The organism is Bacillus sp. AFS055030 (genome assembly GCF_002574545.1).
Classification (GTDB): Bacteria; Bacillota; Bacilli; order Bacillales; family Bacillaceae_G; genus Gottfriedia.
On record NZ_NUGT01000015.1, the window covers coordinates 57672 to 173014 of the forward strand.

Annotated in this window: 131 protein-coding genes, 2 riboswitches and 1 other annotated feature (2 of these 134 cut by a window edge); of the genes, 31 read left to right on the forward strand and 100 right to left on the reverse strand. The window is 32.7% G+C overall.

Translation table 11 applies throughout. The annotated features are described in order from the left end of the window. The 12 genes from hepT to CN925_RS05320 form a co-directional block, all read right to left on the reverse strand. Positions 1-168, reverse strand: partial view of a heptaprenyl diphosphate synthase component II gene (hepT, locus tag CN925_RS05265; RefSeq protein WP_098845215.1) — the beginning only. 795 nt of this gene lie to the left of the window's left edge; the window shows 168 of its 963 coding nt (coding positions 1-168); its start codon is at positions 166-168; the stop codon falls past the left edge of the window. 43 nt (positions 169-211) lie between these two features. Continuing rightward, complete coding sequence (locus CN925_RS05270; RefSeq protein WP_098845216.1) at positions 212-922, reverse strand: demethylmenaquinone methyltransferase; 711 nt, start codon at positions 920-922, stop codon at positions 212-214. A 42-nt stretch (positions 923-964) separates the two neighbouring features. Beyond that, positions 965-1636, reverse strand: coding sequence for a heptaprenyl diphosphate synthase component 1 (locus tag CN925_RS05275; protein ID WP_180232857.1), 672 nt, complete (start codon positions 1634-1636; stop codon positions 965-967). A 173-nt stretch (positions 1637-1809) separates the two neighbouring features. Further along, on the reverse strand, positions 1810-2382 hold the full coding sequence (gene folE / locus CN925_RS05280; RefSeq protein ID WP_088010688.1) for a GTP cyclohydrolase I FolE: 573 nt from the start codon (positions 2380-2382) through the stop codon (positions 1810-1812). A 221-nt stretch (positions 2383-2603) separates the two neighbouring features. Next, on the reverse strand, positions 2604-2876 hold the full coding sequence (locus CN925_RS05285; protein WP_056466694.1) for an HU family DNA-binding protein: 273 nt from the start codon (positions 2874-2876) through the stop codon (positions 2604-2606). 451 nt (positions 2877-3327) lie between these two features. Further along, entirely contained in the window at positions 3328-4806 is a 1479-nt protein-coding gene (spoIVA, locus tag CN925_RS05290; protein ID WP_098845218.1) for a stage IV sporulation protein A, read from the reverse strand. A gap of 195 nt (positions 4807-5001) precedes the next feature. Continuing rightward, positions 5002-5718 carry a hypothetical protein gene (locus tag CN925_RS05295; RefSeq protein WP_098845219.1) on the reverse strand — a complete coding sequence of 239 codons (717 nt, stop codon included), beginning with the start codon at positions 5716-5718 and terminating at the stop codon, positions 5002-5004. Positions 5719-5739: 21 nt separating this feature from the next. Continuing rightward, positions 5740-5937, reverse strand: coding sequence for a DUF2768 domain-containing protein (locus CN925_RS05300; protein WP_056466707.1), 198 nt, complete (start codon positions 5935-5937; stop codon positions 5740-5742). Between the two features lie 432 nt (positions 5938-6369). Then, the gene (locus tag CN925_RS05305) at positions 6370-6639 is read right to left on the reverse strand and encodes a stage VI sporulation protein F (protein WP_098845220.1); all 270 of its coding nucleotides are present in this window, start codon (positions 6637-6639) and stop codon (positions 6370-6372) included. A gap of 136 nt (positions 6640-6775) precedes the next feature. Beyond that, entirely contained in the window at positions 6776-7831 is a 1056-nt protein-coding gene (locus tag CN925_RS05310; RefSeq protein ID WP_098845221.1) for an NAD(P)H-dependent glycerol-3-phosphate dehydrogenase, read from the reverse strand. A gap of 22 nt (positions 7832-7853) precedes the next feature. Continuing rightward, positions 7854-9164 (reverse strand): ribosome biogenesis GTPase Der, encoded by a 1311-nt coding sequence (gene der, locus CN925_RS05315; protein ID WP_098845222.1) that lies wholly within the window; start codon positions 9162-9164, stop codon positions 7854-7856. 132 nt (positions 9165-9296) lie between these two features. After that, complete coding sequence (locus tag CN925_RS05320; protein WP_098845223.1) at positions 9297-9887, reverse strand: YphA family membrane protein; 591 nt, start codon at positions 9885-9887, stop codon at positions 9297-9299. A 129-nt stretch (positions 9888-10016) separates the two neighbouring features. On the opposite strand from CN925_RS05320, the gene CN925_RS05325 reads away from it, so the two are divergent. Beyond that, a complete protein-coding gene (locus CN925_RS05325; RefSeq protein WP_082459340.1) occupies positions 10017-10154 on the forward strand; it encodes a YpzI family protein in 138 nt (45 codons plus the stop codon). A 45-nt stretch (positions 10155-10199) separates the two neighbouring features. On the opposite strand, the gene rpsA is transcribed toward CN925_RS05325, so the two are convergent. The 13 genes from rpsA to CN925_RS05390 all read right to left on the reverse strand — a co-directional run bounded on the left by rpsA (position 10200) and on the right by CN925_RS05390 (position 22710). Beyond that, on the reverse strand, positions 10200-11318 hold the full coding sequence (rpsA, locus tag CN925_RS05330; protein ID WP_098845224.1) for a 30S ribosomal protein S1: 1119 nt from the start codon (positions 11316-11318) through the stop codon (positions 10200-10202). Between the two features lie 108 nt (positions 11319-11426). Further along, positions 11427-12107 carry a (d)CMP kinase gene (cmk, locus tag CN925_RS05335; protein ID WP_098845225.1) on the reverse strand — a complete coding sequence of 227 codons (681 nt, stop codon included), beginning with the start codon at positions 12105-12107 and terminating at the stop codon, positions 11427-11429. A 137-nt stretch (positions 12108-12244) separates the two neighbouring features. Further along, positions 12245-12430 carry a DUF5359 family protein gene (locus tag CN925_RS05340; RefSeq protein ID WP_098845226.1) on the reverse strand — a complete coding sequence of 62 codons (186 nt, stop codon included), beginning with the start codon at positions 12428-12430 and terminating at the stop codon, positions 12245-12247. 146 nt (positions 12431-12576) lie between these two features. Beyond that, complete coding sequence (locus CN925_RS05345; protein WP_098845227.1) at positions 12577-13545, reverse strand: asparaginase; 969 nt, start codon at positions 13543-13545, stop codon at positions 12577-12579. Positions 13546-13653: 108 nt separating this feature from the next. Then, complete coding sequence (locus tag CN925_RS05350) at positions 13654-14643, reverse strand: YpdA family putative bacillithiol disulfide reductase (protein ID WP_098845228.1); 990 nt, start codon at positions 14641-14643, stop codon at positions 13654-13656. 143 nt (positions 14644-14786) lie between these two features. After that, positions 14787-16067 carry a Glu/Leu/Phe/Val family dehydrogenase gene (locus CN925_RS05355; protein WP_098845229.1) on the reverse strand — a complete coding sequence of 427 codons (1281 nt, stop codon included), beginning with the start codon at positions 16065-16067 and terminating at the stop codon, positions 14787-14789. A gap of 237 nt (positions 16068-16304) precedes the next feature. Then, on the reverse strand, positions 16305-16913 hold the full coding sequence (locus CN925_RS05360) for a genetic competence negative regulator (protein WP_025672362.1): 609 nt from the start codon (positions 16911-16913) through the stop codon (positions 16305-16307). A gap of 76 nt (positions 16914-16989) precedes the next feature. Next, positions 16990-17898 (reverse strand): MerR family transcriptional regulator, encoded by a 909-nt coding sequence (locus tag CN925_RS05365; protein WP_098845230.1) that lies wholly within the window; start codon positions 17896-17898, stop codon positions 16990-16992. 33 nt (positions 17899-17931) lie between these two features. Then, positions 17932-18639: a metallophosphoesterase family protein gene (locus tag CN925_RS05370; protein WP_142339191.1), complete on the reverse strand. Its 708-nt coding sequence runs from the start codon at positions 18637-18639 to the stop codon at positions 17932-17934. Between the two features lie 285 nt (positions 18640-18924). Next, entirely contained in the window at positions 18925-19542 is a 618-nt protein-coding gene (locus tag CN925_RS05375) for a LysM peptidoglycan-binding domain-containing protein (RefSeq protein WP_098845232.1), read from the reverse strand. Continuing rightward, positions 19539-20123: a CPBP family intramembrane glutamic endopeptidase gene (locus CN925_RS05380; protein ID WP_098845233.1), complete on the reverse strand. Its 585-nt coding sequence runs from the start codon at positions 20121-20123 to the stop codon at positions 19539-19541. Before CN925_RS05380 ends, CN925_RS05375 begins: the two co-directional genes overlap by 4 nt. A gap of 9 nt (positions 20124-20132) precedes the next feature. After that, positions 20133-21650 carry a RecQ family ATP-dependent DNA helicase gene (locus tag CN925_RS05385; RefSeq protein WP_098845234.1) on the reverse strand — a complete coding sequence of 506 codons (1518 nt, stop codon included), beginning with the start codon at positions 21648-21650 and terminating at the stop codon, positions 20133-20135. Next, positions 21637-22710, reverse strand: coding sequence for a YpbB family protein (locus CN925_RS05390; protein WP_098845235.1), 1074 nt, complete (start codon positions 22708-22710; stop codon positions 21637-21639). The genes CN925_RS05385 and CN925_RS05390 overlap by 14 nt, the downstream gene beginning before the upstream one ends. Positions 22711-23030: 320 nt before the next feature. Here CN925_RS05390 and CN925_RS05395 point away from each other — a divergent pair, with 320 nt between their 5' ends. Then, positions 23031-23279, forward strand: a complete 249-nt coding sequence (locus CN925_RS05395) for a ferredoxin (protein ID WP_098845236.1) — start codon at positions 23031-23033, stop codon at positions 23277-23279. 137 nt (positions 23280-23416) lie between these two features. On the opposite strand, the gene CN925_RS05400 is transcribed toward CN925_RS05395, so the two are convergent. The 12 genes from CN925_RS05400 to rluB form a co-directional block, all read right to left on the reverse strand. Then, a complete protein-coding gene (locus tag CN925_RS05400) occupies positions 23417-23986 on the reverse strand; it encodes an ECF transporter S component (RefSeq protein ID WP_098845237.1) in 570 nt (189 codons plus the stop codon). Between the two features lie 214 nt (positions 23987-24200). Beyond that, positions 24201-24337, reverse strand: a riboswitch (FMN riboswitch). Positions 24338-24667: 330 nt separating this feature from the next. Beyond that, the gene (locus CN925_RS21220; protein ID WP_180232858.1) at positions 24668-24814 is read right to left on the reverse strand and encodes a hypothetical protein; all 147 of its coding nucleotides are present in this window, start codon (positions 24812-24814) and stop codon (positions 24668-24670) included. Between the two features lie 289 nt (positions 24815-25103). After that, complete coding sequence (locus CN925_RS05405) at positions 25104-25673, reverse strand: cob(I)yrinic acid a,c-diamide adenosyltransferase (RefSeq protein ID WP_098845238.1); 570 nt, start codon at positions 25671-25673, stop codon at positions 25104-25106. Between the two features lie 23 nt (positions 25674-25696). After that, positions 25697-26482: an ABC transporter ATP-binding protein gene (locus CN925_RS05410; RefSeq protein WP_098845239.1), complete on the reverse strand. Its 786-nt coding sequence runs from the start codon at positions 26480-26482 to the stop codon at positions 25697-25699. Continuing rightward, positions 26479-27531, reverse strand: a complete 1053-nt coding sequence (locus tag CN925_RS05415; protein WP_098845240.1) for a FecCD family ABC transporter permease — start codon at positions 27529-27531, stop codon at positions 26479-26481. Before CN925_RS05415 ends, CN925_RS05410 begins: the two co-directional genes overlap by 4 nt. Beyond that, complete coding sequence (locus CN925_RS05420; protein WP_098845241.1) at positions 27497-28456, reverse strand: ABC transporter substrate-binding protein; 960 nt, start codon at positions 28454-28456, stop codon at positions 27497-27499. Before CN925_RS05420 ends, CN925_RS05415 begins: the two co-directional genes overlap by 35 nt. A 124-nt stretch (positions 28457-28580) precedes the next feature. Continuing rightward, positions 28581-28754: riboswitch (cobalamin riboswitch) on the reverse strand. A 139-nt stretch (positions 28755-28893) separates the two neighbouring features. Further along, positions 28894-30678, reverse strand: coding sequence for an ATP-binding protein (locus CN925_RS05425; RefSeq protein ID WP_098845242.1), 1785 nt, complete (start codon positions 30676-30678; stop codon positions 28894-28896). Next, complete coding sequence (locus CN925_RS05430; protein WP_098845409.1) at positions 30678-31397, reverse strand: response regulator transcription factor; 720 nt, start codon at positions 31395-31397, stop codon at positions 30678-30680. Before CN925_RS05430 ends, CN925_RS05425 begins: the two co-directional genes overlap by 1 nt. A gap of 226 nt (positions 31398-31623) precedes the next feature. Further along, the gene (gene ccsB, locus CN925_RS05435; protein WP_098845243.1) at positions 31624-32790 is read right to left on the reverse strand and encodes a c-type cytochrome biogenesis protein CcsB; all 1167 of its coding nucleotides are present in this window, start codon (positions 32788-32790) and stop codon (positions 31624-31626) included. Between the two features lie 20 nt (positions 32791-32810). Next, positions 32811-34427, reverse strand: a complete 1617-nt coding sequence (resB, locus tag CN925_RS05440) for a cytochrome c biogenesis protein ResB (RefSeq protein ID WP_098845244.1) — start codon at positions 34425-34427, stop codon at positions 32811-32813. A gap of 28 nt (positions 34428-34455) precedes the next feature. Then, complete coding sequence (gene resA / locus CN925_RS05445; protein ID WP_098845245.1) at positions 34456-34983, reverse strand: thiol-disulfide oxidoreductase ResA; 528 nt, start codon at positions 34981-34983, stop codon at positions 34456-34458. A gap of 274 nt (positions 34984-35257) precedes the next feature. Beyond that, complete coding sequence (rluB, locus tag CN925_RS05450; RefSeq protein ID WP_098845246.1) at positions 35258-35986, reverse strand: 23S rRNA pseudouridine(2605) synthase RluB; 729 nt, start codon at positions 35984-35986, stop codon at positions 35258-35260. A gap of 242 nt (positions 35987-36228) precedes the next feature. On the opposite strand from rluB, the gene CN925_RS05455 reads away from it, so the two are divergent. Both CN925_RS05455 and CN925_RS05460 read left to right on the forward strand, forming a co-directional pair. After that, a complete protein-coding gene (locus tag CN925_RS05455) occupies positions 36229-36507 on the forward strand; it encodes a hypothetical protein (protein WP_098845247.1) in 279 nt (92 codons plus the stop codon). A 66-nt stretch (positions 36508-36573) separates the two neighbouring features. Beyond that, on the forward strand, positions 36574-36846 hold the full coding sequence (locus CN925_RS05460; protein WP_098845248.1) for a hypothetical protein: 273 nt from the start codon (positions 36574-36576) through the stop codon (positions 36844-36846). Between the two features lie 231 nt (positions 36847-37077). Here the strand turns inward: CN925_RS05460 and CN925_RS05465 are convergent, their stop codons facing one another. The 13 genes from CN925_RS05465 to CN925_RS05525 form a co-directional block, all read right to left on the reverse strand. Beyond that, on the reverse strand, positions 37078-37551 hold the full coding sequence (locus CN925_RS05465) for an S-ribosylhomocysteine lyase (protein ID WP_098845249.1): 474 nt from the start codon (positions 37549-37551) through the stop codon (positions 37078-37080). Between the two features lie 27 nt (positions 37552-37578). Then, the gene (locus tag CN925_RS05470; RefSeq protein ID WP_098845250.1) at positions 37579-38220 is read right to left on the reverse strand and encodes a class I SAM-dependent DNA methyltransferase; all 642 of its coding nucleotides are present in this window, start codon (positions 38218-38220) and stop codon (positions 37579-37581) included. Next, entirely contained in the window at positions 38221-39375 is a 1155-nt protein-coding gene (locus CN925_RS05475; RefSeq protein WP_098845251.1) for a bifunctional cystathionine gamma-lyase/homocysteine desulfhydrase, read from the reverse strand. Positions 39376-39378: 3 nt separating this feature from the next. Continuing rightward, a complete protein-coding gene (locus tag CN925_RS05480; protein ID WP_098845252.1) occupies positions 39379-40299 on the reverse strand; it encodes a PLP-dependent cysteine synthase family protein in 921 nt (306 codons plus the stop codon). A gap of 199 nt (positions 40300-40498) precedes the next feature. After that, the gene (locus CN925_RS05485; RefSeq protein WP_098845253.1) at positions 40499-41029 is read right to left on the reverse strand and encodes a spore maturation protein; all 531 of its coding nucleotides are present in this window, start codon (positions 41027-41029) and stop codon (positions 40499-40501) included. Further along, positions 41030-41623, reverse strand: a complete 594-nt coding sequence (locus CN925_RS05490) for a nucleoside recognition domain-containing protein (protein WP_098845254.1) — start codon at positions 41621-41623, stop codon at positions 41030-41032. Continuing rightward, positions 41616-42770: a D-alanyl-D-alanine carboxypeptidase family protein gene (locus CN925_RS05495; protein WP_098845255.1), complete on the reverse strand. Its 1155-nt coding sequence runs from the start codon at positions 42768-42770 to the stop codon at positions 41616-41618. The genes CN925_RS05490 and CN925_RS05495 overlap by 8 nt, the downstream gene beginning before the upstream one ends. 136 nt (positions 42771-42906) lie before the next feature. Then, positions 42907-43830 (reverse strand): superoxide dismutase, encoded by a 924-nt coding sequence (locus tag CN925_RS05500; RefSeq protein WP_098845256.1) that lies wholly within the window; start codon positions 43828-43830, stop codon positions 42907-42909. Between the two features lie 131 nt (positions 43831-43961). Next, positions 43962-44948 carry an aromatic acid exporter family protein gene (locus CN925_RS05505; RefSeq protein WP_098845257.1) on the reverse strand — a complete coding sequence of 329 codons (987 nt, stop codon included), beginning with the start codon at positions 44946-44948 and terminating at the stop codon, positions 43962-43964. Between the two features lie 162 nt (positions 44949-45110). Next, entirely contained in the window at positions 45111-45605 is a 495-nt protein-coding gene (locus tag CN925_RS05510; RefSeq protein ID WP_098845258.1) for a DUF3907 family protein, read from the reverse strand. An 18-nt stretch (positions 45606-45623) separates the two neighbouring features. After that, a complete protein-coding gene (locus CN925_RS05515) occupies positions 45624-46019 on the reverse strand; it encodes a hypothetical protein (RefSeq protein ID WP_098845259.1) in 396 nt (131 codons plus the stop codon). A gap of 72 nt (positions 46020-46091) precedes the next feature. After that, complete coding sequence (scpB, locus tag CN925_RS05520; protein WP_098845260.1) at positions 46092-46673, reverse strand: SMC-Scp complex subunit ScpB; 582 nt, start codon at positions 46671-46673, stop codon at positions 46092-46094. After that, on the reverse strand, positions 46673-47443 hold the full coding sequence (locus CN925_RS05525) for a segregation/condensation protein A (protein WP_098845261.1): 771 nt from the start codon (positions 47441-47443) through the stop codon (positions 46673-46675). Before CN925_RS05525 ends, scpB begins: the two co-directional genes overlap by 1 nt. A gap of 207 nt (positions 47444-47650) precedes the next feature. On the opposite strand from CN925_RS05525, the gene CN925_RS05530 reads away from it, so the two are divergent. Together CN925_RS05530 and CN925_RS05535 are read left to right on the forward strand one after the other, a co-directional pair. Further along, entirely contained in the window at positions 47651-47767 is a 117-nt protein-coding gene (locus tag CN925_RS05530) for a YjcZ family sporulation protein (RefSeq protein WP_098845262.1), read from the forward strand. 111 nt (positions 47768-47878) lie between these two features. Then, complete coding sequence (locus CN925_RS05535) at positions 47879-48382, forward strand: DUF309 domain-containing protein (RefSeq protein ID WP_180232859.1); 504 nt, start codon at positions 47879-47881, stop codon at positions 48380-48382. A gap of 41 nt (positions 48383-48423) precedes the next feature. Here the strand turns inward: CN925_RS05535 and CN925_RS05540 are convergent, their stop codons facing one another. Continuing rightward, on the reverse strand, positions 48424-48783 hold the full coding sequence (locus CN925_RS05540; protein ID WP_098845264.1) for a GNAT family N-acetyltransferase: 360 nt from the start codon (positions 48781-48783) through the stop codon (positions 48424-48426). Positions 48784-49113: 330 nt separating this feature from the next. Here CN925_RS05540 and CN925_RS05545 point away from each other — a divergent pair, with 330 nt between their 5' ends. Then, on the forward strand, positions 49114-49743 hold the full coding sequence (locus tag CN925_RS05545; RefSeq protein ID WP_098845265.1) for a cupin domain-containing protein: 630 nt from the start codon (positions 49114-49116) through the stop codon (positions 49741-49743). A 243-nt stretch (positions 49744-49986) separates the two neighbouring features. Here CN925_RS05545 and CN925_RS05550 read toward each other — a convergent pair whose 3' ends face one another. Then, positions 49987-50424 (reverse strand): peptidylprolyl isomerase, encoded by a 438-nt coding sequence (locus CN925_RS05550; protein ID WP_088072187.1) that lies wholly within the window; start codon positions 50422-50424, stop codon positions 49987-49989. A 220-nt stretch (positions 50425-50644) separates the two neighbouring features. On the opposite strand from CN925_RS05550, the gene CN925_RS05555 reads away from it, so the two are divergent. After that, positions 50645-51478, forward strand: a complete 834-nt coding sequence (locus tag CN925_RS05555; protein ID WP_286138277.1) for a DUF1002 domain-containing protein — start codon at positions 50645-50647, stop codon at positions 51476-51478. Between the two features lie 111 nt (positions 51479-51589). Here the strand turns inward: CN925_RS05555 and CN925_RS05560 are convergent, their stop codons facing one another. The 11 genes from CN925_RS05560 to CN925_RS05610 form a co-directional block, all read right to left on the reverse strand. Then, positions 51590-53050: a spore germination protein gene (locus tag CN925_RS05560; RefSeq protein WP_098845266.1), complete on the reverse strand. Its 1461-nt coding sequence runs from the start codon at positions 53048-53050 to the stop codon at positions 51590-51592. Then, positions 53047-53610: a stage V sporulation protein SpoVABEA gene (spoVAEA, locus tag CN925_RS05565; RefSeq protein ID WP_098845267.1), complete on the reverse strand. Its 564-nt coding sequence runs from the start codon at positions 53608-53610 to the stop codon at positions 53047-53049. Before spoVAEA ends, CN925_RS05560 begins: the two co-directional genes overlap by 4 nt. A gap of 3 nt (positions 53611-53613) precedes the next feature. Further along, positions 53614-53964 (reverse strand): stage V sporulation protein AE, encoded by a 351-nt coding sequence (gene spoVAE, locus CN925_RS05570; RefSeq protein WP_098845268.1) that lies wholly within the window; start codon positions 53962-53964, stop codon positions 53614-53616. 12 nt (positions 53965-53976) lie between these two features. Continuing rightward, a complete protein-coding gene (spoVAD, locus tag CN925_RS05575; RefSeq protein WP_098845269.1) occupies positions 53977-54984 on the reverse strand; it encodes a stage V sporulation protein AD in 1008 nt (335 codons plus the stop codon). A 13-nt stretch (positions 54985-54997) separates the two neighbouring features. Then, complete coding sequence (gene spoVAC / locus CN925_RS05580) at positions 54998-55450, reverse strand: stage V sporulation protein AC (RefSeq protein WP_098845270.1); 453 nt, start codon at positions 55448-55450, stop codon at positions 54998-55000. A gap of 12 nt (positions 55451-55462) precedes the next feature. Continuing rightward, on the reverse strand, positions 55463-55879 hold the full coding sequence (locus CN925_RS05585) for a stage V sporulation protein AB (RefSeq protein WP_180232860.1): 417 nt from the start codon (positions 55877-55879) through the stop codon (positions 55463-55465). Beyond that, the gene (locus CN925_RS05590; RefSeq protein WP_098845272.1) at positions 55872-56495 is read right to left on the reverse strand and encodes a stage V sporulation protein AA; all 624 of its coding nucleotides are present in this window, start codon (positions 56493-56495) and stop codon (positions 55872-55874) included. Before CN925_RS05590 ends, CN925_RS05585 begins: the two co-directional genes overlap by 8 nt. A gap of 242 nt (positions 56496-56737) precedes the next feature. Then, positions 56738-57493: an RNA polymerase sporulation sigma factor SigF gene (gene sigF / locus CN925_RS05595; RefSeq protein ID WP_056466881.1), complete on the reverse strand. Its 756-nt coding sequence runs from the start codon at positions 57491-57493 to the stop codon at positions 56738-56740. A gap of 12 nt (positions 57494-57505) precedes the next feature. Continuing rightward, positions 57506-57946, reverse strand: a complete 441-nt coding sequence (spoIIAB, locus tag CN925_RS05600) for an anti-sigma F factor (protein WP_098845273.1) — start codon at positions 57944-57946, stop codon at positions 57506-57508. Next, positions 57946-58296 (reverse strand): anti-sigma F factor antagonist, encoded by a 351-nt coding sequence (gene spoIIAA / locus CN925_RS05605; protein WP_069031806.1) that lies wholly within the window; start codon positions 58294-58296, stop codon positions 57946-57948. The genes spoIIAB and spoIIAA overlap by 1 nt, the downstream gene beginning before the upstream one ends. Before the next feature lie 129 nt (positions 58297-58425). Continuing rightward, complete coding sequence (locus CN925_RS05610; protein WP_098845274.1) at positions 58426-59589, reverse strand: D-alanyl-D-alanine carboxypeptidase family protein; 1164 nt, start codon at positions 59587-59589, stop codon at positions 58426-58428. Between the two features lie 192 nt (positions 59590-59781). On the opposite strand from CN925_RS05610, the gene CN925_RS05615 reads away from it, so the two are divergent. Genes CN925_RS05615 through CN925_RS05625 form a run of 3 tightly spaced genes read left to right on the forward strand, consistent with a single transcriptional unit; the run spans position 59782 to position 62036 of the window. Beyond that, on the forward strand, positions 59782-60165 hold the full coding sequence (locus CN925_RS05615; RefSeq protein ID WP_098845275.1) for a GntR family transcriptional regulator: 384 nt from the start codon (positions 59782-59784) through the stop codon (positions 60163-60165). A gap of 1 nt (position 60166) precedes the next feature. Further along, positions 60167-61045 (forward strand): ABC transporter ATP-binding protein, encoded by an 879-nt coding sequence (locus CN925_RS05620; RefSeq protein ID WP_180232861.1) that lies wholly within the window; start codon positions 60167-60169, stop codon positions 61043-61045. Then, positions 61038-62036, forward strand: a complete 999-nt coding sequence (locus tag CN925_RS05625) for an ABC-2 transporter permease (protein WP_098845277.1) — start codon at positions 61038-61040, stop codon at positions 62034-62036. Before CN925_RS05620 ends, CN925_RS05625 begins: the two co-directional genes overlap by 8 nt. 54 nt (positions 62037-62090) lie before the next feature. Here CN925_RS05625 and CN925_RS05630 read toward each other — a convergent pair whose 3' ends face one another. The 14 genes from CN925_RS05630 to CN925_RS05695 form a co-directional block, all read right to left on the reverse strand. Continuing rightward, positions 62091-63389 (reverse strand): NCS2 family permease, encoded by a 1299-nt coding sequence (locus CN925_RS05630; RefSeq protein WP_098845278.1) that lies wholly within the window; start codon positions 63387-63389, stop codon positions 62091-62093. Positions 63390-63584: 195 nt separating this feature from the next. Then, on the reverse strand, positions 63585-64529 hold the full coding sequence (locus CN925_RS05635; protein WP_098845279.1) for a nucleoside hydrolase: 945 nt from the start codon (positions 64527-64529) through the stop codon (positions 63585-63587). 159 nt (positions 64530-64688) lie between these two features. Further along, positions 64689-65996 (reverse strand): pyrimidine-nucleoside phosphorylase, encoded by a 1308-nt coding sequence (locus CN925_RS05640; RefSeq protein WP_098845280.1) that lies wholly within the window; start codon positions 65994-65996, stop codon positions 64689-64691. A 98-nt stretch (positions 65997-66094) separates the two neighbouring features. Continuing rightward, positions 66095-66913, reverse strand: a complete 819-nt coding sequence (locus CN925_RS05645; RefSeq protein WP_098845281.1) for a purine-nucleoside phosphorylase — start codon at positions 66911-66913, stop codon at positions 66095-66097. Between the two features lie 13 nt (positions 66914-66926). Further along, positions 66927-68108, reverse strand: coding sequence for a phosphopentomutase (gene deoB / locus CN925_RS05650; RefSeq protein WP_098845282.1), 1182 nt, complete (start codon positions 68106-68108; stop codon positions 66927-66929). A 283-nt stretch (positions 68109-68391) separates the two neighbouring features. Then, positions 68392-69087: a TerC family protein gene (locus CN925_RS05655; RefSeq protein WP_098845283.1), complete on the reverse strand. Its 696-nt coding sequence runs from the start codon at positions 69085-69087 to the stop codon at positions 68392-68394. A 334-nt stretch (positions 69088-69421) separates the two neighbouring features. After that, positions 69422-70168 carry a type I methionyl aminopeptidase gene (gene map / locus CN925_RS05660; RefSeq protein WP_098845284.1) on the reverse strand — a complete coding sequence of 249 codons (747 nt, stop codon included), beginning with the start codon at positions 70166-70168 and terminating at the stop codon, positions 69422-69424. Between the two features lie 198 nt (positions 70169-70366). After that, the gene (gene xerD / locus CN925_RS05665; RefSeq protein WP_098845285.1) at positions 70367-71293 is read right to left on the reverse strand and encodes a site-specific tyrosine recombinase XerD; all 927 of its coding nucleotides are present in this window, start codon (positions 71291-71293) and stop codon (positions 70367-70369) included. 6 nt (positions 71294-71299) lie between these two features. Beyond that, complete coding sequence (locus CN925_RS05670) at positions 71300-71518, reverse strand: YqzK family protein (protein ID WP_098845286.1); 219 nt, start codon at positions 71516-71518, stop codon at positions 71300-71302. 204 nt (positions 71519-71722) lie between these two features. Further along, on the reverse strand, positions 71723-72172 hold the full coding sequence (fur, locus tag CN925_RS05675) for a ferric iron uptake transcriptional regulator (RefSeq protein ID WP_098845287.1): 450 nt from the start codon (positions 72170-72172) through the stop codon (positions 71723-71725). A 67-nt stretch (positions 72173-72239) separates the two neighbouring features. Continuing rightward, a complete protein-coding gene (spoIIM, locus tag CN925_RS05680; protein ID WP_098845288.1) occupies positions 72240-72890 on the reverse strand; it encodes a stage II sporulation protein M in 651 nt (216 codons plus the stop codon). A 202-nt stretch (positions 72891-73092) separates the two neighbouring features. Then, positions 73093-73959: an alpha/beta fold hydrolase gene (locus CN925_RS05685; protein ID WP_180232862.1), complete on the reverse strand. Its 867-nt coding sequence runs from the start codon at positions 73957-73959 to the stop codon at positions 73093-73095. Positions 73960-74127: 168 nt separating this feature from the next. After that, positions 74128-74814, reverse strand: coding sequence for a DUF975 family protein (locus tag CN925_RS05690; RefSeq protein ID WP_098845290.1), 687 nt, complete (start codon positions 74812-74814; stop codon positions 74128-74130). A gap of 76 nt (positions 74815-74890) precedes the next feature. Further along, on the reverse strand, positions 74891-75436 hold the full coding sequence (locus tag CN925_RS05695; RefSeq protein ID WP_098845291.1) for an NUDIX domain-containing protein: 546 nt from the start codon (positions 75434-75436) through the stop codon (positions 74891-74893). Between the two features lie 90 nt (positions 75437-75526). Here CN925_RS05695 and mciZ point away from each other — a divergent pair, with 90 nt between their 5' ends. Together mciZ and CN925_RS05700 are read left to right on the forward strand one after the other, a co-directional pair. Continuing rightward, a complete protein-coding gene (mciZ, locus tag CN925_RS21040; RefSeq protein ID WP_142339193.1) occupies positions 75527-75676 on the forward strand; it encodes a Z-ring formation inhibitor MciZ in 150 nt (49 codons plus the stop codon). A 37-nt stretch (positions 75677-75713) separates the two neighbouring features. Then, the gene (locus CN925_RS05700) at positions 75714-76625 is read left to right on the forward strand and encodes an aldo/keto reductase (RefSeq protein ID WP_098845292.1); all 912 of its coding nucleotides are present in this window, start codon (positions 75714-75716) and stop codon (positions 76623-76625) included. Positions 76626-76653: 28 nt separating this feature from the next. On the opposite strand, the gene CN925_RS05705 is transcribed toward CN925_RS05700, so the two are convergent. Then, positions 76654-77151 (reverse strand): GrpB family protein, encoded by a 498-nt coding sequence (locus CN925_RS05705; protein WP_180232863.1) that lies wholly within the window; start codon positions 77149-77151, stop codon positions 76654-76656. 272 nt (positions 77152-77423) lie between these two features. Here CN925_RS05705 and CN925_RS05710 point away from each other — a divergent pair, with 272 nt between their 5' ends. The 4 genes from CN925_RS05710 (at position 77424) to hcp (ending at position 82112) form a co-directional block, all read left to right on the forward strand. Beyond that, on the forward strand, positions 77424-77900 hold the full coding sequence (locus tag CN925_RS05710) for a MarR family winged helix-turn-helix transcriptional regulator (RefSeq protein WP_098845294.1): 477 nt from the start codon (positions 77424-77426) through the stop codon (positions 77898-77900). Then, positions 77901-79418 (forward strand): MDR family MFS transporter, encoded by a 1518-nt coding sequence (locus tag CN925_RS05715; protein WP_286138273.1) that lies wholly within the window; start codon positions 77901-77903, stop codon positions 79416-79418. A 256-nt stretch (positions 79419-79674) separates the two neighbouring features. Then, complete coding sequence (locus CN925_RS05720) at positions 79675-80667, forward strand: glycerophosphodiester phosphodiesterase (protein ID WP_180232864.1); 993 nt, start codon at positions 79675-79677, stop codon at positions 80665-80667. Between the two features lie 155 nt (positions 80668-80822). Further along, positions 80823-82112, forward strand: coding sequence for a hydroxylamine reductase (gene hcp, locus CN925_RS05725; protein WP_098845295.1), 1290 nt, complete (start codon positions 80823-80825; stop codon positions 82110-82112). A 198-nt stretch (positions 82113-82310) separates the two neighbouring features. Here the strand turns inward: hcp and CN925_RS05730 are convergent, their stop codons facing one another. Together CN925_RS05730 and moaA are read right to left on the reverse strand one after the other, a co-directional pair. Further along, complete coding sequence (locus CN925_RS05730) at positions 82311-82604, reverse strand: helix-turn-helix domain-containing protein (RefSeq protein WP_098845296.1); 294 nt, start codon at positions 82602-82604, stop codon at positions 82311-82313. Between the two features lie 90 nt (positions 82605-82694). Further along, positions 82695-83702 carry a GTP 3',8-cyclase MoaA gene (gene moaA, locus CN925_RS05735; protein ID WP_098845297.1) on the reverse strand — a complete coding sequence of 336 codons (1008 nt, stop codon included), beginning with the start codon at positions 83700-83702 and terminating at the stop codon, positions 82695-82697. Positions 83703-83947: 245 nt separating this feature from the next. Between moaA and CN925_RS05740 the strand changes: the two genes are divergently transcribed. From CN925_RS05740 to CN925_RS05760, 5 genes are all read left to right on the forward strand, one after another. Next, complete coding sequence (locus tag CN925_RS05740; protein ID WP_098845298.1) at positions 83948-84664, forward strand: Crp/Fnr family transcriptional regulator; 717 nt, start codon at positions 83948-83950, stop codon at positions 84662-84664. A 262-nt stretch (positions 84665-84926) separates the two neighbouring features. Continuing rightward, entirely contained in the window at positions 84927-85379 is a 453-nt protein-coding gene (locus CN925_RS05745) for a cyclic nucleotide-binding domain-containing protein (RefSeq protein ID WP_098845299.1), read from the forward strand. Between the two features lie 107 nt (positions 85380-85486). Continuing rightward, positions 85487-86995: a nitrate/nitrite transporter gene (locus CN925_RS05750; RefSeq protein ID WP_098845300.1), complete on the forward strand. Its 1509-nt coding sequence runs from the start codon at positions 85487-85489 to the stop codon at positions 86993-86995. A gap of 93 nt (positions 86996-87088) precedes the next feature. Beyond that, positions 87089-87613 (forward strand): hemerythrin domain-containing protein, encoded by a 525-nt coding sequence (locus CN925_RS05755; RefSeq protein ID WP_098845301.1) that lies wholly within the window; start codon positions 87089-87091, stop codon positions 87611-87613. A gap of 297 nt (positions 87614-87910) precedes the next feature. Then, on the forward strand, positions 87911-88447 hold the full coding sequence (locus CN925_RS05760; protein ID WP_098845302.1) for a hypothetical protein: 537 nt from the start codon (positions 87911-87913) through the stop codon (positions 88445-88447). Between the two features lie 289 nt (positions 88448-88736). Here CN925_RS05760 and CN925_RS05770 read toward each other — a convergent pair whose 3' ends face one another. Genes CN925_RS05770 through CN925_RS05785 form a run of 4 tightly spaced genes read right to left on the reverse strand, consistent with a single transcriptional unit; the run spans position 88737 to position 93166 of the window. Beyond that, positions 88737-89270 carry a Rieske 2Fe-2S domain-containing protein gene (locus CN925_RS05770; RefSeq protein WP_098845304.1) on the reverse strand — a complete coding sequence of 178 codons (534 nt, stop codon included), beginning with the start codon at positions 89268-89270 and terminating at the stop codon, positions 88737-88739. Between the two features lie 32 nt (positions 89271-89302). After that, a complete protein-coding gene (locus CN925_RS05775; RefSeq protein WP_098845305.1) occupies positions 89303-89842 on the reverse strand; it encodes a 4Fe-4S dicluster domain-containing protein in 540 nt (179 codons plus the stop codon). Between the two features lie 22 nt (positions 89843-89864). Then, on the reverse strand, positions 89865-91991 hold the full coding sequence (fdhF, locus tag CN925_RS05780) for a formate dehydrogenase subunit alpha (RefSeq protein WP_098845306.1): 2127 nt from the start codon (positions 91989-91991) through the stop codon (positions 89865-89867). Further along, positions 91988-93166 (reverse strand): MFS transporter, encoded by a 1179-nt coding sequence (locus tag CN925_RS05785; RefSeq protein ID WP_180232865.1) that lies wholly within the window; start codon positions 93164-93166, stop codon positions 91988-91990. Before CN925_RS05785 ends, fdhF begins: the two co-directional genes overlap by 4 nt. Before the next feature lie 172 nt (positions 93167-93338). On the opposite strand from CN925_RS05785, the gene CN925_RS05790 reads away from it, so the two are divergent. Further along, positions 93339-94100, forward strand: a complete 762-nt coding sequence (locus CN925_RS05790; RefSeq protein ID WP_098845307.1) for an Mrp/NBP35 family ATP-binding protein — start codon at positions 93339-93341, stop codon at positions 94098-94100. A gap of 74 nt (positions 94101-94174) precedes the next feature. On the opposite strand, the gene CN925_RS05795 is transcribed toward CN925_RS05790, so the two are convergent. Beyond that, a complete protein-coding gene (locus CN925_RS05795; protein ID WP_098845308.1) occupies positions 94175-94894 on the reverse strand; it encodes a YwiC-like family protein in 720 nt (239 codons plus the stop codon). 133 nt (positions 94895-95027) lie between these two features. Between CN925_RS05795 and CN925_RS05800 the strand changes: the two genes are divergently transcribed. Beyond that, positions 95028-96128, forward strand: coding sequence for a TIGR04053 family radical SAM/SPASM domain-containing protein (locus CN925_RS05800; protein WP_098845309.1), 1101 nt, complete (start codon positions 95028-95030; stop codon positions 96126-96128). Positions 96129-96144: 16 nt separating this feature from the next. Beyond that, the gene (locus tag CN925_RS05805) at positions 96145-96837 is read left to right on the forward strand and encodes a Crp/Fnr family transcriptional regulator (RefSeq protein ID WP_098845412.1); all 693 of its coding nucleotides are present in this window, start codon (positions 96145-96147) and stop codon (positions 96835-96837) included. An 81-nt stretch (positions 96838-96918) separates the two neighbouring features. Here the strand turns inward: CN925_RS05805 and CN925_RS05810 are convergent, their stop codons facing one another. From CN925_RS05810 to CN925_RS05880, 15 genes are all read right to left on the reverse strand, one after another. Beyond that, entirely contained in the window at positions 96919-97101 is a 183-nt protein-coding gene (locus CN925_RS05810) for a 2-hydroxymuconate tautomerase (protein ID WP_098845310.1), read from the reverse strand. A gap of 5 nt (positions 97102-97106) precedes the next feature. After that, the gene (locus tag CN925_RS05815) at positions 97107-97877 is read right to left on the reverse strand and encodes a 2-keto-4-pentenoate hydratase (RefSeq protein WP_098845311.1); all 771 of its coding nucleotides are present in this window, start codon (positions 97875-97877) and stop codon (positions 97107-97109) included. Positions 97878-97892: 15 nt separating this feature from the next. Continuing rightward, positions 97893-98912, reverse strand: a complete 1020-nt coding sequence (gene dmpG, locus CN925_RS05820; RefSeq protein ID WP_098845312.1) for a 4-hydroxy-2-oxovalerate aldolase — start codon at positions 98910-98912, stop codon at positions 97893-97895. A gap of 30 nt (positions 98913-98942) precedes the next feature. Then, complete coding sequence (locus CN925_RS05825) at positions 98943-99824, reverse strand: acetaldehyde dehydrogenase (acetylating) (protein WP_098845313.1); 882 nt, start codon at positions 99822-99824, stop codon at positions 98943-98945. A 14-nt stretch (positions 99825-99838) separates the two neighbouring features. Beyond that, positions 99839-100615 (reverse strand): 2-keto-4-pentenoate hydratase, encoded by a 777-nt coding sequence (locus CN925_RS05830; protein ID WP_483295169.1) that lies wholly within the window; start codon positions 100613-100615, stop codon positions 99839-99841. A 29-nt stretch (positions 100616-100644) separates the two neighbouring features. Then, positions 100645-102117, reverse strand: coding sequence for an aldehyde dehydrogenase (locus tag CN925_RS05835; protein ID WP_098845315.1), 1473 nt, complete (start codon positions 102115-102117; stop codon positions 100645-100647). 55 nt (positions 102118-102172) lie between these two features. Beyond that, a complete protein-coding gene (locus CN925_RS05840) occupies positions 102173-102634 on the reverse strand; it encodes a RidA family protein (protein ID WP_098845316.1) in 462 nt (153 codons plus the stop codon). Then, the gene (locus CN925_RS05845) at positions 102603-103640 is read right to left on the reverse strand and encodes an amidohydrolase family protein (RefSeq protein ID WP_180232866.1); all 1038 of its coding nucleotides are present in this window, start codon (positions 103638-103640) and stop codon (positions 102603-102605) included. Before CN925_RS05845 ends, CN925_RS05840 begins: the two co-directional genes overlap by 32 nt. Continuing rightward, positions 103625-104164, reverse strand: coding sequence for a 3-hydroxyanthranilate 3,4-dioxygenase (locus tag CN925_RS05850; RefSeq protein ID WP_098845317.1), 540 nt, complete (start codon positions 104162-104164; stop codon positions 103625-103627). The genes CN925_RS05845 and CN925_RS05850 overlap by 16 nt, the downstream gene beginning before the upstream one ends. 54 nt (positions 104165-104218) lie before the next feature. After that, on the reverse strand, positions 104219-104965 hold the full coding sequence (locus tag CN925_RS05855; RefSeq protein ID WP_098845318.1) for an IclR family transcriptional regulator: 747 nt from the start codon (positions 104963-104965) through the stop codon (positions 104219-104221). A 58-nt stretch (positions 104966-105023) separates the two neighbouring features. Then, positions 105024-106523, reverse strand: coding sequence for a 4-hydroxyphenylacetate 3-hydroxylase family protein (locus tag CN925_RS05860; RefSeq protein WP_098845319.1), 1500 nt, complete (start codon positions 106521-106523; stop codon positions 105024-105026). Positions 106524-106768: 245 nt separating this feature from the next. Further along, positions 106769-107023 carry a YqkE family protein gene (locus CN925_RS05865; protein WP_098845320.1) on the reverse strand — a complete coding sequence of 85 codons (255 nt, stop codon included), beginning with the start codon at positions 107021-107023 and terminating at the stop codon, positions 106769-106771. A gap of 174 nt (positions 107024-107197) precedes the next feature. Continuing rightward, a complete protein-coding gene (gene asnS / locus CN925_RS05870; protein WP_098845321.1) occupies positions 107198-108589 on the reverse strand; it encodes an asparagine--tRNA ligase in 1392 nt (463 codons plus the stop codon). Between the two features lie 51 nt (positions 108590-108640). Next, positions 108641-108880: a binding site (T-box leader), on the reverse strand. A gap of 203 nt (positions 108881-109083) precedes the next feature. Then, a complete protein-coding gene (locus CN925_RS05875; protein ID WP_098845322.1) occupies positions 109084-109476 on the reverse strand; it encodes a hypothetical protein in 393 nt (130 codons plus the stop codon). A 473-nt stretch (positions 109477-109949) separates the two neighbouring features. Then, entirely contained in the window at positions 109950-110738 is a 789-nt protein-coding gene (locus tag CN925_RS05880) for a hypothetical protein (protein ID WP_098845323.1), read from the reverse strand. Positions 110739-112022: 1284 nt separating this feature from the next. Here CN925_RS05880 and CN925_RS05890 point away from each other — a divergent pair. The 6 genes from CN925_RS05890 to CN925_RS05910 all read left to right on the forward strand — a co-directional run. After that, positions 112023-112268, forward strand: a complete 246-nt coding sequence (locus CN925_RS05890; protein ID WP_098845325.1) for a hypothetical protein — start codon at positions 112023-112025, stop codon at positions 112266-112268. Positions 112269-112333: 65 nt separating this feature from the next. Continuing rightward, positions 112334-113065, forward strand: coding sequence for a hypothetical protein (locus CN925_RS05895; RefSeq protein ID WP_098845326.1), 732 nt, complete (start codon positions 112334-112336; stop codon positions 113063-113065). Between the two features lie 395 nt (positions 113066-113460). After that, positions 113461-113634, forward strand: coding sequence for an ArdC-like ssDNA-binding domain-containing protein (locus tag CN925_RS05900; RefSeq protein ID WP_180232867.1), 174 nt, complete (start codon positions 113461-113463; stop codon positions 113632-113634). A gap of 501 nt (positions 113635-114135) precedes the next feature. Beyond that, complete coding sequence (locus CN925_RS21530) at positions 114136-114267, forward strand: hypothetical protein (protein ID WP_286138274.1); 132 nt, start codon at positions 114136-114138, stop codon at positions 114265-114267. Positions 114268-114339: 72 nt separating this feature from the next. Continuing rightward, the gene (locus tag CN925_RS05905; RefSeq protein ID WP_098845327.1) at positions 114340-114786 is read left to right on the forward strand and encodes a hypothetical protein; all 447 of its coding nucleotides are present in this window, start codon (positions 114340-114342) and stop codon (positions 114784-114786) included. Positions 114787-115251: 465 nt separating this feature from the next. Continuing rightward, positions 115252-115343, forward strand: partial view of a DUF4362 domain-containing protein gene (locus tag CN925_RS05910; protein ID WP_098845328.1) — the 5' end (the start) only. The gene runs 382 nt beyond the window's last position; only the first 92 of its 474 coding nucleotides appear in the window; its start codon is at positions 115252-115254; its stop codon lies off the right edge, out of view.

Consider the following 115343-nt stretch of genomic DNA (forward strand, 5'->3'; position numbering starts at 1 on the left):
AGCACTAAGCAATACAAATACTGGTCTAATTCTTTTACCACCAGATTCAAGCAACTGTACAGATGCATTTTTTAAAATTGGCTGTGAAGAATTGACTACTTTATGAAGCGTGCTTTCAATCTCATTAATGTCCTTTTTTAAATAAGAATATTTCCATTTAACCTTCATTCCGTTCACCTTACTATTCATCCCATTTTCTCGCTTATTGTAACTAGCTTTTTGGTTTAACACCTAAATGCATTGCTGCTACACCAAAAGTATAAGGTTTTATCTTTATTTTTTCCAATCCAGCTTTTTTGAAAAGATTTGCAAGTTCATTCATCCCTGGAAACGTGCTTGCGCTTTCTTGTAACCAAGAATATTCTTTAAAGCTTTTAGCAAATATTTTCCCAAATATCGGCATGATGTATTTAAAATATGCTTTATACACATGTCTAATACCAAATGCGGTCGGTTGTGATGTTTCTAAGCACACAACAATTCCTCCAGGCTTTACGACTCTTGTCATTTCCTTCAACACTTGATAATAATCTGGAACATTTCTTAAACCAAAACCAATTGTAACGACATCAAAATAGTTGTCCTCAAATGGTAACTCCATAGCATTTCCATGAATTAGTTTTACTTGGTCTAAATGCATATTTTTAACTTTTTCTTCACCGATAGACAGCATATTTTTACTAAAGTCTAATCCGATCACTTCTCCATCTTTTCCAACTGTATTTGCAAGTGCAATTGTCCATTCACCAGTACCACAACATACATCAAGCGCTTTCATACCTTTTTGAACATTCATAATTTTCATTGTTTGTTTGCGCCAAGCAATATGTCGTCTAAAACTAATAATTCCATTCATTGTATCATATTTATTGTAAATCTTTTCAAACACGTCATGTACGCGTTCTTCTTTTGATTGAGTCATATAAACCCCCACTAAACTAATTACGATTACTTCTTATGTAGACTAATTTTGTAATTGTATTATTTTTGATAATTCTTCTTTTGTTTGAGTTAAATCAACAATCCCCTTGATTCTTTGAAATTGCGAAATAAAATCAGAGCAGTTTTCAGCTGATAAGCGTTCGAATTCTTTTTTCAGTCTAGATATTAAACACTCTTTTTCAATCTGCTTTATTGATTCTTCACCTGAAATAAACTTTGCAAAATGTACAAGTATAGTTGATTCGATCACTGTTATACAGTTGAAAAGATCTTCTAAAGAACTAAATTGTTCGTGAACTAGATTGATTTTCTCCTCATTCATTTCTTTAACAGCATATGAAAGTTCTCGAATCAAACCAATTTCTCCAGTTTTAGCTAGAGCATCATAATATAGTCCACTATATAAGTCTCCTTCTAAAACGGTTAATTGTTTCTTTTCACGATCCATTGGAGTACCTTTATATGTAGATACTTTTTCGTGTGTATCTAATGCAATTTGATGAATCATCAAGGCTTTACAGTAATGTATAATTTTATCTTTTGTAAAATCGTGATCTTTTAACAAATTTATTAATAAAGTAACCTTTACATCATCAATTGTTGGAGCTTGAAGATGTTGATTTAAATATGGGTGTCTAATCGTATGTAAGATTTGAGTGATTACTTCGTTTTTTAACTCCTGAATACTATTCATTATTTCCATCCATTCCATTTATAACTGATTTTTTCATTATACCATAAGTATTTTAGATGGTATAAGTTGATTCTTCATCAACTTGAATTATTTATAATGAATATTTTAAAAAAGCAGGACTTTTTGGCTTTTTAGACTGCCTGTCAAATGCCCTGCTTTTTTGATTAATTGATTTATTTAGTTGAATGAATCATTGCAAGAATTTCATTTCTTCCTTGCACATCCTCTTTAAGTGAGCCACGCACCGCAGTCGTAACTGTTTTTGAGCCTGGTTTTCTTACACCACGCATTGACATACACATATGTTCTGCCTCTACAACTACCATTGCTCCGTGTGGCTGTAGTACGTCCATAATTGCATCAACTACAGAAGCGGTAATACGCTCTTGTAACTGAGGTCTTTTTGCTACTGTTTCTACTGTACGTGCTAATTTACTTAATCCAGTTACTCTACCATTTCTAGGTATGTAAGCTACATGTGCTACCCCGTAAAAAGGTAATAGATGATGTTCGCACATTGAATGGAATGGAATATCTTTTACAAGAACTAGTTCTTCATGATCTTCACCAAATACTTTATGTAAATGAGCCTTTTCATCTTGGCGCATACCAGAAAATACTTCAGCATACATTTTCGCAACTCGCTTTGGCGTTTCGTAAATTCCTTCTCTATTTGGATCATCACCGATAGCTTCGAGAATTAGACGAACCGCTTGTTCAATTTTTTCTAAATTAACTTCATTCATTAATTGATCCCCCATGCTAAAAAAAATTCTAATATACACTATCAGATTCGTTTTATTTTAACATAATTCTTTTTTTATAGGCAAAAAAAAGAAGGATACTTTCTTTTTCTTACTTTTTGATCCTCTTTCCATGTCCACTATTATGAGACTTTTTGGACTATTTTAACAAAAAAAGAAGGATGCTTTTTTTAGCATCCTTCTTTTTCGCTTAAATTATGTAATTATTTTACTGCATCCTTAAGCGCTTTACCAGGTTTGAAAGCTGGAACTTTACTAGCTGCGATTTCGATTTCCTCGCCAGTTTGTGGATTACGTCCTTTACGAGCTGCACGCTCACGAACTTCAAAATTACCAAATCCGATTAATTGTACTTTATCCCCGTTTTGTAACGCACCAAGAATTGATTCGAATACAGCATCTACAGCTAAAGTAGCTTGTTTTTTAGTTAACTCACCAGCTTCAGCAACTGCATTGATTAAATCTGTTTTGTTCATGTCTTTCACCTCCTCCCAAAATTTTAGAAATGTTTCTTAATTTCATTTGTGACCAAAATTTTAAATTTTATACAACAAATTCCAATTAATTTCTTTGTCATGCCTTATATTATACGATTCTAAGGCTTTTTTCAATATGTTTTATAAGAAAATGTTGGAATTACTCGAAAACAGGTAGTAATTTTTCTGAAAAATTCATTTTTCAGCCTCAATTTTGTTAATAGACCTTGTGAAAGTACGATGGTGACTGATTTATCGGCATTTTTTTAATTTTTTTGAGGATTTTTAATAAATTTATTTTTTGTTGAATTTTGTCGATTAAATTTTGGTTCAACTTAATAATTTTCGATCATTTTTTCAACGTTTCATTACTTCTGATAAAATATGACTAGTAGATTTTTTTACAAAACAAAAAAAATCAGATGGTTTTTACCACCTGACCAATTAATAATTAAAGGATAATCGCAATTAAACCGCCGCTTCCTTCGTTAATAATTCTTTCTAAAGTTTCTTTCAATTTATATCTTGCATTTTCAGGCATTAAAGAAAGTTTCGCTTGGATGCCTTCACGCACGATTGAACTTAATGAACGTCCAAATATATCTGAGTTCCAAATTGATAAAGGATTATCTTCAAAATCTTGCATTAAGTATTTAACAAGTTCTTCACTTTGTTTCTCAGTTCCAATGATCGGTTCAAATGTTGACTCGACATCAACTTTAATCATATGAATTGAAGGTGCTACTGCTTTTAATTTCACCCCAAACCTTGAACCGTGGCGGATTATTTCTGGCTCATCTAAGCTCATATCTAAAAGTGAAGGTGCAGCAACTCCATAGCCGGTTTGTTTCACCATTCTTAAAGCATCTGATACTTGATCATATTCTTGTTTTGCATGAGCGAAATCTTGCATTAGTTCTAGTAAATGATCTTTACCACGAATTTCTACTCCTACAACTTCTTTTAAGACTTGATCATATAACTCATCTGGTGCAGATAAATCAATTTCTGCAACCCCTTGCCCCATATCTATTCCTGCTAGTTGTGCATGTTCAATAAATTCATAATCACTAAATTGGCCAACTACATAATCAACATCTCTTAACCGCTTAATATCTTTAACTGTTTCTTGAATTGCTTCTTGGTAGCTTTGGCGTAGCCAGTGATTTTCTTTTAATACTAATACCCAGCTAGGTAAGTTTACATTCACTTCAAGCACTGGGAATTCGTATAAAGCCTCGCGAAGTACGTTCATCACATCTCCTTCGCGCATTGCTTCAACACTTAATGCGATGACAGGAATATCATACTTTTCAGATAGTTCTTGTCTCAGTGCCTCTGTATTAGGATGATATGGTTGAGAAGAGTTGATCACCATAATGAAAGGCTTTCCAACTTCTTTTAATTCATTAACGACCCTTTCCTCTGCTTCGATATAATCATATCTAGCAATTTCTCCAATTGTGCCATCAGTTGTTACAACAACTCCAATTGTAGAATGCTCTTGAATAACTTTTCTTGTACCGATTTCAGCCGCTTCATTAAATGGAATCGGCTCTTCATACCAAGGAGTACTAATCATTCTAGGACCATTTTCATCCTCGTAACCTTTAGCCCCTGGTACACTATAACCAACGCAATCTACTAATCGAATATTTACATCTAACCCATCCGCCACATGAATTTTTACGCCTTGATTCGGAACGAATTTTGGTTCAGTAGTCATTATTGTTTTACCTGCAGCACTTTGAGGTAATTCATCATGTGCTCTAGCACGATCCGCTTCATTTTGAATATTAGGGATAACAACTGCTTCCATAAAGCGTTTAATAAATGTTGATTTACCAGTACGCACAGCACCTACAACACCTAAGTAGATATCTCCTCCTGTGCGCTCGGCAATGTCTTTAAAAATATCTATCTTTTCCATGCGTTCCCCTCCCGATTTATCAATACATGGGAATAATTGACTTGAAGTAGTATACCTATGACAATATCATTCTATGATGTTGTCCTAGTGAGTTATGACAAGATTTTTTATTTTTTCTTTTCTTAACTTGGGATCAAATAAAAAAATCCTTCGATAAAATGTATTCTTTTATCAAAGGATTATGATTTATATTATTTAATTTTGTTCTAAAAACACTGGTTGTCCATCTTTAATTGTATATGGAAGTGAGTATGCAGGCACGATTGGTGAGTCTTTTACTAAGATCGAACGAATATCTTCACCGAATTTATAATGTTTGGCTTCCTTAATTTTTGCATACAAATCCATTGAATAGTCAACATAGAACTCGCCATCGTTTCCCATTATGATTGGTAAATGCTTATTACTATAAGGACTGACTACGAACGGTTCTTCTTTGAAACCCATCTTTTTATAGTTTAATAGAAAAACGCCGTTAGCCAAAGTTTTTTTGATTGGTGGATAAGTATGTTTATCTTTATAAACTTGTACTCTTAATGAAACATCACTTAGTTTATCTGTCATTCTAAGATCGACTAATTTAACAGTCGGATTCTTTTCTGCATCTATTAATACGTATTGAAAAATACCACCGTTTTCATAAGAATTACCAGGTACATCACTTAAATAGCCTGGTGTTAGTTTAGTAAAATCAATTGGATATTTAATATAAATTGGTGTATCCATATCCTTGTTTTTGATCGGTAACATTCCCGAATTGTTTTCTTTAAATTTATTAACTGCAGTTTGAACAGATTGCAATTGATCATCATATGGTACTTGATTTTGTGCAAGTTGATCTTGCGGATATAAACAGCCACTTAATAAACTTATTACAAAGCATATTAGAATGGAAAGAAATAGCTTTTTCATGTTAGTCCCCTTTATTGTAAATTAACTTGGCCAGCTTAATACGATATATGTAATTAAAATTCCTGAAATAATTAAAGACATATATGCAATGAAGGCCGTTATCATTTTTAAAAATTTAATTTTTATTTTGTTTCTACTCAAGAAAATTAAAAATAATGATAAAAGCATTAATCCGATTCCTACAAAAGAAATAATTTCATTAATATGTGCCGCGTTCATTATGTTCCCCCTATGTATTTTCTACCTTTATTATAGTATCAAAATAATTACATGATTTGAATTAAAATCTTTTTATTCCTATTAAGTCATTATCGACTTATTTAATGCTTAAGTATACTTGTTATTGTTATTAATTTAATTCTGTAAAATCAACTAGAACATATTCACTAGTTACACCTTGATCAAACTCGAACAAAAAACCTCTTTGTTATAACAAAACAAAAAGGCAAGCGGGACAATTCACCTATTCACTTGTTCAAAATAAAAAGAAAGAAAAAGTAAATACATACTCCTTCTTTCTTCGAAGCAAACTGGGGCAATTGCTTCGTTTTCTCGACTAACACCCACCAGAACACATCCGGTATAAGTCATTCTATATTATGCGAAAATGTATGATTATGCACTAAATACATCGCTGAAGAATAAGCCCAATTATTTTTGTTTAAACATATTTGTTAATGATTGAAAATCTAAAGGCATATTATTTGTAACAATTGCTTGAACGATTTTGTCTTCTTTTTCTTTCGAAACTTGACGACCTGTCATCAATGCAATTTGACGAACTAGTTTTCTAACTGTTGCTTCATCTTTAAAGTTTGCATCTTTTACTGAATCAGCGACTTTAAAAATATCTTGTTTACTTACATTTGCTTTCTTTTCAATCTTATCGAAGAAACCATTTGGGTTATTATTAGTCACCATTCAAACCTCCTTTTTTCTATACAACATATGCTATGCAAAAAAAGAAAAATGGTGAAACGCCTATTATAGTCCACAAAAGAAAAAGCACTAAAACAAAGTTTTAGTGCTTTTAACCGATATACTTAAATAAAATTATTTAATCAGTAAGATCGCTTATATAATTTGAAGTACTTTCGCCTTCATGTTTTTTTACACGAGACATCAGTGCATCAACTGCTAATTTTGGATTTTTATTTTCAAATAATACTGCGTGTAATTCATTAACAATTGGCATTTCTACATTTACTTGTTTTGCTAATTGATATGCAGCCTTAGTTGTGCGAACCCCTTCAACGACCATACCCATATTATCAAGTACTTCGTCTAAAGATTTGCCTTTCCCTAATAAATTACCGGCTCTCCAGTTACGGCTATGTACACTCGTACAAGTTACAATTAAGTCGCCCATTCCTGCTAAACCAGCAAAAGTTTGATTATTAGCTCCCATAGCCTTACCTAAACGAATTATTTCTGCAAGCCCTCTGGTCATTAAAGCCGCCTTTGCATTGTCGCCATAGCCAAGTCCATCAGTAATACCAGCTGCAAGTGCGATAATATTCTTTAATGCTCCACCAATTTCTACACCTATTACATCTTCGTTTGTATACACACGGAAATAACCATTAGAGAATAATTCTTGTACAATTTGGGCATCTTCCATATTTTTTGATGCTGAAGTTACAGTCGTTGGATGTCTTAAAGCAACTTCTTCAGCATGACTAGGACCTGATAATACAACTACCGATTTTAAGAATTTCGGATCAATTTCTTCAGTAATCATTTCTGAAACACGCTTAGAAGTGTCTGGTTCAATCCCTTTACTTGCATGGATGATCGTAACCTCGTTTTTTAATTCTTTATTTAATTGTTGACAAACTTCTCTTATTGCTTTAGTCGGTACAACAAGCAAAATATAGTTAGCACCATTGATCGTTTCCTTTAAATCGACAGATGCCTTTAAATTTTGAGGTAAATTAATTTCTGGCAAGTATCTTTTATTCGTATGCTGTTCATTTATTTCTTTAATTTGTTCGATTTTATTTCCCCATAAAGTAACCGTATGTCCATTATCTGATAAAACCATAGCCAAAGCTGTTCCCCAGCTACCTGCACCTAAAACTGCGATTTTTTCCAAATTAACACTCCCATTCATAAAAAATCCATCTCTTTGAATTTTATGCTCGTGCACGACCGATAATCTTAATTGGAGATCCCTCAAAATCAAAAGCATCTCTAATACGATTTTCTAAGAAACGCTCGTAACTAAAGTGAAGTAATTCAGGATCATTTACAAAAACAACAAATGTTGGTGGTTTAATTGCAACTTGAGTAGCATAATACACTCTTAATCTTTGTCCATTATGTGTAGGTGTTGGATTCATCGCGATTGCATCCATAATAACATCATTTAATACATTTGTTGGTACACGTAAACTATGGCTTTCACATGCTTTATTAATCATTGGCAATAAAGTTTGCGTTCTTTTCTTCGTTTTAGCCGATAGAAATACAATTGGAGCATAGTCTAAGAATTGGAAATGTGCTCGAATGTTTTCAATGAATTCATTCATCGTTTTTTCATCTTTTTCTACTGCATCCCATTTATTTACAACAATAACAACTGATCTACCTGCTTGATGTGCATAACCAGCAATTTTTTTATCTTGTTCAATAATACCTTCTTCACCATCTAGTACAACTAAGACGACATCTGATCTTTCGATTGCACGTAAAGCACGTAATACACTGTATTTTTCTGTACTTTCATAAACTTTACCTTTTTTTCTCATACCAGCTGTATCGATAATGACATAGTCTTGACCATCTTTTGAATATGGTGTATCGACAGCATCACGTGTTGTACCGGCAACATTACTTACAATTACACGTTCTTGACCTAATAATGCATTTACTAAAGATGACTTTCCTACGTTTGGTCGTCCAATTAAACTAAATTTAATTGTATCTTCATCATAATTTTCATCTTCTTTTTCTGGAAAATGTTTTACAACTTCATCAAGTAAATCCCCTAGTCCTAATCCATGTGAACCAGAGATCGGAAATACTTCTCCAAATCCTAACGCATAGAAGTCGTAAATATCGCTTCTCATTTCTGGATTATCGACTTTATTAACAGCTAATACTACTGGCTTTTTTGTTTTATAAAGGATTTTAGCAACTTCCTCATCAGCCGCTGTAACACCTTCACGCCCATTAGTTAGAAAAATAATAACATCCGCTTCATCGATTGCGATTTCAGCTTGTTGACGGATTTGCTCTAAAAATGGCTCATCACCAATGTCAATTCCACCTGTATCGATTAAACTAAATTCTTGATTTAACCACTCACCTGAACTGTAAATACGATCACGAGTAACACCCGGAATATCTTCTACAATCGAAATTCTTTCTCCCACTATCCTATTAAAAATAGTTGATTTCCCTACATTTGGTCGTCCAACTATTGCAACTGTCGGTTTAGACATTTAATTCATCCTTCCTAGCATAACTATGTACCATTTAAATCATCTAAATGAGTTTTAGTTTAGTTTTAAAAATTGATTTATTTAAATAACTTATCTATTTTAACAAAAAATACAAGAAAAGACCAATACACTTCAACTTTTTAGTAATTTTCTATTTTTGAGACTTATTCTTGATATGTAAATACTTATAATCTGAATGGTTGACATGATTAAAATAGAAATAAATAAAGTATCAAACCAATGTAAATCACCAATTATATACTTAAAATGAATTGACTTAAACGTAATATAATTAAAAATATCACCCTGAACTAGTCCAATTGTTATATAACGCAATTTGTCATAATAGGATTTACTTAAAAAGAAAGTAAGAAGTATGACTAAAAATGAACTAATTATCATCTCATCAATAAAAAAGCTTGCAGGATCATAAATTGATAACAGTGTTACTACGCTATATATCATACCTATAATTAGGCCTTTAAAAAAATGCGCCATTTGTTCAATGAAATTTAATAAACTAATAAAGTAGCTTACGATAAAAATTATAATAATATATGAAAAATTTATTTCAATTGAAAAGAAATCAATTGTGTAAGCTGAACAGCTAATTAATACAAGTACTCCTGCTAAATACAAGAAATTTTTCTTAGTTCGATTACGATAAAGCAACAGTAAGAAAAAAATAAGCCAAGAAGTAATGATAAATAAACTACCTTGCACTAAAAAAACCTCCTAATAGTACTAGTATGAACAATTCATATTTCAAAAATAATCAAATAGAAAAGAAAGTGTATAAGAAGTTACATTTAAAACGAATCTATAAATGAGATTTTTTTGGAGGTGAAACGAGTGGGAAAAGATCGTCAAGAAAAGAAACTTAAACAATCTAGAAGAGTTGAATCTGATCGAGATCAAAGCATTCATTACAAAGGTGCTACACGTTTAGACACACCTGAAGAAGCAAGAGCTGAAAATCAACATAACTAATTCTTCAAAAAAAATCCTCCAGCAAATGGCTGAAGGATTTTTTTATTATTTTTTAAATTTATTTAATTTATCACCAAGTAATTCGCTTAATTGGAAACCACTTTCACTTGGTTGTACGTATTTTGCGATATCCTCTTGAAGTTCAGCTTCACCAGCTTCTTTAATGCTTAATGATAGGCGTTTTTCAGATGGATTAATATCTAAAACTTTAACTTTTACTTTTTGACCAACTGATAATACTTCGTTTGGATTTTTAATATGTTTATCAGCAATTTGAGAAACATGAACTAATCCTTCAATTCCATTTTGAACTTCTACAAATGCACCAAAGTTAGTAAGGCGTTTTACAGTTCCTTCAATGACTGCTTCAGCTTTAATGTTCGGATTTAATTGATCCCATGGACCTGGTTGAATTGCTTTCATAGATAAAGCAATTCGGTTTGTATCTGTGTCAATTGAAAGTACTTGAACTTTTACAGTATCTCCGACAGCTACAATCTCTTCAGGCTTTGTCACTCGATTGTGAGACATTTGAGATACATGGACTAAACCATCAACTCCACCAATATTTACAAAAGCACCGAAATTTGTTAATCTCTCGACTTTACCTTCAACAATTTGCCCAACTTTAATAGAAGAGTACGCTTGACGGCGATTTTCAATTTCGTTTAATTGTTCTACAGCTTTATGAGATAAGATTACTCGATTTTTTTCGCGATCTAGTTCTTCAATCACTACTTCAAGTGATTGACCCACATAGCTACCTAAATCTTCAACGAATTTTTTTGATACAAGTGACGCCGGAATAAATCCACGAACACCTACGTCTGCGATTAATCCACCATTTACTTGCTCTGTAACGATTACTTCAAAAACTTCTTTACTAGCTAGTTTTCCTTCTAATTGTTCCCAAGCCTTAACAGAATCTACGGCACGTTTAGAAAAAACAACTGTATCTTCCTCAACTTTAATAACCTTTAATTCAATTTCTTCTCCAACTGTTAACACGTCACTTACATTTTCAATATGTACGTTTGAAATTTCTTTTATTGGAAGAATACCATCTGTTTTTCCACCGAAACCTACGATTGCTTGCTTATCTTCAATTTGTTCTACTACACATGAGATAATTTCCCCAACTTCTGGCATTACTTTTTCAACCATGTCATATTCCTCCTTATGTTTTAAAAATGGATAGACCAATTATGTATTATCCTCTTTTACCTTCTAATAAATAAGCAGAAAAGTCAAGAAATCTGATGACTAATTCTTCTAAATATTTTTTACTTTTTCTTCAACAATCGTTAATATTTCATTTACGACTTCATCAATACCTTTTGAAGTAGTATCTAATGAGATGGCATCATCTGCTTTTTTCAATGGTGAAACTTCTCGTTCTGAGTCAATTCTGTCTCTTGTTGCGATTTCTATTTTCAATTGTTCTAAATCACTCTCAAAACCGTTTTTGATATTTTCGATATGTCTTCTTTGAGCTCGTTCATCGACAGAAGCAATCATGAAAATCTTAACTTCTGCATCAACTAATACATGAGTCCCAATATCTCTTCCATCCATTACAACCCCGCCATTTATTGCATATTGGCGTTGTAAATCGACCATTTTTTTACGAACTAAACTATGTTTTGCAACAAATGATACGTTTCTAGTTACTTCTGGTGTTCTGATTGGCTCAGACACATCAACATTATCAATGAGAACTTTTTGAGTACCTTCTTCCGGAATTAACTCGATCGTCATATTTGAAAGTAAGTTACTTAAAGCCTCTTCGTTATTTACATCAATATTGTTTTGAATCGCTTTAAATGTAAGAGCACGGTACATTGCACCAGTGTCTATATAGACATACCCTAATTTTTTTGCAACAATCTTTGCAACTGTACTTTTACCAGCAGCTGCAGGTCCATCTATCGCTATACTAATTTTTTTACTCATAATTCCTCCTACATAAAAAAAGTGCTACTTCTATAGCAATCTTTAATCTTATCATGTCCTAAAAAATAAAAACAAATAAAAATAAAGCAGACTAGGCTGCTTTATTTTATATTACCATATGATTGTGACGAATTCATCTATTTACCAATATGATTATATACTTCTCTCGTTACGTCCTTTGCTTTTTGTGTAACGCCTTCATACAATTCAATTTTTGTTAAATAGACAGAAAGACTAGGGAATGATAGGACGTATTGACTCATGACTAAGCAAATTAATTGAATAATAATTAATTTAATTAGGATCCGTTCGATTCTTTTCATTTATAATCATACCTTTTTTATTACCAGTATGATTAGATTCAACTAATTTTATACACTATTTAGAATTTATTTTTTAATCTTTACATATTAAACAAAAAAAAACGTGCAATGCACGTTTCCTCGAGAAATGTATAAACAAGTAAAAATTATATAGAAAATCCTTCAAGAATATTATTCTTTTCAGATGCTAACATAACAGTTAATTTAATTCTTGCCTTTTTACTATCATAATCTTTACCTAAAATTACACCTTTATTAACTAAATCATAAGCACTTCCGTAATAATCATATGTCGGATATACTTCGCCTTCTTCAGAACTAGTTGTGATGACTACTTTAATACCATTTTTAACTGCTTTTTCAATTTCTTCTGTCATATGTGGTGATACTTGACCTCTTCCAACACCTTCAAGGACAATACCTTTAGCACCATTTTCAACAGCTGCTTTAATTAAATATCCTTTTGCCTCAATATAACATTTAATGATATCAACTTGAGGTAACTCACTTGTAATTTTGTATTTATCCTTTATTACCGGTTTTTGATAAATATGTACTTTATCGTTATCGATAATACCTAAGTATCCGAATCCAAATACGTTAAACCCTTGTATATTAGATGCATGTTCTTTTTTAACATATCTTGCAGTAAAAATACGTTCATTAAACACGACAACTGTTCCAACGTTTCTAGTAGATTCGTCTGATGCAGTATAAATTGCATGTCTTAAATTAATAAAAGCATCGGTACCTAATTCACCTGGTGATCTTTGAGAACCGGTAATAACAACTGGACGTTCATCATCAATTGTTAAATCTAAAAAATAAGCCGTTTCTTCTAATGTATCAGTACCATGGGTAACGACAACCCCATCGATTGTTTCATCTTGATAATATTCTTCAATTTTATTCTTTAATAACATCCAATGTTCAAAGCCTATGTGCATACTAGGAACTTGGAAAAAAGAATCAACAATAACATTTATATCTTTTGGTAAATTAAGCATTTCTGCAATTTCTTGACCTGACAATGCCCCAGAATCTAATTTACCTGATTCTGCATTTGGTTTACTAGCAATCGTTCCACCTGTTGTGATTAATACTACTTTTTTCATATTTGCACCTCATTTCACAAGAAATTATAACATTTTAAAATTCTTCAAGTAAACAGAAAACGGCTTGAAAATCATTAATAAAAAACGTAGCATAGCTACGTTTTTAGTTCATTTAACATTATTTATTTTATTACTAGCCAAGTGAGAAGCGATTAAGTCACCATGAAAACGACCATTTTCAATAAAAATTTCGTTTGCATTGTTTCCTGCAGCAATTACCCCTGCAATATAAATGCCTTCAATATTTGTTTCCATCGTTTCTGGATTAAATAATGGTCTTCCTGTTGCATCATCAACTTTTACGCCCATACTTTTGATTAATGTATGATCAGGATGGTAACCTGTCATAGCATAGACAAAGTCATTTTCAATTTCAACGATTTGTCCTTCTTTTTCGTAGACTACTGATGATTCTTTTATTTCAAGTAGATTTGCGTTAAATTCCATTTTAATTGTTTCAGAACGGACAAGAGCCTCGAATTCTGGTAAAACCCAAGGTTTAATACTTGGTGAATAAGAACTTCCTCTATAAAGTACAGTTACATCTGCTCCACACTTTTCTAGTTCGAGTGCTGCGTCAACACTGGAGTTTTTACCTCCAATCACGACAACCTTCTGGTTAAAATGTTGATGACCTTCAAAAAAGTAATGCGAAACTTTTTTAAGTTGTTCACCTGGAGTTGATAAATAGTTTGGTTGGTCATAATATCCAGTTGCTACAATAACAGCTTTTGCTTCATAACGTTTTTTTTCACCATTTATTGTAACTGATTCAATGATAAAATCATTTTTCTTACTAACCGTTTTTACTTCTTCAAAAGCATTGATTCTTATTCGATTCCGTTTAACAACGTCACGGTAATATGCTAGAGCTTGGTGTTTTTTTGGTTTTCTACCTTCAATAATAAATGGAATATTTCCCACTTCTAATTTTTCACTTGTACTAAAAAATGTTTGATGCGTAGGAAAACGACTGAGGGTATGAACGATATTTCCTTTTTCAATTATTAATGCAGATATCCCCTTATTTTTTAGTGCTAAATAAGCCGCAATACCACAGGGCCCTCCGCCAATGATTAGAACTTCTACTTTTTCCATTTGAAACATCTCCAATAAACTAGAGTCTTAGTTATATTTACTATTACTATTTTACGTAAAATATTCTATTTGTCTAATAATAGCTAGTCCAAATAAAAAACAAGATGGAAATTTCCCATCTTGTTTTAAACTTAGTACTATTCTTATACCCAGCCTCTAAATCGGCTAGCTTCAGCCATTTTACGCGCACCAACCATATAAGCAGCTAATCGCATATTTACTTTTCTATTTACACTTGTTTCATAAATATTATTAAATGAACGTACCATAACTTTTTCTAATCGCTCTTCTACTTCTTCTTCAGTCCAGTAATAACCTTGGTTATTCTGTACCCATTCAAAGTAAGAAACCGTTACGCCACCAGCACTTGCTAACACGTCTGGTACTAATAAGATTCCACGCTCTGTTAAAATTTTTGTAGCCTCAAGTGTTGTTGGTCCATTAGCAGCTTCAACTACGATACTTGCTTTAATATTATGAGCATTATCTTTTGTAATTTGATTTTCAATCGCTGCTGGAACTAAGATATCACACTCTAACTCTAATAATTCTTTATTTGAAATTGTATTATTAAATAGTTTAGTAATTGTACCAAAGCTATCTCTACGATCTAATAAATAATCAATGTCTAAGCCGTTTGGATCATGAAGTGCACCATAAGCATCAGAAATACCAATAACTTTTGCGCCTGCATCATGCATAAATTTCGCTAAGAAGCTACCTGCATTACCAAATCCTTGGATAACAACTCGTGCACCTTCTAAGTTAATGCCTTTACGTTTTGCTGCCTCACGTATTACGATTGTTACACCTTTTGCAGTAGCTGTTTCACGTCCGTGAGATCCACCTAATACTAATGGTTTACCAGTAATAAAACCAGGTGAGTTAAATTCATCGATTCTAGAATATTCATCCATCATCCAAGCCATAATTTGTGAATTTGTAAATACGTCTGGAGCTGGAATATCTTTAGTTGGTCCTACGATTTGGCTAATTGCACGAACATAACCGCGGCTAAGTCTTTCTAACTCACGGAATGACATATCACGTGGATCACAAATAATTCCACCTTTACCTCCACCATATGGTAAATCTACAATTCCACATTTTAAGCTCATCCAGATTGAAAGGGCTTTAACTTCATTTTCTGTTACATTTGGATGGAAACGGATACCACCTTTAGTTGGTCCTACCGCATCATTATGTTGAGCTCTGTAACCAGTGAAAATTTTCACTTGTCCATCATCCATGCGAACTGGAATTTTTACAGTCATCATACGAACTGGTTCTTTTAATAGTTCATACATTTCATTTGAATATCCTAATTTTTCTAACGCTTCTTTAATAACTACTTGTGTAGGCGCTAGTACATCTAAATGTTCTTCAGTGTTGCTATTTTTCTCTGTAGATTTCTCGGCAACCATTGTAAACCCCCTAGAAATTTGAACGATGAAAAGATTCATTCATTCTGAAATTAGTATACAACTTTCCATCCCATTTTGAAAGTTATAAACACATAGAAAACAAAATATAATATTCGTTTAATGTAAGCGTTTTCTATGGTCATTATACTCCTATTTCCAAAATTTGAAAAGGAAAGAATTCGAAGAAATACAATATATTTATAAAAAATTTACAAAAGTAAAACCTCTCGTAAAAAATTACTGAGAGGCTTTATTTTTAACGAAATAAAAATGCAGTTGTTCAATAGCATTTTCTGATATAAGTTCTTTACCATATTCAATAATACGGTAAATTGTTCTAGTGGAAGGATTGCCATATTCAGCTAAAATCGCATAAAATGTTTCACGATCTAGTCTTCCTATTTCATTCTCCTCGAACTTTAAGTAAAACGTATTTTCAAAAGAGAATAATCTTCCACCTAAAGCATCACATGAAACCAATTTTTCAGAAAGTAGGATTAGATCATCTAATGTAGAAAACTCGTACAATATATGTTCACTTTCATCTAGGATTACTTCCATCGAGATAAAGTCGTCTTGAAACTCATCTTCCTCTTCTTCAATTTCATCGGATTTTGTGACAATTACAACCATTCCTTGAGCTTGAAGAGAGAAAACTTCAACGGATACTTTTCCATCTACTTCGAAACCTAGTTCTACGCTAGCTTCATGCATCATATCTTGAAAAAGCTGTTGAACTTTTGGTGCATTGTACCATAAGTCTTCTTTTGTCAGACCACGTTCAGATAAATCATCAGATGTAAGAAAAACTTTTATTTTATTGTAGTTCAACCGTTCCAACCTCATGAACTAGCCTCCTTGCTGCATTTACCATAGTACAGTTTATGTTTTTATCTAATTTTGGTGATTCTAAAGTCAAAATTCATTTATAATTAAAATTCTGCTTTAACCATTCATCCCAGTTCGATTGTTGACTCCCAATATAAAATTCCTGTATGGAATCCATAATCGGGCTTTCACAAGTTGAAACTGCATGACCACCAATTCCAATAATGATATCAGGTTTTATTTTTTTAATAGTAATGGCAAGATCAATTGTTTTCTTTAAATTTTCTCTTAACGTACACGTCATGATAAATCCAGCTGGTTTTACTTCATTTATTACTTGTTCTACATCATTTGAATCAATCGATGCGCCTAAATAAATCACTTGAAAACCGATTCTTCTTAAATAAATCGTAAAAATTAATAAGCCTAGTTCGTGCTTTTCTTCTGGTCCACAAACTGCAATTAACTTCGGCAAATGTTTATTGTTAGGTAAGTTTTGATAGATCATCCCTAATCTTGTTCTTAAAAAAGATGTTGCAAAATGTTCATGGGCACTAGTAATTTCACCATTACGACATTTATCACCTATTAGTATGAAAACCTTCGAAATAATTTTAAATAATACTTTATCAACAGAAAAAAGACTAAAAGCTTCATTCACATAATTATGAGCTTCACTTTCTTCAAAAGATAATAATGAAGAAACAATTCGATTTACTAGTGCATCAGATTGTAGATTTTCAGTAAGAGAGCTGTCATTAGACGATTTATGTTCTTTTGCTTCATATAAGTTAATTGCTTGTCCAATTGTAAACCCTTCATTCACTTTTTGAACGAGCCATTTTAAAATAAAAACATGTTCCTCTGTATATAATCGATGGCCAGCATCATTTCGTACAGGACTAATGATATTATATCTTCGTTCCCAAGCTCTTAAAGTGCCAGGTAATATCCCAACAATGTTAGAAATTGCTTTAATATTGTACTTTCCTATTTGGGCCAATTTTCTTTCCTCCTGCATGTAAACAAGAAACACTTAGTTCATAACTTCAAAATTTAATACTGTAATTGTGTTTTGTTTGCGAATTCCTTTATTGTTATATAGCTCCAAATATACCGTTTTCTGATTTCGATTTCCATTTAATTGACTTCTTTCAAACAGATAAACTTGAATACTTTCAAAATTACTACTATTACTATCCATGACCTCAGTATAACTTGCTAAAATACTAAAATCATCTCCATATCGCTCTTCAAGTGCATAGTCTAAATGATCTCTCTTTGTTTTCACATCATCTAAACCAACAATTGAAAACTTAGTACCATTTTCAGTCTCAAATGAAGCACTTTTATTTTCTAAAATTGTAACTTTACAATCTAGTAATAATGCATTTAGATCTCTATAGTTGCCACTATAATCATGATCATTCCACAAAAAATAGACTGGAGCCATAGAGGATAAATAGTGAATATTTTCACCTTTATATTTTTTTGACTTCTTTTTCGAATAACCGCTTAAAAGAATGATCGTATTATGATTGCAAATTTTTTCAATCTCTGTCAATTTATAAAATAGATCGCCTATATTTGGAATCCAAATAAGCTGAATTGATTCTAAAGAATCATCTACATGTTTTATATTAATTTTTCTATGTATAATTTCTAACTTACTTTTTCGATTAATTAATAAAATAAGTGCTACAATTACTACAATTCCGATCAATGATATTATTTTTATGTTCATTTCCCCCTTGTTATAAAACAAAGCAATGTCTGCTAGAAATCTCAAATTATACTTCATTCAAATAAATCAATTTTTACATATTTTGTTGCTACAGTTCAAAGTGCTTTTTTTTATTATACAAAAACTAGTAGGAATTGAAAAATTTTAAACAACGAAAAAACTTATGGCCATTGATACAAAATGGGCATAAGTCTTTTAAGTGAAATAAAGTTTAATCGGTTCGAATAGTCTATTTTCGTATGATTTCGAATTTCATTTTTCATTGCCTCTATAGATTTCTTAACCTTATTTAACCACATCGACATTTAATGGGATTTTTAGAATCTGACCAGGCGTTACTTCAATCCCATTTAAATGATTTGCATCTTGAATAATTTCTTCGCCATCACGATTACCATAATATTTCATTGAAATCGTAAATAAAGTTTCACCTCTTTTGACTTCGTGATTAATCACTTGAACTCCAATAGTTGCACTTGAATCAGCTTGAAGTTTTACGCCATTATTAATCTCTTTTTTGGTTGAAGCTTTATTCTGAGTTTCCTTCTTTTTTTGCTTTTTAACATTGTTTCTCGCAGCTAATTCAACTTTTTCAAATTTATTTGAAGGTATGATTAAACTTCCTTTTTCAGTAAATATTTTATCGTATTTACTATGTACAAACTTAACTACTCCAAAAGGTAACATGATAAAGATTATGACTAAAGCAGTAATTAAAGGATACTTTATTTTCCACCAAGGTCTACGTAGATCCTCTTTTATTTTCATCGTTTCACTTCTTGGTGGCAAATTTAACAAATCAACTGCTTTATGATCTTCATTTATTTTTTTATTTTTAAATTTCTTATTTTTTTTCATTCGACTTAAGTCAGCGATACGATTAGTCTTAAGCTCATTATTCATTCTTTGTCTTCACTTTCCAAACTTAATTTCATATACAATCCTAAAACATAATCTAATATAAAATGTGCAATAATTACAATAACAAGATTATTTGTTTTCAAATATAAGTAACCTAAGAAAAAACTTTCGATTAATACAATCGTAAGTAAAATCGGTTTTTTCACATATCGAAAATGAACTAAAGCAAACACAACAGATGCAATAATTAATCCAAATTTAGCTTGAATAAATCCTCGAAAAAATAATTCTTCTGATAATGCGATTAAAGTACAAAGTATTGTCATTTCAGGAACTGAGAGTGACGTAAAGAATCTTTTATTAAATCCACCATCATCCAATAAACGCTCTGGAATTGCATAATTTAATAAAATATTAAATAATACGAGTGAAAATCCAGCACCGAATCCAAATAAATAGGTTTTATAGCTTTTTAATAAATGTAAATCATCCAAAAATTTTTCTGTACCAATAAAAAAAACAATACATAAAATAGCGATCACTAAAATGATTAACTGTGTGCCATACACGCTTTTCTTCAAATAGTTAACTGGAATTTCTTGACGGTTTAATTCGCTTTCCATATAGATTCCTCACAGCCCCAATTTATTTCTTAATTCTTGTCCCCATGTACGTACGTTATGATTTTCATATTTCTCATGATTAGTTGAACAATACTCATCAAACGAAATACCACAAATGTTACAGCAATTTCTTGGTCTATTTATTAACATTTCATCAAATAGGAGAAGATATTTTTCTCGATAACATGTAGATGAAGATAGAAAATCAATCATCGCTTTAAGTTTTAAATATTTCACCTTTTTTCTCTCTGAAATTAACTCTTTGATCGATTCTAATAAGCGATCATTTATTTTTTCGAAATACAAATGTTCTTCTACAATTACATTATATTTAACCATTTCAGAATGAAGTGTTGTCCACTGTACTTCACTAAATTGAAAAACCGCTTTCCAATTAGACACAAGTGTTTCAGTTAATTTAATCGGATCTTCTTCTAATCTTTTTACGTACGATAGAAAAGATTCAACTTGACTCATAGTAAGGATTTCGTCATCAATCAACCTTAGTGGTAACTCATGATCGTTTTCACATACAATTAGAATTGCTATACTTGGCTTTCCATCTCGTCCAGCACGTCCAATTTCTTGAAGATAATTCTCAATGTTTGACGGATACTGGTAATGAATTACAAATCTTACATTAGGTTTATTAATTCCCATACCAAAAGCACTTGTACAAACTATGATATCAATTTGATTTTGAATAAATTGTTGTTGAATTAAAATTCTTTGTTCTTGTTCCATTCCACCATGATAATAAGCAACTTTACAATTTAACTTTTCACTTAAAGTATGTGAAATTTTCTCACAAGTAGCTCTAGTACCACAATAAACGATGCCTGGACCTGTTAATTTAGAAAGATGATTAGTTAATAAGTAGAGCTTTTCTATTTCCGAATCTACTTTTTCAACTTGAATTGCTATGTTCTCTCTATTTACTGAATTGATATATTGTTGAACATCTTTTAACTGTAGTATTTCGATTATTTCGTCCCGCACATTTTTGCTAGCTGTAGCGGTTAAAGCTAAAACCGTAGGATTATTTAATTTCCGCTTTATTTCCCCTAGCGTTTTATATTCTGGCCTAAAATCATGGCCCCACTGTGATATACAATGGGCTTCATCAACCACAAATAATGAGATTTTAGACGCAGAAAGCTTTTGAATTAAAAATTGATTTTGTAACATTTCAGGCGAAACAAAAATAAACTTATAGCTACTAATATGATTAAATAAATATTTTTTTTGCTCAAAACTTCTAAAGCTATTTAGTGCAATAACTCGTTTATCTCCGAATGATTTAATCTGTTCTACTTGATCCTCCATAAGTGAAAGTAAAGGTGAAACGATTACTACAACACCAGGTAACAGTAGCCCTGTTAATTGATATAATAGTGACTTCCCTCCACCTGTAGGAAGCATCGCTAAAACATCTTTTGAGTTTATCAAATCATTAATAATTTCTTTTTGGCTATTACGAAAACTTGAATAACCGAATTTTTCGTATAGCACTTTATTTAGGTCCATATAAATCACCCATTCTTGCAAGAGTAATACGAATTTGAAAATAAGTTACCTCATTTAATAAAGCTTCTTTAATAATTTTTAATTTCCTTGTATTAAGTTCAATTATTTTATTTTTTATTAAAGTAAATTGTTTTGTCGAAATAAATTGATGAATTGGAAATAATTTATCACTTAATACACACTCCACTATATGATCCTCGATTGTACTAATTTTTAAATTACGAATCGCTGCTATTTCTTGAATGGTTTTACCTTCTTTAAATAATCGCTTCGTTTCGATTGAAGTATTCGTAATATTAGTACGTTTATCTCCTTTAACAAATTTACTTAATAAAGGATAATGATTGTTCCCTTCGACCAAAATAGTGATGATATGATGCAAAGTATTAATCGAGTTGAGATAAATTTTTTCAACAGCTACTTTGTGTTCAGATGCAATCTGTTCAAACGTCATGCCATAAGAATTAGCACCAGACAATCGTTTCACAAATAATAATGCATCTTCGTCACTTAAATTTTCTAAAATTGTATGTAATTCATTGTAAAATTGCTTAACTAATTCGTCTTTATTCCCATTATAATTAAGAATCTCATTTTTTACCCATTCTTGTATGTCTTGATCTTGAATAACTGCTCTAAAATAGTTTAATTTCATATTCAAATTGGAAACTGTTTGAAAAAATAATGAAAACCTTTTCCAAAAAATCTTTTGAATACTCGAAAACCTTAGACCATTTATATGTGTAAATTCCATAAACTGTAATTTTTGATTTGCTAAATATGCTTGACCATTTTTATTTAACAAATAAATATTTTTATTTTCAGTTTGACCTATGTACCCTTTAACCTCTAACCCATTTATAATTTCTTGCATATTTTGATGGGTAAGGAAATGAAAAAGTCCGAAAAATGATGTGACATGATAAAAATGAGAATCTTGTATAATCTGAGCACTTTGTTTACCTTTTAATAAATACAATATACCTTGGATCGTTCGTTCACCATTATACCGATGAAGTAAAAAAAGGATGATTTCTTCCAAAATTGATAGTTTAGACATTATAAACCTCTCAAATAAATTTATTCCATTAATATATTTGAATATTTTTTCGAATTATTATTAGTAGTTTAAAAATATTTGTGTATTTTTTCTAACTAGTTGTTATTTCTTCTAGCTTATCATATGTATCAATATCCAAACCATTTTAAACAAATAAAAATCATTATTTATTTTATTTGAAATTTCATCATTTCTCGTTTTTTTCAAAACCTTGTACAATTATATTGAAAAGTTTTGGAAACCGTTTTAAAATGTTTACAGGTACATTACAAAAATAGTATCTGTAATAAAAACAGGGAATAATTTGGGAGGTCAATACAATGGCAAAATATACAATCGTTGATAAAGACACTTGTATCGCATGTGGCGCATGTGGCGCTGCTGCACCTGATATCTATGACTATGATGATGAAGGGATTGCATACGTTACTCTAGATGATAACCAAGGAATCGTTGAAATTCCAGACGTATTACTTGATGACATGATGGATGCATTTGAAGGATGCCCAACAGACTCAATCAAAGTTGCTGACGAAGCATTCGATGGCGACGCTTTAAAATTCGAATAGTAAAAACTGCGGCGGAAGTTATTTCGTCGCTTTTTTTATTTTTAAAACTTTGATACCTTTTTCACTTTACAAATGCATTTCTAACGATACAAAAAACAAAAAGTGTCTACCGAAATTTAGTAGACACTTTCATTTATTTATACATTGTGGACATTCATTCTTTGAGTTAACCAAACCTTTAATTTAGGGTAAATCACTAAGAATAAGATCATAATTAACAGACCTTTAATTGCATTAAATGGCATGATTGAAGTGACAATTACTTCATTTGGCAGGTTAAAATTCATGAAATGTGCATATGCAGGTAAGAACACAAAATAATTTAATAAGCTTAAAATTCCCGTCATCACTACAGTACCAATGATTAATCCAAAAGTTAAGCCTTTTACTGAACGATATTTTCTAAAGAAATATGTCGCAGGTAAAATGTATAATACTCCTGCACAAAAATTAGCAAATTCCCCTATTGGTACACCAGTCATACTACCATTAATAACGTAATGAAGTATGTTTTTGATTAACTCTACGCCAATTCCAGCTACCGGTCCAAAAACAATTGCGCCTATTAAAGCCGGAACCTCACTGAAGTCAATTTGAAGCCATACTGGGAATGCAGGAAGTGGAAAATCCAGCATCATCAAAAGATACGAAATACTGCTGAGCATTGCCACTACTACCATTTTATTTACTTTGTTGCGTTGTTGCATAATACCTCTCTCCTTTTTCCCGATCTTATCAAGAAAAATGAAAGGTTCGCTTAAGTAGCGTTATTATTTGCACATATTATAAAAAGTCCAAATTTAAAATGAAAAAACAGTATAAAATTATGCAAATAAAATCCCCTATTTTTTTTAGAATAGGGGAGAATTTTCAGCACGCCAAATAAGCGTTCAAAAAGATGAATTTTTTGAACTTGCGAACCTCCATCTTCTCCCATCCAGACTATACTGTCGGCTCTAGAATCGCACTAGATCCTGCCCAAAAAATCAGGCTCGCGGGCTTATAAGCAATGCTTAATTACCGCCGGTGGGGAATTTCACCCCGCCCCGAAGATAGATCGTTTATTAAATTACAGTTTAATGTTACTAAATTAAATACAGTTTGTAAATAAAAATCTCTTCCTATTCATTTAACGTCATTACTTATGTTTTCTTGACAAAAACTTACTATCGAATCATCCCTATTGTAAAGACTGCTCTATACTTTATCATTTAACAAATACTGTATAATCAATTCCTTTTGCATATTTCAATATGTTTATTTATATTTTCTGAGAATTGGATCTTTACTATTCTTTCTCCTTAAAACAAAAATAGAACTTCGCATATAAATGTCCTTTACTAAAATAAGTAGTAAATTACATTTAAAAAGGAAGTTCATAAAAAACACTAAGGGTTTGAAACTATTTTTAATTCATGAAAATTTTTCACTTCTATTAGATCCTTTAAATTATCTCGATTCCCTCCAATAAATAAAAGTCCAATCGTTAAAACAAAAACGACAATCAACAAACATCTCCTAAGAAAATCAAACATTATTTGCCTCCTACCTAAAGAAATGTGGAAGTGTGTAATCAGCCATATACCGGTGAACTGACTACTGATCATACATAAAAAAATTAGAGTAGACGTATCACCCATTTCAATCTTTAACTCTTTTTATGTATTTAGCTTAAGAAGTATTAGAAACCGAAAATGTATATACCACTAAGTACATTTACTAAAACTTACACTCAATCATTCTATGATTGAAAAAAAGTATTTATACAAAAAAAATAGCAATTGATTAGAAAAATTTAACTATTCAATCGCTATTTTTCTTATTTTATTTTTTATCAGTTCGAAATACGATTGCTCCTCTTTCGTATTCAACATCCTTAATATTTAAACGAGTATTGATTACCCTAGCAAGCGCAAAGAAATAATCAGATAATCGATTTAAATATAAAAATACTGGAAGATGTATGTTTTCTTGCTTCATTAATGTTACAACCGTTCTCTCTGCACGTCTTGTTACCGCTCTTGCTTGATGAATGATTGCAGCAGGTTTTGACCCACCAGGTAAAATAAAACGCTGTAATGGGGGAGTTACTTCCATATATTCATCGATTAATGTTTCAAGTTCTTCAACCATTTTCTCTGTTGTTTTAAAAGGGATACTATCTTTTACAACCGCTAAATCTCCACCGCAGTCAAATAGCTCATGTTGGATTTTTTGAAGTGAATTGTAGAGATCCCTCGTATTTTCATGATCTAAATATGTCATTGCGTATCCAACGATTGTATTTACTTCATCAATTGTTCCGTAAGCCTCAACCCTTAAATCATCTTTATCTACTCGTTTACCTACTAAGCTAGTCTGACCTTTATCCCCAGTTTTTGTATAAATTTTCATGAAAAACCACTCCTTTTTTCAATTTACAATACATTACTTTTATATATAATGACCTTTTTATTTGTTTCTGGATTATCTAAAATTTGAAAAGATGTGTCATATAAACCTTTTAATAAACTTTCATTTAAAACTTTGTCTGTTTTTCCTTCGATATAAATTTTACCATCCTTTAATCCTATTAATCGATCACAGTATAGGCTTGCTAAATTTAAGTCATGAAAAACAGTTACAATCGTTTTATTCTCTTTTTTTTGTAATTCCTTTAACACGTCTAAAATTTTTATAGTATGCATTAAATCTAAATGGTTACTTGGTTCGTCTAAAAAAATATATGGTGTCTCTTGAGCAAAGCATTGAGCAAGAAATACTCTTTGCCGTTCACCACCACTGATTTCATTGATAAAACTTTTTTCCATTTTCTTAATACCAGTCATCAACATTGCATGATTGACCGCAGTTTCATCAATTGTGGACCAACTAGGAAAAAAGGAAGACGAATGCGCAAGGCGTCCAAGTTTTACTGTTTCTTTTACCTCATAAGAATAGGTATAGGAATTTTGTTGGGATAAAACAGCAATTTTTTTTGCTATTTGTTTATTAGACATACTAGAAATAAATTCTCCATCCAACATGACATTTCCTTTAGACGGCTTAAAAAGTCCACAAAGAATATTTAAAAACGTGGACTTCCCACTCCCATTTGGGCCAATAATTCCTAGCCATTCTCCCTGGTTAATAGAATATGACAGCGAATTCAAATCAGTATGAATTCCATCATATGAATATGAGATATCTTGACATTTGATCATACTTTTCCCCTATTTCTTTTCAAAGATAGTAATATAAAAGCAAATATTGGAGCACCAATTAAAGAAGTAATTACCCCGATTGGTAACTCTCTTGGGGCTAAAACAACTCTCGATAATATGTCAGAGGCGATTAAAAAGATTGCACCATTGATCATTGATAAAGGTAGTAATTTTTTATGCAATGGTCCTACAAGTGTTCTAGTAAAATGAGGAACTACTAATCCTACAAATCCGATTGTTCCGGAAACAGCCACTGCTGCACCAGATAAAATACTTCCAGTTAACAAAATTAAATAAGTGGATTTTTTCACATCAATTCCGATATGTTTTGCATTTGTGCTACCAAATGTCATCGCATCTAACTGCCTATTTTGACTAAATAAAATTAAGAAAGAAATCATTAAAAACGGTAATAAACTTAGAGAGTACTGAATGCCTCTCCCACCAATATTGCCCATTAACCACCCTATTACTGCACGTAGCTCATTATTTGAAAACGTTATAAATAATGACAATAATGCAGAACAAAATGAACTGATTATAATACCACCTAATATAATTGTCTCAACATTTAGAGAACGATCTAGTTTTCTAACAAATACTAATAATAAAATAAGTGTACCAAATCCAAATAATATACTCACTACTGGTAATGTAAAATAAGTTACAATAGGTAAGCTTATTTGAAAAAACAAAACCACCACCGCTCCAACAGAGGCTCCTGAAGAAACCCCCAATGTAAAAGGATCAGCTAATGGATTTTTAAGGATTCCTTGAAATGCAACACCTGCCAATGAAAGGCTCGCACCGACTAATCCAGCTAACATAACCCTTGGCACTCGTATATTCATCACAATAGTTTGTATATCTGCTGGAACATAATTAGTTTTAAATAGAACATCTGAAAAGCTAGAAATGATAGAGGAAAAGGGAATCGATGTAGATCCGATCGAAACCCCTAAAATAAATAAAAAAATTAATAAAATAATTGGAATTAAAAAAATTAAATATGTATTATTTAAAAAGCTCTGGGTAAACCGCCTTTGCAATTGCTTCGACTCCCTCTGCAAGTCTTGGACCTGGTCTTGATGTTGTATCTGCATTTATGTCATAAACACGTTTATTTTTAATGGCATTTACTGTTTTCCAGTTTTTTCTATTCATTATCGTTTTTTCTAAGTTTGGAGCGTAATCTCCGTAAGTTGTTAAAATCACATCAGGATTGGCTTTAATCGCTGATTCTTCACTATACAGTACCCATCCTTTTTCGCTTTCAGCTATGTTTTTAGCATGAACAATTGAAATCATTTCATCAAGGAATGTACCTTTACCTGCTGTATATATTTCTGGTGGTCCTGATATTTCAAGCCAAACCTTTGGATTTGAATTTGCTTTAGCTGTTTTTTTACTAATTTCATCTAATTTTGTTTTCATATCAGTTACAACCTTTTTCGATTGCTCTGTTTTTCCCGTTATTAGTCCAACTTGTTGAATCGTATCATACACATCATTAATAGTTGCAGCATTTTTCACGACAAAAACATTAATCCCCGCTTGTTTTATCTGTTCTATGCCGTCAGCAGAAATTCCTAAACTTGATTCATGTGCTAAAACTAAATCAGGTTTTAATGAAATAATCTTTTCAACATTATATGTCATATCGGCATTACTTCCGCCAACTTTATCTATTGATTTTACTTCTTTTGGATAATTGTCAAAATCCGTTACACCGACTACATTTTTGCCATCACCAATAGAAAACAAGATTTCCGTATTACTCGGAATAAGTGATACGATTCTTTTAGGTGCTTCTTTAAAACTAATTTCTTTATTCGTTGCATCTTTTACAGTCATTGGAAAAGTTGCTTGTTCACTCTTATGTACATTCGATTTTTTTTGTGTCGTATCGGTATTACAACCAAATGATCCTAAACACAAAAACATAATGATCAAACTAGATAAAACCTTTTTCATATAAATCCTCCTAATATAATTGGAAAGCATAAAAAAACCCCATTCATTTTGAACGGGGCTGAAACAACAAATATATACAAGAAGTCTTGCAACTGCTGCTTCAAATTCTTACTCCCCGAAGAATTGAACAAGGATGAATTTAGCAGGTCTACTGACTTTGTTTCAACCTACTCCGACCTTCCCATTCTAAAAAGAACAGTGGTTATTCGTTTCGTCCACATTACAGTTGCGGGGACAGTTCTGGATTCTACCAGATTCCCTTTTAAGCAATACTTGCACTAAACTCATCAATCATTCATTTATTCAATCGTAAAATAAATTGGGTAAGAATTCAATTACTTTATTTATTTGTTTTGTTAATCCCTAATCTTTTTGTTGTATTCCTGAAGGTAATTCGTCACTAAATAGATTTAAAAATTGTTTTATATGAAACAAGATTACTCTACATCTTTTTCGTTCATTCGTAAATTATGCGGTATTTTAACTTTAAATGTCGTTCCCTGTCCTACTTCACTATAGACCTGAATAGATCCACCATGTGCTGTTACAATATTTTTAACGATTGCTAAGCCTAAACCCGTTCCACTTCTACCTCTAGTACGCGCTTTATCCGCTTTATAAAAACGTTCAAATACAAATGGTAAATCTTCTTTTGAAATCCCTGCACCTGAATCAATAAAATTAAATGTAGTTGATCTTTCATTTTGATTTACAGAAACAATGATTCTTCCATTTTCATTTGTATGTCTTATTGCATTATCGATTAAATTTGTAAAAACCTGTTCCATTCGATCTTCATCTATGTAGATATTTAAATGTGGAATGTTATCGATTTCACCAAATAGTTTAATATTCTTTTCCTTTGCTAATCCTTTAAACTTGCGTAAAATACGATCTACAAATTGGACTAAAGGAACAGACTCTCTATTTAATTCAGTAAAACCGTTCTCCATTCTTGCTAAATCTAACAAATCATTTACTAATCGACCCATTCTAAGTGACTCATCATAAATGATTTGAGACAAATCTTGCATTTCCTCTTTGGATTCAGCTACACCATCAACAATCGCTTCGCTATAACCTTGTAATAAAGAAATAGGTGTCCGTAGTTCATGAGAAACATGCGCTATAAAGTCTTTTCTCATTTTTTCTAAACGTCTTTGCTCTGTAACATCTCGAATTACCGCTACAACGCCTCTTATATTTTTTTGGTTATATAGAGGAGACATTAAAACTTGCCAATTGCCTTGATCGAAATTTAATTCAATAAATTGCTTTTTCTCACTTTCAACTACTAATACAAATAAATCTAATAGCTCCTTCGTTAAAACAAGTGAAGAGTTTTCTTCTAAATAATCATCATTAAGCATTTTCAAAAAGCGTTCAGCTGGTGGATTTGAAGTTACAATCTGACCTTCTTTATCAATCGAAATGACACCATCTACCATACTTGTAATAATATTAGAAACCTTCTCCTTCTCTTGTTTTAATGCATTCATATTAAAGTTTAATTGTTTGCTCATTTTATTAAATGAATACGCAAGCTCTCCAATTTCATCACTCGAATGGATTGGCACTTTCACATTAAAATTTCCTGAAGTCATACTACTTACAACTTCTTTCATCTTTCTAAGAGGTGCTGTAATTTTTGAAGAAAGAAAGAATGAGAAAAATGTTGTTAATACGATTCCGATCGATGCTGCAAGCAAGACGAAATTAGTCGTTTGGTGAATCATCACAGTTACAGGTTGCAATGTTTGGTACATAAACACTGCTCCATTTTTTGAGTTAGCATAGATTGGAACACCAACTACTAATTTTTCTCTCTCACTATTTTCACCATAAACAAGTCTTTTACTAACCTCTTTGTGCTCAGTTAACGTTTTATTTAAGGTTTGATCATTTTTTATTTCTTTAAAAGGTAGCTCCAAAATACCATATGTGTTATTTGAATACCATGGCTCTTGCCCTTCTATTGAAATAATTACTCTGGAATATCTACTAACAATATTATTTGACAAATACTCAATATTTGAGAGTGGTTGACCATTTTCTATTAACTGTGCAATTTTTGTGGCATCATCTTTCATATTTTGTACTTGAAGGTCAATATAAAATTTTTCAAAAAACCCAATTAAGACAAAGGTCAAGAAAGATAATACAAGCGAAACTAGTAAGATAATTGTTAGCCAAAGCTTTCCAACTAAACTTCTTACAATCATTACTCCTGACCTACTTCAAATTTATACCCTACACCCCAAACGGTGACGATCATTTTTGCAGCTTCCTCTGAGCTTTTACTTAGCTTTTCTCGCAGTCGTTTTACATGTGTGTCTACCGTACGTAAATCTCCGAAAAAATCATATTGCCAAACTGATTTTAATAATGTTTCACGATCAAATACTTTGTCTGGTGCCTTAGCTAAAAACAACAATAGTTCGTATTCTTTTGGTGTTAAACTGATTTCTTCCCCTTCAACAATTACTTTATGAGCGTCATTGTCAATCGTTAGATGTGGGAACACAACGAGATCTTTCGCAGAGGTATTGTCAGAAGTAAATACTGGTACAGGTGCAGAACGTCTTAATAGAGCTTTTACTCGAAGCACTACTTCACGCGGACTAAATGGTTTTACGATATAATCATCTGTACCTACTTCAAAACCTTGTACTCGATTTGTTTCTTCACCTTTTGCCGTTAACATGATCACAGGTGTTGTTTTTGTTTTTCGTAATTCCCTACAAACTTCAATTCCGTCAATTTTAGGCATCATCAAATCTAATACGATTAAGGAATATTCATTCTTCAATGCTAAGTTTAAAGCCTCTTCACCATTTTCAGCTTCATCAATAGAGTATCCATCACGTTCTAAATACATTTTTAATAATCGTCTAATACGATCTTCATCATCTGCTATTAATATTTTTATATTTTGGTCCATCATTTTTAACCCCCTCTTCATAATTTTACATAATAAAAATTGTATATTCTAGTATAATTTGTGAACATTTTTACATAATTCTTAGAATTTATTATTTCCATAAAATAGTAAAAAAAAACTAATTAGCAAGTGTACACGTTTTTAAAGAATAATCATGTGGGTAAAAAATTATCTAGTAAAAAAGCCCTGTAAAGGAAGATTGATTCCTTTACAGGGCTTTTTATTATTAAGCATAAGAGTGTAAGCCGGCAATGATTAAATTAACTGCAATTAAGTTAAACATAATAATCGCAAATCCAATTACGGCTAACCAAGCAGATTTTTCACCTTGCCAGTTACGTTTGAAACGAAGATGTAGAAACACTGCATAAAATAACCATGTTATTAATGCCCAATCTTCTTTTGGGTCCCAGCTCCAAAACTTTGTCCAAGCAATTTGAGCCCAAATCATAGCAAAGATTAGTCCCCCAAGTGTAAATACCGGAAAACCAATTGCTACAGCACGATATCCGATTTCGTCTAATAATTCACTATCAACTTTTTGTACAAATGGCTGTAAAAATGCACCAATTCGTTTTCTTAAAATTAAACGGATGATTGCATATAATGCTGCTCCAGCAAAAATTGACCAAATAACCGTGTTTAATTTTTTAGCATTAACCATAGCTGGCATTTCTGCAAGTGCTTCGAATCGATCCTTTGTAGTCAATTCACCTTTATGTGGGCCAACAAGTGATGGAAGATTATAAACCATTTCTTCTTGTACTTTTTCTTTATTAATCCAATTATATTTTGCTTCATATCCAGATGCAGTAAAAGCTGTTGAAATGACGACGAAACCAACAACAGTTACTATGAAATATAATACCGCTTCTAACCAAAATGTTTTCTTTGTTGATACTTTTTGATCGATATTTTTAATTAAATAAATTAGCCCTGTAATAAAGCTAATCGCTAAAATAGCTTCCCCTAAAGCTGCTGTCGTTACATGAATATGTAACCAATAGCTTTTTAATGATGGAACCAATGGTTTTACTTCATGCGGAAATACTGATGCATATGCAATGATAATAATCGACAAAGGCAATGCGAATAAGCCGATTATATTTAAGCGATACATAAAATAAATCAAGATAAACGCAAAAATCAACATCATTCCAAAGAATGTAATAAATTCAAATAGATTACTTACAGGTGCATGTCCAGCAGCAATCCATCTTAAAATGAAATAAGTAATTTGTGATAAGAATCCAATGATAGTAATCGTAATACCAATTGTCCCCCATCTATTAGGACCATTATCATTTGTTTTCATCGAGCCACCAAAAAAGAAAGTAGCTACTACATAACAAATAAACGCGATAAATAAAAAATTACTACTTAGCTCGTACATATTTTCCCCCTAATTAAACACTATTCTTTTGCTTGTTGATCAATAGGCAATTCTATTTTTGTGTCTTTAAACACTTTCTTTAATTCCATCTTTAAACCATAATAGTTTTTATTTGTAAATGCCGCAACCCAAACTTCCCCATCTTGATTTTGGATCCAAACTCGTCGGTGATACCAATACATACCTTGAATTACACCGATCATAAAGATTGCTCCTCCAATTCCAAGTAACCAAAGAGTTAAATCTTTACGTACTGTTAAACCGGTTGAATCTTTCGTTTCAATACCTGCAAATGACATTTTATATTTGTTTTCGCCATTTGGTTCAATATTTTGTTTAATCGCAACAAATGCTACTTCACCTTTTGGTGTTTTTGGAGTTGTCATTTTAAATACAAACGCTGGATTATTTGGTTTTCTTGTTTTTGTATCAGGTTGACCATCAGAGTTAAAATAGAAATCTGGAAAATAATTTTTTAGTTCTACTTTATATCCATTTTTCAAGTCATATACTTCTTTAGGATTTTGTAAATCTACTGTTATTGGTCCTAATTTTTCACCTGTTTGTTTATTTTGTAATGTAAATAAAAATGCACTAAATTCACCAATCCGATAATCTACTTGATATAAAGCGAAATGTTGGAATTTTAGCGGTTCATTGACTTTAATACTATAATCTTTTACTTTTTTAAGTTTTGGATCTTCCCCTGGTATTAAATTCCCTTCACGTTTAAATAACGTAACATCAGCTTGATAGTTTTTTGGGATTTTATCATTTCCAAAGCGCTCAATCGCTTTTTTATAAACTTTACCTTCTTTATCTTTATCATAGGTTTCCATATGGAAATCATTTAATTTAAGATAGTAGTTTTGGTTTGTACCAACGATAGGTTTTAATTCACCTTCTTGAACCCAAAGGGCCTTATCCATATACATACCTGGTACATATCTCATCATTACTCCAATAAGGAAGATAATTAACCCAATATGGTTTACATATGGACCCCAACGAGAGAAACGACCTTTTTCAGCTAAGATATTGCCGTTTTCTTCACGAATTTTATAACCTCTTTTTTGTAAATTAACTTTAGCTTTTTCTATTTCGTTTGGAATATGATCAACTCTACTAATTCCGAACATCTTTTGTCTTTTTAAAAAGTTTGGATGTCTTGTAACAGTTTGTTTGTTTAGAGCTTTGTAGAGTGGTAATATTCGATCTAAACTACAAATTACTAGTGAGATCCCAATCGATGCAACAAGTAACATGAACCACCACGAGTTAAATGTATTATCCAAACCGATTGCATCGTATATTTTACCGAAGATTCCATATTCATCTTGATAATACGTTGCTGGATTCGCAGTAGGTGGTAGTAGATCTCTTTGCGGAAATATAGTACCTAATGCTGCTGCTACTAGCGTAATTAAAATGATCACAACCGCTACTTTTACTGATGAAAAAAACGTCCATATTTTATCTATAAAAGTTTGATTATTAACAATTGATCTTCTAGCAGTCCCTTCATAGCGCATATCAAGTAATTCAGTACCATTTTCATCTTGAGGTTTTCCACATGACTCACATATAACAGTACCTACATGATTAAGATGACCACATTCACATTTAAAAGTCTCCATTTTATTTCCCCTTACTAATGTACACTCATCATTTTGGTAATATTTCTTTAATATAATTTTCAAAAGAAGTTGGTGTCATTTGACCAGTTACAATTCTCTTTATAGTCCCGTCTGGACTTACAAAAAACGTAGTTGGTAAAGGGTTAACACCATATGTATTTAAAACCTCTTGATCTTTATCTATTCCAACTGGAAAATTAAGTTTATAATCGCTTACAAATCTTTCGACTGAAAATTTCGATTCATCTGCGTTCATTGCAAGTAATTCGATACCTTCTCCTTTATATTTCGAATAGATTTCATTCATAAATGGCATTTCTCGCTTACATGGTTCACACCAAGTACCCCAAAAATTAACAATTACACCTTTTCCCTTTTCACTTGAAAGGGTATATTTTTTACCAGTATTCAGCTCCGTCATAGCAAAGTTTGGTGCCTTACTTCCTTTAGTAATAACTTCATCTTTCTTAAAGAAATTTATGTAAAAAGTATAACCAATTGCACAAACCAAAACTAATAGGATCATTGTTCGAATTAACGTTCTATTTTTCTTCATATATACAGTTCCTCCCATATGATAGAATATCATTATTTCCTATTCTTGAATAGAAATTTGATATGTTTCAAAAAAGACTAAATTTTCAATCTTTTACTCCGAACTATTAAATGTTTAAAGCAAAGAAAAAACTCGGTATTTACCGAGTTTTAGTGAAAAATGAAGATATCAGACTGTATAAAACCATTTTCTAAAATGTTAACCAGATTATACTTAAATACTGCTAAGGTAGGTAACTAAGTAAGAAAGCAGTGTTTGACAGTCTGACTGATCATTAGCGAGGCTTTGCTGAAGCCATTGCTCTTAGTTTTTTCACTTCATGAGGTGATAGTTCTCTTGCATCACCAGGAGTTAATCCACTCAAATCTAAAAACGCATATCGTTCGCGTTTTAACTTCATAACCGGAGTACCAATCGCCTCAAGCATTCTCTTGACTTGACGGTTTCTTCCTTCATGAATGATCAGTCTTACAATTGCAGTATTCTTGCTTTTATCAAGTGAAATCATTTTAACTTGAGCTGGAGCCGTTTTCCCATCCTCAAGCACAATTCCTCTTTCTAATTTACGTAACTGCTCTTTAGTTGGAATACCTTTTACTTTTGCAATATATTCTTTGTCTATTTCATATTTTGGATGTTGTAGTAGATTTGAAAATTCTCCATCATTCGTTAATAGGATGATACCTGAAGTATCAAAATCCAATCGACCAATCGGATAAATCCTTTGTTTAATCATTGGAAAAAAGTCTGTTACAACTTTTCTACCTTTATCATCTGAAACACTTGATATTACACCTGATGGTTTATATAAAAGGAAGTAAACTGGTTCTTCTTTATCAATCGGAATCTCTTCAACTTCAACACGATCATTACCACTTACTTTTACACCTAACTCAGTAACTACTTGACCGTTTACTTTCACTTTACCTTCTTTAATTAATTCTTCTGCTTTACGACGAGAAGCAATTCCCGCTCTAGCAATAACCTTCTGTAATCTTTCCATTCGATCATTTCACCTCTTCAACCATCATACAGATTAATACAATTGAAAACAAGTGGCAGCTACAAGGTTTTTTGTGAATAAAGTGAGTTAAACACCGCTTCTAATCGTTAATTCCATTTTTCAAGTCATGCCTATTACGAAATTATTCCCATAAATCCCTCATTGCTATTCCTATTTGAAATATCATATTTTTTGGAAATCTATCATATATTTTACTAGATTTGCAGAAATGAGGTAATAAAATGAATTTAACATTAAAACACTCCTCAGCATTTGACCGTTCGAAAATTATTACACCAGGTAGTGTCCTTATTACTAAAAAGAATGAAACAATCTATATGCTTGTCTATGAAGAAAATGAGGACGATTTTCCATATGTCCTTGTCTCATTAACTGATGCAAGACTAGTCCAAAATTATGACATTATGCCAACGTTAGGCGATATTGAAGATTGGGTTGGTGAAGTCACAATGGTAACTCAAAAAAACAAACTATCAATTACAATTCAAGCAAATTACTAGTTTGCTGTTTAATCTATTTCAAACCTGTCAATAATTTAATCATAAAATGAAAAAGGAGCTTACTATATGAATTATTCTTTTAATCCAGCAGTAAAATATAATTCAGTTGGTTCGTTTAAATTAGGCGATGTATTTTTCACTTCTGATAAACCTTCAAAAGCATACAAATTAATCTATGACTCTACAGAAACTAATTTCCCTTATATTTTATTGTGCCTAGATGATGCCATTTCAATTCAAAGCTTTGATGATCTTCCAACAATTGAAGATATTGAAGAAAATATCGGAGAAATTAAATTCACTGTACCAAAAGAAAAATTACTTCTTGTGATCAATTAAGGTTTTATTTAACTACTAAACATTCATTTAGCTTATCCAAAAACGCCATCAAAATTTGGATGACGTTTTTTTATTCATTTGAAAAATGATTTTAGGAACACATTCAAGAGCCTATACTGTCTGCCTGCTTTACTTAGGTCAAGATCCGATCTTTCTAATTGAAATGTGTCGTTTCAATTTTTTCTTATTCCAACAAAAAAACGTCATCCAATGAGATGACGTTTTTCAATATCATGCAAATACGCTTTCCAATGTTTCGTCTGTTTGCTCGCTCCAATATTTCAACCATTTTTTTGCGCCTTCAAGATCATGAAGTTTTGCTTGGCCGCATTGAAGTTCATTTGCAGCAGGTACTTCTTCAACTTGTAGTCCAAGTTCGGCAGTTTTACGTAATAATGTGATTACTTCTGAAATTGTTGGAGTACCAGCAATTATTAAATAAAATCCTGTTTGGCATCCCATAGGTGATAAATCAATAATTTTAAATGGGTCACCAGCTGGTACTGCTTCACGAACGTTCAAAGCTAATAAGTGTTCTAACGTGTGAATTGTATCTGGTTTTAGAGCTTGCTTATTTGGTTGGCAAAAACGAATATCATATTTTGTAACTACTCCGTCTGTACCAACTGCATGTGTACCACAATGTCTAACGTAAGGAGCAACAACTTTTGTGTGATCTAATTCAAAACTTTCAACTGACGGCATATTTATTTCCTCCTAATTTACTTCTCTCTATTTTTTAGTGGCTTCAACGATCCATACAAAATCATTATATTGTTCGAACTTCACTTCAAATCCATTTTTTTCAAAATGTGAACGAACAACTGGAATTAATGGATAATATTCTCTAATTAAATCATCTCTTAGATTGATATAATTTGCATTTTCAGCCTTCGTAATTTCATTCTTATATTCTTTTTCTGTTAAAAACATTGTATCAGCAAATACGATTTTTCCATTTGTGTCCAATAGTGAGCTATATATTTTAATAGCTTCATATTTTTCTTGATCAGTTAAATGATGAAAAACGTATGAACTTACAATTGTATCGATCTTTGCTTGTGGTTTTGGAAAATCAATTAAGTCTCCGTCGTGAATCGTAATATTCTCCCCTAATTTCTTATGAGCAATAATTCTCATTTCAGGAGATGGCTCGATTGGAAATACAGTTTTTCCTTTATCAAGAAGTAACTTTGTTAAATTTCCTGTACCAATTCCAAATTCAAGAACGCTGTTTCCACTTCTATTAACAATTTCTTTGAGTATTTCATCATAACGTCGAAATGCTTCTTTATATTCTGGGTCATGTCCTTGAACAAAGGAATCGTAACTTTCTGCCCAACCAGTAAAAACATCTAAAAACTCTCTACCCATTTATCTCACCTTTGATGTTTGAAATATTAATGCTTGTTCTAGGTCTTCGATTAAATCTTCTAAATCTTCTAGACCGACAGATAATCGAATTAATTCATCAGAAATTCCAGATGCAATTCGTTTTTCCCTTGGTATTGAAGCATGCGTCATTTTTGAAGGGATCCCTACAAGACTTTCAACTGCTCCTAAACTTTCAGCTAATGTAAACCACTTTAATTTACTTACAAATTCTTCTGGATCTAAACCTTCTTTTAATTCAAATGAAAGCATGCCACCAAATCCACTACTTTGTTGTTTTGCTAATTCATGATTTGGATGCGTCGATAATCCAGGATAAAATACTTTATTAACATTTGGATGATTCGATAAGAATGTCACAATTTCATGTGTATTTCTTTCATGTTCTTCCATTCTTATTCCAAGTGTTTTAATTCCACGTTGTAATAACCAGCTATCGTTTGGTCCTAAAACTCCACCGATCGAGTTTTGATAGAACGCTAAATCTTCAGCTAGCTCTTCTTTATTTGTTACAACAATCCCAGCTACTACGTCACTATGTCCTCCAAGGTACTTAGTTCCACTATGAACAACAATATCAGCACCTAATGTAAGTGGTTGTTGCCAGTATGGAGTAGCAAATGTATTATCAACAATCGTTAATAAGTCATATTCATTTGCAAGTTTTGCAATTGCTTTAATATCGGTAATTTTTAATAATGGGTTACTAGGTGACTCAATAAAAATAGCTTTTGTATTAGGTGAAATAACATTTTCAACTAAAGTAATATTACTTGTATCAACAAATGTAGCTGTTATGCCTAGATTTGATAACACTCTTGTAAGTAATCGGTAAGTACCACCGTAAACATCATCGCCAACTACGATATGGTCACCAGTCTTGAATAAACTAAACACAGTATGAATAGCTGCCATTCCAGATGCAAATGCAAACCCTGCAACACCGTGCTCTATATCTTTCATTAACTCTTCAAGAGCATGTCGTGTCGGATTGCCTGTTCTGGAATATTCAAAGCCTCTATGTTTGCCAACAGCATCTTGTTTATACGTACTAGTTTGATAAATCGGAACACTAACCGCACCAGTTGTTTCATCTCTACTAATTCCCCCGTGTATTAACGCCGTCTTTTTCTTCATATTTTATCCCTCACTATATATGTTTTTACTTAAGTATCTTTCACTACTATCTGGGAAAATCGTTACGATTGTACTCCCTGGTTTTGCTTTTTTTGCTTCTAATAAACTTGCATATAACGCAGCTCCTGAGGAACTTCCCACTAAAAGTCCTTCTTTCGTTGCTAATTCTTTTACTAAACGAAATGCGTCTGAATCAAGTACTGTATGAATATCATCAAATAAGTTTGTATCGACAAAGGCAGGAATGAATTCCATTCCAATTCCTTCTGTATCATGTGAACCTGGCTTACCGCCATTTAATATTGATCCTTCTGGTTCAACAATAACTGTTTTTACATTTTGTAATTTATCTTTTAAATACTGAGCTGTTCCAGTAAATGTTCCTCCACTACCAGCTCCAGCAACAAATACATCTATTTTTCCATCGAGTTGGTCAACTAACTCTGGTCCTAATGTTTTGTAATAAGTTCTTGGATTCGCCTCATTACTAAATTGAGATGGTACAAATGAATTCGGTATTTCGTTTGAGAGTTCATTTGCTTTTTTAATTGCACCTGTCATTCCATCTTCTGTAGGCGTGTTCACAACCTTTGCTCCAAGTGCTTTCATCAACATTTGTTTTTCAATACTGAATTTTTCAGGAACAACAAATAGGACATTTACGCCATATTTTATCGCTGCTAGTGCTAAACCAATTCCTGTATTTCCGGCGGTTGGTTCAATTACCGTACCACCTTTTTCTAATTTACCTTCATTAAGTGCACTTTCTATTAATTCCATTCCAAGTCGATCTTTAACACTTCCACCTGGGTTACAGAATTCTAACTTTGCAAATAGTCTTGTTCCTTTTGGTAAAGGGAATGTTGTAATTTCAAGCAAAGGTGTTGATCCGATCAGCTCGTGTACTGATTTTACAACTTTCATATTTTCAAGCTCCTTTATGTCACAAAAAGGTTAGTTTCTTCCAATCCATTATATGCAACATGGGTAAAATTGAATGTTGTCTTAATACCAACTATTCTTATTGGTATTATAAGATATTAATCCTAAATGCGCAATAAAAAAGTACTTTTATCCTAAAATAAAAGTACTTTTTTATGAATTCTAATCGAATGGGTTTTCGTTAAGCAAAGAACATCGTCACAAAGATGATCGAAAAAATAATACTGATTGCATCTGCGATTAATCCTACTTTTAATGCATCTCCCATTTTACGTATACCTACCGCTCCAAAATACACCGTTAAAACATATAACGTTGTATCGGTACTACCTTGCATCGTTGAAGCCAATCTTCCGATAAATGAATCTGGTCCATATGTTTTAATTAAATCCGAAGTAATACCTAAAGCTGCTGAACCAGATATAGGTCGAATAATCGCTAGCGGAAAAACTTCTGGAGGAATACCTAGTGAACTTAAGAACGGCCGTATAAGCTCTACACAAAACTCTAAGGCACCAGATGCTCTAAAGATCGAGATGGATACTAGCATACCTACTAAAAATGGAATTAATTGCACTGCAATTGTTACACCTTCTTTTCCACCTACTACAAAAGATTCATACGTCGGCACCTTTTTCCAAGTTCCATGGATTAAAATGACAGCGATAATAAATGGAATGATATAAAGTGAGATTGTATTCATATATCCCATTTATTTTCTCCCCTTTCGATTTCTCCTACTTGCAAAAAAACTATTTACAGCGAGTCCCCCAATAAACGAAACTACTTGTGCAAGTATTGTAACACCTACTATTTCAGTCGGATTTGAAGAATGATAAGACATTCTAACTCCTATGACTGTTGTCGGAATTAAAGTGATTGCACTTGTATTTAAAGTTAAAAATGTAATCATGTCATCACTTGCTTCATTACTATTTCTATTTAATATTTTTAATTGTTCCATCGCCTTGATCCCTAATGGAGTAGCAGCATTTCCTAAACCGAATAAATTGGCTACCATATTTGACATAATATAACCAAGTGCTGGATGGTCTTTAGGAATTTTCGGAAACAAAAATGAAAGAAATGGTTGAAACAATTTCGAAAGTATTTTTAATAATCCTGATTCTTCTGCTATTTTCATTAAACCTAACCAAAAAACAAGTACACTAACTAGTCCAATAATAATGGTAATCGCTTGCTTTCCTCCGTCAAAAACTGCTTTATTTACTTCATCCATCGTTCCATTAATCATCGCAAAAATAAAACCAATTATTGTAAGAGCAACCCAAATGATATTAACCATCGGAATGCTCTCCCATTAAGTTTAATAGAACTTGTTTTCCATTTTGGATAATTTCTTTCGCAAATACTTTTACCTTACTTTCACTATAAAAAATATTTCTAAATCCAATTTGTTCACCCTCTAGTTCGATAATCGCTTTACCAACAATGGCATCATTAGCAATTTTTTTCTCGGTCGGCTTTTGCATTTCAATTGTGATTCTAACTTGATCACGCTCATTTTTATCTAACGGGTAAGAGAAGTCATTCTTCATATAAACATGTCCTTTATATTTTTTATTTGTGACTTCCTTAATTCCACCTTTACTTAATACTTTTGTTAAAGGATAGTTTTTGAATCCGTATTCGAATAATGACATATGATCTTGCCAATCTTTCCCGTCATTTAGTGTGACAACAATTAAATCCATTCCATTTTTTGAAGCAGTTGAGACAAGTGTTCTTTTTGCTTTTTTAGTGAACCCAGTTTTACCTCCAGTACTATACTTGTACATATAAGTAAGCAATTTGTTTTTATTTTTCCAGACATAATCCCAAGATTCTGCTGTATTTGGGGCACGGTGTACTTTCGTTCCAGCAATTTTTGCATATTTAGGATTTTGCATAGCGTATCTTGTTAATAACGCCATATCATAAGCAGATGAGTAATGTTCTTTTCCTTGCTGATCAAGTCCTGATGGATTGCTAAAATATGTATTACTCATTCCGATTTCTTTTGCTTTTTCGTTCATCATATAAACAAATCCTTCAATGCTACCTCCAACAGCCTCAGCAATTGCATTAGCCGCATCATTCCCAGACCTAAGCATTAAGCCATAAACAAGATCTTCTAGCTTAATTTTTTGACCAGGTTTTAAATAGATAGATGATCCTTCTGTTTGGACTGCTCTTGAACTAATTGTTATCGTATTTTGCATTTTACCGGATTCTACAGCAAGTATCGCAGTCATTATTTTTGTAATACTGGCGATTCTTTCAGAGTCATGCATTGCTTTACCATACAAAATTCGTCCAGTTTTTTGATCCATCAAAACTGCATTTCTAGCACTAACTCCTCCAAATGCTTCAACATTATTCGTCGGAATAAGAATTCCGATTAAAAATAAGCCAATGATTCCAACTACTAGCCATTTTTTCATCTTTCGCATCAACTCCACAGTTAGTCCTAATTAGTACAAGTTTACGAATTACATTATAAAAAAATGACTTTTTTTAATAAAAAAGTGCTGAACTTGTTCAGATATGAAAACCTGAGCAATTCCAGCACCTACTATTTTTAGCCAATTAATAAAAGGGTTGCCATTTTAATTGACTAGCATAATTATATCGATAATTAACATCAGGCCAATTAACGATATTCCAAAAATTTGAAATGTATGCGTCTTTATTATATTTATACTGTAAATAATAAGCGTGCTCCCAAACGTCCAAAACTAGCAATGGAATTGTATCCCATTGTGTAAAAAATTGATGTTTTTCAGTTTGAAGAATCTCCAAGCGATTCGCTCTTGGCACCCAAACTAAAATCGCCCACCCGACACCTTCTACTTTTTTAGCAGCTTGAGTAAAATGCTCTTTAAAGTCTTCATAACTTCCAAAGTCATCTTCAATTTGTTTTAAAAGAGCTCCATAAGGTTGCCCTCCACCTGATTTACTTAAATTATTCCAAAATATAGTATGCAAATAATGACCCGACCCATGAAATGCAAGCTCTCGTTCCCAATGCTTTAATAAATCATAATCCTTATTTTTCCTTGCTTTTTCTAATTCTATCTCGGCTTTATTTAAACCATCTACATAGCTTTTATGATGCTTATCATGGTGCAACATCATGATTTCTTTAGAAATATACGGCTCGAGTGCGTTATATGGATATGGTAAAGGTGGAAGCTCATGCTTTCCAACCTCTATCCTCTCTTCGACTTCTATTGCCCGATACGCATAGCTATCATCATATTCCTCTTCATTTAAAATCGAAATTAGTCGTTCTTGTATATCGTCTACATCCGTACTAATTTCATCCAAAAAGGAATTTTGATCTACATAATGACCTTTTGTCCCCATTCTGTTAAGTAAGAGTTTTACTTTATATTCTAATAGCTCTTTTTCTTGAATATGGTCAAATCTTTCAGACAGCAACTGTAATACATTCGCACACCAGATTTCTACCTCCTGAAAGTAAGTGACGAGTTCAGATTGATTTAACATCATACACCTCCATCAGAGAAATAAATTTCTCTTCTACTTTCCATTGTATGATATTAAATTTATAGCTATTACCTGTATTGACACGTTTGGCTTCGATTAACGGATTAACTACTTTTTCTTCCATTACATGGTTAGTTTAGCTTCTCTAAAACAGTTTGATTCTCTGAGTAAAACTCCAATTTTAATGAAATCACTTTTTCTAGTTCATAAACAATCATCATTAAACTAGCTCTAGTCTCAAATTCATCTCTAGATTCAGGTAATGGCATCTTTCTAAAATCATTCATCATATGACTAAATTCTCCTAGTAATTCAATCCCCGTAGATTTTTCTTTTAAGTAAACACCTGTGTCCTCAAAAAACTCTGCGATAATTTTTGAATGCGGATAATTCAACTCAACCTTTTTTAATAAAGGAATGATTTGATTCGATATGATTTCAAATTGACGTTCTCTCATTTCAAAATAATTAATATAATATAAGTTTGATTTTATAAAACTATTTTCAACTTGCCTGTAAGCTAATGTTTTTGCCGTATGTAAAAGGATTTTTGTTTCATTAATTAACTCACTTTGTGAATCTTCATCCTTCCCCTTCATTTTTAACGCAATACCTAGTAGTAACATTTTAAAATTTTGTTCGATTTTCTTTTGAGATTCAATCATCTTCTTCTCAATACTTGGCATATATGTATTCATAATTAAAGCAATTAAGATCCCAACTGCTAAAATTTCAACTTGATTAACTAAGAAAGATATTGATTTATTATTACTCACATAAATTTGCAATACAATCACTGAGCTTGGAATGATGCCCTCTTGTAATTTTAATGTGACTAATAAGGGGATCGTTAAAAGAAAATAAATGACAACTGTTAATGGCGTATAGCTTAAAAATTCAAACATCATCCATCCAATTAACATTGCAATAACGGATGCAATAAATCTTTGAATGGCAACTAGAAATGATCTGCGTTTTGTATTTTGAATACTTAATAATGTAACGACAGCAGCAGTACTATAATTTTGTAAATGTAGCGCTTCTGCAACTAATAAGGATATACCACTTCCGATCGCGGTCTTAATTGTCCTTTGTCCAATTGAATACATTTGTTTCATTTTTATTCCTCTTCTCTTGCAAAGAAATTTCTATAGTATTGTAACGTATTTTAGATAAAAATTGCTAGATATATCCATTTTTCGATTTTTATACAAAATAAAAAGACTAGAAATTTTCTAGTCTTTTTCACTTAATATTATTTACATATAACTATTTTCTAATTATTGTTTGTACTGTTGCATAAGTTTTGTTGAATAATCTGTTTCATAATACTCAAGTTCTTCTCGCATTTGTTGAAAAACTTTTTCTAATGTCGAAAATAAGTCTCCGACAGTACTTGGTACAGTTTTATAAAATGTAATTGCTTGGTTCCCAGTGTATGCTGCACGACTATTTTCATACCATGCATCGTTTTTTGGAGAGAAGAATTCTGCAATACATCTGTGATAAATTTTATGTAAAGTTTCTTCAGCTGTAGCTTTATGGAATTGTCCACTTAAAATTTTCTCACAAACTTCTTTAGCATCCTCACAATATACTGTTATTCTACGTAATGAAGAAAGTATTTTTTCTAAGTAGTTAGTATCCACTGCTTGGTTTTCATGTTGAAATGACGGTAAAGAATTCTTATTTAAAAACAAATTACACTCTAGACCAACAATCCCTAATTGATTACCAACTATTTTTAATTGATGCTCTACCATCTTATTCGACATTTGTTTCCCTCCGTTAAATTAGATCGATATTTCTATTTTATTTGAATTTTGTTTAATACTTCTCGCATATTCTACCAATTTATCAAAATCTACACCTTGAAGCTCTTTTACAAATTGATCTAATTCATTAATATATATTCGCTTTCTTCCACGATAATCAGGATTTTTAATAATTAGCGCAAGTGCAACTATATCACGGAAATCGACTGATTGATCGCCATCTTCAAATAATCTAGTTGTTTTTAATTCACTTACTTCTGAAAGTTGTTCTTCAAAAAAGCGAACATATAAGACAGAAGTTACGATTATTTGACCATTATATTCATATTCAACTTCAGAACGATTAAAAAAATCTTCCGATGTATTTGGTTGAGCTTTTACTAATTCATACCCATGACAATTATAAATTAACAATTCTTTCACCCTCCAAGATTTCCATAGTATTAGTTTACCATAGGATGACAATAGATTTGCAGAATTTTTTAACTAATCTTGTTTTTCAAATTTACTAAAAAACAAATCTGCTTCTTCTTCAACATCTTCCATTTTTAAATCTTGTGGTAACGGAGGTAATTCTTTAATGTTTTTTAGACCAAAATAATCTAAAAACTCAGAAGTAGTACCATATAAAATTGCACGTCCAGTCCCTTCAGCACGTCCAACTTCTTTAATTAAATATTTCGAGACAAGTGTTTGAATTGGTTTTTCAGTTTTAACTCCACGAATATCTTCAATTTCTGTTCTTGTTATTGGTTGTTGATATGCAACAATTGCTAACGTTTCTAATGCTGCTTGTGACAACGAAGAGTTCGATGGGCTTTCAACTAATTTTCTGAAAAACTCACCATGTTCCCTCTTTGAAGTAAGTTTATATTTGTTAGCTAAAATCCTAATTTGTAATCCTCTGTTAGGATTTTCATACTCTTTTTTTAAACTCTCAATTAATTCAAGAACATCAGCTTGACTCAATTCTAAAGTATCAGATAACTCGACGATTGATATTCCTTCATCGCCAGCTACAAATAAAAGTCCTTCTAGAACTCCTACTAAATTTTTTTCCTGTTCCATTACAAGTACACCTCAGCTTGCTTATCTTCAAAAACCTCCCGTGATGTAAGAAAAATTTCTGAAAAGTTTTGTTCCTGTTCTACTACTATTTCTTTTGTTTTCATTAACTCCAAAATCGCTAAAAAAGTAACAACTATACTTTCTTTATCATTATATGGAAATAAACTGATGAAATTAGTTCTCTTTTTTATTCCCTTTAAGTAGGTAATAATCTCATCCATTCTTTTTTCGATTGAAATTTCTTCTCTAACAATTTTAGTTTGACGTGGTTCTTGCAGCTTTTTACGTTTAAATAGCTTTTGAAGTGCACCAAACATATCGTAAATCGTAACATCAGTCGGCATGACAATATCTTCTGGTCTAGGTCCATACTCAGACAAATCAACTGGATTTCGGGTAAATATCATCGCACGTTCTGATTCTTTTTCCTGAAATAATACCGCTGCTTCTTTAAATTGCTTATATATAATTAATCGATTCATTAATTCTTCTCTAGGGTCTTCTTCAAGTATTGCATCCCAATCTGCTTGTTCTTCATGATTAGGTAAAATGCTTTTACTTTTCATAGCAAGTAATTCAGCTGCCATCACTAAATATTCACTTGCAATATCCAATTCTAATTCTTTCATTGTATGAATATATGAAACATATTGATCTGTTATTTCAGATACAGGTATATCATAAATATCAATTTCAAATCGTTGAATTAAATGAAGTAATAAATCTAATGGCCCTTCAAATGCATCAATTTTAACTTCATATTGCCTCACAAACTACTCACCAACTTACTTTAAAATAAAAATATACTCTTTTAACAGTATAAAGTATTATTTCATAAAACTATATAACAGAAAAGGTTTTTTCATCGATGAAGTTACTTTGCTCTTAAATTTTTAGTGTTACGCCTATACCATTTTCTTAAATTTTTCATAAGATATCAGTGCAAGAAGAATTATTTTTGGTAAGGAGGTTATTTCATGAGTAAAGGTGCTGTTTCTCCAGAGTTCGGCGGTTTCGGCCACGGCAGAGGCTTTGCTTTAATCGTAGTATTATTTATTTTATTAATCATCGTTGGATGTGCTTTCATCTGTTAATTTAACCCCGTGAATAAACAAAACGTGAAAGTCTAGACAGTAGCTCTAGGCTTTCTTCTTTTTAAATAATTCTATTTCTGATAAAATTTTAGTCATAAAGAGGTGAATAACTTGGTCCATTACAATAAAAACTCACGATACATAAAATATTTATGTCATTTCCATTTTGATCAAGATTTTTTTGAATGTCATGAAGTTCTTGAGGAACAATGGAAACTTGAATTAAATCATCAATATAAAAAGGTTTGGTTAGGATTAATAAGATTATCTGTCGTGTTATATCATTATAGAAGAAGAAACTTTACAGGTGCTAGAAAATTATTTCGACACGTTACTACTTTTTCAAATGATGCTAAATTAGTAGAAATGGCTGGAATTGATCCATTTCGATTTCAACAAATCATATCAGATTTACAGCAAAACCTTCAAAACGAAACAGAATTTTTCCCTTTCGATCTCCCAATAATTGACCAAGAATTGATTAAAAGATATCAAAATCAAAAAAAATATTACTCGTCTTTTACGGAAAATTTAATTAACAAACATTCTACACGAGATCGAACAGATGTTATTTCGGAAAGATTAAAGCAATTAGAATTACGAAAACGAATTTAGAATGAAAAAAAGGTGCTCAAAAAAAAATTGAGCACCTTTTTCTATAACACTTTCAAACTAACATGACAATGTTCAATAAATGAAGCTACTTCTTGCGTTGTTACGATTGTATAGTCTGTATATTGAGATCTAATAGCATCGTAAAGTGAAGTTGCAATACCTTGATTTCGGAATGAAGGGTTTACACTTAAATGTTTGATCATAATTACCTTATCTGATAGTAGTTGTATTCCAATAATCCCAACAATATCGTCTAATTTCCAAAGGAATAAATGATGATCATCTTTCGTTTCATAATCTTTAATCGTATTTACTAAGCTCTTCACATTCTTTTCATTCGGCATAAACGAAAGCAGGCCCATTGCAATTTTCTCATATGTTTTCTTATACCTAATTAACATGTTAACCCCTCTTAAAAATTATTAAAACCTTAATTAGCTCTTAAACCAATACATAATATATGATTGATTTTCCCTCTATAGTACGATAAATATAAAAATTCGTTCCAACTATATCAATATTTCAAATATATAATTCTCACATTTTTCTGTCAAGTCACAAAAATCAGAGAGAAGCAAAAACAGGATAGATAGAATAGAAGGTTTTTTGAAGTAATTTAAGGTACTAGTCATTTATTCTTCCTGCCTATTCAACCTTTTAGGCTTTTGTCACCAATTTAGTTAATTTTGAATACAGTAAATTTTAATTAGTAATATAAAAGGGTGATCATTATGAGGTTGGATTTAGATTATACATCGCCAAGCATTCAATATACTTATGATATCAATAAAAATCATGCATTCGTGAAAGATAATCAAAATTTTATTAATCAATTAAGTGTGAATGATTTAAATACTTTAGATAATTTGTCTTTATTGGATATTTATTTAAGTGTAAATAATGTTATAGAGCCACATTATCATCAAAATTCATCCGAATTAGTTTATTGTATTTCTGGTGGTGCAGTAGTATCGATTTTAAACCCTTATACAAAGCAACTATTAAATTTCCCAATTACGCCTGGTCAAGTTGCAAACGTACCACAAGGATGGTGGCATTATGAAATTGCAACTGCTGACAACACTCATTTATTAGCAATATTTAATGCTCCTTCCCCTGATGTGATTTTATTCTCTGATTTAATGAAATTCACACCTGCAAATATCGTCTCCCATACTTACTGTCTTGATGAAACCAAATGGAAAAATGCAATAACAGAATTACAACCTTCTATATTTATAGGACCACCAAAAAACTGTAATCGAGAAGTTCAAAACCAGCATGAATTTGCACATCATCAGAACCGAAATTATTATCAAAATGCCTATTACAACCAGCATTATTATCAACAGCGATTTTAATTGTAAATGTGGAGAAAGATAAAAAGGATACAGAGGAAAAAAATAATAAAGAATGTGAAACAATAAAAACTAAACATCTATTAATATAAAAACCACTTATTTTTACCTTCAATAAATTGTCCGTACTGTTATCAAATAATTTCTAGATTGATTAACCATTAACATGTAAGAAAACCACAAGGAAAATTTTCCTATGTGGTTTTCTTCATGTAAAGTCATTTTAATGACTTACTATTGATTTGACTATTCTTCGTCCCAAACCTTAACTTCTTGCATAACATCGCCATTACGCATTCTTAAAACTGTATCCATTCCTTCGATTACTTGACCAAAAACTGTATGTACGCCATCTAAATGTGGTTGTGGCTCGTGAACGATAAAGAATTGGCTACCACCAGTATCTTTTCCAGCATGTGCCATTGATAATGCTCCAGCTTTATGCTTTAATGGATTACCAACCGTTTCACATTTAATTTGGTATCCTGGGCCACCTGTTCCATTACCGTTTGGATCTCCGCCTTGTGATACAAATCCAGGAATTACACGGTGGAAAGTTAAGCCATTGTAGAAACCTTGACGGATTAATTTTTCAAAGTTTTCAACTGTACCTGGTGCATGCTCAGGGAATAATTCGATTAAGATTTGTTCACCATTTTCAAATGTTATACTTGCTTTTTTCATAATAAAAATCCTCCTTATGTATGTACAAATTTCATAAGACTTTATTGTCCTATATTTTTCATTACTGAAACTAGTAACGCTGATATTATCATACAAAAAACAAAAAGTAATGACAAGTTTTCTAAAAGTACTATAATAGTGTTGTAAGATGTAAAATTTGATTTATTGTAAAGGGAGTGTCTCTTTGTTAAAACGTAAGTTATTAGCGTTCACCATCTCAATGGGATTAATCGCTATGCCTTTTTCGGTATTTGCTGACTCTGTTCCTGGTGATACGATTGTTACTCTTGGACAAAATTTATCTGAAACGCAAAAGAAATCATTATTAGCTGAAATGGGTGCACCATCTGATGCTAGAATTGTGACTGTTTCGAATCAAGAGGAGCATAAATATTTAGATGGTACTGTGCCTAGTGCTCAAATCGGTACTCGAGCTCTTTCATCAGCTATGATTACAATTGGTGAAAAAAATACAGGCATCGTCGTTCAATCAAATAATATTTCATGGGTTACTAACTCAATGTATACAAATGCTTTAATTACTGCTGGATTAAAAGATGCAAATATAGTCATTACTGCACCATTTGAAGTCTCTGGTACTGCTGCTTTAACTGGTATTATGAAGGCTTATGAGCTTAGCTCAGGTGAAGTGATACCTGATGATGTGAAAAAAGTAGCAAATGAAGAAATGGTTAAAACTGCCAAACTAGGTGATTCAGTAGGTAATGAAAAAGCTGTACAACTTGTCACTAAAGTGAAAGAAGAGTTAGCTAAAAATCCAAACATGTCCACTGATGAATTAAAATCTTTAATTGATCGGTTAGCAAAGGATCTTGGTATTACTTTAACTGCTGATCAAAAAGCTAGTTTGATGTCTTTATTTGAAAAAATGAAAGATTTAAATATTAATTGGGATCAAGTAGGAAACCAATTAACAAAAGCTAAAAATAAGATTTCAGAATACTTAAATTCAAAAGAGGGTCAATCTTTTATTCAAAAACTAAAAGATTTCTTCTCCGCATTATTTGATGCGATTCTTTCATTCTTCAAATAATAGTGAAACAACCCAAAACCCCGTTACTAAAAAAAGTAACCGGGTTTTGTTTTTTTATGGGAGTTTTCATTTATTATTGCCCCACTTTACTGCATAATGAGATCCACCAGATTAAACGGTAGCATCTCCGATTGTTTTTCCACCTTTTTGTTTTTGACTTTCACTAGCTTTTGTACGGATAACTAAGTGCCAGAATGCTCTGCCATCAAATGGGATAAATGGCCACAAATAAGGTGTATTTAAAGTATTCAAGCTTGCTAAAAACAGGATAAATAATGTTGAACCAATCATAAAGCCTTTAATACCTAATATTGCTGTTAAAATTAAGATAAAAAATTTGGCTAATTTATTGGCAAGTGCTAGCTCATAACTAGGCGTAGCATATGATCCAATCATAGACACAGCTGTATATAACACTACTTCCGGTTGGAAAAGCCCTACGTCAATTGCTACTTGACCAATCAATACTGCTGCAATAATCCCCATCGAAGTGGAAACTGCATTAGGTGTATGTATACTTGCCATTCGCAGGAATTCAATCCCCATATCTGCAATAATTAGTTGTAAATAAATTGGAATATTACTTGTTTCTTTTGGACCAATATAACTTAATGATTTAGGTAATACCTCTGGATAATTACATAATAGTAACCAGAATGGCAATAAAAAGACTGACATAAAAATCCCTATATAACGACACCAGCGAAGGAATGTTCCGACAGAAGGAGTTTGTCTGAATTCTTCTGCATGTTGCATATGATGGTAATACGTTGCAGGCGTAATGATTACGCTCGGTGATGTATCCACAATAATACATACATGACCTTCAAGAATATGGTTTGCTACAACGTCAGGTCTTTCCGAATATCTAACTAAAGGAAACGGATTATATCCTTGTTTTAAAATAAATTCCTCTAATTTCTTATCTGTCATTGTCAGACCATCAACGTGAATACCTGTAATTCGATCTCGAACTTCTTTAACAAGTTCCGCATGCGCTAAACCTTCTATATAAGATAAACAAACATCTGTCTTTGAACTTTCACCTACTTGAAGAATTTCATTTCTTAAATTTTCATCGCGAATACGTCTTCTAATTAGGCCAGTATTATTAATAATGTTTTCGGTAAAACCATCCCGAGATCCACGTACTACTCGCTCAGTATCTGGTTCTGTTGGGCCACGCCCAGGATAACTTCTAACATCGACTGCCAGTCCTTTATCTTCTCCATCAACTAATACTACAATTAAACCTGATAATACTTTTTTGATAACATCTTCAAACGTTAACACAGTTTCTACCGATTGATGAACAATCGTATCCTCAATATTTTTAAACATTGATTTATTTTTCTCGACTTTTTCTAAACCAATTAAGTCGTCTAAAAATCTTTGAATAAAACTAGTATCCGTTAACCCGTTAACATAATAAAGATTCACTTCCACTTTATTTACAAATATTACACGTTTTCCAATGTCAAAACTTACTCCATAACCAATTCGATCACTTATTGTATGAGCATTTGTAACTAGTTTATTTGTAAGTTTTGTCGGCTCTTTTTTCGTAGTCATTGGAGTTCACTCCTCTCGAGGATATATTCAATTGCTTTTCTTGTAATGGGTGAACCGATCGATATATCATCTCTTCCACCCATCTTTCCAATATCTCCGATTCCTAAAATCAAAGGAATATTTAGTTGATCTAAGTTATAGACGGTGTCTCCATTTATTCTTCCGATTTCAATATCTGGTACTCCAAACTTATCAACACCGTATTCAGTTAAATTCCCTTCGTTATCAATGCTAACATCCACTTTTGTCCATTCTTGATGATGTGTATTTGATGCTACTGCTAGTGCAGCAATAACTTCGATATGTTTATCACTAGCTACGTATTTTAATGCTTTTTCTCCAGGACCTTCTCCCATATAGCCACTGTCATCAAATAATACAAATATTGGTTCTTTTTGTGCTTGCATTATGATTTCAACCATTTTCTTTCCAGAAAACTTAGTGGGATTACCTTGCGATTGTGATATTGTGCATCCGCCAAATTGTTTTGCCAAATACTCAATACTCCGATGTGCATATACATCTCCGTCGGTTACGATAATGATCCTTTTCTTTTTCATAAGTTAACCTTTTGGCTTAAAAAGAAGTGCGACTAAAAATGAGAATAAAATAGCTGCTGAAATTCCAGATGAAGTTAGAGAAAAGATCCCCATTCCTATACCAATAAATCCATGGTCACTTGCTTCTGCCATTGCTCCATGTAATAAAGAATGACCAAAACTAGTAATTGGAACGGTTGCACCCGCACCTGCAAATTTTATTAGCTTATCGTATATGCCAAACCCATCTAAAATTGACCCAATTACTACAAATATGCACATCACATGCCCTGGTGTTAATTTTGTGAAATCAAACAATAACTGACCAACCACACAAATTAGACCACCTACTATAAAAGCAGTTATAAAATCCATCAAAAACACCTCCTAACAGCTTTCGAAAACGACAGCATGAGAAATAGTTGGAATTGATTCTTTCTGTTGAATCATTGTCGGGCTTAAAAGAGCGCCGGTAGCCGCTACTAAAATTCGTTTATAAGTACCTTTATTTAACTCTTGAAATAAATGGCCATATGTTACAACCGCTGAACAAGCACATCCACTTCCACCAGCAAATACTTCTTGATTTTCTCGATCATAGATTAACAATCCACAATCATTGTATTTTCCTGCCATATCATATCCTTCTTCTCTAACAAGTTGCTCGCAAATTGGTGCGCCTACAGCTGATAGATCTCCAGTTACGATAAAATCATAATCATTAGGTGTTGTATTTGTGTCTTTAAAGTGTTGTACGATTGTATAGGCTGCGGCTGGTGCCATCGCAGAACCCATATCAAATGGATCTGTCAAACCTAAATCCTGCACTGTACCGATTGTGGCGCATTTTACCTTTATTTTACTTTTTTTATTTGAAAGAAGAATACTTCCTGCTCCAGTTACTGTAAAGGTTGCTGAATCTGGTTTTTGTCCACCATATTCTGTTGGATATCGATATTGCCTTTCTGCAGTAGCATTATGACTACTTGTTGCTGCTAATGTCATTTTTGCGTATCCACTATCGATTAACTGTGCACCAAGTGCAGCCGTTTCCATTGAAGTGGAGCATGCTCCAAACATACATAAAAAAGGTAGCTGTAATTCCCTTGCCATAAAGTTTGCAGTAACATTCTGATTTAATAAATCACCTGCTAAAAAAACATCGACATCTTCTACAGTTTTTTTTGCTTTTTTTAGTGTTACTGAAATTGCATTTCTCATTAATGCTCTTTCCGCTAATTCCCAATTATCCTCATTACAATGAAGATCTTCATAAGCATAATCAAATTTACCGGCTAACAGTCCCAGGTTTTCTTTTGGTCCGACAGCGGTGCCTGATGCTTGGACATAAACACCATTTTGAAACTCCCAAGTTTGTTTACCAACTAAAGCCATATGTAGTCACCTCCTAAAAAAATACTCTCAAAGCGTATCGGATCATTCCAACGATATATGCCGAAACAACTCCATAAACAATTACACAACCAGCAAGTTTAAACATATTTGTCGCAACCCCTAGAACTAGACCTTCACTTCTATGTTCCATTGCGGCACTTGTCATAGAGTTGGCAAAACCTGTTACAGGAACAGCTGAACCTGCACCTGCAAATTGTCCAATTTTGTCATAAATCCCTAAACCTGTAAGTAAGCTAGAAATTAAAACAAGTGTAGCAACAGTTGGGTCACCTACATTTTTTTCAGTAAAATTAAAATAGTTTATATAGATTTTCGTAATACACTCTCCTAAAAAACAAATAAATCCCCCAACTAAAAATGCTTTAATACAATTTGTTAGTACTGGTTTTTTCGGTTGATATGCTTTTATATTCTCTTTATAATTAGCTTTTAATTTCCCACTCATTTTATCCATCCTTTACTCTATAAAATATATCCAATGAAATAACGAACCAAAAACTTTTCCTAATGCGATTGCCATTAATAAGTACACAATTTTCTTTTGAATGCCAATTCGTTTTGCTAAGATTGGAAATACGTTTAAAACTTCGGTTAACGCTGCAGCCAACATTCCAATAAAAATACCTGCTAACAAACCAATAAAAACTGAAAATAGATGCGGTAAATTGAATACGGTATTTCGCAAACTGATCCAGCAACCAAAAATTGCTCCTAAAATAACTGAAAATTCATAAGCGCGTATTTTATGAATCGTTTTCGTTAACTGCGTTAGTCTCGGAATAATTCCAATTACCGATAAAAATGCTACAAATCCAGTACCGACAGCAATACCTCCTGAAAAACCTACAAATACGATTAACAATTGTTTAATCATCGGTATTTACACTTTTGTTTGGCTTTTTATTTTCATTTACTAACATGTATTCATCAATTGAACGTTGATACTGAAACATTTCTACTTCAAGAGGACTCGGTTCTTCATTTAATCTTGTTTTAAACCATTGATTAAAAAATAAAATCATCCCAATTCCTAGTCCAAACGAGTATGGTACTTGAAATAATAAAGGTTTATAATTAAGTTCTCCTGTAATCATATAGTAAATTCGTTGTTGAACCTGCTGCATGCTAACATCTTCATGGAAATAAATAATAGCTAATGAAGAACCTGTAAATAACAAGATCCAAACGAAACAAAACAGAAAAAAGTGATCCTTTGAAACTTCATTTTTAAGTTCTATTATGCACATCGTCACTCCGATTAGTTCAAATGTAATGTCAGGTTCTATTTCTTGAATTAAAGGTAAAAGATCTAGAATATCAATAACTGTATGTGTACCATCCTCCTTTTTAGATTCATGTACAATGATATTTTTAATTTGGGTTAAATCAACATTTATCCCTTGTAATCGTGCAATCTCTCCTAGATGTACACGTTTACCTACTTGTACAACGATTCGATTAAGTAATTTAATATATAACACCTTTTTCATACTTTCCCCTCAGTTTCAAAGCTTTATAAATTCAATTACAACTAGTATGTGAAAACTTCCCAAAAATATAAGTCCAGGAAGTTTTATCTGATTTTTTCGGTAAGTAAAATCAAGAAAAAACAAATTGCCAAAATAGATTTCATCTTTATTTGGAGCTTTTAGTTAACAGTAAATACAAAATAAAAAAGCTGAAAAATCGTATTGTATTTCCTACGATTCTTCAGCTTTTTTAGCTCAAGATTTTATTTGATTTTGTCTTTCATTTGTTGGAGAATCTTCTTCTCTAGTCTTGAAACCTGCACTTGAGAAATTCCTAATCGCTCAGCAACTTCTGATTGAGTTTGATCTTTATAATATCTTAAATAGACAATTAATCGCTCTCTGTCATCTAGTTGTTTAATCGCTTCTTTTAATGCAAATTTTTCAAACCAATTTGTTTCATGATTATCAGCAATTTGATCTAACAATGTAATTGGATCACCATCATTTTCATACACTGTTTCATGAATTGACGAAGGAGCTCTACTAGCTTCTTGTGCAAGTACAACATCCTCTGGTGTAATTTCCATATGAGTAGCAATCTCATTAATTGTAGGCATTCTTCCAAGCGTTTTACTTAACTCTTCTTTTGCTTTTCGGATCTTATTATTTGTTTCCTTTAATGAACGACTTACTTTAACTGTTCCATCGTCTCGAATAAATCGTTGGATTTCTCCGATAATCATCGGAACAGCATATGTAGAAAATCGTACATCATAAGATAGATCAAATTTATCTACCGATTTCAACAATCCGATACAACCAATCTGAAATAAATCGTCTGGTTCATATCCACGGTTAATAAAGCGCTGAACAACTGACCATACAAGTCTCATGTTGTGCCCGACGATGCTGTCTCTAGCCAATTGATCTCCAGCCTGACTACGCTTAATTAACTCTTTTAATTCATGATCCTTTAACTGCGCACGGGGTTGATCTTGCTTGACTTCTACGTCCATAGGCGATTCTCCTTAATTACTTAAAACATTGCTATTTGATAAGTACTTTTTAACCGTAATCGTTGTACCAACATTGACAGTGGACACAACTTCACATTGATCCATGAAATTCTCCATAATCGTAAATCCCATGCCGGATCTTTCTAAATCTGGTTTTGAAGTATATAAAGGTTGCATTGCTTCATCTAAATCAGCAATACCAATACCTTCATCTCTGATTGTTAAAGTTACTGTTTGATCTTCAAGAAGAACTGAAATGAATACGATCCCTTCAGGATTATTTTCATAACCATGAATAATCGCATTTGTAACCGCCTCAGATACGACAGTTTTAATCTCAGTTAATTCATCTAAAGTAGGATCTAGCTGGGTAATAAACGCAGCTACAGTTACACGAGCAAATGATTCATTTTGACTTAATGCGGAAAATTGAAGGTTCATTTCATTTCGCATTATGCCACCCCCAATACATTAAGTCCATTTGACTCATCATCGGCTAAATGAACAATCTTAAATAAGCCAGACATATCAAATAACCGTTTAATTGATGGAGAAATTGAACATACAACCATTTCTCCACCTTTATTTCGAATAACTTTGTATCTACCTAAAATGACACCTAAACCAGAACTATCCATAAAAGTTAAATGCTCAAGATTTAATAAAATATGTTTGATAGTCTGTGACTCTAATACCTCATTTACTTGCAAACGTAAATCCTCAGCTGTGTGATGATCTAGTTCGCCTGCAAGTCTTACACAAAGGATTGCATTTTTCACTTCAAGTTCAATATTAAGACTCACTACAATAACCTCCCTATTTGACGGTTATTTTAGAGTTTCGTTAAAACTAAACCGAATTCCTTCACGTATGACAAAACTAGTGGTAAAACGCCAAATCTTTCTGTAATACTCGAAATTAGTCGGAAGAAATCAATTGAATCCTCCAACAGTACGCTTAAATAAATCATACCAATTAGCTTTACTTACCGATTTATTCGCAACCAAGTCTGTTTTTGATAAAACTTTATTACCTTGTTTTAATACTAAAACTCCGACAACTTGCCCTTTTTTAATTGGTGCTTGCATATGTTTGTTCAACTTAATATCTTTTGTAATTTTATTCATCGCTTGACCCTTCTTCAATACAACTGAAACTGGGCTTTTTGTGATAACATTTACACCTTTAGACTTACCTTTACTAATATTAAGTCTCTCAATACTCTCACCTTGTTTAATCAATTGCTTTACTTGATATTGATTAAATGCATAATCAAGCATATTTGTCATTTGGGCATTTCTTTCTTTAGAAGTTGGCGCCCCCATAATCACGCTAACTACTCGCATGTTGTTCTTCTTAGCAGTTGCTGTTAAACAATACTTTGCTTCCGCAGTAAATCCTGTTTTCAATCCATCTGCTCCTGGATAAAAACGGACAAGTTTATTCGTATTTACTAACCAAAATTGTTTTTCAGTATCTTTTCTCAAGTAATCTTCATAAGTACCAGTAAACTTTGTGATTAATGGATATTTTAATAGCTCTCTTCCCATGACTGCCATATCATACGCCGATGAATAATGACCAGGTGCAGGTAGCCCAGTTGGATTTTCAAAATGTGTATTTTTTAATCCTAACTGTTTTACTTTTTTATTCATTAAAGCGACAAATGCCTCTTCTGTACCTGAAATTTTCTCTGCCATTGCAACCGATGCATCATTTCCTGAAGCGATTGCAATACCTTTCAACATTTCTCTTACTGTCATCTCTTCGCCAGGTTCTAAAAAGATTTGTGATCCGCCCATTGACGCAGCATGTTCACTTGTCATTACTTTATCATCTAACTTGAGATCTCCCTTATTGATTTCTTCCATAATAATAAGCATTGTCATAATCTTAGTCATACTTGCTGGTGGAAGCTCTTTTCTAGCATCTTTTTCATATAAGATTTTTCCTGTGTCTTGTTCAATAATTACGGAAGATAATGCATTTTTTGCCAATCTGACATCATTATTTTGTGTTTCTCTTGCATTTACTTTAGGTAGTGCTAAAGAAAAGATCATAACACTACTTAAAAGAGTTAGTAATACCCTTTTCATCTATAACCCTCCATTCTTTTCATACATATTTTTTCCAAATATAAGTAGTTTAATCAAATACAGAAGAAAATATTAGAAAGAATGGAACTATTTACATATATGCGTACATATGATATAAGTAAAGTGTATTAAATATACCCATACACTTAATACACTCCATACACTTAAGAAAACATATAAGGTGGTGATCTCTTGATAATTATTTTAGACCCAAGAAGCCATTTACCCCTTTGGGAGCAAATTGTTCTACAAACAAAAGAACAAATCCTAAGAAAGATTTTGGTAAATGGAGATAAACTTCCTTCTGTACGTGAATTAGCAACTACATTAGTGATTAATCCAAATACTGTTAGTCGAGCCTATCAAGAATTAGAGCGCATCGGAGTCATCGAAACGATAAGGGGTAAAGGAACATTTGTAATTGGTTTAACGAAGGAGACTGTTTCAACTGATACCCTTTTAAAATATAAAAATAAACTATCCAATTTATTAATTGATTGTTTAACAGATGGCGTAAATGAGGAAGAAATAATTAATTGGGTAAAAGAGTTTTATTCTAATAAAGGAGCTGAATAGTTTGCTGAAAATCAATCATTTAAGTAAAAAACTCGATGAAAATGAAGTATTAAAAAATCTAAACTTCCAAATAGAAAAAGGTAAAATCACAGGCTTAATTGGTAGAAATGGAGCTGGTAAAACGACCCTATTAAAAACAATCGTTGGCATTCTATCTCCAGACGAAGGCTCAATACAAATTGACGATAAAGAAATTAACGAATCACCTAATATTAGAAAAGAAATAGCATATATGAGTGATTCTACCAATTTCATTAATCAATATAGTGTAAAAGAACTTATTACGATTTATGAAAATTCATACCCAAACTTCAATAAATACAAATTTCTAGAAGCATTAAATAAATATAAATTACCTAATACATCCCTACGTAAATTCTCAAAAGGGATGAAAACACTGATCTATTTATTATTAACCTTTTCTACAGATGCAAAATATGTCATTTTAGACGAACCAACAAACGGTTTAGATCCAGTCGTTAAACGGACTGTTTTGCAATTAATTATTGAATATGCAAGTACAAACTCAGTCGGAGTTATTATTTCATCACATCATCTTGCAGAGCTTGAAAAAATAATTGATCAATATTTATTTATTAAGGATGGAAGAATTAACTCAATCTCTACAATGGAAGAAAGTACGAGTCAATTTTATAAATTACAAGTAGCATTTGAAAATGGTTTACCTAAAATATTTGAAGATGACCCGTCTATTTCTGTATTCTCAAAAACCGGTAAAGTAGCAATTATCATTATTAATGGAAATAAGAACGAATATATAAAACGAATGGAAAATGAAAATCCACTTCTTTTAGAAGAACTTCCATTGACATTAGAGGATTTATTTTTCATAAACGATGGAGGGGACTTATATGTTTAGTAAAGCATTGTGGTTAATTAATTCGAAACAATCTAGGCTTGCACTTATTTTACTCTATCTTGTCTATTTAATTATACTTCCATTTGGCTATTACAATAACACTGACGAATTAAATCGCGCCTTACTAACAAATCCTAGTAATCCATACCTTTATATAGCTGACTTTAGTATGCTTGCTATTTTTTCACCAATCATTGTACTAATATTAAGTATCTTATTAATAGGAATTGGTCGAAATACAGGAGGAATTGATTTTCAATTTTCGCTTCCTTACTCACCGAGACAACTTTATCTATCAAAATGGATGTTTGGAGTCGCTCATATTTTTATGGCAACTATTGGATTATTTATTTTAACTCTATTAATCCATTACAATACTAATCTTCACAAGTATATTAACGCTTCATCATTTGTAACGATTTTTACTGTAATTTTCCTATTTACGATTGCTTTTTTTACAATTGGTCTATCGATTGGGACAATAACAGGTCATTATTTTTCTCAAACACTTTTCACTATTTTTACGATTTTCTCACCTAGTATTATCTATTTTAGCATCTATTCAAATTTAAACGGCATCTTTAACTATGAATTGTCTGGTAAAAGCGAAAAAGCGATAACTAGTTGGTCTATTCCATTCCAAGCAGAAGATTTATCAATTTCCAGAGATTTTAATGAACACATTATTCATTATCCAACTATGGACTATGGAAATTTAACGATAATTATCCTTTATATCGTTGCATTTCTTGTAATCGGTTTATTATGTTATAACAGATCTGCGAATGTCAATAATGGCAAATTATTCGTATATAAAAAATTCGGTTTATTCGTTAATGCCTTATTTGTATATCTTGCAGCGACATTAATTGCATTATTAACATCTACCATTGCAAATGGGCATAACACGATTATTTACCTAATTGGATTAATAATTGGTACGCTTGTTGGCTATTTCTTCTATAAACGTTTAAATAAATTTTTTGATTAATGTTATTCTAACTAAAAAAGCGCTGATTCTTAAGAAAAGAATCAGCGCTTTTTTTTATGAAATGAAGTTTAATGCAAATCGTACAAAGAATAATGCTGAAATTGCAACCATATATGGTGTGATTTCAGTTTTCTTACCTGCTGCCATTTTAACTAATGGGTAAGCAATAAAACCGAATGCAATTCCGTCAATAATACTATATGTTAATGGGATGAATGCTAAAATTAAGAAGGCTGGTATCGCTTCAGTAGGATCATCCAATTGAATATCTGTAATATGTTTAACCATCAATGAACCAATTATGATTAAAATTGGTGCAATCGCAGATGTTGGAATATAGGCGATTAATGGCATAAAGAGTAAACATCCTAAAAATAAAAATCCAGTTACAATCGAAGTAAGACCTGTTCGACCACCAGAACTAATCCCAGCACTACCTTCTACAGCTATAACTGTCGGACTAGTACCAAATAAACCGGATAAAATAATACCAAACGCAGCACCTTGAACAACCTTTTGTTGCTTATGCTCTTGGTTCATCATGCTTAATTGACCATGAATAATACCGATTGATTCGAACAACACAACCATCGTTAACGAAAATACTGCAATCCAAAATGGAAAACTCAATACTTGAGTAAAGGTCAGTTGTCCGACAACTTCACTAGCAGATTTCATTGTAATTTTTGTTGTATCATGTGCTTTTTCAATTCCACCATGTAAAATGAATGAAACGATTGTACCTAAAATTACCGTAATTAAAAAGTTTGCAGGTACATTTTTAATAAAAAGATAAATTGCAATACCTAGTGTAATAACTGTTGCTAAAACATCTACATTTGTAAAATTTGCGATTGATACAAACGTACTTTCATTTTTTACAACAATTCCACCAGCTTGAAGACCGATAAACGTTAAGAAAAATCCAATTCCAACTGTAATTGCACTTTTTAGTGATAATGGAATCGCAGTTGTTAATTTCTTAATTAATTTTGTGAATGATAAAATTGATAATAAGATGCCACTTACAAATACAACAGCAAGTGCTTCTTTCCAACTCATTCCCATTTCTCCAACCATTGTATAAGTAAACAATGCGTTGATGCCCATTCCTGGAACTAATACTAATGGTGAATTACTCCATAATCCAATCATAACGCTTCCAAAGAAAGCTGATAAGATTGTAGCAATCATTGCACCTTGGAACGGTATACCTGCATCATGCAAAATTGTACTATTAACGGACAAAATATAAACAAGTGTTAAAAAAGATACCGCACCTGCAATCAACTCCGTCTTAATGGTCGTACCGCTACCTTCAAGATTAAACTGTTTGTTCAATAAATTTTTCAAAGAAATTCCTCTCTTTTAATGTCTCCCTCTCCCACCCATGCAACAAGGCACGATTACAATTATACTAAATTTCATCAAATAATTAAACAAGAAAATATCTTCTTTATTGATTTAAAAAATAAAACAAACCTTTGCAAAATATCAAGGGTTTGGTAAAAGAATTAATAAAACTAAAATTCAAATCAACAATTTCATCTAGAATTTCTCCCCAGTCATAACTGACATAAAATCTTTATAAAACCCTTCATAATCTAATCCTATTGCAATATTTTGTTGCGGTCTTCCATTAAAATTCTCAAGTTTATCCGTAACTCGAAAATCTGCAATACTTTGCCCACTAGCCACACCAGTTGAATCAATTTCAACTGCAGATTGATAGAATTTAAATAGATCACTACGAATGACTGCCATAAGAGTTACCGCATCATGTACTGGACTTCCTTTTATCCCCGGTATCTTCTTTTGATAAAAGTTGAAATAATAGTAGTCTAATAATGGTTTTACAATATCCGTTTTCCCCTTAGAATGTATATAATTGACCATTGAAGGAGTTATAATCGCATGTTGTGTTACATTTAATGGGAAAATATAAGCACCATTTACATACTTCATTACGATATTTGCTGCAATAGGATCACCGTGAAAATTTGCTTCGGCTACTGGAGTAACATTTCCTGGATAAAGAAAGGCTCCGCCCATGATATAGTATGAATGCACACTTTTCATTAAATCTTCGTATAAGATAAAAAGTGTCGCTAGTGAGGTTAACCTCCCAGTATTTACGATTATTAGTTCATGCTTATACTGTTCAATCAATTTTGTAACTTCATAAAAATTCTCTAAATTTTCAAAATTCAAACCTGGATCGATTGGACCTAGCCCAAACGGACCGTGAATATCAGGGTAATAAGTTGGGATTTCTCCCGTCATTGGATTCTCGGCACCGCCAAAAACTTTAACATTTTCTTTTTTTGACCTTTTTAGTAAGAACCGTACATTCCTTGTCGTTTCTTTTTTAGATACATTCCCATAATCTGCGACAATTCCAATGATATCGATTTCTTCTGTTAATCGAGCATAAACCAAAGCGATTGCATCATCAATTCCTATATCACCGAAAAATAACACTTTCTTTCCCATTAAATTGGCTCCCTTTATATCTGAGGTTCTAAAGCATCTCTTATATTATTTATTCCTTTGATATAATGGTATGTTATTAACTTTTTGAAAAGTAAAAAATTCAACTTAAATAAGAAGAAAAAAGCTATTCTCAAATTTAGAGAATAGCTTTAATAATGATTAAGCTTCCATAATTAAATCATAAATTAATGTAGGTTCTTCTACTTTTTCAGTAGAAATTTTAATGTTTTCAAGTAAGTCTTTTTCAACTTCACTAATGTCTTCTGTGCTTGAATAAACAGTAACTAATGAATCGCCTTTTTTAACTGCTTCGCCTACTTTTTTGTTTAGCATTAATCCTACAGCTAAATCAATAACTGATTCTTTTGTTGCACGTCCTGCGCCTAATTTCATAGCTGCTGTTCCAACTGCATCAGCAACGATTTGTGAAACATAACCGTCTTGTTTTGCTACTACTTCTTGTACATATTTTGCTTGAGGTAGTTTTGATGGATCATCTACTACTGAACCGTCTCCACCTTGGGCTACTAAAAATGCTTTAAATACTTCTAAAGCTTTTCCGTTTTTCATATTTTCTAGAAGTTTAGCTCTTGCCTCTTCTAATGTTTCAGCTTTTTTAGCTAATACAACCATTTGGCTACCTAATACTAAGCATAATTCTTCTAAATCTTTTGGACCTTCGCCTTTAAGTGTGTCAATTGCTTCTTTTACTTCTAACGCATTACCAATCGCAAAACCTAATGGTTGGCTCATATCAGAAATAACTGCAACTGTTTGTCTTCCTACGTTATTACCAATTTTAACCATCGCTTTCGCTAAGTCACGTGCATCATCAATATCTTTCATAAATGCACCAGCACCAGTTTTAACATCTAAAACAATTGCGTCTGCACCAGCAGCGATTTTTTTACTCATAATAGAACTTGAAATTAATGGGATTGAGTTAACAGTTGCTGTTACATCACGTAGTGCATATAATTTTTTGTCAGCTGGTGTTAAATCTCCAGTTTGTCCGATAACGGCTAATTTAATATCGTTTACTTGTTTAGTAAATTCTTCTTCTGTTAATTCAACATGGAACCCTTCTACAGCTTCTAATTTATCGATTGTTCCACCAGTGTGACCTAAACCACGTCCGCTCATTTTGGCAACTGGAATATCTAAAGAAGCTACTAATGGACCTAATACAAGTGTAGTAGTATCACCTACCCCACCAGTTGAATGCTTATCAACTTTGATTCCTTCAATGTTAGAAAGGTCAATTGTATCACCAGAATGTACCATAGCCATTGTTAAATCACTATATTCTTTCTCAGTCATGCCTTTTAAGAAAACTGCCATTGCAAAAGCACTCATTTGATAATCAGGTACACTACCATCTGTGAAACCTTTGATGACAAAATTTACTTCTTCAGTTGTTAATGTTTTTCCGTCACGTTTTTTTTCAATTAAATCTACCATTCTCATTTTTGAAACGCCTCTTTCTAATTTGTCTATATTACTTCTAATGAAAAGTGACTTCCACATAATGTAGAAGTCCTTTACTATTTTCGTTAACTTTTTTATTAACCGATTTTACGAATAATCTCTTTTACTAATGATAAAAATGAAGTTCTTACTCTTTGTGTCGTTTCAATTACTTCTTCATGGTTAAGAGGTTGATCTAAAATTCCTGCTGCCATGTTTGAAATACATGAAATACCGAGTACTCTTAATTCAGCATGACGTGCCACAATTACCTCAGATACTGTTGACATCCCAACAGCATCAGCACCTAATGTTCTAAACATGCGAATTTCAGCTGGAGTTTCATAAGATGGACCTGTCAGTGCAGCATAAACTCCCTCTTGAAGTTTTACATTTACTTCACTAGCAGCACTTTTTGCAAGTTCTCTTAATTCACGGTCATACGGATAAGACATATCTACAAAACGAACGCCTAGCTCTGGGTTATTTGGTCCAATTAGTGGACTAGTTCCAGTGAAATTAATATGGTCTGTAATTAACATTAAATCACCAGGTTCATATGAAGTATTAACTCCACCTGCAGCATTTGTTACGATTAATTTCTCTACACCTAATTCTTTCATAATACGAACAGGGAATGTAACTTTTTCCATGCTATAACCTTCATAGTAGTGAACTCTACCTTGCATTGCTACTACTTCAATACCATGTATTGTTCCAAAAACTAATTGGCCTTCATGCCCTTCTACTGTTGATGTCGGGTATTCAGGAATTGTATGATATGGTATTTTTTCTTGGTTTTCTATTTCATCTACAAGAACACCTAAACCTGACCCTAAGATCAATCCAATTTTAGGCTTTCTGTCGACTTTGCTTTTAATAAAATCTGCAGCTTTATCAATATGTTCTTTATTCATATGTAACTCCACCTTATTTCAATTTTTCAAAAAAGCTTGATCCATGTGAGGGCATTGCAATTTTAAAGTTTTCTGCAATGGTTGCTCCAATATCAGCAAAAGTTTTTGGTATTTCTAATTCTTTACCTTCTGAAAACTGTTTACTATAAACTAGTAATGGAACATATTCTCTTGTATGATCTGTACCAGTATATGTCGGATCATTTCCATGATCTGCAGTAATCATTAATAAATCATCTTCTTTTAATAAGTCAAATACTTCAGGTAATCTTGCATCGAATTCTTCTAGTGCTTTACCGTACCCTAGTGGATCTCTTCTATGACCATATACCGCATCAAAATCAACTAAATTTAGGAAGCTTAAACCAGTGAAGTCCATTTTTAATGTTTCAACTAATTTATCCATTCCATCCATATTTGAAACTGTACGTAATGCTTTTGTAATTCCTTCACCATCGAAGATATCTGCAATTTTACCGATTGAAATCACATCAAAATTCGCATCTTTTAACTCATTCATAACCGTACGTCCAAATGGTTTTAATGCATAGTCATGGCGATTTGGTGTACGTTTGAAATTTCCAGGCTCACCTACAAATGGTCTCGCGATTACTCGACCAATCATGTATGGATCATCTAACGTTAATTTACGTGCAATTTCACAATAACGATATAAATCTTCTAATGGAACAATTTCTTCATGAGCTGCAATTTGTAAAACAGAATCAGCAGACGTATAAACAATTAGATCGCCTGTTTTCATATGTTGTTCACCAAGTTCAACTAAAATCTCAGTTCCTGAAGCAGGTTTATTTCCAATTATTTTACGATCAAAATGGGTTTCCAATTCACTTATTAATTCTTGAGGGAATCCATCAGCAAACACTTTAAATGGCTTATCAATGTGAAGACCCATGATTTCCCAATGTCCAGTCATTGTATCTTTTCCAACTGATGACTCTTCCATTTTTGTGAAATAAGCAAGTGGCTTATCGGCCTTTGGAACCCCTTTCAATTCTCTAATATTACTTAATCCTAGTTTTGCCATGTTCGGCATATGTAATCCATTCATTTTTTCAGCAATATGACCTAGTGTATCTGAACCAACATCATTAAATTTTTCTGCATCAGGAGCTTCTCCGATCCCTACAGAATCCATAACAACGAGGAACACTCTATTAAATTTTCTATTCATTTGTTTTCCTCCTAACTCATCGAAACAAACTGAAACTTACAAGATAGCGTCAGATGTCTGACAACTAAAGTATACTTATTGTCCTAATTCTTTTCAAGAATTATATTTTCCAATTTGTGTCTATTGATACTATTATTCCCCAGAATCCTATTAATTTGACATAAATAATTCATAATTATTTTCTATTTTTAGTCGCTAATTAAAATGATCTGCTAAAAATTCCTCTTGCATACTGTATTGCAAAAATAAAAGGCCTAGCTTTATTAGCTGGCCTTTTAGCGCATTATGCTGTTTGATTTTCTGAACTTGTAACTTGATGTTTTTGTCTTTTCGCAACGATTGTACCAGCTACAATTACGATTGCAGTCATGATAATTTTGAACACTAAAGCTAAAGTATAATTTTCAAAAATATCTTTAATCATCTTTTCATGAGTAATCATACCAGCTGCTGTCCAAGCTAAGATACCTGCACCAATTGTTGTAATAATTGGGTATTTGTTCATAACTTTCATTAATATTGAGCTACCGCCAACAATAATTGGAATTGAAATTAAAATACCAATTACGATTGCAACGATACTACCATGTGATACACCAGCTAAGGCTAAAACATTATCAAGACTCATTAATGCGTCAGCAATGATGATCGTTTTAACTGCTCCCCATAAAGTTGCACCACTTTTAACTTCGCCGTGTCCAGAGTCATCGACTAATAATTTAAAAGCAATCCATAATAACATTAAACCACCGACTGCATAAATAAACGGAATTTTTAATAAATACACGATTACTGCTGCAAATACGACACGAAGTGCAATTGCACCCATTGTACCAAATAATACTGCCTTTTTCTTTTGGTTTTTAGGTAAGTTTTTCGCTGCTAATGCGATTAGAATAGCATTGTCACCACTTAATAACAGGTCGATAAAAATTACATTCAATAGTACACCAATACTTAATCCATCAAATAAATCCATGACTCTTCCCCCTTATAAAACTACTTTTTTAATTAAACAACCTGTACTTCGCGACTACAAAATAAAAAGACCTTTGCCAATAGTTGTAGTTCTACGGCAAAGGTCTTGCTGAGCATACATTTGTATGCCAACAAAGCCGATGAGAATTTCTTCTCATGTAATGACGACTTTGTTTCAGGATCTCTCCTGACGCTACTCCCCTTTGGAGTATTCGATTGTTTATTAATACTATAATAGTATTCTAGCTAGTCCATTATGTCAATAGTTTTAATAGGTTTTTAATTATTAATTTTAACTTTTATAGTCTAATCGAATATCAATGAAAATAATTAACTTATTGCTTTGTCAATATTTTTGGTCCATTACTTGTTATCGCTAAAGTATGTTCATATTGTGCTGAATTTTTTCCATCTCTTGTTCTTGCTGTCCAGCCATTACTATCCATTGTAGAATGCCATGATCCTAAATTAATCATCGGTTCAATCGTAATGACCATCCCTTCACGTAGTCTTAAACCTTTACCTGCCATACCAAAATGAGGAACATATGGCTCTTCATGAAGAGTCGGTCCTATGCCATGTCCTGTAAAATCACGCACAACAGAATATCCTAACGACTCAGCATAAGATTGAATCGCAAAACCAATGTCACCAATACGGTTTCCTACTACAGCTTGCTCTATTCCTTTATATAAGCATTCTTGGGTAACTTTTAATAAATCTTTGTTTTCTTTCGATATATTTCCTACACCGTAAGTCCAAGCCGAGTCAGCAAGTGCACCATTTAAATTTACAACCATATCAATTGTTACAATATCACCATCTTTTAATGGTTTCTTACGAGGAAAACCATGGCATATCTCATCATTAATTGATGCACAAGTTGCATATTTATATCCTCGGTAACCTTTTTGCTCTGGCTTCGCACCATTTTCAGCTAAAAACTTTTCTACAAATTGATCGATTTCCCAAGTCGTAATCCCTGGTTTAATCATTTTTGCAATTTCTTTATGCGTAGCAGCCAATAAAGTACCTGCTTCATCCATTAAGTTAATTTCACGTTCAGTCTTAATCGTAATCATTTAGTTCATCCTTTCAAGTGAATTAGTGATTTTAAATTCATTCATGATTCATTTAATATAGTATGCTTTTCACATTATAACAATATTTCCCAAGAAAAAAGAGCTTAATTTAAGCTCTTAAGTGTGTAGATTAAGTTCAATATCTCGATTTTTTAGGTTTTTAATCATGTAGACATGAAAAACCAAATATCTGTGAAATTAGGCTCTAGGATGAAACTCTTTATAAACATCTTTCAGTCTATTTTTCGTTACATGTGTATATATTTGAGTTGTAGATATATCTGCATGTCCTAGCATTTCTTGCACTGATCTTAAATCAGCTCCATTTTCTAATAAATGTGTTGCAAATGAATGACGTAAAGTATGCGGTGTTAATTCATGCTGAATATTTGCTTTTTCAGCTTGTTTTTTTAAGTTTTTCCAAAATCCTTGTCTAGACATTCTATTCCCATGATGATTTAAGAAAAATGCATCATTATTTTTTTTACCTTTTAGTTCGTTTCTAGCTAATTTTAAATAATTTTCAAGTGATTCAATCGCAAGTTTTCCAAGAGGAATAATTCTTTCTTTACTCCCTTTACCTAAACATCGCACAAATCCCATTGTTAAATTAATGTCAGATAGATTTAATGATAATAACTCTGACACCCGCATACCAGTCGCATATAACAATTCTAACATTGCCTTATCTCTAAAACCAAATGTTGATTGATCTGGTACTTCTAATAAAGCCTCTACTTCCTGCAGTGATAAAACCTTTGGAAGTACTTTTGGCGCTTTTGGAATTTCTACTAATAATGATGGATCGTCTTTCATCCCATCAACTTCACGAATTAAAAATTGATGAAATGAACGAATTGTTGCTAATTGACGAGCCATTGTTCGAGCGGTTAAATCTCTTTCTTTTAAATATTTTAAATAACTAATAATATGTAACCTAGTTATATTTGAGAGACTATTTATATTTTCAACAACGTCCAAATATTTTCCGTAGCTTTCTAAATCCTTACCATATGATAGAATTGTATTTTTAGATAAACCTTTTTCAACTTGGATAAAATGGATAAAATCCTCCGTTGCAAAATCAAATTCTTTTTTAAATGGTGTTTTATCAGTCGTTGTCACATTTCATTACTCCCCGTTTTGATAAAACCGTACCAGTTGGTTAAAAGCACCATCCTTTTGATGATTGTCCACCTTTAACATTGAACCTTCAGGTCGGTCATATCGATGCATATTTTCATATTCAGAATGAATCCATTGAATAGCAAAATAAAATAAAATTGTACATGTAATGAATAAAATTGTAACTTTTATTACATTAAAAACAATACTTGCCCTTTTTTTCATATGACCACCACCTTTTGCTAGAAGTAAAGACATCATTACTACATACTATGCAAAATTAGGACAAATCATACTTCAAAAATCAAACATTAATGATCACACAGTATAATTTTAAGAACATGAAAAAGAGCAGACTCTTTTTATTGAACTGCTCCGTCTTTAGGAATCAAAAAATAAAATGATTTTAATTAAATTAAAATCATTTTATTACTTTTCATTTTGTTCATGGCAACGATGACATACACCATGAAATGATAATCGATGATCTTTAATTTTAAAATTCCAACGTTCTTCAACTGTCTTTTCAACTTCACTTAATAGATTTTCATGAATTTCATCCACTGCTCCGCAAACCGTGCAAATTAAATGATGGTGAAAATGTTGAGCACCTTCATGTCTTAAGTCGTATCTTGAAACCCCATCACCAAAATTTATTTTATCAACAATTGTTAACTCAGTTAGTAATTCTAACGTACGATAAACAGTAGCAAGTCCAATTTCAGGCGATTTTTCTTTCACTAGGAGGTAAACATCTTCTGCACTTAGGTGATCTTCTTCGTTTTCTAATAAAACACGAACTGTAGATTCACGTTGTGGTGTTAATTTATATCCTGCTAAATGTAGTTGTTTCTTTATTCGTTCAACTCGTTCTTCCATTTTTTTCACTCCCTCGCCACTTGATAATAATTATAACAAAGATAGAGAAAGTGTCAAAAATTATTTGTTAATTTTTTGAAACAATTATTTCAGAGATGGCTTTTAAAAAATAAGTTGAACCATATGCCTCAATAATACTTGCCATACTTAAGCAAACAGCAACAATTCCAAAAACAAAAGAATACGAGATTAACTGTTTCATAATTGGTTCATTATCATTTTTAATAAATTGTTTTCGAATCATACGAATGGACAGTTGTACCGCTAAAACTGTTAGTAATATATAAAGTGGTAAAACGATAACGTTTTGTGGAAAAACAGAAGAAAATGCTAATAAAATACCGTGCCAGCCTAATTGATTGACTAAGAACCCTACTGTAAAACCAACTACCAATCCTTTCATAAATAGTAAGATAAGAATGATTGGTAATCCGATGATTGAGATACCTAATATCCAAATCAAAGCTAAAAACTTCAAATGAGTAGAATAGCTCGAAAGGAACACTTCATTTCCACTAATATAATCACCATTATTAACTTGTCCAAAAAAATGAGTAATAAACGATAGAATATCCTGCTTTTGACTCACATTCATACTATTTACGATGACTGCTCCAAATACTACACCAAAAAGTAAAATCACACTAACAAAAATATAGAGTGACAAATAATCTTTAACATGTTTTTTCATCATTGATTTGACTGAGCTTCTTGTCATGATATCATCTCCTGCACTATATTCTCTCTTCATTTTATGAATGGACAAGTAATTTATTCTTTTAATTTATAAAAGTTCGAAAATTAATAATACGAAAAAAATGTATGTCTTGTTGTTATTTCATGTTGTGAGGTGTTGATTTAAAGTTTTGAAAAAATAAAAAAAGCTGTTAAAGTCAACAAGGACTAAAAACAGCATTTCTTTAATTTAATAATTCAATTTGTTTTTTTATGATTTGACCGATTGATTTTGCATTTTCTTCATTATTACCATAAATAGCTGAATGATTGTACCCTTCTAGTGTTTGACGATTACCTTGATTCGTTGTTTCACAATATTCACTATGATATTTTTCAACTTTATGTAGTAATTCCTTTTTTTTCTTCAGATTAAGCTGTAATCCACTTTGATTTGAAGCTGTTAATACTAGTAAAGGTATATTCATTTTTATTTTCAATGCGTCTTTTATTCGTAAGTTACTATAGTATAGATTTTTCCACTCACTGACAACAGTCTTCCAATGCTTATAGCTCTTAATTGAGCTAATTATTTCGAGCTGATGATCTGGAGCAGTTTTCATTATTTTATTAATTAGTTTAGTTGGAATAGCCTTAATAAGACGAAATTGGTTCGCATTCTTCATCATTAACGCAAATTGATATAGTAATTTATCATATAATCTCTGCTCATGTTCCTCTAAAGTAGGATGTGTTGGATCGAGTAAAATCATTGATTGGATCGCATTTGGAAAAAGCCGAGACATTTGGAATACAATATATGACCCTAGAGAATGTCCAACTGCAATTAGTGGACTTTTAATATTTAATGCTAATAAAAGATCATAGCATTCATAAGCTTGTTGTTCTGTTGATCGTTCTGTCGTCCATATTCCACTTTTTCCATAACCTAAGCGATCGTATGTTATAACTTTGGCATATTTACTCAACTCTTCTTGTAAATAATTCCATTGATGAAGAGTATGCATCATTCCACATTCTAATAGAACTGTAACTTTGCCTTCACCTTTTATTCGAACGTGATATGTGCCAAGCTCACCATTAACAAACAATATTCTCACCTTCATCGTATATGATTAGATTAGTTGTCTTATTGTATTCAATTTTCATGTATTCTATTTTATCTTTCATTTTTACTTTAAAAAATGTGCTTCGATATAATCCTTAAAAAACGAGAAAAAAAGACGTTAATAAAACTAACGCCTTTCTTCTTAAGGTTTTTAGATTGTTTCCTTTTTATCTTCGTAGGCTTCTTTTACTTCTTCATAAAATTGAGCTTGAGAAGTGTAAAAGTATGGTGCTACATAAAACAATGCAAGCCCAAATGTGATAACTACCAATAGGCCCCAGCCAATGAATGAAAGCCCTAGTAAAAAGAATTTCCATTTATATCCATCCATCATTCTTCTACTTAGAGTAATTGCATCAAGGGCATTTAGATCTGGATTATCTTTTAAAATATACCCGACTTGTGAATAAGCGAGGGCTTTGATAATTCCAGGAATGATCAGTAAAATCGTCCATAATACTGTAAATAAAGTTACTAAAAACCCAACTAATATCCCTCTAATAAATTGATGTCCACTTTTAAAATAGAAAAATATGTCCGATATACTTTTTTCTTCATCACGAATCAACTTAATAAAGTAAACAAGTAAACCATAGCCTAAAAGAGTATTTATGATTGCATTAACGATTTCGATTACGGTTTGGACTCCACCAGGAATTAAATCTTGTTGATCCAAATCTAAAAATATACTACCCGTATAATGTTGATTAACTGGTCCATTTAGTAACATATAAATAAGTCCTTGTAATACACCATAAAATACGAGGGTTAAAATCGCTTTTCCCCAATTTCCTGATAGACGATTTTTAGCTGTTTTTTTAATTGACGAAATTCTCATCTACTCATCCTCTCAAAAAATGTCATTTTATTTTATCATGTTATTACCATATTTTGAGATTTATTTTAATTTTATTTTAATTTTTTTGTAATAATTGTAAATATTGGACTGCGAAACATGTTTTTGCATCATGGATTGAACCTTTTTTTAGCTCTTCTAAACACTCGTCTAATGTTAGCTCAAACATTTCGACAAATTCATCTTCGTCTAAAGCAGCACTATTCTCTAATTTCTTTAAACCTTTTGCAACATATATATGTATGTATTCGTCTGCAAACCCTGGTGAAGTATAAAAAGATTGTATATGCTCCCACTCGGCAGCTTCATATCCAGTTTCTTCTTCTAGCTCTCGTTTAGCTGTCACTAATGGCTCTTCGCCTTTTTCTAATTTCCCTGCTGGAATTTCTAAAAGACTTCTTTCTAGCGCTTTTCGATACTGCTCTACAAAAACAATTTTACCTTCATTTGTAATTGGAATAACAGCAACTGCACCAGGATGCTTTACGATTTCACGTGTACTTGTATTTCCATTCGGTAATTCTACCTTTTGATGATAAAGAGAGATCACTCTTCCTGAAAATATTTTTTCTTCTGCTAGTGTTTTTTCTTCAAATTTTTTCATTTTTTTCATCACCTTGTTCTAATTTATATGGTTGTCACATACATTTTATCATTTATTTCATTAAAATACTTTCTGAAATGAGGTAGTCTGATGAAAATGTGTATGACGGAAAATTCTGTTGTTCTTGTAGGCTCCAAAACAGATATTTTAAAAACGCTCGAAGTTATTGGTATGCAATATAAAACTGTTCAAGAATGGATTCAAAACTCCAAAGGTAAGCTCCTCTATGTTGTAAAATAATTCTCTTTTCCCTACAATTAAATTTGGAGGGATTTATATGAAAAAACGTAAACTTGGTTCTACTTTATTAGAAATTTCCGAAATTGGTTTAGGTTGTATGTCTCTTGGGACTGAAGAAAATGAGGCGATTTCAACAATTCATGCTGCAATCGATGCTGGAATCAATTACTTTGATACTGCTGATTTATATGATTTCGGTAAAAATGAAGAAATCGTTGGAAAAGCATTAAAAGGTCGTAGAGATCAAGTGATTATTGCTACGAAGGTCGGAAACCGTTGGAATCATTCAAATGATAATAAATGGTATTGGGATCCATCAAGAGCATATATAAAAGAAGCTGTAAAAGATAGTTTACGTAGACTAAATACAGATTATATTGATTATTACCAACTTCACGGCGGAACAATCGAGGATCAATATGAAGAAACTATTTTTACTTTTGATGAATTAGTAAAAGAAGGCTTAATTCGTCATTATGGAATTTCTTCAATTCGTCCAAATGTTATCAATCGATTTGTAAATCATTCATCTATACAAGGTGTTATGATGCAATATAATGTTCTAGAGCGTAGACCCGAAGAATTTTTTCCGCTTTTCGAAAAACATCATATTTCCGTCATTGCACGTGGTTCTGTAGCAAAAGGTTTATTAACAAGTAAGTGGGAAAAGAAACTATCTAACAAAGGCTATATGTCCTATTCAGAACAAGAATGTATTGAAACAATCCATAAGCTTCTCCAACTTCTCGATGAACAACAATCCTTACATAGCTTAGCCCTACAATATGTTCTTTCACATAAAGCAGTTTCATCATTAGCTGTAGGAGCTAGAAATAAAGAGCAATTACTAGATCATATTAACGCTTATTTTTCAAAGCCATTAAATTCACAACAAATTACCAAAATTAAAGAAATTACACTTCTTACGAATTACGAGGAACATCGTTAAGCCACTCCTTCCTTCCATGGAAGGAGTGTTATTTCTTCCATTTACTTGCTTTTCGATCAATTTCATTTAAAAATTCTTCTCGTCCTCTTTTATATTCTGATTGATTATTAGCAAGTCCTTTTTTTAATTTTATATATTCCATTGCTTGATCTGTATGTGCGATCATATATTCCCTAAATGCAATATTTCGTTCAACAGCAGCATTCCCTTTTGCGTATACATGAATATGGAAACTACAATTATCATCACATTTTATAAAAAATCTTCTGTCTTGCTTAGATTGATCCCCCATTTGTTCGTAACCTAAGTTTTTTAAAACATCACTATATTCATCAAACTCTTTTAAGCATTTTACCACTATCATCAAATCAATGATTGGCATCGCAAACATATTTGGAATTGAAGTACTACCTATATGATAAATCGCTACTTTCTCTGGTAATAATAGTTCAATTGCCTTTTTTTCAGACTGAAAATCTTCTTCCCATGAAGTACGATAAGGGACAATTTCAATAGTCTTTTTCATATTAACACCTACACTTTTTTCATTAGCTTCCTTATATAGCATTCGTTAAAAGATACCTTATTATTGAAAAAAACAGTAGAAAATGCATAATAAAAGTTCTTTATTGAATCCCTAGAGTTAAACTAATTACAACTTCTTACAAATTAAATTTTGGTTAAAATACTCACAATTTCTACTTTAATTAGTTTCTTTGAATTATAATTATTTTAGTTACTAAGATATTTAGTTACGTTAACTTTTTTTAGTACTTCCTATTTTAAGGAGAGAATGAAATGTTAGAAAAACCAGTCAATCGAAGTGAATTAATTCCAGCTTTAATTATGGAAATTAGAAAATTTAACACTTCAATCGTTCTTTTTAACGAAGGGCTTGCCTCAAATCTTCATTTAAATGCGACTGATTTACGATGTCGAGAATTACTTTGCCATACTGGTCCGATTACAGCTGGAAAGTTATCTAAGTTAACACATCTATCTACCGGTGCTATAACAGGTGTTATTGACCGACTTGAAAAAGTCAACTTTGTTGAACGTGTTCAAGATCCTAATGATCGTAGACGAGTAATTATTCAACCTGTGTATGAACGTGATGATGAATTAGCAGAGCTCTTTAAACCATTATCTGATTCTCTTTCTTCTATTTTTAACGAGTATGATGATAAAGAGTTAACATTTTTATTTAAATTTTGGAATGATATTAATGAATTGATTCCAAAAGAAACTAAAGAATTAATTAAGGGGGAAACTTGAGTGGTTTCAAAAGACAGCAAAGTTGGCTTTGTCGTAGCAGGTCTATTATTAGGTATGCTGATGGCGGCTATGGATAACACAATTGTTTCAGCTTCAATGCCGACAATTGTTGGAGAACTAGGAGGTTTAGACCAATTTATATGGGTAACTTCAGCATATTTAGTTGCTACTATGGCAAGTATGCCGATATTTGGTAAGTTATCAGATATGTATGGTCGTAAACGATTTTATTTATTAGGACTTTTAATTTTCTTAATTGGTTCTGCATTATGTGGAACAGCAAATAGTATTGTTCAACTTAGTGTGTATCGTGCTATTCAGGGAATTGGTGGAGGCTCACTAATGCCAATTGCCTTTACCATTATTTTCGATATTTTCCCACCTGAAAAACGCGGGAAAATGACTGGTTTATTTGGTGCAGTTTTTGGTCTTTCTAGTGTATTTGGACCACTTTTAGGAGCTTATATTACTGATCAAATTGATTGGCGTTGGATTTTCTATATCAACTTACCTTTAGGTATTATTTCCTTATATTTAATTTCTCAGTTTTATAAAGAAAATCTACATCTGAGAAAACTAAAAATCGACTGGTTTGGTGCAATCACACTTGTCGGTTCAGTTGTCAGTTTAATGTTTGCACTTGAACTTGGTGGAAATGAATACGATTGGAACTCTGGTCCAATTATTTCTTTATTTGCCATCTTTGCCGTTTTGTTTATCGCATTTATATTAATTGAAAGAAAAGTTGAAGAACCCATCATTTCATTTAGCTTATTTAAAAAGCAACTTTTTGCAGCAACTCAAGGTGTTGCATTTTTCTACGGTTCTGCTTTTATTATTACGACCGTATTAATCCCACTTTTTGTTCAATCAGTTTATGGTGGTACAGCCACAAATTCTGGTATCATTCTTATTCCGATGATGCTTGGTTCAGTTGTAGGTAGCCAAGTAGCAGGACAATCAGTACGTAAATTTAGTTATAGAAGCATCATGTTAGTTTCAGTTGTTTTATTCTTTATCGGTATGTATTTATTAAGTACATTAGATACTGATACAGCTCGATCAACAGTAACGTTTTACATGATTATCGCTGGACTTGGAATGGGATGTTCATTCTCGTTATTAAGTATGGCAACTCAACACAAAATCGAGCCGCAAAAACGTGGCATCGCAACATCAACAAATACTTTCTTTCGAACATTAGGAATGACGATCGGTGTTACTATTTTTGGTACAATACAAAACCACGTTTTTAAAAATAAAGTAAGTGATTTACTTGGTAATTTAGGTGCATTTGGTGGAAAAGTTGACTCACGTGCTTTATTATCCGCTGATGCAAGAGCTAAAATTCCACCAGAAGTACTTCATAAAATCTCAGAAGCAATGGCCCATTCTGTAGCGACTACTTTTAAATGGACACTAATTCCAATCACTTTAGGTTTTATCGCAATTATCTTAATGGGTAAAGAAAAATTAACTTTTGAAATAAAAGAAAATAGATCAAAAAAAGCGCAATAAACTTAAAGCCAAATCCGATTTAAGATGGATTTGGCTTATTTTTTTCTCTAAAAAACTAATTATCTTTACATTTTTCAACATTTATTTACTTTTATTTATTATTTTAATCATTTGAACTTTAAATTTGTCATCTATTCTTATAGAGTAATAGATTTATTTGAGGAGATGATTATAAATGAATGGGAAAAAGTTAATTTTAGCAACAATGACATCACTTATGGTATTTTCAGGCGTTAGCCAAGTTTTTGCATAAAATGTGAACCAGAATACGTTAAAGTCATTTGGACCAAAAGGATTTGACCTTCAAGCACACCGTGGAGGACTGGGGCTGACAGTTGAGTCAACTCTTGCTTCATTCTCCCATGCTCTTGAACTTGGCGTAAGTACCCTTGAGCTTGACGTACAAATAACTGAAGATCATCAAGCTGTCATTACGCATGACCGTAAAATTACAGGTACCAAATGCACTGACACAAAACCAGCATTCGTTGGCGATTCGGAATACCCGTACGTTGGCAAATACATAAAAGATTTAACGCTAGCTCAAGTAAGAACGCTTGATTGTGGAGCAAAGGGTCTACCTCAATTCCCTGGTCAGCAACTAAGTCCAGGTGCTCAAATGCCACTATTAACTGAAATATTTGAACTTGTAAAGCAATACAAAGCTAAAAAAGTCTGGATGAATATCGAAACGAAAGTAGAAGCTGGAGCACCTGAACAGACAGCTCCTCGCGAGGAATTCGTTCGAATTGTTGCCAAGCAAGTTCGAGAAGCTGGAATGCTTAATCAAGTGTCCATCCAAAGTTTTGACTGGGGTGCACTCAAGCTAATGCATGAAGTCGAACCTCGATTACCTCTTGTTGCACTAACCAACGGACCTGAATTTCTACAACCTGGCAAACCTGGTAAATCGCCTTGGTTAGGTGGAATCGATATTGATGATTTTGATGGAAATCTCGTAGCTGCGGCACATTCATTAGGTGTAGATGCAATTTCTCCAGTCCATGGATTCCCACAAGATGGCAAAATTACTGATGCGAACTACATGCCTTATATTACTAAAAGTATGGTTCAAGAAGCTCACCAGTACGGTCTGAAGGTTATTCCATGGACAGTTGACGACCAACCAACTATGCAAAAACTGATAGATGATGGTGTTGATGGAATCATAACTGATTATCCTGACCGACTACGTGATGTAATGAATCAGAATCATTTTAAGTTACCAAAAAGTTACTCTGCTAAGTAGTTCATAAATTTACCCTATTATTCTCTCAATATATAATTTTTTTAATCGAAAATAACTTATTTATTAGTTTAGCGATTTCATGTGATTTACGTCACAAACAATGACTAAATCCCGCCATATAATAAGATTATTAAAAATAGTTAGGGGGATGAAGGATGTTTTGTAACCAATGTGAACAGACTCCTGTTGGTGGTTGTAAGATTGTGGGTGTATGTGGAAAAGATGAAACAATTGCAAGTTTACAAGATACGATGGTTTATGGGTTAAAGGGAATTGCAGCTTATCGGACTCATGCAGCTCAATTAGGGTACACTGATCCATTTGTTGACCAAGTAACACATGAAGCTTTATATATGACTTTAACAAATTCGAATTTTAATTTACAAGAACACATTGATATGGCTATGAAAGTAGGTCAGGCAGCAATTCGTGTTATGGAGCTATTAGATGAAGCTCATACAAAACATTTTGGAATTCCTGAACCTGTACAAGTTTCTTCTAATAAAATCGAAGGAAAATGCATTGTTGTAACTGGCCATAATTTATTTGCATTGGAAGAATTGTTAAAACAATCAGAGGGGAAAGGTTTAAATATATACACTCACTCTGAAATGCTACCGGCTCACGGTTATCCAGCATTGAAAAAATATCCACATTTAAAGGGTAATATAGGAAAGGCTTGGTTTGATCAACGTCGTTTATTTGAAAAATTCCCTGGAGCGATTTTAGCTACCACAAACTGTGTAATGCCAATAAAAGGAAGTTATGCTGATCGCTTCTTCTCATATGAAGTGGCAGGATTAGAAGGAGTAACAAAGATTATAGGGGAAGATTTTTCGCCATTAATTCAACGTGCATTAGAATTACCAGAAGCAAAGATCGAATCAGAAGAAGTAATGACTACTGGTTACCATCACGAAACAGTTTTGTCTATTGCACCTGAAATTGTAGAAGCTGTAAAACACGGAAAGATTCAACGCTTCTTTGTAGTAGCAGGTTGTGACGCACCAGGAAAAGGTGGAGAATATTATCGTGAGCTTGTAACTTCTCTACCAAATGATACAGTCGTTTTAACAACATCTTGTGGTAAATTCCGCTTTAATGATGTAGACTACGGTACTGTATCAGGTACAAACATTCCTAGATTTATAGATTTAGGGCAATGCAATAATTCAATTTCAACGATTAAAATTGCAGCTGCATTAGCGGAAAGCTTTAATTGTAGTGTCAATGAATTGCCAGTGAGTATTGTACTTTCTTGGTTTGAGCAAAAAGCCGTTGCTATATTATTAGGGTTATTTAGTCTTGGTATCCAAGATATTCGAATCGGCCCAAAAGCACCTGATTTTATTAATGAAGGCGTTTTAAATGTATTAGTTGATGCATTTGGCTTAAAATTAATTACAAATGCACAAGACGATTTAAAAACTATATTACAAGGATAATAGTTTTAATGACCATGGGACTTCTCTTTAATGAGAAGTTCTTTTATTATTCTTTAGTTTAAGTACCACAAAAAAACAACTATACAAAAATAGTTGTTTCAGATTGTTGAAAAATGAGCTTGTTAACGAGGCTAATTTTTGCTGGTTTACTTACTCATGAACTTGCTATGAGGAAGTATCTTTCTATTTTTCACTGGTTTACTTCCTGATCAACCTGTCATGAGTATGAACCTTTAGAACGGCATTCTCTAATTCTAATCTCTTAATGTATCGTTCTTGATCTGTGTATTCTTTTTTGTGACCTCGATTATCAAGATGAAATGCGTGACCATCTCTTTGGTATTTCCTCCACCAAGTCTTAACTGTGTCCTTGCTTATAATATTCAACCTGTCAGCTACTTGTTGAGATGAATAGCCTTGTTCCCTTAATCGAATTGCTTCACTCTTAATTTCTAATGTATATTTTTGAAATGTTTGCCCTTTTTTTGCCATAAAAAACACCCCTTAAATTCAATGTTGCCCAACGGAGGGTTTTTTCAACATCTACTTTAAGGGGTGCAGTCTACAAAAATAGTTGTTTTTTTATCCACCAATATAAGACATTTCAATTTTACGATTTTTATGACTTTCTTCTGTGCGGATTTCAGAGTATCTGTCATCTCGTTTTTCCCAAATTGATTTTATTGTTGTTGAAATGTGTTGATCTGTATCTCCAGTACGCAACATGTTCTTTAAGTCATATCCTTCTGATGCGAAAAGACAGGTGTATAGCTTTCCATCTGTAGATAGGCGTGCTCTCGTACAAGAAGTGCAGAAGGTTTCTGTAACCGATGAGATAAATCCGATCTCAGTATTTGTCCCTTTATATCGATATCGTTTTGCTACCTCTCCAATGAAATCCTGCTCTACGGGCTCCAACTGATAGTGTTCTTGGATCAAATCGAATAATTGCTTCTTTGAGATAACGTCTTTAAAATTCCATCCATTTGTACAACCTACATCCATATACTCTATAAATCGTAATGTAATATTTTTTTCTTTAAAAAAACGAACCATTGGTAATACTTCCGTATCATTTAAACCTTTCTTTACTACCATATTTACTTTAACTTCTAGCCCTGCTTCTCTAGCTGTAAAAATTCCGTTTAAAACTGTGCTAACGCCCACATTCATATTATTTATCTTCTTGAAAACTAGATCATCTAGAGAATCTAAGCTCACATTTACACGGCAAATTCCAGCTTCCTTTAGTGCTTTTGCATTTTTTGCCAAAAATACACCATTTGTTGTTAAAGTCACATATTTAATTCCTTCGATTTTTGAAAGACTTTTAACTAGTATTGGTAGATCTTTTCTTAAAAGAGGTTCCCCTCCTGTTAACCGAATCTTTTCTACACCTATTTTTGCAAATAATTTTGCTAATCGAACAATTTCCTCAAAGGATAGGATTTCATCTTTACACATAAAGGGATAGTCAACTCCAAATATCTCTTTAGGCATACAATAGCTACATCTAAAGTTACAACGGTCTGTTACAGATATTCTTAAATCACGTAATGGTCGATTGCGGGTATCGAGAATATTCGTCATTTTTTTTCGCACCCCTTTTTCTTTTGTACGTTTTTTAATTTATATTAGCATACAAAATTTTTTCACCGTATGATGTATGTCACTACCTTTTTGTATAAACTATTTTGTATTTATCAAATTCTTTATCCATAGAAGTTCTATGCTATTCAATCGCATGGTATTATAATATTAAATGTAATACTTAAAATACTTGTTTAAAGATGTGCATAAAAGTGTTCAACTATAACTGAAGCGGAGATACTTTGATGGAAAAAAATAATATTAGAAAAAGTGACCTTTCAATCGTTTCTGAAGATTTGGCTTCCTTATTAAAGTCAATCGGATCAACACGATCAGTAAACAAAGGTACCTTCTTATTTCAAGAAGGAGAAGATGCTAAAGAATTGTATCTAATTAAATCAGGAAAGATCCAAATAAGTAAGTTGACCCTATATGGTGATGAATTAAATCTTCGCATTTGTCAAAAAGATGACTTAATTGGAGAATTAACTCTTTTTTCAGAGAATGCAAATTATATGCTTAGTGCTTACGCATTAGAAGCAGTAGAAGTGCAGGTCATTCCTAAAGAAATTTTGGAGAAGAAACTAATAAACGATGCTCGACTGACATTTGAATTTATGAAATGGATTTCTACTCACCTTAGAAAAAATCAATCTAAGATTCGAGACTTAGTATTAAATGGGAAAAAAGGAGCACTTTACTCCACACTCATCCGTATATCGAATTCTTACGGAGAATTAATCGAAAACGGAATTCTTCTTAATATTCATCTTACTAATCAAGAATTAGCTAAGTTTTGTGCTGCTACTAGAGAAAGTGTTAATCGGATGCTAAGTGAATTAAAGAAAAGGAATGTTATTAGTTATTCTCCCGACGGAAAGATTATTATCGAAGACTTACAATTTCTGAAAGATGAAATTGGTTGTGATAACTGTCCAAAAGATATATGTAACATAGATTAGTTCTCATTCAAGTAATATGATTAAAAGATAAGTAACCTTAACTTAGGCTCTATATAGTTAAGGTTATTTATTTTTTTAATGATTATCTATAAATAGATTTGTCCATGTTAGCCCTGTCTTGTTTAATCTAAAAATCTAATTGATTTCACAACATCTGATCACGATTGATTGGGCTAGTTGTGTGAAAAGTCACAGTTTGACTACAATCGTTTTTATATAATGATGAAAATACTCAGTCTTGTAATATAGGGAGGGAAAAAAATTGCATAAACATGATTATTTACTTTATTTGAAAAGCCTCTGTTTTTTTCAAGATCTCAATCATAACCTCTTTAAAAAAATAGTTGATGCATCCAATCTTCACTATATTGAGACAAATGAAAATATAACTATTCACAATAAACAGAATTTGATTATCATTTTAACCGGTAAGGCAAATGTTCATATAAAAGAATCGAGTGGACTTCAATATAAAATTGGCTACTTAAATTCAAGGGATGTTTGCTTGCCTAGTATCTTTTTGCATACTCATGTAAACAATTCTATTATTCTTGAAGCGGCTCAGACTACGTCGTATATAGAAATCCCATTTTTATTTATAAAAAACTTATCTTGTAAAGAACCTGCTTTAAAACGTAATTTTTTGCGTTCTTTACATAAAAGCCTTCTAATTACTTACGAAGAAATTTTCAATTTGATGAGTAAGAATAAGTAATTCATCCTCCCTTTTTGTGTGATATAGTTCACAACGTAACTTTCGATTGATTGGTACTATTTAGTTAGTAAATTTTATTATTGATCCATCGAAAGGGGCATCATTATATGAAAAGTTCTAAAATCCAACTACCTCTTCAAACATCAAGTCTCATCGTAGGGTTCATGGTATGGGTACTCATTTCTTCACTCATGCCAAACATTCGCCAAGATATCGAATTAACAAATGGTCAGGTCTCCTTAGTAACTGCCATCCCTGTTATTTTAGGAAGCATCCTACGTATTCCAATCGGGTATTACACAAATAGGTTTGGAGCAAGACCCATTTTCACCATCTGTTTCCTTGCACTTTTATTTCCTGTATTTTTCATTAGTCATGCTGATTCACTTTCAGATTTAATTATTGGAGGATTGTTTATCGGTATAGGTGGTGCAGTCTTTTCAATCGGAGTAACTTCCCTTCCAAAATATTACCCTTCAAATAAACATGGTTTTGTGAATGGAATCTATGGTTCTGGAAATATCGGTACAGCTATTACTGCATTTTCTGCACCTGTTTTAGCTAAATCATTTGGTTGGGAGGCAACAGTCAGATTTTATTTAGTCTTATTAATTGCGTTTGCCTTATTCAATCTTCTGTTTGGTGATAAAAACGAGAAGAAAGTAAATGTTCCGATTGTAAAACAAGTAAAAGAAGTTTATCGTAATTCAACTTTATGGTCATTAAATTTATTCTATTTCATTACATTTGGTGCATTTGTTGCGTTTACAATCTATTTACCTAATTTCTTAGTGAATCATTTTAATTTAAGTCCTGTTGACGCTGGTATTCGAACAGCCGGATTTATTGCTTTAGCAACTATTTTTCGACCAATCGGTGGTTATCTTTCAGATAAATTCAATCCTTTCAATATATTATTGTTTGTCTTTGGTGGACTTACTTTCTCAGGAGTTCTATTATCTTTTTCTCCTACTATTAAACTATACACAATAGGAGTTTTATTAATAGCAGTTTGTGCAGGGATCGGAAACGGTACAATCTTTAAATTAGTGCCACTTTACTTTACAAAACAAGCCGGAATTGTAAATGGGTTGGTTGCTGCAATGGGTGGTTTAGGAGGCTTCTTCCCTCCATTAATCTTAACAACTGTTTTTAGCTTAACTGGTCATTATGCAATTGGATTTATGGCATTATCCGAATTTGCGCTTCTTAGTTTTGTGATTGTAGTATGGATGACTTTCCGTGAAAAATTAAAAACGGAACATAAAATATTAGAAAATACTGCCCAAGCAATGATGATAACAAATGAACAAGGAATCATCCAAAAAGTAAACCCATTCTTCACTAAAATAACGGGCTTTACGAAAGAAGAAGTCATTGGGAAAAAACCAAGTATCCTTCAATCTGGACATCACAATAAAGCATTCTATGCACAGCTTTGGAAACAGCTCAAAGATCAAGGTAACTGGCAAGGAGAAATTTGGAACAAGCGTAAAAACGGTGAAATTTATTTAGAATGGCTGACGATCACCCAAGTGTGTAACGATAATGGCAAAGTGATTTATTATATTGGTCAGTTTAGTGATATATCCAAAAGTAAGAGTAAAATAAACTAAAATCCCCATTTCAAATGTGGGTTGAATCACATCACGATCAGTCAATATTTTATATGATTAAGTTAGTAAATAACTCTATTTGGAGGAAAAACTATGTTTGAATGTCATCATATGATTGGAAATACTAATCAAGTAGAATTATGTGAAGCCTTACAGTTACTTAAGGATGAACATGCTTTATTAAATACTCAGAAGTTGTATTTATTTGAATGCTCAAATGCATTGATAAATGAAAGCTTGCTAGAAAATAAACTAAAAAAACTTGAAGAACTACGCTCGAAAGTCATGACATTTATAGCTACTTTAGATCCTCACTCACAAAAAGAAGAAGGTCATTTATTCGAATTAATGGCTAACCATATTGGAAAGGAAAATGGCCCTATTGCAGTAATGGAAATGGAACATGATCATGCAAAAAGTTTAATAAGCCAATTCCTCACTAAAACAGAGGACATAAGTAGTAACAGTAACATTGATGAAATTTGTAATCTAGTTATTGAAGCTTATCATGTATTAACTTCACATTTTATGAAAGAAGAACAGGTGCTGTTTCCTATGGCCCAAAACATCCTGTCTGAAAGTGAAAAAACTTATTTATTAGATTCTATAAAAGATTAAATCTATCGGTTTTATGCTGATGTTTTAATTAATGAACATAAGGTGTTCCTATTTACAAGGGACACCTTTTCTATCGTGTTGAAAATGTGTTTTTCTACTACGCCAATTTGTGGTTATTTTCCACTCCATCCATTTATCCAGTAAGGAACTGTCGTATTTTTAATGATTTACTTAAGCTGCCGTCAGTAACTAAATTTCAAATTTCTGCTCGTTTTACCTGTAATAAATGTCACAGTATCTTGCCTCATTACCTTTTATAATAATAGTGAATAAACCAAACAGGAGGTTAAATTCATCATGTTAACTGTTGAATTACATGCTATTAGCTCTGATCAATCGATAGAACAAATTCTTTATGAGCAAGGATTTAAAATCCAAGATGGAACGTATATATACACAAAGAGTAACATTAAATTAGAAGGTGTCTTAGATTCTCATAATAGGTCTCTAAAAATTAATATTCCCCCACAATTAAATCTGAAACAATATACAATTATACACCATTTTATTAAGAATCTTATTCTAGTTCTTACTGCTAAATATAATGATTCTCAAAGTTTATTAGGCTATTTATCTAATGGAGAAGGAGCTTATATTCTTACAAATTGGGAACATTGGGTTGCTTTTCTTCAAAAGGCGAAACTACGTAGTTTAGAAGGAAAAAAAGTACAAGTATTCGATGATTCAAATAAAGAAATTGCCTCTGGTCTGTTTATTAGCTACAAGATGGATGAGCAATCATCAAATATTACAGAATGCATATTGATTACCCATTTTGGTGAGAGATCCTTTAAGGGAAGCAATTTAGTAATTGAAGCAACAAATGAGTGGTAACTTAACATACTATCCTATTAAATATGTAAAAATCCCCCAGTTTTATTAAAAACAGGGGGATTTCTATTATTACTTCTAAAGCATGCGCTAATCAATTATCCTTGATTATTTTGGATATTCTTTCTTTCTCCATTTTAAGTAAGTAAAAAAGCAAACTATAGAAGAAAGAACGCCTATAATCGTATATAGCCTAACATGATCGTATTTTTCTCCATAAAAAGATTCAATCGTCCATTGAAGCATCACTACGTTAACAATTAAGGTTATAATAATGATTATCCAATATTTTTTATGCACCATGACGAACTTTCCTTCCTACTGCGTAAATAACACCATCAATTACTTCTAATTCAATCAATGGTAATTCACGCTGAGGTGGACCAGCTAGAGGCTGACCATTGTCCACACTAAAAAATCCTCGGTGACAAGGGCACAATAGCTTTGATTCCTCCTTATCATAAAAAACAGGACATTGTAAATGGGTGCATTTATTATTATAAGCTTTTAGATTGCCATCTTTTGTGTGTACTAGGATCGCAGGTTCGTTCGCTGTTGGATAGTTAAAGTTTATTGAACTATCTTTTGGTAAGTCTTGCAACTTTATAATCTTTTGTCTGTTTAAATCCTCTTTCTTCTTATTAAAGGCAATAGCTGAAAATGGAACAGTTGCTAAGCCAAGAGTAACTGAAGCACCTACAACGGATTTCAGAAATGTTCTTCTGTTTAATTTTAAATCTTCATTCCTGTTTAAATTATCGATTAAGTTAATCAAATCATCATTTGTTTCTTTTGTATTGCGTTTGCTTTTTTTATCTTGAGGCATAAGTAAGTCTCCTTTCGCCTTATCTAACTTTTTTACGAATATACACCAAAGAATTCTGGAACGTATTCCCACTTATTTCCTTCTTGTGGTTTTTTACCTTCAACGAGATTCATCTGAGTTCTTCTTCTACGCAGCTGTTGCATTTCATCAAAGTCAATAAAACGAATTGCATCACTAGGACATACAGAAGCACACATTGGTGCAATATCGTATTTTGAGCGGTCGTAGCACATGTCACATTTGTACATTTTATTTTCTTCAAAATCGAACTTAGGAATACCGAACGGACATCCAAACGTACAATTTCTACATCCTATACATTTCTCTTCCATTGCTGAAAGAACTACGCCTTCCTCTGTTATTTGAATGGCATTTGCAGGGCAAACTCTTGCACAGGCTGGATCTTTACATTGCATACAAAGCATCGGATAAGTTTGTCGACTTTCCATGAAATCAACATACTCTACATAGTTTCTTTCTTTTGCATCATGATCACCGCATTCTCGGCAAGCTGCTTGACATGAACGGCATCCAATACATCGCTCAAATTCTAAATACATGATTTTATTCATTTATCCCGACTCCATTCAAAAGTTATTTATATTTCTCAATTTTCAGTGAGCATACTTTAAATTCTGGCATTCTCGAAATCGGATCTAAACATGGATTTGTTAATTGATTGACCGCTAATTCTTTTCCCCAATGATATGGAACAAACACCGTATCTCTTCTCGTAGCTTTTGTTAATTTCGTTTTTACAACCATATGGGAGCGTGGTGTAATCAACTTTACTAGGTCGCCATTCTCCAATCCATATTGGCTTGCTAGTGCCGGATGCATCTCAGCAAATGGCTCTGGACATTGTTCCATAAGAAATTTGACTCTTCTTGTTTGAGCACCAGATAAATAATGAAACACTACCCTTCCTGTCGTTAAGAACAAAGGATATTCTGTCGTTGGAGTTTCACCTGCTTCTTTCCATTCAACACAAGGAAGATTAGCTTTACCGTCTGGCGTTCCAAACTGATCTATAAACATTGTTGGAGTTCCTGGATGGTCTTCTGAAGGACAAGGCCAAAACACCCCGTCTTCTTTATCAATTCGATCCCATGTTATTCCGTAGTAATCCGCTTTTCCACCTTTAGTTGCTATGCGAAACTCTTCAAAAACGTCTTCTGCATTTTTATATGGAAAATAGTTACCTTTGCCCATTCGTTCAGCAATTAAACTAACAATCTCCCAATCTGGCTTTGATTCCCCTAAAGGTTCGCGTACTTTTCGGATTCGGATCACTCGCCCTTCGAGGTTGGTTGTTGTTCCCTCATCCTCTGCCCAAGTTGTCGTTGGTAACACTACGTCTGCAAACTCTGCTGTTTCAGATAAGAAGAAATCACTGACAACTAAGAAATCAAGCTTCCTAAATCCGTTCCAAATATGTTCAAGATTCGGCGCAGAAACCGCAGGGTTACTGCAAATAACATGCATTCCACGAATAGTACCTTTTTGAATTTCATCGAACATTTCATAAGCAGAAACACCAGGCTTTGGCATTTCGCTTGGATCGATTCCCCATACTTTTGATACATACTTCACAGCTTCTGGATCTGTTAACTTCCTATAGCCTGGTAAAAGATCTGCTTTTTGTCCGTGCTCTCTTCCTCCCTGACCATTTCCCTGACCAGTAAAAGTAGCAACCCCGGAAGCAAATTTTCCTATTTGTCCCCTAAGCAGTGCCATCGCTGTATAAAGTGAAACATTATCTACACCTTTTGACTGTTGCTCAACACCTCTTGCAAACATAACAACTGATTTTTGTGAAAGTCCATAAATATGAGCAGCTTTTACGATTTTTCCGACTGATACCCCTGTTATGTTTGAAGTATATTCAGGTGTAAACTTTTCAACTGTTTTCTTTAGTTCTTCAAAATTATTACATCGTTCATTTACATATTCTTGATCTACATAGCCATTTTTAATGAGCAGATGAAGCATTCCGTTCGCCAATGCAGAGTCTGTTCCTGGCTTTAAATCCAAATGTACATCTGCAACACGAGCTGTTGGAGTCTCTCGCGGATCTGCCACAATGAGTTTAGCTCCCTTATCCTTTGCTCTCCACAACCATTGTATACTTGTTGGATGACACTCAGCAGTATTTGATCCAGCTATAAAGAAACAATCCGTATGTTCTAATTCAGGCCATGGAAGGGTTGAACCTCTGTCAGTTCCGAGTGTCTTAAGGAAGCCACCTGCAGCAGAGCTCATACAAAATCGACCATTGTAATCGATAAACCTTGTACCAAGACCAACCCTTGCATATTTACCAACTAAATAGCACTTTTCATTCGTCATAGATACCCCACCAAAAACAGATAAGGCATCTTTTCCACTTTCTTTTTGGATCCGTTTATAGTTCTCTTCGATAAGGTCTAGTGCTTCTTTCCAAGTAGCTTTAACAAATTCACCATTTTTCTTAATAAGTGGTGTAAGGATTCGTTCATCGTGCTCAACAGTTTGGTATGCCGTAACTCCTTTAGGACACATTTTCCCCCTAGTTACTGGCCAATCATATCTAGGCTCTACTCCAACTACCTTTTTTGTTTTCTCATTTACACGTATATGCATTCCACACTGCATTCCACAATAACAACAATGAGTAGTAATTAATTTTTCTCCTGGTTTGTGAAGGTTTTTAACACCTTCTTTGACGATGTATTGGCTCATTCTTCACGATCTCCTTTGTTATATTGATTAAGCTCTTTTTGTACTTCCTCTGGAAAACGATAATAGTCATCTGATCTTTTTTTGCTAAAACCAGACATTTGAATTCCATTTAATGTAGATATTGGATTACTGCTTTTAATATGTGGCTCTGGATTTAACTGTTTCATCACTCTAATTCTTCTTCGACATGGTAAACAATAATCTGAAAGATAACTTTTATCTTCAAGTTGTAAATCAAAGCTCTGGGCAGATAATATATCTTTTACATCGCTAATTTGATCATCAGAACTATAAGGCGTCCCACATTTTTTACATGGCCTCGTATCTACCCTCAGTTCTTGTTGATAGTTCATCGGAACTGCTGTTGCTAATGGACGAATTGGTAAATGAAATAACTTTCCGAATGGAAAATAAATAAGTAAAATAACGACGGTTACTTGGTGAATAAGTGTTAAGTAATGATGCATCCAACCATCTAACAGTACATACGAAACAGTTAATAGAAGTCCTGTCACTGTAACAGCTAGTAATAAATATAAAGGTAATAAATCAAATTCTGCTCGCTGTGTCACCTTCACATCTTGACTCATAATTCTTCTTACGATTGCCATGCTTACACCAATAAGAACCATACTTGCTGTAATGTTTAACCCGTTGTAAACCATTTCAGCGAATATACCATGTGCCGACATTGTAATCGTATCTACACCCATCACGACAATGGTATATGTATTTGGATCAACGAGCTCAAAATGCATCCAACCAAATGTCAAACCAAATGTGATTGCAAAAGAACCGATGCATCCCCAAGAGATTAGAAAATGTTGTACACCTCTGTAAATTCCCCTTTTGAAAATAAATTTCTGTAAGAAAATATTTTCAAATGCTGTTTTTGCGATCGATACTAGATTCCGTTTCTTTCTAGAATTTTGTTTTAAATTTTTCAAACTGCGCTTTATCACCTGATGTGTTGCCGGTCTGATCAGCCATGCTGACATTCTGATCGTTAAGCCTACAGCAAAAATAAGGGAAGAAATAAAATAACCCATTAATGCCATATCAAAGTGTAAAAACCGATCTGTTCCAATCCAAGTTGTAAAAAGTAGAAGCAAAATAATAAAAAATGAATACATACTTACTTTTGAGTAAAATGAGCGCTCAAGGGATTTTCTCATCTCATGTTCAACCTCCATGTGACTTTTTTAACATCGAAGTGCCTGATAAATTGATAAAATTGGGTACATGATGAAGTCTTCTTCTTTGTCATAATTGTACAGAAAGACTATTTCCAAGACTGTGAAGTACATCACACAATTGACCTTTAAAATTTAAAAATGAGGTGTGAACATGTTAAAAGGAAATGTAATTGCTATAACTAGTGGAAAAGGTGGAGTAGGAAAATCAACCGTATCAACAAATCTTGCAGTCGCCCTTGCAAGACAAGGAAAAAAAGTTGCTTTAATTGACTTAGATATTTATGGATTTAGCATTCCTAAAATGATGGAAATCGACATCAGGCCAAAAACTTTTAACGGAAAAATCATCCCTGTGGAGTCACACGGTGTAAAAATTATATCAATGGGTTTTTTCATCAAAAATAATGATCCTGTCGTTTGGAGAGGTCCTATGTTAGGTAAAATGGTTGAGCATTTCAGTAAAGATGTCATTTGGGGAGAATTAGACTATTGCATTTTAGACATGCCTCCAGGGACTGGTGATATTGCACTCGATATGCACCACTTTATTCCTGAGAGTAAAGAAATGATTGTTACCACCCCACATCAAACAGCATCAATTGTTGCCGAAAGAGCAGGAACGATGGCCCAAAAAGCAAATCATGAAATTCTTGGTGTAATTGAAAATATGTCTTACTTTCAACCTAAAGATTGTTCCGAAAAGTATTACATATTTGGAAAAGGAGGTGGCGATTTATTAGCCAATCGATTAGGAAGTGAAGTACTTGCCAAGCTTCCGATTGAAGAAGTGAAGGATGATTCACCTACTCCGTCCATATATAATGAGAATACTAGATTATTTCAACATTATAATGAGTTAGCTACTACCATTAATCTGAAATTTAACGCTTTACATGCTGTTATAGAAGATTAAACTAACCTACAAAAGCGACTTCCATTAGCAGAAGTCGCTTTTGTAGGTTGAGTACTTGAAAAAATATGCAGAATTTACATAAATAGAAAACTAGTTACTACTAAAAATATGACAGAATTGATAATCTCAACAATCCCTAATTGCATAATTGTAAGTTTTTTATTGTAAAGGGAAATTGCTCTGATTAAACTAGGCGCAAAAGGAAGAATCCAAAGCCAGGACTCTTTTAAAGTAAAAATAAATAATAGAGTAATAAAATGGTATCCCCACGAATACCAACGAAATCTCTTATTCTTTTTTTCTCGAATCATCGATTTTACAAAAAATGTGCTACCTAAAAAGTATAAAAATACAAATAGTGCTACACTCCAGCCTTCACTTGTAAGTACTCCCTTTCCTATATAATAACTAGCCAAACCACCTATACAAAAAACACCTATTGCAAGCATATCATTCGTAAAGGCTCGTTCGTTTTTTCTCTTAACAAAGTATATGTTAAATAGAAAGAATGGAAGCATGGCTAAGCCAAAGTAGATCAATTTCCATTCAGCAAACATCACGAGTGCTAAAAATACGAATGAAATGAAAAAATAACTGATCGCCCATTTAGTATAAAATGACACTTGTTTCCCTTTTATTACCATCATTAAAGGATAGGTTGCAAGATATAGAAAAAACCAACCTATAAACAAAGGGATATGAATTAAACGAAACGAACTAGCGACAACGCCAAGTATATAAGGAATTAAGAGCATTGCCCAAGCTCCGTGTTGGTTTGGAACTACTATTTTCACGTTATAACACCCACTTTCATCATTATTCTTCCATCATACTGATACAAATGGGCGTTTTCTGTGATATAGTTCACTAATCTTTCAATTATTGTCCTGTATCATAAAGTAAAAGCTAACATTTGGAGGAATATCTATGTTTGAGACTAATTTCGATCAGGATCCATTTATTGTGATATGGGAATTAACTAGAGCCTGTGAGCTCAATTGTCTTCATTGCAGAGCTGAAGCTCAGTACAAACGGCATCCTCTTGAACTTGACTTGGATGAAGGAAAAAAACTGATTAATGAAATTTATGAAATGAATAATCCATTACTTGTATTTACCGGTGGAGACCCACTCATGCGACCTGACGTTTATGATCTTGCTTCTTACGCGATTCAAAAAGGTGTGCGCGTTTCCATGACCCCTAGTGCTACACCGAATGTAACAAAAGAAGCCATTGAAAGAGCAAAAGAAGTGGGTCTTGCTCGTTGGGCATTTAGTTTAGATGGTCCAACTGCAAAAATCCATGATCACTTCCGAGGTACTTCAGGATCATTCGATTTAACAATGAATGCAATTAAATACATTCACGAGTTAGAACTTCCATTACAAATTAACACTGTGATCTCACGTTATAATATTGATTACTTAGAAGAAATGGCAGAGATGATTCAACAATTAAAATGTGTATTATGGAGTGTATTTTTCCTAGTTCCAACAGGAAGAGGCAAAGTAACTGACATGATTTCACCGGTAGAACACGAAAAAGTATTCCGTTGGCTAAATGAATTAAGCAAACGAGTACCTTTTGATATTAAAACAACTGCTGCACAGCACTATCGCCGAGTAGTCATCTCAGATAAAATAAGAAAAAATAAAGATACCAAAAAGAATATTCAATACCAAGATGCACTAAATGCTGGTAAAACAGGACAGTTCGAATTGGGTAGAGCACCTAGAGGCGTAAATGATGGAAATGGGTTCTTGTTTATTTCTCATATTGGTGACGTATTTCCTAGTGGTCTGCTTCCAATTAAAGCCGGCAATGTAAGAGAAAAATCGCTTTCGGACATCTACCGTTATTCTCCAATTTTCAAAGAATTAAGAAATCCTGATAATTATAAAGGAAAATGTGGAAAATGTGAATATCGCTATGTTTGCGGTGGATCTCGTTCTAGAGCTTATGCACTCACTGGTGATTACTTAGAAAGTGAGCCAGCATGTGTTTATATTCCTAAGGTTCAATCTTGAAAGGAGTATTCTAATGATAAAAAGAGATGATATTAAAAAGCATTTGCAAACAGTTCCGTTATTTAAAGAATTATCAGATGAAGAGTTAGAACCGATTATCTCAATTTCTTCTCCGAGAAAATATAACGCTCATTCCATCATTTTTATGCAAGACGAATTGTTAGACCGTGTATTTTTTATCCATACTGGTACAGTGAAAATTTATAAAACTGATGCAAATGGCAAAGAACAAATTGTATCAGTTCTAAAAGAAGGAGAAATGTTTCCCCATGCTGGTTTTTTCCGAAAAGGGACGTTTCCTGCAAATGCAGAAGTAATTGAAAATGCACAGCTAATCGTAACACCAATAAATGATTTTGAGAAAATTTTAATCAGTTACCCTGAACTATGTATAAAAATGTTTCGAGTATTGGGAGAAAAAATTGTTGATTTACAAAATCGCCTTGAAGAAAAAATACTACACAATACATACGAACAAGTGATTATGCTTTTAATACGATTAGCTAAATCAAATGGCGAGAAAATTGGAGACTCCTACAAAATCACAACCAAATTCACAAATACAGAACTAGCCAATATGATTGGTACTTCAAGGGAAACAGTAAGCAGAACTTTAACTCAGCTACGAAAAAAAGCTGCCATTTCACTTGATAGCAAAGATTTTTACATCGTTAATCTAAGTAAATTAGAAGAGGAAATCAATCATTAACTATGATCATTTAGTAAGTCATTTCAAGAAAAATAACTATTATTTACAAGTTAAAAAGCCCCTATAAAAACAGGGGCTTTTCTATTCATCCTTCGCAACTCCACCGACAGACCAGTTTTCCTTTTTTATTTCGTTTATTAGGATCCTTACTTGCGGGGGTCCAACATCTAATGTACGACAAACTACTTCATTAATTTCTCTCATTAATTGTTTTTTTAGTTCTGGACTTCTACCTTCAATCAATTGGATTTGAATGATTGGCATATGTACTACCTCGTTACTTGTAGTGACATTGTCTCGATTCCATCAAAACGTGCTTCTACAATATCGCCCTCTTTGACGTGGATTGCTTCTGTAATACCACCCGTTAAAATAATCATTCCTGGTTCAATTTGTTCACCGTTTTTACTTAGCATCTGCACTAGCTTTACGACAGATTCTACAGGATGATCTAGTACATCAGAACTGATACCACTTTGTACTTTAACTCCATTTTTATATAATTCAACGTTAATTTCGTCCCATGAAGTATATGTAGGTGAATATTGTTGCTTACCAATAATAAATTTTGATGAAGATGCATTATCTGCTACTACATCTGTCAGTGTAAATGAGAAATTTTTATATCGACTATCGATTACTTCTAATGCAGGTACAATATACTCCGTTGCTTCCCACACATCTTTTGCTGTTACATCATGTCCAAATAATGGCTTTTTAATCATAAATGCAATTTCTGGCTCAACTCTTGGATGGATTGAACCTTCCATCTTCAATTCATTTTTTTTTAATTCCATCGATTTTGTTAAGCGTCCATAAATCGGCTCATCAACATTAACAGATTTTTGTTTCGCAATACTTGTTAGTCCCATTTTCCAACCAATTAATGGATCACCATTTTTAATCGCATTATCAATGCTTAATTTTTGAATTTCATAAGCATTGTTTACGTTTAATTCAGGATGTTCGATCGTAATCTTATCCATTTCTAGACCGTTTTTTTGGTGCATATATATTTTATTCGCGATTTCAGTTATCATAAAACTCGTCTCCTCTCAAAAAACAGTCAATTTTTTATTTGCTAACATACAAGCAACTTCTTGGATCATATCCTCTTGCCCACCAACAACTTTTTGTTTTCCTAATTCTATTAAGATATCTCTTGAATCAACATTCCATTTTTTAGCTGCTCGATTAGCATGTAATAGAAAACTAGAATACACTCCTGCATAGCCTAATATTAGACTACCTTTCGTAATTTCTTGTGGTGTTTGAAGAATTGGTGCAACAATTCCCTCTGCTAAGTCCATCATCTTATAGAAATCAATTCCTGTCTTGATTCCTAATCGCTCTAATACACCAATTAACACTTCAGTTTGGGTATTTCCCGCTCCTGCCCCTAAGCATCGTACACTTCCATCAATTCTAGTAGCTCCTTCTTCAATTGCTACTAGTGTATTTGCCATCGCTAGTGAAAGATTATTATGGGCATGGAAACCAACTTCAATAGCAATAGACCCTCGTAAAGCAGCAATACGTTCTTTTACTTCATGTGGTAGAAACGCTCCTGCAGAGTCAACCATATATACGACATCAGCACCATAGCTTTCCATTAATTTAGCTTGTTCTACTAATTTTTCAACTGGTGCCATATGGGACATCATTAAAAATCCGACTGTTTCTAATCCAAGCTCTTTAGACATCGAAATATGTTGTTTCGAAACATCAGCTTCCGTAACATGGGTAGCTATACGAGCCATTTTCGCTCCGATTTTTGCTGCCGTTTTTAATTCTTTTACTGTTCCAATACCAGGTATTAGTAAGACGGCAATCTTTGAATGATGGCAAGAATTAACCGCTGCTTCAATTAATTCAAATTCATTTGTTGTTGATAAACCATATTGTAGTGAAGAACCACCTAAACCATCTCCATGTGATACTTCAATAAAAGGCATTTTTGCATCATCAAGAGCTTTAGCAATTCGAACAACTTGATCTACTGTATACGAATGAGCAATTGCATGACTTCCATCGCGAAGTGCTACTTCAGTTACTATGATTTCTTTTTTAAACATTGCACTCCCTCACTTTCTTTAGGCACTTTTTTAAACGGTTTTTACAACTTCATATTGTGCAATCTCTTCTGCTACTTTTACTGCTGATGCAGTCATAATATCTAAGTTTCCTGCATAGCTAGGTAAGTAGTCTCCAGATCCTTGAACTTCTAAATAAACAGTTACAGTTGAACCATCTATGATTGGATCCATTCTTAAGCGGTATCCTGGAACATACGCTTGAACCTTTTTCACCATTTGTTTAATGGAATGAATCATGCTTTCATGGTTAAAATCTTTATTCGTAACTTTACAATACACTGTATCTCTCATCATAATTGGCGGTTCTGCTGGATTTAAAATAATGATCGCTTTTCCTTTTTTAGCTCCACCAATTTCTTCAAGTCCTCTGGCCGTTGTTACAGTAAACTCATCGATATTAGCACGTGTACCAGGACCAGCACTTTTTGAACTGATTGTTGCAACAATTTCTGCATACTCAACTTCTGCAATTTGACCAACCGCATGAACGATTGGAATCGTTGCTTGCCCGCCACATGTTATTAAATTGACATTGCTTTCGATAATATGTGAACCTAAATTTACAGGTGGTACGACAAATGGCCCAATTGCCGCTGGAGTTAAATCGATCACGCGTTTCTTTAATTCGCCAAGTACTTTTGCATGATGAAAATGCGCTTTTGCAGAAGTTGCATCAAACAATAAATCAGCCAATTCACTTCGTTCTATGAATCCTTGAATACCATTATCGATTACTTCAATTCCTAATTCCTTTGCACGGTTTAACCCGTCAGATTCTGGATCAATGCCGATCATCGTTGTTAATTCTAGAAATGGATTATTCTGTAATTTCATCATTAAATCTGTTCCAATATTCCCTGAGCCAATGATTCCGACTTTTAATTTATTCATCATTACCACCTCATTTAGTTGAATGAAATCGAAACTTCCCCTAATAATGGAAACTTCGCAGTAAATAAGTCTCCAGCATTTGCATTAATTGCAGCCGATAAAGCTCCTGATAAAATAATTTCTCCTGCATTTAGCGAGATTCCAAATTCACTTAATTTATTGGCTAACCATGCTACACAATGTATTGGGTTTCCTAACACCGCTTCTCCCTTACCTGAATTCATCAATTCTCCGTTACGATATAATTCCATCGTAACATTTGGCAAGTCAATTTCCCCTACATCGAAACGCTCATTGCCAAGTACAAATAAGCATGATGAAGCGTTATCGGCTACTGTATCCTCTAATCGAATTTTCCAATTTTCGATTCTACTATCAACTACTTCTATTGCAGGCACAATATAATCTGTGGCATTAATGACATCCTCAAATGTAATATTTGGACCGATTAAATCCTTTTTTAAGACAAATGCAATTTCAGCTTCTACTTTTGGTAAAATCATATTGGCAACTTGTACTTCACCGAAATTAGGAATTTTCATATCTGTTAGTAAATGACCGTAATCTGGTTCATCTACCCCTAATAACTCTTGCATGGCAATCGAAGTTAATCCAATTTTTTTTCCGATAATTTTCTGCCCTTTTTTCAATTTTTCTTCGACATTTGTTAATTGAATTTGATAGGCTTCTTTTTCAGTTAATCCAGGATAAACCTCGGTTAATGCTTTTATACTAACTCCACTCTCTTCTGCTTCTTGCAGCAAAATTGTTAGCTCATCTACACTAGTAATCTTCACTTTCTATCCCCTCCCTTTTATTTTTATAATTTAATCGTGATATTCGATAATTCACTATAAAACTCAAAGCTATGAATTCCACCTTCACGACCTAAACCGCTTTGCTTCATCCCTCCAAATGGTGTACGTAAATCTCTTAAATACCAAGTGTTTACCCAAATGATTCCAGCCTCAATTTGATGAGCAACACGGTGGGCTCTACGTAAATCATTTGTCCAAATCGTTGCTCCTAAACCATAATGAGTGTCATTTGCCCATTCGATGACTTCTTCTTCCGAATCAAATGGCATAACAGTCACGACTGGACCAAATATTTCTTCTTTAACACATCTAGAATCACGACTTAGCCCAGTAATGATTGTCGGTGTAATAAAGCATCCTTTTTCGATTGCATGAGGTCTACTGCCACCCGTTAAAATCGTTCCGCCTTCTTCTTTTGCCATCTCGATATAAGATAATACTTTTTCGTAATGTTCTTTACTAATTACCGCTCCGACTTTTGTACCTTCTTCAAATGGATCACCAATTTTTAATTCCTTTGTTTTCGCAACAAATTTTTCAATAAATTCATCAAAGATTGATCTTTGAACGTAAATTCTAGATCCACATAAACAAACTTCTCCCTGATTCATAAAAGATGATTTTAAAGTTGTTTCAATCACTTCTTCTAAATTAGAATCAGCAAAGATAATGTTTGGATTTTTTCCCCCAAGCTCAAACGATAATTTTTTTAATGTTGGAGCTGCCGCCTTCATAATTGCTGAACCTGTTTTTGTTTCGCCAGTAAATGTGATCGCATCAACATCGCTATGCTCTGTTAAAGCTGACCCTGCCGCATTTGCTCCAAATCCGTGAACAACATTCACAACCCCATCAGGTACGCCTGCATCTTTACAAATTTCAGCTAACACTGTAGCTGTCATTGGTGTCCATTCTGCTGGCTTCATAACCGCTGTATTTCCTGCTGCTAAACAAGGTGCTAGCTTCCATGTTAATAGTAATAAAGGTAGATTCCATGGGTTAATCATCCCAACGACACCAACAGGCCTACGATATGTATAATGTAAGGCAGTTTGATCTTGCATATGAGATTCTGAGCTTAATGTTGTAATATAATCAGCAAAAAAATAAAAATTGTGAGCCGATCTAGTAATATCAACTTCTAAAGCAAGATCATACGGCTTTCCGGTATCCATTGCCTCTAATGCCGCTAATTCTTCTTTACGAGCTAAGATTCCGTCGCCGATTTTTCGTAATACCGCTGCTCTTTGATTGCTAGTAAATTGTTTCCACTCACCTTTTAGCGCTCGTTTTGCTGCTTTTACTGCTAGATCAATTTCTAATTTTCCACCTTCAGAAACAGAACCTAACACTTCTTCAGTAGCAGGATTGATATTAAAAAACGTTTTTTGATTAAAAGAAGGGATATATCGTCCATCAATAAAGTGCTTACAATCGATCGGTAATGTTTTATTTTTCTTCTCTGTAACTTGCATAATAGGCACCTACCATTCTAATAGAATAAAAGGTGACACGAGTGTCACCAAATTTTTAATCCTCTATTTCTACAACCATTTCAATTTCGATCGCTGTATTATGTGGAAGCTGTGCCATCCCAACAGCTGACCTAGCATGTTTTCCTCTTTCTCCAAACACTTCTACTAAAAGGTCAGAAGCACCATTCATCACTTTTGGATGATCATAGAAATCTTCTGTACTATTTACAAATCCTAATATTTTTACAATTCGTTTTACTTTCGAAAGTTCACCTAATTCGTACTTTAATATACTAATTAAATTTAACATTGACTCTCTAGAAGCTGCATACCCTTCTTCGAGCGTCAACTCTCGTCCAACTTTTCCATGGTATTCATCTACACCTTGACCAGATGTAAATAATAGATTCCCTGTACGAACAGATTTTACATAATTACCTGAAGCCGGTCTTATTGGTTTAAGGGCATAACCTAAACTTATTAATCTATCTTCTGGAGTCAATACTTTGTTTTCCATGAAGTAAATCTGCCTCCTTAATGTTTAAAAATTTCAGCGCATTTCTTCCTAAAATCGCTTCTTTCATTTCTTTATTAATATCCATTTGATTAATCACTCTTCCAGGTGGCGTTTCTCTTAATAAGAATGGATAATCCGAGCCCATCACAATTTTGTCATAACCAAATCGGTTAATTAAAAATTGAATATTAATAGGATCGTAGTGAAGAGAATCAAAATAAAAATTACTTACATAATGACTTGGTGGATAGGCAGTTTTCCGCAAATGTGGCCATACCTTCCATCCTTGATCTAATCTAGGTAGAATAAATGGGAATGATCCTCCGCCATGTGCAAAACAAATCTTTAATTTTGGGTATTTTTCAATTACTCCACCAAATGTTAAGCTAGCAGCAGCTAAAGCTGTTTCACTTGGCATTCCAACCGTGTACATAAAGTTATGATCCGGCGTACGATCCTTCGCTAATGTTTCCCAAGGATGAATAAACAATGGGACATTCCATTTTTCAGCCATTTCAAAAAAAGGACTGAATTCATCACTGTCTAAATTTGTTCCATTGACATTTGTACCAATTTCCAGTCCACTTAATCCAAGTGTATGAATACAACGATCCATTTCTTGAATAGCTATTTCTACGTTCTGCATTGGTACTGTCCCTAACCCAATAAACTTAGAAGGATTCTTTTTAACAGTATTTGCAATAAAATCATTTTGAATTTGCGCCATTTCCAATGCAGCATTAACTGGTGCCCAATACGAAAATGTAACTGGAATTGGCGAGAGCACTTGCATTGTTACATCTTCATTATTCATGTCCTCAATTCTCTTTTTTGGACTCCAAACTTGATCCCTTACTTCCCTAAAAACTTTTCCAGCAACCATTATATTGGCACCGCATGAACATGTAGGTTGTAGAACCGGCCATCTTTCATGACCATATTTCTCAAAAAAATTCGGTAAATCCTCAGGAATTATGTGTGTGTGAAAGTCTATACGCATACCCATTCATCCGCTTCCTCTTTCATAATGTGACCACAGTTTTTACATGTTCTTAATTCAAGGCTAGCATTGAATTGTTCAATCGCTTCTTTTACTTGCGTACCGATATCCGTTAATTGAACTGTCTTTTTATGCATTTCTTCATTACACTCATCACAGAACCAAACAAAGCTTTCTAATTCACCTTCTGCTCTTTTTCGTTCAAGCACAATTCCATATGAATCTTTTACTCTATGAGGTGAATGTGGAACAAAAGAAGGAAGCATAAAAATTTCCCCTTCAGAAACTGTTACAACTTCGCGCTTACCATCTGGCGTAATACACTCAACATAGCAATTGCCTTTAATTTGATAGAAAAATTCATCTGCAGGATCGATATGGAAGTCCCTACGTTTATTTGGTCCCCCTATGATCATTGCAGCATACTCTGAATCTTCCCAAATAACTTTATTATTAACTGGTGGTTTTAATAGCTCTTTATTATCCTCAATCAATTTGAAAATATTAAAAACTCGACTTTTAAGATTCATCTTTTATCCTCCAATTAATTCATTTTTACTCGAACTCTCAAGTAAGCGCTATCATTATGCATTAATATAACCAAGCTGATTTGAGACTGTTTTAGCAGTTTTCACAACATCCTGAATCATTCGACTTATGTCTTGGCTCATCATATACGAAACTGGTCCAACCATATTTAATGCCGCAAAAGTTTGGCCAGTATAGGTTTGAATTGGAGCTGCAATTCCAAATAATCCTAGATCATTCTCATTGTTACTAATGCTATAACCATTCTCTTTAATGGCAGCCATTTCTTTTTTTAATGCATCAATATTCGTAATTGTATTTGGTGTATAAGCTTTAAATCCTTTTTCAATCGTTGTTTTTAAATAAGCTGGATTATATGATAGTAGGATTTTACCAGTGCTCGTACAATATGCAGGTCGCTTAGCCCCAATAAATGTCGGGACAGGGATCGAATGTTTAGAGGAAACTTTTAAGACGAATCTTACGTCTCCTTTATCAAACATTCCAATATGAACGGTACTATCATAATTTTTTAGTAGATTTTCTAATAATGGAATGGCTTCGCTATATATGTCTTGCTGATACATAACGTGATTACTCCATTCAAGCAACTTCCAACCAAGTCGATACTTTTTCTTACTATCTTGAATTAAAATTCCTTCAGTACAAAGGGTTCGCACTAAATGGTGGACCGAGCTTGCATTCATATTTAATTTTTCGGCAATTTCTAAATTTCCTAGGACTGGTTCTTCTTCTGTAAAGCAATCTAATATTCTAGAAATCTTTTGAACTGAAGAGATCATTAGATCCCTCCTCTTTGATGCTAAAAAATTTCATAAAATCCCTGCTTTCTAAAATTAATCAGTTAACTTTAGAATTCGCTAGATTAGTCGATACTCCTTTTAAGTTTTTTGCTCCGTCTAATGCATCGTCCACCATACTAAACGTTTTCTTACGTTTCATTTGGTTATAGTAAATTGCTCTTTTTCGGATTGGGTCACCAGTATAATATCTTTCATATTGAAGTGCTCTTTGTCCAAATGCCTCTCCACATAAATCCCATGCAAGTTTGAACAATTGTACTCGGTCTAATGAGGATACACCTTCACGTCCAACATAGTACTTATCCATAGCATCTCTTAGCTCAGGATGTTCAAAGTCTGCTTCTGTTGGTGACATTAACAAGCCACCTGCACCAATTGTTTGAATCACTTCAATTGCCCTTGGATACATTGTTGGAAGTAAGCCACGAATTGTCTCAAGTGGTTCCCAAGCCGGTCTTACTTCACCTGAAGGTAATGTCTCATATTCTGTTTCAGAAACTCGAAGTAAAGCTCGAATTGTTTCCACTGATTGTAGTAATTCCCCTAAGTCATTTTGGACATTTAAATAAACATCTACTCCAATTGAATCAGCTAACTTGCAGGCTACCTCTACTGCAAAAGCTAATTTTATGTATCCTCTTACCCCAGACTGGTGAGCAGGCTGTTGGGCAATACCTGTTTTGGGATATAGATTATTTGCAGCTTCAACATTATTATGAATAAATACACGATTCCAAGGAACTAACACATCCTCAAATACAAGAACAGCATCCATTTCTTCGAATCTAGATGCTAATGGATGATCAAAAAATGATCTTTTACCATCTTGCATCTGTTCTCTACATAAAATTTTCAATCCCGGCGTGTCAATTGGCAGTGCAAATGCTAAAGCATATCGCTCATCACCTTCGTGGAATCCAGGGAATGAATAGATAATAACCTCATCTGTAATTGGTGCTAAAGTTGCAAGCATTTTAGCCCCTCGAACGACTAATCCATCAACCGTTTCTTCAACTGCACCTAAATGAGTAAATAAATCTTTTTGTTCATAAGATGGCTTACTGCGATCATTTTGTGGGTTAATAATTGCATGCGTTAAGAAGATATCGTTATCACGAACAAATTTGAAATAATTTTGGACATTTTTTGACCACTCTGGATTATATTTATCTAAAAACCATGAATTACTTGCCATAGAAGTTAGGACAATGTTCAAGAAATCCGGTGTTCTTCCCATTAAACCAAATGTTGATTTTGCATATGCCTCGAACAAATCTCCACGTTTTTTAATATCTTCAGCTGACTTTGGCACTAAAAACGCATTCGAAACTCGCTCACCAGTTTCTTCACAAATATGTGTGATTTTGTCTTGATAAGCTGGATCGAACTGCATATCATATAATTTTGCAATCTCTAGAATCGGTTGCTTGAAAACTGGATGGTTTACGATATCTTCTACCTTTTCTCCACCTAGCCATACCTCTGGCTTTCTAGATTTTAGTCCATCAATATATTGCGCTCCTGTACGAATACCCATTTCATCATTCCTCCACTTTCGATATGTAATATTTTGAACATTTGCTTTTAAATCGAATCCGGAAAATTTTTAAAGCGCTTTCAAAAAGGGCAATTTCACGATCTTAAATGATTTACACCACCTACTACCTTTTATTTAACCTAATTTCACTATAAAAAATTATAAAATTTTGAACAATCAAATAATTTCACAATGTGAAATTTCTTAAATTTTTCACATAAAAAAAATAAGACACCATTAGCGTCTTATTTAAAGTCCTTCCAAGAGATATTACTCTCGTTAAGTAACTCTTCAAATGATTTATTTTTCTCACGTAATCTTTTTTCTTCACGAATACGTGCTTCTTCTTCCTCTTTTAGCTTCGTTTCATTTTCTTGCAATTGTTTTTTTGTATTTTTTAATTTTTGAAGAATATCTTCATTCATTAATGAGCCTAATGATATTTTTTCTTTTTGTTCGTACGACGGTTTTACAGGCTGCTGTGGTTTTCTTTTTTTCATTTTATATCACCTTCGATTTCCATTATTCTATCATTAATTACTAGTAGAAAGAGAATTACTTCATTCTTGCTTATATTATAAAGCTACTATTTCTCTTTTTTCAAATGTTAAAATCTATTTTGTCCTCATAAAAAAACAATAGGATGCTTAGGGGCATCCTATTGTTTTTTTATATTAAAAATCTGCATTTCCTGGAGTACGTGGGAATGGGATTACATCACGGATGTTTTTCATTCCTGTTAAATACATAACAAGTCGTTCAAATCCAATTCCATAGCCTGAATGTTTTGTACCGCCGTATTTTCTAAGCTCTAAATACCACCAGTAATCTTCTTCATTCATACCAAGTTCTTTGATTCGCTCCACAAGGACGTCTTCTCTTTCTTCACGTTGACTTCCTCCGATTAACTCGCCAATACCAGGCACTAGTAAGTCTGTCGCAGCAACTGTCTTGCCATCCTCATTTGCTCTCATATAAAATGCTTTAATTTCTTTCGGATAGTCAGTTACGTATACAGGACGCTTGTAAATTTCCTCACTTAAGTAACGTTCATGTTCAGTTTGTAAATCTGTTCCCCATTCAACTGGGTATTCAAACTTCTTACCTGAGTTCTGTAATAATTCAACAGCTTCAGTATAAGTAACTCGACCAAAGTCAGATTCTAATGCATTCTTTAATCTGTCAATAAGCGTTTTATCAATAAAGCTATTAAAGAATTCCATTTCTTCAGGTGCTTGTTCAAATATGTAATTAATGACATATTTGATCATATCTTCACCCAGGTCCATGATATCCGGTAATTCTGCAAAGGCAACTTCTGGCTCGACCATCCAGAATTCAGCGGCATGACGTGCAGTATTTGAATTTTCTGCTCTAAATGTTGGACCAAATGTATACACATTACGGAACGCAAGTGCGTAAGCTTCTCCATTTAATTGACCACTTACCGTTAAGTTAGATTCTTTACCGAAGAAATCTGCACTTTCATCAACTTTTCCGTCTTGAGTTTTTGGAAGTTGGTTTAAATCCATTGTTGTTACACGGAACATTTCTCCTGCGCCTTCTGTGTCACTTCCCGTAATAATCGGCGTATGTACATAGACAAAACCTTTTTCTTGGAAGAATTTATGAATAGCATATGATGCAAGAGATCTTACTCTGAAAACTGCTGAGTAAGCATTCGTTCTTGGACGTAAATGAGCAATTGTTCTCAGATATTCAAGCGAATGTCTCTTTTTTTGTAATGGAAAATCTGCATCTGATAATCCTTCAACAACTATTTTAGTCGCTTTAATTTCAAAAGGTTGTTTCATTTCCGGAGTTGGAATAAATTCACCTTCTATTAAAACAGTAGAGCTAATCGGTAATTTTGTAATCTCTTTGAAGTTATCAAGATTGTCCTCAAATACTATTTGTACACTCTTAAAGAATGTACCGTCGTTTAACTCCATAAAACCAATTGTTTTAGAATCACGTAAAGTACGAATCCATCCTGAAATTTGAACTGTTTTGTCCTTAAAATTTTCTTGATTTCTGTATAAATCTTTTACTACAGTCTTTATCATAATTAGCCTCCTTATGTTAATTTTCCAATAAAAAAAGCCTTCTATCCCTATAAAAGGGACGAAAGACTAACTTCCGCGGTACCACCCAAATTGTCAAAAATATGACCAACTTTAAAGCTAACATCGCTTAACCCAGTTCATAACGTGCTGGTAACGTCTAAGCCTACTTAAGAGATCCCTTTCGGTTAGAACTCAAAGGTGTTCTTCATTTATGCTTCATCACTAGGCTTCCACCGTCCCTAGCTCGCTATCGAATATAGCAAAAACTACTTTCCTTTTCATCGATTTAAAATATGTAGTTTTTAAAGGAATTTTTCTTGTATAATTTATCATAAATCATAATCTTTTGTCTAGTTGTCCCGATAAATATATTCATTTGAATTTATATGATACACAAACATTCCCCACTTTTCCACTGCAAACGCATTCCTAACAAGTGCAAATAAAAAAATAATCGACTAATTAATCGATTATTTTTTGTAACTACTTAACTACTAAAAACTACCTAAGATCATAAAATCTACAAGAACTCCACTAACGGGATTTTCCGAACCTAATACATTAATTCCTAGAACTGTTACACCAGTAATATTCGTTACATTAGCAGATACATATTTTCCAGCAACATTCTTCTCTCGCATTTGCACTCTCGGTCTTGCATTTATATTAGCGTTCGTAGAATATACACTTGCCACTGCATAGTCGATTGCTGTTAACAAAGGATTACCAGTTGCTAACCCATCGTCTGTAAAATAAAGTGTTGCTACACCATTTACATCAGATGTGGCTTGTCCATACACAATTCTCATTACTTTTTTAGGATGCGATTCTCCTGATTTCAACACTTGAAAAGCTGTTGGCGATAGTGAAAAAAATTCGACGCCCATATCAATTCCCCTTGTAATAATTTAATATCTATTACAAAAACAAATAGACAAAGAAACACAGTTAGTAAAATGAATGATTGTCCAAAGTATATTACTATTCTATGTATCGTTTTTTTGTTTGTTACTTTCTACTCGCATTTATGCTTCCTTATGAACACAAAATTTCAAGTAAAATACTATGCAGTGTTTTATTCAAAAATAAGAGAATACAATAAAAGTAGATCCTCCTACATCCCATTTATATCAAGAATGTATAAAAAGCTGTATATCATGAGAAAAAACCAAAAAACCAATCCCTTGCAGCACAAGGGATTGGCTTTTTGGTTACTTCCGTTAAGAATCTTTATGTAAACTAGAAATGCATATAATATGCATTTGGAAATTAAAACGGTGTTACACCACTGTATATTGAAAAAAAACGAAAAGACCTATATCTTATGTACTAAGAGATAGGTCTTCTTATAATTTCTGTTTTAAGAAGCTTTATGTAAATTAGATTTGTATTCACTATTTATAAAATAATTTTTGTTCTGAACAGAACTCACTTGTTCAGTACTACTTTCTGGAGCTGGCCTCCCAACACAATTATAATAAATATCTCCTATGTTAAAAAGAGTCCATAATGCTTGCTTTACCTCAGCTCCATGATTGCTGATTGCTGATTCCCAACCTTTTTTAAAAGCTGTTTTACGAGTATACCCCAAAGCTTTAAATCTCTTGTATTCACTACTTAGCTTTGATACCAGTTTAGTTGCGCCACCTACTGTTTTTAAAGCAGATTTTATTTTTAGTATCTTTGAAATAGGAATGGCTCCACCTAATAATGCTATTCCGATGGCTACTATACATTCTCCTGTATTAAAATTAGGATAATATGGAGGCATTACATCATTATTCTGCCCTGGAAGTGCAAATGATGATCTAGGCTTAGAAATTTGAAAATATACCTCGTCACCACTATCTATGTATTGATAAGAACCCGCAGGTATCCCAGGTGTATTATATCTCATATAATTAAATATAGCTTGAGGTCCATTGGCAATCACATCATCAGGCATATTTTCAATTACGTCTAACATTGGTATACTTTCGTTAAGTTGTTCATCTATATTAGTGTCAGTTAAAAATTCCTCGTCACTAATATAGTCAGAAACAATAGGATCCTCTTCAATCTCGTCAGCCTTAGCCCAGTTTTCAAAACTGAAAGAAATTACAATAGCAAAAGAAATTATTACTGCTAAATACTTTGACCATAAACGCACAAAATAACCACCTTTTCTGTAATATAACCATATTTTACCACTTATTTTAAATTTTCTAAATATTTTATTACATTTTTATTATAAATTTATTAAAATATAATTATATAATTTTAAATATTAAAGGAGTTGTTTTTATGGGAATTATCGTTCAAAAGTATAGAACTATTTTCTTTTTTTTAATTATCATCGTAAATATAATTTATATAACTTTAGATAATAAAAAAATAGAAACAATTATATCAATTGTAACTCTAGTAATTGCTACATTACTTTATATTATGAAAATGAGATATGATAACAAGAACGTTAAAAACAAATAAGCTACAAATATAAGGGCTTCAGGAATATAATAATCCGGTTTTCAGATACATATGAGTTAATTAAATTAGCAATATAAAAAGGATATTAACATTTATATTAATATCCTTTTTTTTATTGTTGTAAATATTTTTTTATGTACAAATGATCCAATGAAAATACCAATAAACGCAAGAATCATCCATGATGATCCATTTAGGCCTAGTCACAGGGTTACTGTCATAAACCGCAAAGTATCTGGCTACAAAAGTGTTAATACAAATCATTTATCTAAAGATTGCTTAATGATAGTTACCAAAAACCACTGTTTTTGTAACTACTCTGTCCATTTTTCGCTTGAATGATTGCCATTGAATTCTATAATTACCAAAAGTTATGGCCAAAAGTATTACCAAATACCTTTACTACAACTTTAACGTACTCTTGACTACTTTACTTTGCGGTCTATAGCACGAACCCTGTGACTAGGCCTATTACCGAGAAGCGTATTTATGTAAACTAGATTTGTATATGAGCTGATATGATGAAAAATGCACCAAAGCCGAAGATCATGACAGATGGTTTACAGGAACAAATATTACTTATACGTTCAAGCATGATAGTGAGATTGATTTTGATTATATCGAATTGAGCTTAAATGCTTGCGATAAAAAGGGGACAAAATTGAATACGAATTTTAGAACATCACGGATGTAAAAGCAGGGCAAACGTTCAAGATTACAGTTAATATGTACCAAGAAGGATATGACCATTATGATGTAAATGCTTTTACAAATAGTGCATTAGAATAGATAATCAAGGGCTCTTTATGAGCCTTTTTTTTATTTTTTTGGGAAATTGTACGAATTACCCCAATTTACAAAAAAATCTGACAGACTTAAAATAAAGTTATGTGGTATTGGTTAAATAATCCATATAATCAAATTAGTATTAAATTAGTATTTATTAAGATTCCGAGGTGAATTCATGAAAAAACTTCTGCCGTTAATTAGCTTGGCAATAACAATCGTAACTGCTTTCATCCCGACAAACCCTAAAGAATTACCATATTATCATTGGTTTGGGAAACCGAATCCAGTTTTTGGATATACAGAGACAGGGCATCATACAGGTTTATTACAAAATGTTATTTTTAATTTCTTAACGTTTTATTTGGGATTATATATAATCTTTAAAATCTTTAAAATCTTAGTAGCAAGAAGAAACGCTTAGTTAATTGTGGGTATAAGGAATTATACATAGAAAAATTAGATTAGGATAAGGAGAGTAAAATTATTATGAAATTGAAGCAGAAATTATCCGTGGCATTGTTAGCAGGATTAGTTGCAGTCGGTCCTATGACTTCAAAAACTTTCGCAGCTGAGGTTAACCCTACAACAACACAAGAGGAAATTCAACAGCAAGTATCTGATTATTTCGCTGAAAATCCAGATTTTCTAAGTTATGCAACAGATGATGAATTGGCCAATTTACCACCGGATGCACCTGTTGTTGAGTTTGGTAGTTTTGAAGAATTCAAACAAACGATGGATCAGTTCCAAACGGATGTTCATTCTTACGAATCAGCTATGGAGTTTGAACCGGAAAACATTATAACAGAAGCAGAGGCTCCAGGAACGGTTTCGGTATACCCAAATATTATTGGTGAAGGAGATAAAGTAGCAATAAAAGAAATTGTATGGCATCCAAGAGATGATTTTGGTTTTTGGATGGACCCGATAGAAGAAACTCTATTACCGTGGAAAATGTATATGGATATCAATTATTCTTATACTGGATCTGGTTCAACTAAAAAATTCACGAAAATAAATGGTGTTAAATCGGGAGATACAGATATTCTTTCTATTTCATCTTGGCAACAAACTGATAAAGTAACAAGTTTTTATGACTCAAATAGGGGAGTTAAAGCAACTATATATGGAGACCGTATATGTCAAGCTAGTATATTTGGTGTACCAGTTGGCTTTAGATACCACGAGCACTTCACTAAAAAGTACCATTTTTCTTGATTTATAGATACAAAAGCTATGACTCTATTAAAGGGTCGTAGCTTTTTTTAGATCCGCAGAAATTCCGGAGGCTAAAAAATTGGAATTCCGTTCCTTCCATAGTTTTAATTACCAAAAAGGGCTCAATTTGAGCCTTTTTTTTGTTGAAAAGAGGTTTGTATGACCTGATTAGAAGCATCCAAAAAGAGTTAGTCCTATCTATACCTTACTCACTTTCAGTATGAGGTGACGATATTTCCGTGCCTTTAATTACCAGGGTTAAACCATTGATTATAGGTAGGTATGTATGTAGTAGGATAAAGTTAAGTTAATACCTAACATTAATTTTAATGTTAATATTAATAATTCAATTGGGATGACTACCCAAGAGAAAATCATGATGGAGGCTGATTAGGATGAGTAAAAATATTTATGAGATTGTGACGGATAAAATAACAGAAAAGCTAGAAGCAGGGACTATTCCGTGGAGAAATGGTGGGGCAGTATCTTGGAAAACTCAGAAGCCGTATCGTAGAATTAACATGATGTTATTGGAGCCGGGTGAGTACTTTATTATTGGGGTAGATTAATCAAAAAAATTAATTCTAAGATCATCTGATAAAAAGGCGTATGGTTATAAACCATAATTGATAAGGAAAAGAGAAAAAGTTCTTCAATCGAAGAACTTTTTTTATTACCGATAAGCGTACTTATGTAAATTAGAAATAAATAAATCTAACAAAAAAGGACCGATAGAAATATAAGTAAAAAAAAGAGGACACAATCCTCCTTTTTTTATATGAATTAAAGAAATATTCCCCTTTTAAGTTGGAGCAACACTCAAGGTTTTTTCTTCTAAGAACACTATATATTTTGATGGAGTTCGTCAAAATATATTGGACGTAAAACGGACATTTATTATAATATAAGAGGACACAAAGAGGACTTTTTTACTTTTTTCCAGTACCCATAAAAACACTAGGCTTTGCCTAGTCCCACAACCTAGTTGGGGGCAGTTTTTCCTTATGCTCTTTCTCACAGGTTTTGGTGTATGGCCATGATTTTAAATTTCTACAAAAGGTGTGATACATATGGAAATAAAAATTAGAGGATTAGATCCAGTGATTGTAAAAAAATTTGATGAAATGGCAAAGATTGCTGTTACTCCAGAAATAGATGAACTTGAAAGCAGCTATCAATATATCATCACCAAAAATATTTAGGTAATGGAAAACATGGTGATTCAGGTAAAAAAGTTACGAAATGTAATTGAAGATTTAATGGAGGAATAAAAGATGAATGAAGAAAAATTAAGATTACGATTATCTGTTACACCAGAAGTAATGGAGTTTATAAAAGATATAAAAGAAGATCATCATTTTGGAAACAACGGTGACGTAATTTCTTATATTGTAATGGAATATAAACGATTAAAAAACGAACAGTGGTCACTAAATTATATAACTGAAGCTGTAATGAAGACACTAACTGATTCAATTAATGAAAATTTAAGAGAAGAATTAAAACGAATCCGATTAGGGACAAATAATACAGATCGTAATACACAAATTATAATTGAACTATTCAATGGATTGATGTTTAATCAAAATATTAACGATATTATTACAACCGATGTCTTGGAACAACCAGGAATTAAAACTGCGAGAGAATTTGTCCAAGAACAAATTGAAAATAAAAGACAAAGAAGACTAGATTGGGAATCTAAACAAAAAAAGAAATAAACTGTTTAACAACCACTAATCTAATTATTCCCTTAAAGGAACAAAAAAAGAGCAATACCTGCACCATGGTTGCTCTTTTTTATATTTAATTAAATCGATTGTCTTATAAAGTGTTTAAGCCTTAAAATTTGGGGTTTTACTAACTTCAAATTTTATATAGCAAGTTATCTATGAAACAATGGTTAAAATTGTTAGTTTTTAATACTATTTCCAAAACTGCCACCATTTCTTAAATTGAAGATCCTTTTTTCTTTGCCGATAAGGTCCATTATGTAAACAAAAAAATATTCACTAAATGTTGGTCTCGCAAAATTATTTCTTCTTGTAATTTCTCAATATAAATACAGTCTTATAGTTTTTTATTAGAATATCTTCTTTCCCCCCTCCTTTTAATCTAAAAATGCTAGACCTTAAGAGGTAATAAGAGTTTAAAAATAGAAATATATTTATATAAAGGAGGATATTATGAAGAAATTGGCATATTTTTCCACGGTATCTTTATTTTTTTTGTTATTAATTACAAGTTGTTCAAAAGAATCTAATGAAGATATTAATGA

Coding starts and splice junctions, on each gene's coding strand:
- CN925_RS05270 (WP_098845216.1), bottom strand. CDS start 922: ATGACTCAATCAAAAGAAGAACGCGTACATGACGTGTTTGAAAAGATT.
- CN925_RS05275 (WP_180232857.1), bottom strand. CDS start 1,636: ATGAATAGTATTCAGGAGTTAAAAAACGAAGTAATCACTCAAATCTTA.
- folE (WP_088010688.1), bottom strand. CDS start 2,382: ATGAATGAAGTTAATTTAGAAAAAATTGAACAAGCGGTTCGTCTAATT.
- CN925_RS05285 (WP_056466694.1), bottom strand. CDS start 2,876: ATGAACAAAACAGATTTAATCAATGCAGTTGCTGAAGCTGGTGAGTTA.
- spoIVA (WP_098845218.1), bottom strand. CDS start 4,806: ATGGAAAAGATAGATATTTTTAAAGACATTGCCGAGCGCACAGGAGGA.
- CN925_RS05295 (WP_098845219.1), bottom strand. CDS start 5,718: ATGAAAAAGCTATTTCTTTCCATTCTAATATGCTTTGTAATAAGTTTA.
- CN925_RS05300 (WP_056466707.1), bottom strand. CDS start 5,937: ATGAACGCGGCACATATTAATGAAATTATTTCTTTTGTAGGAATCGGA.
- CN925_RS05305 (WP_098845220.1), bottom strand. CDS start 6,639: ATGGTGACTAATAATAACCCAAATGGTTTCTTCGATAAGATTGAAAAG.
- CN925_RS05310 (WP_098845221.1), bottom strand. CDS start 7,831: ATGAATGGGAGTGTTAATTTGGAAAAAATCGCAGTTTTAGGTGCAGGT.
- der (WP_098845222.1), bottom strand. CDS start 9,164: ATGTCTAAACCGACAGTTGCAATAGTTGGACGACCAAATGTAGGGAAA.
- rpsA (WP_098845224.1), bottom strand. CDS start 11,318: ATGGTTGAAAAAGTAATGCCAGAAGTTGGGGAAATTATCTCATGTGTA.
- cmk (WP_098845225.1), bottom strand. CDS start 12,107: ATGAGTAAAAAAATTAGTATAGCGATAGATGGACCTGCAGCTGCTGGT.
- CN925_RS05340 (WP_098845226.1), bottom strand. CDS start 12,430: ATGAAAAGAATCGAACGGATCCTAATTAAATTAATTATTATTCAATTA.
- CN925_RS05345 (WP_098845227.1), bottom strand. CDS start 13,545: ATGAAAAAAGTAGTATTAATCACAACAGGTGGAACGATTGCTAGTAAA.
- CN925_RS05350 (WP_098845228.1), bottom strand. CDS start 14,643: ATGGAAAAAGTAGAAGTTCTAATCATTGGCGGAGGGCCCTGTGGTATT.
- CN925_RS05355 (WP_098845229.1), bottom strand. CDS start 16,067: ATGGTTGCCGAGAAATCTACAGAGAAAAATAGCAACACTGAAGAACAT.
- CN925_RS05360 (WP_025672362.1), bottom strand. CDS start 16,913: ATGAGGTTGGAACGGTTGAACTACAATAAAATAAAAGTTTTTCTTACA.
- CN925_RS05370 (WP_142339191.1), bottom strand. CDS start 18,639: ATGAACATAAAAATAATATCATTGATCGGAATTGTAGTAATTGTAGCA.
- CN925_RS05375 (WP_098845232.1), bottom strand. CDS start 19,542: ATGAATAATGAGCTTAAGACTAATCGTATCGCTGACTTAAGTCGAATG.
- CN925_RS05380 (WP_098845233.1), bottom strand. CDS start 20,123: ATGGAAAGCGAATTAAACCGTCAAGAAATTCCAGTTAACTATTTGAAG.
- CN925_RS05385 (WP_098845234.1), bottom strand. CDS start 21,650: ATGGACCTAAATAAAGTGCTATACGAAAAATTCGGTTATTCAAGTTTT.
- CN925_RS05390 (WP_098845235.1), bottom strand. CDS start 22,710: ATGTCTAAACTATCAATTTTGGAAGAAATCATCCTTTTTTTACTTCAT.
- CN925_RS05395 (WP_098845236.1), top strand. CDS start 23,031: ATGGCAAAATATACAATCGTTGATAAAGACACTTGTATCGCATGTGGC.
- CN925_RS05400 (WP_098845237.1), bottom strand. CDS start 23,986: ATGCAACAACGCAACAAAGTAAATAAAATGGTAGTAGTGGCAATGCTC.
- CN925_RS21220 (WP_180232858.1), bottom strand. CDS start 24,814: ATGTTTGATTTTCTTAGGAGATGTTTGTTGATTGTCGTTTTTGTTTTA.
- CN925_RS05405 (WP_098845238.1), bottom strand. CDS start 25,673: ATGAAAATTTATACAAAAACTGGGGATAAAGGTCAGACTAGCTTAGTA.
- CN925_RS05410 (WP_098845239.1), bottom strand. CDS start 26,482: ATGATCAAATGTCAAGATATCTCATATTCATATGATGGAATTCATACT.
- CN925_RS05420 (WP_098845241.1), bottom strand. CDS start 28,456: ATGAAAAAGGTTTTATCTAGTTTGATCATTATGTTTTTGTGTTTAGGA.
- CN925_RS05425 (WP_098845242.1), bottom strand. CDS start 30,678: ATGATTGTAAGAAGTTTAGTTGGAAAGCTTTGGCTAACAATTATCTTA.
- CN925_RS05430 (WP_098845409.1), bottom strand. CDS start 31,397: ATGGACCAAAATATAAAAATATTAATAGCAGATGATGAAGATCGTATT.
- ccsB (WP_098845243.1), bottom strand. CDS start 32,790: ATGTACGAGCTAAGTAGTAATTTTTTATTTATCGCGTTTATTTGTTAT.
- resB (WP_098845244.1), bottom strand. CDS start 34,427: ATGGAGACTTTTAAATGTGAATGTGGTCATCTTAATCATGTAGGTACT.
- resA (WP_098845245.1), bottom strand. CDS start 34,983: ATGAAGAAAAATAGAACGTTAATTCGAACAATGATCCTATTAGTTTTG.
- rluB (WP_098845246.1), bottom strand. CDS start 35,986: ATGGAAAGATTACAGAAGGTTATTGCTAGAGCGGGAATTGCTTCTCGT.
- CN925_RS05455 (WP_098845247.1), top strand. CDS start 36,229: ATGAATTTAACATTAAAACACTCCTCAGCATTTGACCGTTCGAAAATT.
- CN925_RS05460 (WP_098845248.1), top strand. CDS start 36,574: ATGAATTATTCTTTTAATCCAGCAGTAAAATATAATTCAGTTGGTTCG.
- CN925_RS05465 (WP_098845249.1), bottom strand. CDS start 37,551: ATGCCGTCAGTTGAAAGTTTTGAATTAGATCACACAAAAGTTGTTGCT.
- CN925_RS05470 (WP_098845250.1), bottom strand. CDS start 38,220: ATGGGTAGAGAGTTTTTAGATGTTTTTACTGGTTGGGCAGAAAGTTAC.
- CN925_RS05475 (WP_098845251.1), bottom strand. CDS start 39,375: ATGAAGAAAAAGACGGCGTTAATACACGGGGGAATTAGTAGAGATGAA.
- CN925_RS05480 (WP_098845252.1), bottom strand. CDS start 40,299: ATGAAAGTTGTAAAATCAGTACACGAGCTGATCGGATCAACACCTTTG.
- CN925_RS05485 (WP_098845253.1), bottom strand. CDS start 41,029: ATGGGATATATGAATACAATCTCACTTTATATCATTCCATTTATTATC.
- CN925_RS05490 (WP_098845254.1), bottom strand. CDS start 41,623: ATGGTTAATATCATTTGGGTTGCTCTTACAATAATTGGTTTTATTTTT.
- CN925_RS05495 (WP_098845255.1), bottom strand. CDS start 42,770: ATGCGAAAGATGAAAAAATGGCTAGTAGTTGGAATCATTGGCTTATTT.
- CN925_RS05500 (WP_098845256.1), bottom strand. CDS start 43,830: ATGTTAAATCAATCTGAACTCGTCACTTACTTTCAGGAGGTAGAAATC.
- CN925_RS05505 (WP_098845257.1), bottom strand. CDS start 44,948: ATGAAACAAATGTATTCAATTGGACAAAGGACAATTAAGACCGCGATC.
- CN925_RS05510 (WP_098845258.1), bottom strand. CDS start 45,605: ATGTCGAATAAGATGGTAGAGCATCAATTAAAAATAGTTGGTAATCAA.
- scpB (WP_098845260.1), bottom strand. CDS start 46,673: ATGGAACAGGAAAAAAATTTAGTAGGAGTTCTAGAAGGACTTTTATTT.
- CN925_RS05530 (WP_098845262.1), top strand. CDS start 47,651: ATGAGTAAAGGTGCTGTTTCTCCAGAGTTCGGCGGTTTCGGCCACGGC.
- CN925_RS05540 (WP_098845264.1), bottom strand. CDS start 48,783: ATGTTAATTAGGTATAAGAAAACATATGAGAAAATTGCAATGGGCCTG.
- CN925_RS05545 (WP_098845265.1), top strand. CDS start 49,114: ATGAGGTTGGATTTAGATTATACATCGCCAAGCATTCAATATACTTAT.
- CN925_RS05550 (WP_088072187.1), bottom strand. CDS start 50,424: ATGAAAAAAGCAAGTATAACATTTGAAAATGGTGAACAAATCTTAATC.
- CN925_RS05555 (WP_286138277.1), top strand. CDS start 50,645: ATGGGATTAATCGCTATGCCTTTTTCGGTATTTGCTGACTCTGTTCCT.
- CN925_RS05560 (WP_098845266.1), bottom strand. CDS start 53,050: ATGACTACGAAAAAAGAGCCGACAAAACTTACAAATAAACTAGTTACA.
- spoVAEA (WP_098845267.1), bottom strand. CDS start 53,610: ATGAAAAAGAAAAGGATCATTATCGTAACCGACGGAGATGTATATGCA.
- spoVAE (WP_098845268.1), bottom strand. CDS start 53,964: ATGGATTTTATAACTGCTTTTATAGTAGGTGGTCTAATTTGTGTGGTT.
- spoVAD (WP_098845269.1), bottom strand. CDS start 54,984: ATGGCTTTAGTTGGTAAACAAACTTGGGAGTTTCAAAATGGTGTTTAT.
- spoVAC (WP_098845270.1), bottom strand. CDS start 55,450: ATGAGTGGGAAATTAAAAGCTAATTATAAAGAGAATATAAAAGCATAT.
- CN925_RS05585 (WP_180232860.1), bottom strand. CDS start 55,879: ATGATTAAACAATTGTTAATCGTATTTGTAGGTTTTTCAGGAGGTATT.
- CN925_RS05590 (WP_098845272.1), bottom strand. CDS start 56,495: ATGAAAAAGGTGTTATATATTAAATTACTTAATCGAATCGTTGTACAA.
- sigF (WP_056466881.1), bottom strand. CDS start 57,493: ATGGACGTAGAAGTCAAGCAAGATCAACCCCGTGCGCAGTTAAAGGAT.
- spoIIAB (WP_098845273.1), bottom strand. CDS start 57,946: ATGCGAAATGAAATGAACCTTCAATTTTCCGCATTAAGTCAAAATGAA.
- CN925_RS05610 (WP_098845274.1), bottom strand. CDS start 59,589: ATGAAAAGGGTATTACTAACTCTTTTAAGTAGTGTTATGATCTTTTCT.
- CN925_RS05625 (WP_098845277.1), top strand. CDS start 61,038: ATGTTTAGTAAAGCATTGTGGTTAATTAATTCGAAACAATCTAGGCTT.
- CN925_RS05635 (WP_098845279.1), bottom strand. CDS start 64,529: ATGGGAAAGAAAGTGTTATTTTTCGGTGATATAGGAATTGATGATGCA.
- CN925_RS05640 (WP_098845280.1), bottom strand. CDS start 65,996: ATGAGAATGGTAGATTTAATTGAAAAAAAACGTGACGGAAAAACATTA.
- CN925_RS05645 (WP_098845281.1), bottom strand. CDS start 66,913: ATGAATAAAGAACATATTGATAAAGCTGCAGATTTTATTAAAAGCAAA.
- deoB (WP_098845282.1), bottom strand. CDS start 68,108: ATGAATAGAAAATTTAATAGAGTGTTCCTCGTTGTTATGGATTCTGTA.
- CN925_RS05655 (WP_098845283.1), bottom strand. CDS start 69,087: ATGGATTTATTTGATGGATTAAGTATTGGTGTACTATTGAATGTAATT.
- map (WP_098845284.1), bottom strand. CDS start 70,168: ATGATTACGATTAAGACTGAACGTGAAATTAACTTAATGGATGAAGCA.
- CN925_RS05670 (WP_098845286.1), bottom strand. CDS start 71,518: ATGAAAAAAAGGGCAAGTATTGTTTTTAATGTAATAAAAGTTACAATT.
- fur (WP_098845287.1), bottom strand. CDS start 72,172: ATGGAAGAACGAGTTGAACGAATAAAGAAACAACTACATTTAGCAGGA.
- spoIIM (WP_098845288.1), bottom strand. CDS start 72,890: ATGACAAGAAGCTCAGTCAAATCAATGATGAAAAAACATGTTAAAGAT.
- CN925_RS05690 (WP_098845290.1), bottom strand. CDS start 74,814: ATGAGAATTTCGTCAATTAAAAAAACAGCTAAAAATCGTCTATCAGGA.
- CN925_RS05695 (WP_098845291.1), bottom strand. CDS start 75,436: ATGAAAAAATTTGAAGAAAAAACACTAGCAGAAGAAAAAATATTTTCA.
- mciZ (WP_142339193.1), top strand. CDS start 75,527: ATGAAAATGTGTATGACGGAAAATTCTGTTGTTCTTGTAGGCTCCAAA.
- CN925_RS05700 (WP_098845292.1), top strand. CDS start 75,714: ATGAAAAAACGTAAACTTGGTTCTACTTTATTAGAAATTTCCGAAATT.
- CN925_RS05705 (WP_180232863.1), bottom strand. CDS start 77,151: ATGAAAAAGACTATTGAAATTGTCCCTTATCGTACTTCATGGGAAGAA.
- CN925_RS05710 (WP_098845294.1), top strand. CDS start 77,424: ATGTTAGAAAAACCAGTCAATCGAAGTGAATTAATTCCAGCTTTAATT.
- hcp (WP_098845295.1), top strand. CDS start 80,823: ATGTTTTGTAACCAATGTGAACAGACTCCTGTTGGTGGTTGTAAGATT.
- CN925_RS05730 (WP_098845296.1), bottom strand. CDS start 82,604: ATGGCAAAAAAAGGGCAAACATTTCAAAAATATACATTAGAAATTAAG.
- moaA (WP_098845297.1), bottom strand. CDS start 83,702: ATGACGAATATTCTCGATACCCGCAATCGACCATTACGTGATTTAAGA.
- CN925_RS05740 (WP_098845298.1), top strand. CDS start 83,948: ATGGAAAAAAATAATATTAGAAAAAGTGACCTTTCAATCGTTTCTGAA.
- CN925_RS05750 (WP_098845300.1), top strand. CDS start 85,487: ATGAAAAGTTCTAAAATCCAACTACCTCTTCAAACATCAAGTCTCATC.
- CN925_RS05755 (WP_098845301.1), top strand. CDS start 87,089: ATGTTTGAATGTCATCATATGATTGGAAATACTAATCAAGTAGAATTA.
- CN925_RS05760 (WP_098845302.1), top strand. CDS start 87,911: ATGTTAACTGTTGAATTACATGCTATTAGCTCTGATCAATCGATAGAA.
- CN925_RS05770 (WP_098845304.1), bottom strand. CDS start 89,270: ATGCCTCAAGATAAAAAAAGCAAACGCAATACAAAAGAAACAAATGAT.
- CN925_RS05775 (WP_098845305.1), bottom strand. CDS start 89,842: ATGAATAAAATCATGTATTTAGAATTTGAGCGATGTATTGGATGCCGT.
- fdhF (WP_098845306.1), bottom strand. CDS start 91,991: ATGAGCCAATACATCGTCAAAGAAGGTGTTAAAAACCTTCACAAACCA.
- CN925_RS05785 (WP_180232865.1), bottom strand. CDS start 93,166: ATGAGAAAATCCCTTGAGCGCTCATTTTACTCAAAAGTAAGTATGTAT.
- CN925_RS05790 (WP_098845307.1), top strand. CDS start 93,339: ATGTTAAAAGGAAATGTAATTGCTATAACTAGTGGAAAAGGTGGAGTA.
- CN925_RS05800 (WP_098845309.1), top strand. CDS start 95,028: ATGTTTGAGACTAATTTCGATCAGGATCCATTTATTGTGATATGGGAA.
- CN925_RS05810 (WP_098845310.1), bottom strand. CDS start 97,101: ATGCCAATCATTCAAATCCAATTGATTGAAGGTAGAAGTCCAGAACTA.
- CN925_RS05815 (WP_098845311.1), bottom strand. CDS start 97,877: ATGATAACTGAAATCGCGAATAAAATATATATGCACCAAAAAAACGGT.
- dmpG (WP_098845312.1), bottom strand. CDS start 98,912: ATGTTTAAAAAAGAAATCATAGTAACTGAAGTAGCACTTCGCGATGGA.
- CN925_RS05825 (WP_098845313.1), bottom strand. CDS start 99,824: ATGAATAAATTAAAAGTCGGAATCATTGGCTCAGGGAATATTGGAACA.
- CN925_RS05835 (WP_098845315.1), bottom strand. CDS start 102,117: ATGCAAGTTACAGAGAAGAAAAATAAAACATTACCGATCGATTGTAAG.
- CN925_RS05840 (WP_098845316.1), bottom strand. CDS start 102,634: ATGGAAAACAAAGTATTGACTCCAGAAGATAGATTAATAAGTTTAGGT.
- CN925_RS05845 (WP_180232866.1), bottom strand. CDS start 103,640: ATGGGTATGCGTATAGACTTTCACACACACATAATTCCTGAGGATTTA.
- CN925_RS05850 (WP_098845317.1), bottom strand. CDS start 104,164: ATGAATCTTAAAAGTCGAGTTTTTAATATTTTCAAATTGATTGAGGAT.
- CN925_RS05855 (WP_098845318.1), bottom strand. CDS start 104,965: ATGATCTCTTCAGTTCAAAAGATTTCTAGAATATTAGATTGCTTTACA.
- CN925_RS05860 (WP_098845319.1), bottom strand. CDS start 106,523: ATGGGTATTCGTACAGGAGCGCAATATATTGATGGACTAAAATCTAGA.
- CN925_RS05865 (WP_098845320.1), bottom strand. CDS start 107,023: ATGAAAAAAAGAAAACCACAGCAGCCTGTAAAACCGTCGTACGAACAA.
- asnS (WP_098845321.1), bottom strand. CDS start 108,589: ATGATAAAGACTGTAGTAAAAGATTTATACAGAAATCAAGAAAATTTT.
- CN925_RS05875 (WP_098845322.1), bottom strand. CDS start 109,476: ATGGGCGTCGAATTTTTTTCACTATCGCCAACAGCTTTTCAAGTGTTG.
- CN925_RS05890 (WP_098845325.1), top strand. CDS start 112,023: ATGAAAAAACTTCTGCCGTTAATTAGCTTGGCAATAACAATCGTAACT.
- CN925_RS05895 (WP_098845326.1), top strand. CDS start 112,334: ATGAAATTGAAGCAGAAATTATCCGTGGCATTGTTAGCAGGATTAGTT.
- CN925_RS05900 (WP_180232867.1), top strand. CDS start 113,461: ATGAGTAAAAATATTTATGAGATTGTGACGGATAAAATAACAGAAAAG.
- CN925_RS21530 (WP_286138274.1), top strand. CDS start 114,136: ATGGAAATAAAAATTAGAGGATTAGATCCAGTGATTGTAAAAAAATTT.
- CN925_RS05905 (WP_098845327.1), top strand. CDS start 114,340: ATGAATGAAGAAAAATTAAGATTACGATTATCTGTTACACCAGAAGTA.